Raw genomic sequence first — 113,447 nt, forward strand, 5'->3', positions numbered from 1 at the left:
TCACCGACCAGGACGCCATCGCCCTCACCGACGACGATTCCTGGCTCAATGAGCAGGTGAAGTCGGGGGTACCGCTCAGCACGGCGATGAAAGACGTGAACGCCCACTGCATCACGCAATGCCTCGGGATGCGCGACGCGTCCCCGGAGATCCACGTCGGCGCTGCGCACGTGCCCGAAGGTTCACGGCTCGTGCTCTGCTCGGATGGGCTCTGGAACTACCTCGACTCCGCCGATACGCTGCTCACGCTCATGCGCTCGCGGGGAACGGTGGATACGCTCGAGGAGCAAGCCGTGCGGCTCGTCGATTTCGCCAATGCATCGGGCGGGCAGGACAACGTCACCGTCGCGCTTTATCGGGCGTAGGTTTTCTACGATGATGCCCTTCCGAATTCACCTCAAGTTTTCATAGCTTGACGTCGTTAACCAACGGCAATCGAATCGATTGCCGACCGTCAGAGCGGCTGATCCGACACCTCACGATCAGAAGCGCAATGCACTAATAAGGATATCTAAACATCTAAAACGTTGTGCAGAGTCTGGGCGGATTTTTTGCAAACATGAATAGAGCATTGCCAGGTAATGATTAAGGAACTGTCTATTTCCGTATTGTGCTTGTCCATCTTGGCCGGCTGCGCGGTCACACCACCGATGTCACTGACAAAGCAAGAGCAGCACGAGCTTGGTGAACTGCGTGGCACCGTATTCATTCCGCAGAACACGTTATTGGTGACGGTCACGCCGACAAACCCCGGGGCAACGGGGCTGCTCGGCGCTCTGGTTGCAGCGGGCATTGATGCCGCTCGACGTGCGAACGCCGAATCGACCGCAGCACCCATGCTCGAGCAGCTCAAGAGCTACGATTTCCGTGCGGTGATGAAACAGGCATCTAATGATGCGATCGGGACGCTGCCAGACATCAAGTTCAGTGCTCCGCTTGACGTGGACACGGTCAGCTCGGCCTCGGAAAAACGAATTGTTTTCGACAAATCGACGGCGAGTGCGGTCTTGTTTGTGGACGTAGGTTATCAGCTGCAGTCCGGCAACCTTTATGCGTCAGCCAATGCAGTCATGTTTCCGAAATCCGACAAGCTGATGCAATTCCGTAAGAGGCCAAACGAAGCGGACCCGCTTGACGCGGGGAATGCGATCTATCGGCAGACGTTCAGCTTCAGCAAGCAAAACGTTTCCGCTTCCGACATCCAGGGCGACTTGACAGAAGCAGCGCAAAGTCTCGCATCACAGATCGCGGCCGATCTGAATCATCCTCTTTAAGCTCACCAATCAGCCCTCCCCGTCGAAGGACGGGGACTCGCCCGTTAGCACGGCTCCGTGACGAGAAGCGGCAGCTTATTCACGATAACGTCAATGTCCTTCCGGCCGTAACTTTCGCTGTACGAGGCAGGCTCATCCTTATCGTCGACAATACAATATCGCCGCGACAAGTTGTTATTTATTGTTACATATACGGCGTCCGCAGTTAGATGCAACGCAAGCGTTCTCTATATGTTGCAGCGCAAACTGCCAAGCAAAGCGATGCGATAATTGTTTTTCTTCTTGACCCACAGCGCCGTTTGCGATTCCATTACGGGGATTCGTAGTTGCTGCGCAGTAAACAATACGTAAAGCGTCTATCAGGATAACACCACCGCATCCAGGTATTTTTTATACCATGAAATTTCGCAAACTTCATCCTTTATGATCACCATGGATTCCAAGCTACGCGAATTAGGCATTGAACTCCCTGCTGTAGTCCCGCCACCGGGCAGCTTTCTGCCTTACGTCATCAGCGGCAACTACCTCTATCTTTCAGGCAAAGGGGCGCCCCGCCGACACCTGCACCCGGGGCAAACGGTGCCCAAAGTAGGTAGAGAGGTCAGTACAAAAGAAGCAAGCATCTATGCGAGGGAAATTGGCATTTATTTTCTCGCCTTGATCAAAGAGGCATTGGGCAGCCTGGACCGTGTCGAGCAGGTCGTTAAAGTGCTCGGGATGGTCAATGCCGTGGAAGACTTTACCGAACACACGGAAGTCATCAACGGTTGCTCCGATCTACTGGTTCAGGTTTTCGGTGCCCGGGGACAGCACACTCGCTCGGCGGTGGGAGTCAAGTCCCTGCCCAAAGGTTTTGCCGTGGAAATCGAAGCGAAGGTGGAAATACGCAATCCCTAGTCCGCAGCAACAGGAAAAGATCTTTCCCCTGACATCCTCCCGGCAAACCCGGTGACAGCCAATTCCATTGGGCCGTTACGCTGTCACCTCATGCTCCAGCATTCTCCCCCCGAGTATTCGGCCACCTTTTATAAAAAGAATCGCCATGCATACAGAAGACCGAGAAAGCACCCCGACCAAATCTGAAGACCGGCAACAACCCCGCGCTCACACCCGAAGGGATTTTCTGGAAAACCTGGGCCGGGTGGCCGGCGTCGGGGCGACCTATGCAGCCATGACCGGCCTGGGCTTGCTGAGCACGCCAGCCCAAGCCGCTGACCGCTCCCCGCAATTGCCCCGGGTTACCGAACTCTCCAACAAGGTTGGCAAAGGTAAGTCGGTGGCCATCATCGGTGCGGGAATCACCGGCTTGACCCTGGCGTACGAATTGAGCCGACTGGGATTTAGCGTCACCGTGCTGGAAGCCACTTCGCGCCACGGCGGCCGCTCCCGTACGGTAAGGGGTGGAGACCGTTTGCAAGAATACGGTGGCATTCAAGAAGTGCGCTGGGACAAGGAAGAACACCTGTACGCCAATATGGGGCCCGCCCGCATTCCCTATCACCACCAGACCGTCATCGGCTATTGCAAGGAATTCGGTGTTCCCCTGGAGGTATTCGTCAATGAGAACCGGGGCTCATTGATCCATGAAAGCAAAGCTTTCGGCGGTACCCCTGTGGAAAACCGCTACTTTGTGCACAGCACCCGCGGGTGGATGTCCGAGTTGCTGGCCAAAGCGGTCAACCGCCAGGCGTTGGACGACGTACTCAGCAGCGAAGACAAGGAAAAGCTGCTGGTCATGCTCAAGGGATACGGGGAATTGGATTCCAAGTACCAATACCCTGGCGCCAGCCGGGCGGGCTACCGGGTCACCCCTGGCGCGGGCCTGGTTGCGGGAGAGCTCAACCCTCACGCCTCCCTGCAGGATCTGCTCAGCAGTGAGTATGCCAAGTCCAACCTGAGTTTCACGGAAGAGTGGAATCAAGCAGCGACGATGTTGCAGCCGGTGGGAGGCATGGATCGCATCGTCCAGGCCTTTGCTAAACGAGTGCAGCAATACATCCGTTACGACAGCCCCGTTACCAGCCTGCGCAAAGTCGGGGACCGGGCGCGTGTCGCCTATCGAAGCAAAGGAGAGGAACGGGTGCTCGATGCCGATTTCGCAATCGTCACCATCCCCTTCCCGGCCTTCACCAAAGTTCCCAATGACTTTTCAGCGGCCCACCAAGCCGCAATGAAGAGTTGCCAATACACCCAGGCAGTGAAGATCGCTTTCCAGGCCGACCGACGTTTCTGGGAAGAAGATCAGCATATCTATGGAGGCATCTCTTGGACTGATCAGGACATCGGCGAGATGATGTATCCCTCCGGCGGCCTGATGAGCAGGAAGGGCATCATCGTGGGTGCATACATCCGGGACGACGGCGTCGGAACTCGCTATGCCGCGATGAGCTTTCCAGAGCGTATCGAAGGTGCCCTGCGATGTGGCGAACAGATCCACCCCCAATACCGCCGGGAAGTCAAAAACGGGGTGTCCGTGGGCTGGCCCAAGGTCCCCTATCAAGATGGGGGCTGGGCAGTATGGAGCGATGCCGCCCGGGCCGAGCACTATCCGGTCCTCACCCAGCCGGACGGGCCACTCTACCTGGCCGGTTGCCAAGTCAGCTATCTGCCCGGCTGGCAGGAAGGCAGTGTGCTGTCGGCGCATACCGTTGCCGCAGCGCTGGTGGATCGCGTGAGTGCCCGTGCTGCGGCCTGATGTTCGTCGTCCGTCAGCGCGAATTTGAGTCCAGCTAGCGGTCGGGGCTCAATGGGCGCGAGGTTGCGTCCGCAATGACTAGTTGCGGACGCAACCGATTCGACCACGGCGCTCGGCGTCGATGCGGCTACCAGCCGAATTTCAACTCCGCGCCAAGATAATCCGCATTGCGCCCGCCCGCGGCGCGAATCGCGTCGCCAACCTGGAAATGCACCATCTCGAGCGCCGCCGCCAAATTCGCCGTCACCGCCCAATCGGCGCGCAGCTGCGTGTAGAAACCGGTCCAGTTGCCGCCCCGACCCGCCGTGCCGGGCACGGGTGACCCACCTTGCGCGTAGACCGCGTCCGCCGTCGTCTCGCGCCACTGCAGTCCGACGGCCGCGAGCAGCGTGAGCGCGTTGCTCGGCTTCAACGTGATCGACGGCTTCACGTGGATCAGGTTCGTATAGCCGGTATAGCCGGCGAGCGCGAAGTAGTAGCCGTTCGGGAACAGCGGATTGAACGTCTCGATGCGGCCGTCGTGTGGATGCCGGTCGCCCGATGCAGCGTCGACCTGCAAGCCGACGCGCGGCGTCCAAGGCGCCTGCGCAAACGAATAGCCCGCGAGCGAGCCGACCGCCCATGCTTCGATACGCTGCGAGCCAACGTGCCCCGACTGAACCATGCCTTCGACGTCCCAGTCCACGTTCTGCCTCTTGCCCGCGTACCGGGCATCGAAGACGTCCCGATGCTCTGCGCCCGCGCCGTCGAGAAACTGCGCCTGGGTCCGGTTGTACCGCGAGTAATACGCGGACAGGTCGCCCGGCCCCACGCCCTGACGCTCGATGCGCACGCCGCTAAATGTGAGGTTGCGGTTCGACACGTCGTCGAACGCATGATCGTCGCGATACTGAACGGGCTGCGTCGCATAGCCGATCAAGCGCCACGGCCCCGCTTCCCAATCGGCCCAGATCCCGTCGAACGCCTGGCGCACGTTCGGGCCGTCGCGTACCGATACGAAGCGCTGCAAGTCGAACGCCATCTCCTGGCGACCGATCCGCGCCTTGAAAATGCCGGGACCGATCGCGTCGACGTAGGTCGCGAATGCCTGGCGCAGATCCATGCGATTGCGATCGACGGGACCGACGTCGTCCTTGCCGAACGTGCGCGCGTCTTCGAGCTGCACGAACGCTTGCACGTGTCCGACGATTCGCAGGTCGGCATGGACCTGCGCACGCTGCAGCACGTAGGTGTCGCTGCGTGCGTGTCCGAGGCCGAACAGCGGCGCGTCGTTCACCTCGAGCCGCTCGCGCAGCACCGCGCCGAGCGACAGATACGTATCGCTGCGGCCGAAGAACGGCATGTACTTCAATGCATCGAGCGGCCGGCGCGGCACGCACGGATCAGCGAGCGCCGACCAATCCTCCTGCCAGCGATTGAACAGGATCGCCGGACGCGTCTTCGTGCACGACGATGCGCCCGTCGATGCAGGGGCCGCAGCCGGCGCATCCGCCGCGTACGCGCGAACCGGCGCGAGCAGCGACATCAGCGCCCAGCAACAGAGCGCTGAAGCACGGCACATCGTCATTTCGCGTCGTGCACTTCGGCGATATAGCCGCCGGGGAACGCGAGCATCGCGGTGCGCCCGGCCGGCGTGCGATAGGGCTGAACCAGCACCTTGACGCCTGCCGCCTGAGCCTTCGTGAGCGTCGCATCGAGATCGGTGACCGCGTAGCCGGTCATTTCTCGACCGTACGGGAACGGCAGTTTGCCGTCGGTCACGAACGCGGCGACGCGACCGAAGGTCGAATCGATCACGATCTTGCGAACGTCCGTGCCTGGCCGGCCAATTGCGCCGCCGTCTTCGTGACGATTGTCGGAGACGACCTTGCCGTGCGAGAAGCGAACCCAGCTCCTGACGAAATGATTCGCCTCACCCTGCGACAGATAGACACGATTGTCCGGGACCGTCTCGAGTGGCGCGTAAGACGGCGCCTTCCGGTGCCAATAAAGCTGCATCATCACGCCATCGGGCCAGCGAACGACGGCATCGCGGCCGATCGGATCGTCGAACGAATCGACGACGATGTCCGCACCGTCCGTGCGCGCCGCTTTCACGGCGTCGTCGAGATCCGTCACCAGGTAGCCCGTGCGCTCGGCGCCGAACGGATAGGGAATCGGGGTCTTGAAACCGAATACGGACAGCATCCCCACCGGCGTCTGCACGTATTGCGAGAGCGTTTCGCTTGGTGTCGGCGTAACGGTGAGCGTCACGGGCGGCGACGCCTTTCCGCCGAACGTCGCGACGAAGCTGTCGACGAACGCGCCCAGATCGGACTGCGCGACGTAGACATGCGTCGTGTCGTACTGGGGGCCGACGGCAACCGATGGCGCCGACGCGGCCGCACGCGCCGATTCGGTGGATGCGCCCGCGTCCGCATCCGCGAAAGCGGCGGGCATCTGCGCGAGGCCGAACATCAAGGCGGCCAACAAGGCCGAACGTACTCCAAAGCGTCGTGTTTGCATGCTTGATCCAATGAATGGTGAAGTGCTCGACAAGCCGTGCGGGCGTCTGCTGCGCATCCACACGGCCTTCGATCCGGCATCTCGGAACCGAGGACGAATCCACAGAAATTCAGCTGGCGATCGTTCGGGGGCCCAGCCCGCTCACACCGCCCAACACGCGCAGCCGAGCGCGCCCCAGAAGCTCTTCAGATCGGCGACCGGCAGCTTGCTGCTCCATGCAGTCGCATGCCGATGCGCATGAATGCCGCATTGGTTCGCGCATCCGCATGCCTGTGCCGCCTGCCTGACCACCTGCTGCAACGACGCCCCACCTGCCTCGTCTCCCCAAGCCGCATAGCCGCCGAACACGCGCGCGGGCGACCAGTCCGGCATCGCGGGCGGCGGCGCACCTTCGTCGATGTCGGCGAACGGCCCCGAGCCGTAGACGACCTTGCCGCCGACGACGGTCAACAGCGACGTCGCATCCGCGATGTCGGCTTCCGGGCACGCGAAGAAATCACGGTCGGGCACGATCAGATCCGCGAGCTGCCCCACCTGGATCCGGCCTTTCTTGCCGACTTCGTTCGAGAACCACGTGACGTTCTCGGTCCACATGCGCAGTGCGGTTTCGCGATCGAGGCAGTTCGCGCGCGGATAGAGCTGCATGCCGCCAACCGTCTTGCCGGTGATCAGCCACGCGAGCGACACCCACGGGTTGTACGACGCGACACGCGTCGCATCGGTGCCGGCCGACACGTTGACACCCTTCTCGAGCATCCGCTTGACGGGCGGCGTCGCTTCGGCCACGCGTGGGCCGTAGCGCTCGACGAGGTATTCGCCCTGGTACGCCATCCGGTGCTGCACCGCGATCCCGCCGCCCAGCGCCGCGATCCGGTCGATCGACTCTTCCGAAATCGTCTCCGCGTGATCGAAGAACCAGTTGAGGCCTTCAAGCGGAATGTCCCGGTTCACACGCTCGAATACGTCGAGCGCGCGGCTGATCGTTTCGTCGTACGTCGCATGCAGACGCCACGGCCAGCGGTTCTGCGCCAGTACACGCACGACCGCTTCGAGTTCGCCTTCCATTTCGGGTGCAAGATCAGGGCGCGGCTCGCGGAAATCCTCGAAGTCCGCCGCCGAAAACACCAACATCTCACCTGCGCCGTTATGGCGGAAATAGTCGGTGCCGTCGTGGTATTTCGACGTCGCGGTCCAGTTCAGAAAGTCCTGCTTCTCTTCCTTCGGCTTCTGCGTGAACAGGTTATAGGCGAGTCGGATCGTCAACTGATCGTCCTTCGCCAGCTGCTCGATCACGGCGTAGTCGTCCGGATAGTTCTGGAACCCACCGCCCGCGTCGATCGCGCCCGTCACGCCGAGCCGGTTCAACTCGCGCATGAAGTGGCGTGTCGAATTGAGCTGATACTCGAACGGCAGCTTTGGCCCCTTTGCGAGCGTCGCATACAGAATCGCCGCGTTCGGCCGCGCGAGCAGCAACCCGGTCGGATTACCCGCAGCGTCGCGCATGATCTGACCGCCCGGCGGTTCCGGCGTGTCCTTCGTATAGCCGACCGCGCGCAGCGCGGCGCCGTTGAGCAGCGCACGGTCGTACAGATGCAGGATGAAGACCGGCGTATCGGGCGCGGCCGCGTTCAGCTCGTCGATCGTCGGCAGACGCTTCTCGGCGAACTGATGCTCGGTGAAGCCGCCCACCACGCGCACCCATTGCGGCGCGGGTGTCACGGCCACCTGGCGACGCAGCATCGCCATCGCATCGGCCAGGCTGCGTACGCCGTCCCAGCGCAGCTCCAGGTTGAAGTTCAGGCCACCGCGAATGATGTGCAGATGGTTGTCGATCAAGCCCGGCAACACCCCCTTGCCTTGCAGATCGATGATCCGTGTAGTCGGGCCCGCCGACGCAAGCACCTCGTCGCCGCCGACAGCGACGAATCGGCCGCCCTTGATCGCGACTGCGCTCGCGATCGGATTCGAGCGGTCAAGTGTCGTGAAGCGCCCGCGATGCAGGATCAGATCGGGGTTGGCGTGTGCGGCGGTGTCAGCCATGGCGCTGCTCTCCGGATGACGAATCGGATTGACGGGTGGTCGCAAGCTGCGCAGGCGCATTCGGCGCCTTCGGACAGGTCGGCAGTTGACCGAACATGTGCGGTTTGACCTGGTTCTGGTACCAGGAAGTCGACGTCTCGTTGCTGCTGATGAGCCGCTTGACGAGCGGCGGCACCTGCTCGCCGGCGAGGATGCCGAGCAGGCCGACGAGCGCGATGACAGGAGGCGCCGGTGAGCGCACGTTGAAGACGCCGTAGAGGATGCCCACGAGCAATCCCATGGCGAGCGACAAAACATAAACTTTCATGATTAGCAGTCCAAATTAAATAACCGTTCTCGTGGTCGATGCACCAGGCTGTCGCGCGAGCGATGAACCTGCGTCGGCTCGCTCGCGTCTCGGTCCGTTGCGACGAAATATCGCATGCGCAAACGCGCTCGTATTGAACGATTGTCGCCAGTTTTGAACGATTGCGATGTGGCTGCGACAGCGATCGCGTCATGCGCGCGTCCGCGCGGCACGCATCGGACTCCTCGCCAAGTTTCCGCACTAATGTTCAAGACGGCCGGCGATTCCCTCTCTAGCATCCATCCCGCAGCGAATCGTTCGCATGCGACACGCTCGCATTTCAATCCCGCCCTGAACGGCATCACCCCGGAGACTGTCATGTCCGATCCGAAGCTCGAAGTCCTCACTCCGCACAACTGCCAGTTGATCTTCATCGATCAGCAGCCGCAAATGGCGTTCGGCGTTCAGTCGATCGATCGCCAGACGTTGAAGAACAACGTCGTCGGCCTCGCAAAGGCCGCGAAGATCTTCAACATCCCGACGACGATCACGACGGTCGAATCGGAATCGTTCTCCGGCTTCACGTATCCGGAGCTGCTCGACGTGTTCCCCGATCACAAGCTGCTCGAGCGTTCGTCGATGAACTCGTGGGACGACCAGAAAGTGCGCGACGCACTGAAGGCGAACGGCCGCAAGAAGGTCGTGGTGTCCGGCCTGTGGACCGAAGTTTGCAATTTGACGTTCTCGCTGTGCGCCATGGCCGAAGGCGGCTACGAGATTTACATGGTCGCCGACGCATCGGGCGGCACCAGCAAGGAAGCGCACGACTACGCAATGCAGCGGATGATCCAGGCCGGCGTGGTGCCGGTCACGTGGCAGCAAGTGCTGCTCGAATGGCAGCGCGACTGGGCGCACCGCGAAACGTACGACGCCGTGATGAAGCTCGTGAAGGAACATTCGGGCGCTTACGGTATGGGCGTCGATTACGCCTACACGATGGTTCACAAGGCCCAGCAGCGCACCGCCAGCAAGCATGAGGTGCTGGCGCCCGTTCCGGCACGCTGACCCGGACGGACAGGCGCGGCGCGTCCGATATGCAAGCGGACGCGCCGCCGATTCAGGTCGCCGATTTTCTTCGCCTCGACCGCTGTCTCCGTCAGCGCTCGAGCGCCTCCGGCATGCGTTCGGCTAGAAACGCAATGAACGTCTGCACCTTCCGCGAATGCCGCCGGTTCGGCAAATACGCCGCATAGACTTGTGCGTCGCCACCTGGCGGCGTCACGTGCCACGATTCGAGCAGCGTCGACAGGCGACCCGCGACGATGTCGTCGTGCACGAGCCACGTCGGCACGAGCGCGATGCCCTGTCCGTTCAGCGCGGCTTCACGCAGGATGTCGAGACTGTTCGCGGTCAATCTGCCGCGGACTTCGATCTTCTCCGACCGGCCATCTCGGCTAAAAGTCCAGCTCTGCCGCCCTTGCCGATACGGAAAGCGCAGACACCGGTGCGAGGCGAGATCGCTCGGCACGGCCGGCGTGCCCACCTCGTCGAGATAATCGTGGCTCGCGACGACGATGCGCCGATTCTCCGTCAGCTTGCGCACGACGAGGCCAGGGTCCTGGGTCGGCGCGCCGATCCGCACGGCGACGTCGATGCGGTCGGTCGCGAGGTCGAGAAACGCATCGGACACGACGAGATCGAGCGACACCCGAGGGTACGCATCGAGAAAGGCCGAGAGATGCGGGCCGAGCACGATGCGCGCATACGTGACGGGCACCGATACGCGCAGCGTGCCGACGGGCTCGCTGCCGGCATCGGCGACGCTCTCGTCGGCTTCGACGAGTTGCGACAACAGGCCACCGATCTGATCGAGATAGGTCGCGCCGGCATCGGTTAGCGTCACTTGGCGCGTCGTGCGCGTCAGCAGCGTGACGCCGAGCGAAGCCTCCAGCGCGTCCATGAGCCGCGTCACGGATGACGTCGCGGTGCCGAGCTGCCGCGCCGCCTTCGAAAAGCCGCCCGTGTCCGCGACGACGGCGAAGGCCTGCAGCGCGAGTAATTTGTCCATGTCGTTCCTATTGCGAATCGCGCAACGCCGGTTTGCTGTTTGCCGGCATTCCGCATCTTATCCGCGCTGTCTACGCTGTGCACATTCCGATCGCAAGCACTGAGGCACACTGATGAATACTCCACGACAGCCACGCGCAGTCATCGTCGGCGGCTCGCTCGGCGGCCTGTTTTCCGCCGCGTCGCTGCGCTCGATCGGCTGGCACGTCGATGTCTTCGAACGCTCGCCGCACGAACTCGACAGCCGTGGCGGCGGGCTCGTCCTGCAGAGGGATGTGCTGGACGCCTTCCGGTTCGCCGGCGCAGCGTATGCCGGGCCGCTCGGCGTGCGAAGCGAATATCGCCAATTTCTCGACGCTCATGGCGAGATCGCTCAGCGCCGGCTGATGCCGCAGACACAGACTGCATGGAGCACGATCTACGGCACGATCAAGGCGAGCCTGCCGGACGGACTGATCCATTCGGGCGTCGCGTTGACCGACATCGTCCACGAAGACGCGGGAATCCGCGCGCGCTTCTCGAACGGCGCAGACATGCGGGCCGATGTGCTGATCGGCGCGGACGGCCCCGATTCGACGATGCGTCGGCTGCTGCTGCCCGGCAGCGCCCCTAACTATGCAGGCTACGTCGCGTGGCGCGGCCTCGTGCTGGAGCCGCGTCTCGATGCGGTAGCGGCCGCCCAACTCACGAACGCGTTCACGTTCCAGCAGGAAGCCGGGCAGCAGCTGCTTGCCTACCTGATCCCCGGCGAAAACGGCTCGACCGTGCCGGGCGAGCGACGCTGGAACTGGGTGTGGTATCGCCGGCTGCCCACCGGCGACGCGCTGAGCGCCGCCCTCACCGATCGGCACGGCATCGTCCGCACGCATTCGATTCCGCCCGGCGCGATGAGCGACGCGCAGCGCCGCATCCTGCTCGACGAGGCCCACGCGCATCTCGCGCCCGCGCTCGCCGCACTGGTCGCGGCAACCGACGCGCCGTTCATGCAGATCATCCAGGATTACCAGGCGCCGCGCATGGTGTTCGACCGCGCAGTGTTGCTCGGCGATGCGGCATTCGTCGCGCGGCCGCATACGGGCGCGGGCACGGCGAAGGCGGCAAGGAACGCGGTGTCGCTCGCCCGCGCGATCGATCAATCCGGGGGAAACGTCGATCGCGCGCTCGCGGCCTGGCAATCGGAGCAATGGCAATACGGCATGCAGTTGACCCACTGGGGCGTCGCGCTCGGCCAGCAAATCATGGGCGACGGCGACGCCTTGCGAGCGGCGTGACACGAGCGGTTCGATGCCGACGATGGCAATCGCGGATCGCCCGCCGACGGCAACACTCGGCGCTCATCGGCGTCGGCACTTTGCCTGGCTACCCGGCCCAAGCACGTTGCGCCCAGCGCAACGCCGGATTGCCGCCGCGCACGATTCTCGATCGGGGCGGCAACCCCTAACCTTAGCCCCACTTGACCACGCATCGGCGGATGCAGGCCAGCACACTCCGCCCTCGCCGATGCCACGTCGCCCGGCGCCACCCGCGGTCCGATCCGTCGACACGCAGGCTGTCGCGCCCAATCCCGCTTCACTCACCAGCGAGCAGACCATGAACGCCCAGCTTACTTCTCCAGCTTCAACCGACGCCATGCCGCAGATGGCGCGCAGCCTGATCCTGCTGTTCGCCTTCAGCTGCGGAGCGATCGTCGCCAACCTCTACTACGCGCAACCGATCATCGCGCTGATCGCGCCGGACCTCCACATGTCCACCGGCCTGGCGAGCTTCATCGTGTCGCTCACGCAGATCGGCTACGCGGCCGGCCTGTTCTTCCTCGTTCCGCTCGGCGACCTCGTCGAAAACAAGAAGCTGATGATCGTCACCGCGCTGATGTCGATCGCGAGCCTCGCGCTCGCCGCCACCGTTCGCGAGCCGGGCCTGTTCCTTGCCGTCTCGCTGATCGTCGGCTTCAGCTCAGTCGCGGTGCAACTGCTGATCCCGCTGGCCGCCCATCTCGCGCCGAGCGAATCGCGTGGGCGCGTCGTCGGCACGATCATGAGCGGCCTCCTGCTCGGCATCCTGCTGTCGCGGCCCATCGCGAGCTTCGTCGCCGACCACTTCGGCTGGCGCGCCGTGTTCGCCTTCGGCGCGATCACGATGGCAATCGTCACCGTGCTGCTGATGCTGACGATCCCGAGCCGCCGCCCCGAACACAAAGCGACTTACGCGCAATTGATCCGCTCGCTCGAGAAGCTCGTCGCCACACAGCCCGTGCTGCGCCAGCGCTCGCTCTACCAGGGCCTGATGTTCGGCTCGTTCAGCCTGTTCTGGACCGCTGTGCCGGTCGAGCTGATGAATCATTACCACCTGTCGCAATCAGCGATCGCACTGTTCTCGCTCGTAGGAGCAATGGGTGCAACGTCGGCGCCGATCGCCGGGCGCCTCGCCGACGCGGGCCACACCGGCCGCGCAACCGTCGTCGCACTTGTGCTCGCAGCGGCCAGCTTCGCGCCGGTGCTCCTCGTTCCCGGCGCTGGCGTCGCGGGGCTCGTCGCAACCGGGGTTCTGCTCGACTTCGCGGTGCAAATGAACATGGTGCTGGGCCAACGGGAGATTTATGCACTCGACGCACACAGCCGCAATCGCCTGAACTCGATCTACATGACGAGCATCTTCGTCGGCGGCGCGATCGGCTCGGCGCTCGCGAGCGTCCTCTATGAGCACGGCGGCTGGACGTGGATCGCGATTGCCGGCGCACTCTTCCCGCTCGCGGCACTCGCACGCTTCCTCGTCGCGTTGCCTGCCAGACAAAAACCGTTGAACGTACAATCCACCCGTAACGGTCGGTAAGACGTATCGACGCGACATCGCCCCGCCAGTCGGCTTCCCACCGGCGTCGGGGCGGCACCACTGCTGCATATCGCATGCGATCGGCGGGTCGCGGCCTGTCCGGCTCACTGCTTTGGGGATCGCTCCTTGATTTCGCTTGCACACTCGTCGACGCCGCAAACGACTGCGAAAGACTCGCTAGGCTGCACGTCGAGCAGTTTTCTGACGGATATCGAGCGCAAGACGGCGCTCTTCGCGTTCTATCGAAAACACACGACCGGCCTGCGCCTCGAGCACGTTTCGACGCCGGCATCAGGACGCGGCATCCTGATCGGTATTTCGTTGTCCGACGGACATCGCCGGAAGATCATCCGCGGCAGCCGCTCGACGGCGCACGATTTCTACGCTGATTCGATCTACGTGCGCGACTTCTCCGAAGACTACCGCGCGGACATGGCATCGAATTTCGATTTCACGCTGATCGAGTTTTCGTCGCCGTTCTTCGACGGCATCGCCGACGTCGGCCGCCGCACGCGCGTCGACCGGATCGCACCGACGGTCGCGCACAACGATCGCGTGCTCGGCCAGCTCGGACGCGCGCTCGCACTTGCACTTGCACTGCAATCGAACGACGACGCCGATCCGCTGTTGCTCGACCAACTGGGCATCGCGATCGGCACGCATGCGATGCATGCATACGGCGGCGTGCCGTCCGACGAGTCGAAGCAGCAGCGCTTATCCGCCGAGCTCGAAGCGCGTGCGAAGGACATGCTGATGGCGGGAGCGACGTCGCTCGACGAAGTCGCAAGCGCATGCCGCGTTTCGCGTGGCTATTTCATCAAGGCATTCAGCGCGGCGACGGGCAAGACTCCCCACCAGTGGCTCATCGAGCAGCGCATCGACGCCGCGAAGCATCTGCTCGCGCGCGGCGACTGGACGCTCGCGCGCATCGCAACGCATTGCGGCTTCTCGAGCCAGAGCCATTTCACGCAGACGTTCACGAAGAACGTCGGCTTGCCGCCCGGCGGATGGCGACGGCGCGCACGCGCGTGATCGCGCACACCGCTCGCGTTCCTGTCCGCTTCGACGAAAGGCCCGTTATCTCCGGTTCACGCGCCGCCACGCGGCGGGCGGTGTGCCGATCATGCTGGTGAAGACGCGCGTCAGATGCGCCTGATCGGCAAAGCCGCATTGATGCGCGATGTCGGCGATCGGTTCGGACTTCGACAGCAAGCTGTGCTTGACGCGTTCGATCTTGTGCTCGAGCAGCCACCGGTGCGGCGTCGTGCCGACCGTTTGCCGAAACGCCTTGATGAAATAGCTGCGCGACAGGCCGCACGCGGACGCGACCTCCGAGATCGGCACCTCGCCGGCGACGTTCGTGGTGAGGATCGCCTTCGCCCGCTCCAGTTGCCAGCCTGCCAATCCGCCCTTTGCGAGCACGTTCGGCGCGGCCACGCCGTATTTCTGGATCAGGTGGATCTGTATCGCGCGCGCGACGTGGCCCGCGAGCAGCGGGCTGTGCGCCGATGTCCCGGCCGCCGCAGTCAGCAGCACGCCGACGAGGCGCTGCAGCACTGCATCGTGGCTGTCGTCCGGACAGGCAAGCTCGCGAACGCCGCCCTTCCTCATTTCGGCTGCCAGCCCGACCAGCGTGCGGCGCGGCAGGGCGTGGAACAGCATGTCGAACGGCTCATGCAGATCGGCGCGAAACGGTTCGTCTTCCTGACGGATTCGCACGGCGATACGCGCCTCGCTGAACGCCGCATCGTCGACGCCCTGTTCTGCGAACGATGCGCGCGCCGGCAGCGACATGCCGATCAGACAGCTATCGGAGGACGGCATGAACTCGACGACACCGAAGCCCGGCTCCGCGTGGCGCACCCGCGTCAGCACGATGGGCGCGTGGCCATCGATGCGCGCGTCGATCGTCTCGATCGTCGCGCCGCAAAACGCTTTGCGCAGGCCTACGGCAGCAACATCAGTGCAATTCATCTCGGGCTCGGCTGGTGTGCATGCGTCGGTATCGGAGAATCGCCCCATGGCTATTCCTTTGGTCGGGTAAGGATAGTGGCCGATTGCATCCGTCGATAGAACAAAGGTGTTCTTTTTATAAAAACGTCGACGACGTTCGACCTTCACCAGTTGTCATTCGCGCGTCGAACGCGCATCATCTTCGCACTTCGCATCGCCGCCTCGCGCGGGCAACCGCTTTAGACGAGCCCCGCAACCGATACTCGAAAGATCCGACGGACATTGCCGATCTCAGGTCGGGGCAGCGCTCGCGTGCACACACCTCCGATGCATCATGTTCCTGGCAGAACGCACTCATCGATGAATCACCTCCGAAATCTACTGGGGCATCTGCAGCCTACGGATGACTTCGCCGCGTACAGGCTCTCGCAAGATCTGGTCGAGCGCGCGTCCCGGTACGGTTCGGTCATCCGCGTCGACGCCGGCACGGTGCTCTGCACGAACGGGGCGCGCAGCAACCACTTGTACATCGTGCTCGACGGCGCAACCCGATGCGAGCCGGACACGCACCGCTTGACTCCGTCCGGCGTCGATCACGGGCCCGGCACCTTCACCGGCGAGCTCGATCTGCTGAACGACGTCGGATGCGAGACCACGGTGATCGCGTCGTCCATGTGCCGGCTCGTGCGAATTCATCGTGCAACGCTCAAGCATCTGCTGCAACGAGAACCGGCGCTGCGCGACGTGCTCGTGCGCCTCTTCCTCCTTCGCCGCATCGGCCTGCTCGCGTCTGAGCCTTCCGTGCCGTCTTCCGCGCGTGCTACGCCGTCCGACCGCCCTCGCGACACCGTGCACGAATTCGACGTGGCGATCGTCGGCGGCGGCCTGGCCGGCATGATTGCCGCCGCACACGCCGCATCGCTGCATCTGAACACCATCGTCGTCGAAGGCCGGCTGCCGTTCGGAATCGACGAGGAATTCGCGTCGGCTGACACGGCGGCAAGCCTGCAATTCGGTCCTTATTTGACGATGAGCAACCGTACCGTTCGGTTCGACTGCGACACCTACCCGTTCGGCCTCCTCACCGACAACGGCGAACGCATCCATGCACACGCGGCCGTCATCGCCTCGTCGCTGCGCCCGGCGTACAGCCCACGACTCGCGCGTGTCACGCTTCGCGCGAACACCGAATGGCTGGGCGGCGCCGTCGACGTCGACGACGACGGATTCGTCCGTACGGGACGCGCGGCGTCCGGCACGACCTTCGCCGCCGCATTCGAAAGCTCGCAGCCTGGCGTATTCGCGATCGGCGAGGTGCGCGCAGGGCCGCGGCGCTCGGCCGTCGCCAACCTGTCGGAAGGCGCGGCTGTCGTCGAAGCGATTCGCTGCTTCATCCGCGCGTATCCGGCCTAACCCGATCAGGTCGAAGCGGCACGCCCCGTCGCTCACAACGCTTTCTCCAACGCCTTTTCGTCGTCGACGAGCAGCGCGGTGCCAATCAGTACCGGCGGCAATGCGAATGCCCACACGCCGCCGATCAGATAGAGGCCTGCCGCCACGCCGCATCCGAGCGCGAACATCGCGACGGTCCATGCCATGTTAGCGAACCGCGACGGGCCGCCTGCCCGGTGCGAGTCATCGCCCACGAGCTGATTCGACAAATGCAGCATCAGTTGCGTAACGGTTCCCGTCATCAACGTCGTCGGTAGCGCGTCAGGCAGATGCAATCGATGGACCGCGTTCTGGATTGCCATCGCCATCACGAGGATCATCCCGGTCATGATCGCCGGCCACGCATCGCCGTCGGTGAACGGACCCATCCGGATCGCAAACGCTGCGCCAATGACGAGCAACAGCCATTGCGTACCCAACAGGATCTTCAGTGCCGGCGCATGCACGCGCATCATCAAGCGGCGCGCTGCGCCTGCGGCAAGTACGACGAGGCAGAAAACCGGGAGCGCGAGCAGCTTCGCGACGGCGCCCGTGCGGCCGTAGACCAGCGTCGCACCGAGCGTGACGAAGTTGCCAGTCACGTGTGCGGTGAACAGGCCTTGCAGCGCGAGGAAGCCCGCCGTATCGACGAAGCCGCCGTTGAACGTGAGCAGCGAAGGAAGATTCAGCTTCATTGAATAGGTTTCCTGACTAAAACGTCTGCCACCAACACACATGCGATCCGAGCGAAATCGCTGTGCGCGTCGTTTAGCCGCCCAGAGCCGACGGCCGAACGGCGAGCGCGGGGTGCCCCGCGCCGCCGCCGTACGCGTACGGCTATCCCTTATGCTGCGACATCATGCCCATTCGGCGGTCACGTCGATCGGTCGCAAATCGAACAACAGCACCTCCGCCTGCTTGCCGTTCTCGATTTGCAGCACTTGCTCGTCGCGAATCCGCGCGCCGTCGCCCTCTTGCAGCTCGACGCCGTTCACCGTCACCGCTCCGCGCGCGACGTGCACGTACGCGAAGCGCTTCGACGGCAGCATGAACTGCTCGCTCGCGTCGCCATCGAACAAGCCCGCGTAGATCCGCGTGTCCTGCCGAATCTTCAACGAACCGTCCTGCCCTTCCGGCGACACGATGAGACGCAGCTTCCCGCGCTTGTCGTCGTCGCTCACGCGGGCCTGCTGATAGCGCGGCTCGACACCCCGCACCGACGGCCCGATCCAGATCTGCAGGAAATGCACGGGCTCCGCCGACGAATGGTTGAATTCGCTATGCGCGATGCCCTTGCCCGCGCTCATCAACTGTACGTCGCCGGGCACGATCACCGAGCCCGTGCCCATCGTATCGCGATGCTCGAGCGCACCATCGAGCACGTACGACAGGATCTCCATGTCGCGGTGCGGATGCATGCCGAAGCCGCGCCCAGGCGCGACGCGATCGTCGTTGATCACGAGCAGGTCCGAGAACCCGACTTGCGCCGGATCGAAGTATTCGGCGAACGAGAACGAGTGACGCGAGCTGAGCCAGCCGTGTTCGGCGTGACCGCGTTGATGTGCTGCCCTGACTTCAATCATGATGATCTCCGTTTCATCGCGGGCGCTGCGGATTGCGCGCCTCGTCGATCGATGTCCGCAGCTTACGTCAACCACCTTGACATATATATAAACATAAAGATAATTACTGTCTCATTTCAGTGGACAATCATGCAGTTCGACGACCTTCGGATATTCGTCTCGACCGTGGACGCGGGAAGTTTCACGGGCGCGGCCGACAAGCTTCTGCTATCAAAGCAATTCGTCAGCCGACGAGTGATGGCGCTCGAAGCGTCGCTCGGGGTGCGGCTCCTCGTGCGCAATACGCGCAAGCTCACGGTGACGGAGCTCGGCCAGGAGTTCTACGCGCGCGCGACGCGGATCCTCGCCGAAGTCGCGGACACCGAGGAGGCCATGTCCGCGCGCCGCGGCGACCTGCGCGGGACGTTGAAGATCACTGCGCCGATGTCGTTCGGGATCTCGCACCTGTCGCCTTTGATCGCCGAGTTTCTCGTCGAGCATCCTGCGGTTCGGCTGCATCTCGAGCTGAGCGACCGTCACGTCGATCTGATCGGCGAAGGATTCGACCTCGCGCTGCGCATCGGCGCTTTGCCCGATTCGACACTGATCGCGCGACGCCTCGGCGAACTGCGGATGGTTGCGTGCTGCAGCCCGGCTTACCGGCGCAGCCGGGGAGAGCCTGCGACGCCTGCCGATCTGCATCGGCACGCGTGTTTGCTGTACGGAAAGGAAGGACGCACCGGCTGGGAGTTCGTGATCGACGGTGTGCGCCGCACGTTCGAAGTGCAAGGCGCGCTGCTTGCGAACAACGGCGATGTGATCCGCGACGCGGCGGTCGCGGGGTTAGGCGTCGCGCTGCTACCGCGCTTCATTGTCGAGGCCGCATTGGATGTAGGCGAGCTCGTGACGGTGCTGGAGCCGTTCGCGCAGTCTCCGCTACCCGTGAACGCCGTGTATCCGCAGCATCGGCAGGATATGGCGGCGTGTCGGGCATTTGTCGGGTTCATCGAAGAGCGGTTGCGCGAGCGGTTTTGACTCGCGTAGCCGCATTGACTTTCGGCGCACAGGAAGAGGAAGGCGCACTGCCTCGTGGTGCTCGGCAGTGCGTTGCTCCGATCACTCCGGAGCAACCCGAGGTTCAATTGTCGGCAGTTTCGTAATTGACGTACATCGATTGGATGCCAATGCGTCCCGGTCCTGTGAATCTGTTCACGATGAAATTCATACCAGCGCCGAAGAACCCGCTCGAGAGCTTGTCGACCACTGTCTCCATCTTGACGTTTGGCGTTTTGTACAGCCAACCGCCCGGTTCGATATCGATGGTCTCACCGGGCGCGAGCTCCTTCTCGAACACGTTCCCGTAGCCGTGAAGCCAGAGCACACCCTCGCCCGACTCGCTCCGAAACTTATCGATGAAGAAGCCACTTTGGCCGAACAGCATATTGCTGATGCCGCGCACGCGTTCGAAGGTGTATTCGACGTTCGCGGTCGCAGCCAGGAACTGATGTTCGCGCACGTGCAGTTCCTCGCCTCTTCCGAGGTGAATCGGAACGATGTGCCCTGCCCCATCCCGACTGAAAGCGATCACACCATTGCCGCTCGCCTCGGTAACGAAGATCTGCATGCCCGCCATCATGCGCTTCAATGCGCCTTTCATAGGGCGCAAGCCAATCTTCACGTTCGAATTCTTCCAGAGCAAGATGTGGTGCTCGAAGAAGACCGACTGACGCGACACGTCTATTGAGAGCACCGGCACAAGCTCGCCGCCAATGTGATACGTGACGCCGCCATACGTTTCGTCGGTGGCGCTAGTCGGCATAAGTGTCGGTAATTGGTTCATCCTTGACCCCGTTGTCTATGCGTGATGTGAGAGATTCTCTTCTACTCACTGTTGTTGCCGGCGACCGGCCGGTGCGGGGTGAGGATTCAACCCGCCTCTGCCACGCCCCTTTGCACGCGCCGCACGACCGTCACGAGCGCCAACACGATCAACAGCCGCCACAGCCACACCGCGAACCAGCCCATCGGCAGGCCAAGACCCACCCACAGCGCGAACGCGCCGATCGCCAGTGCGCGATCGCTCTTTCCGAACGGACCGTCATAGCGCCGGCTTGCACCGACGAGTGGACCGATCAGCCCTGCACACTCGACCATGACGGCCACGAGCGCGAAGAGCCAGACATCGGTAGATACGAAAGCCGGCGCCGCAAGAAACGGCAGCACGAGCGCAATATCGGAGACCACGTCGCCAAGTTCGTTCAGATACGCGCCAAGCGTGCTCTTCTGTCCGTGCTCGCGCGCCAGCATCCCGTCAATTGCGTTGAGCGCCATCCGGATCAGCAGCCAAAGCGGGATCAGCAAAAACAACCCTCGCGCGAGGAAACCTAGGCCGGCCAGCGCGCCAACGACGATCGACCCACCCGCCGCGAACAGAGTGACCTGATTCGCCGTGACTCCGCGCTGCGCAAGCGACCCGGTCAATGGTCGCAGCAGATTCTGGAATTTGGGTTTGAGTGCGTAAAGGCTCATTGCTTTATTCAATCCACTGCACGGATGACGCCGAAGGCTGCGCAAAAAACAGCAGCGCTGGATCACCGGCAAAACGAAGGGGAAACAATCCTCGCAGAGTGACCGGAATGCGTCAAGCCTCGGAAATTAGCGAAATTCTGCCTAAAATTCAGCCACATCTGGGCTATGCGCTCGTCTGGCGCTTGACGAGAAAACTCGCGATAATCGGCTGATTCATCCGCTTTGGCACGATTGCTTCTGCATTAGCAGGCCCACGTCATTGCGGCAATTATTGTCAATCCGTTTGATTTTCGTGGACATGCAACAGGTATTCAAGCATCTACAAAATGTGAACGACACGCCAAAAGCCTGCCGCATCGCTCGCACCTGGCCAACACTGACATGCTATCGGGGAGCGCGCGGCAAATGAGCATCTGGCATGTTTGGCAGCGCGATTTCCTGCTGACGATAGTCCGCCTGGTCGCGGGCGCTTACCCCGTCTGGCACCAGGGGCCGCCTTCCGCGACACAGAAGATCTACTTCTCGAACCACACCAGTCACGTCGATACGCTCGCGATCCTCGCCGCGCTGCCGCACGACATGCGTGCGACCACGCACCCGGTCGCGGCGCGCGACTACTGGGACAAAAGCTCGCTGAAGCGCCATATCGCGCAAAACCTGCTGAACGTCGTGCTGATAGACCGTCATCATGAAACGGGCGAAGACCCGCTCGCCCCTGTACGCGCGGCGCTCGAGCAGGGACACTCGATCATCATCTTCCCCGAAGGAACACGTGGCGCCGACGTGCTGCCGCAGCCGTTCAAGAGCGGCCTGTTCCATCTGGCAAACGAGTTTCCCCATGTCGACCTGAGCCCGGTCTACCTGGAGAATCTTCAACGAATCATGCCCAAGGGCGCGATCTGGCCCGTGCCGCTGATCTGCAAGGTGCATTTCGGCGCGACCGAAAAGCGTGGCGAACACGAAGACAAGGCCTCGTTCCTCGCTCGCATGCGCGACGCGGTCATTGCACTGGCACCGCGCCGGCCAGCGAGCTGAGCCGCCCGCTCCTTCATACAACTAGACATCGAACCTATGCGGACACTCTTCTGGGAACTGGTCGCCGGCCTCACCGGCCTGCTCACAGTCGCCACGATCATCGGCGCCATCCTCGGCGCACGTGCTGGCGGGCAAAGCCCCACGATCGTCAACCTGAACCAGCGCATCCGCGCATGGTGGGCCATGATCGCCGTCATGGCGATCGCAATCGGTCTCGGCAACAACGTCACCTACTTCGTCTTCGCGCTGCTGTCGTACCTCACGCTGCGCGAATTCATCACCCTCACGCCAACGACCGCGAGCGACCACACGACGCTCTTCATCGCGTTCTTCATTGCGATTCCCGTCCAGTACCTGCTGCTCGCCATCAACTGGTATGGGATGTACTCGATCTTCGTGCCCGTGCATCTCTTCTTCGCGATGTCACTCGTCTCCGCACTGACGCAGGACACGCGCGAGTTCCTCGGCCGCAACGCAAAGATCAACTGGGCGTTGATGGTCTGCGTCTACGGGCTCAGCCACGCACCGGCCGTGCTCATGCTCGACATTCCGCACTACGCCGGAAAGAACGCGCTGCTGCTGTTCTACTTCCTGCTCGTCGTACAGATCAGCGACGTATTGCAATACGTGGTCGGCAAACTGTTCGGCAAGCACAAGATCGCACCGCGTCTGTCGCCATCGAAAACCATCGAAGGCTTCGTCGGCGGCGGCTTGCTTGCGACGCTGTGCGGTGTCGCCCTCTACCGCGTGACGCCGTTCAGCTTCAATGCCGCGTTTCTGATCTCGCTCGCCATCGTGATCGCGGGCTTCGTGGGCGGGCTCGTGCTGTCGGCAGTCAAGCGCTCACTGGACGCGAAGGATTGGGGGTCGATGATCGCCGGTCACGGCGGAATGCTCGACAGGGTCGACTCGATCTGCTTCGCCGCACCCGTGTTCTTTCATCTGGTCCGCTATCTGTATGTGTGATGGGGTGGCGACCTCGGCCGAGGGCCGTAAGCCATCGCCCGTCTTTCGCCAATAGCGCTGCGCCGGCTGGCGTTTGAATGGCGGCGAACCGGAACACGTTTTTCCGTACCGAAGCATGGAATCAGATGCAGGCATCTGGCGTAGCTTATTGATCAGGCGGGGCGACGTCGGCGGGCGGCGGCATTTCGTTTTGCTGTTCCGGTTCAACAGCGCTTATCGCTGATTGGCGTTTCTTCACAGATCTGTGCTTTTTCCTCTTCGTAGTATGGCCATCCGTCTTTTTCGTTTTCTGATCGTTCACTGGCCTCTGAATGGCTGGCGTTGACGCTGGAGCCGGATGCGGCTTCAGCCAATCCGACAGAAGGTCGAACGCATACACAGCACCAAGAACGCTACCCGCAATGACGAGTCTTGAAAGGAGAGACCTGCGAGTTCGAATTTTCGGTTGGCCGGGCGTATGTCGAACGGGTATTGGTGGCGGCACATGGATCTGTGGTGGGGAGGTGCGTACTTCACGCTCTCGTGCCTGCCGTTGCGCCGCTTCCTGATACTTGCGTGCCTGTTCGGCTGCTTCGCGTTGCACCTTCTCACGCGCCTCACGATCCAACTCGGCCTGGATCGCTGCCACAACCTGGCTTAACGTACAGGAGAAGAATTCCCGATGCGGGTTGACGCGGAAAGCGTCCAACGCCTCGTGCACGCCTTGCTCAGCGTCAAAGGCCCGCTCGAAGCGTGCGAAATGCACGACCTTGAATCGCTGCGGCACGCCCCGGTAGTCAAGATTCCTGTAGTCCCAATGATAGAGCGCATCCGCGCGCTGTTGCGGCTCCCAAGCGGTATAACCGATTTTCAGGAGCGGAGCCTTGCCGTCATGGTAGACATCATTTGCCAACACATAGACGTAGCCTGGCGTCTCCGTGCGTCTGCTGGTACGCCAGGCTTCTCGCGTTGACCGTTGCTCCTCGGCGTCAGGCTCTAGCTGAGCCTCCGGGTCAACATCATCGTCAGCACTGCGCAGTTCGGATGGCCGTTCCGCCTTGTAGCTGATGTCGCCCTGGACTGCTGCCGCAACTGCATCCACTGCCTCCTGGATCGAACAGACAAAAAAATCCCGCTCTATGCTGTCCGGATTCAGGCGCTTGGCCTGCAAGGTTATGTGAGCCTTACGCATCGTCGCCCAGGCCTTCCACACCATCTTCTGATATTCAACCTGAAACTCGAACGGAACCCCCGTTTTGTCGATCTGCTCCAGACTGGCTTTCATCGTATTGGTCGTGTAGCCGATCTTCACGACCGGTATGCCATTCAGATGGTAGCCGGGATTCGAGAGTACGTAGACGTAGCCAGGCCTCTCCGGGATATCTTCCTGGAATCTACAATTCAGCTTGGGGAAGTTTGAGCACCCGAAGAATAAGCTACCGTCTTTTTTGTTTGGACGGACTTTGATACGCCCGTCCTGGCACTTCGGGCATTTGTCGTCCTCGCGGTACCAACGTCTTTTTTTTGTGTGCGTGGCTTGAGTTGACATGAAACGGCGTGAAGTTGGTCTGTTATCTACGTGTGTTCAAGACGCCTCTGGGAAGAACTCCATAATTCGTCACGGCAACGTGTCCCCCTGGACATCGCGCCATTCGGCTTTGGCTAGCTGAACTGGAATTTTGGAACGTGAGTATGCCACTGGTAGCTTTATCGCGCCGCTCACGCGCAAACTACATACGCCGGGTTTGATCTGCAATGCGGCACCGTCCAGAATACCCCGTAGCAAAGCCAAAGCTTGTAGGCGTGCTGAAAGGACCATTTGTCTAAGGGAACTCGGTGTGTATGCCAACCCAATTCGCAGAATGGGCCCAAGCGCCTGCATCCGTTTGTCACTCTCGTGCGTATAACTGTGAGAACGCCGTAGCCGAAAGGCAGCGCGAGCTTGCGTCGCACGGTTCTTCGCCTACTATCTACACACCCGAAGTATTTGGGGCCGGCCGAGAAATCCGCGCTCGGGCCGCGCCGGACCGGTTCGTCGTGGCGGCGTTCGTGGAAGACAGCGCCTCGCGCGATGTACTTCAAGCCGCCGATCTCGCGTTACGCGGCTAGCGGCGGGCTGCCGAGGCACGCACTCAGCGAGTCGATCGGCAGACACTAAGGAGGAGGCCTACCATGGCCGTACCACGCGCGCGCGGCGTGCACGAACCCGCTCCGGCGCACCGGGCCACGCTGATCCACCCACGCTGGGTCCGCGTCACGCACTGGCTCAATGCGCTCGCGGCAATCGTGATGATGCTCTCGGGCTGGCAAATTTACGACGCCTCACCGATCTTCCGGAGCTTCATGTTCCCGATGTCGATCACGCTCGGCGGCTGGCTCGCCGGTGCGCTGCAGTGGCATTTCGCGGCGATGTGGCTGCTGATGGCCAACGGCATCGTCTATTTCGTGCTCAGCGTAGCGAGCGGGCGTCTGTTCTCGCGCTTCTTCCCGCTTTCGTTGCGCGCGGTCCTGCTCGATCTGTGGCGCGCGCTGACAGGCAAGCTCTCGCATGCCGACCTGTCGAAGTACAACGCCGTGCAAAAGCTTGCCTATCTGGCCGTGATCGTCGACCTCGTGGTGCTGGTGCTCTCGGGGCTAGCGATCTGGAAGTCGGTGCAGTTTCCGCTATTGCGCACGCTGATGGGCGGCTACGACTCGGCGCGCGTCGTGCATTTTTGCGCCATGGCGTTTCTAGCGGCCTTTCTGGTCGTCCACGTCGTGATGGTCGCGCTCGTGCCGCGCTCGCTGATCGCCATGCTGCGCGGCCGGTAGACACACGCCCCGAGACGCGTGGAAAAGGAGTGGGCAATGAAACGATCCCCAACCGGCACCGGGATGCCCTCGCTGGACACCCGGGCGATCCTGGCCGACGCACGCCGCGAACTGGCCCTGCCGTCGCGCCGCGCGTTCGGCAAGCGCGTGCTGACGCTCGGCGGCCTGTTGATGCTGACGGGCTGCTCGCTCACCGACGAAAAATCGGTCAACGCGTTTCTGATGAGCGTGTCGCGGATGAACGATCGCATCCAAGCCTGGCTTTTCGACCCGACGCGGCTCGCACCGACATACAGCGAAGCACAACTCACGCGGCCGTTCCCATTTAATGCCTATTACGGCATCGATCAGGTGCCAGAAGTGGACGCCGATGGTTTCGTCCTGAAGCTGAGCGGCCTTGTCACAGGCAAACGCAACTGGACGCTGTCGGAGCTTTATGCGCTCCCTCATGCCGAACAGATCACGCGGCACATTTGCGTCGAAGGCTGGAGCGCGATCGGGCATTGGGGCGGCACGCCGTTCGTGGATTTCCTCCATCGCGTGGGGGCCGACACGAGTGCCAAGTACGTTGGTTTCAAGTGTGCCGACGATTACTACGAAAGCATCGACATGGCGAGTGCACTGCACCCGCAGACGTTGCTCACGTTCCAATACGACGGTCAGACTTTGCCGCCCGAATACGGCTTCCCGATGAAGCTGCGGATACCGACCAAGCTAGGCTATAAGAATCCCAAGCACGTGATGGAAATATTTGTGACGAATACGTACCCGGGCGGCTATTGGAGCGATCAGGGGTACAACTGGTTCGGCGGTTCCTGATGCCTCGCGGCCGCGCCCAGGATGCTTCGCCTGCGGCATGGCCACCTGGACCTCAGGCGCCCCGATCGACGTCGAGCGCTGAAGCGTGACGAGCGTTCCGGCCGCGCGACCTTATCCTGGTACCACCATCCATTGAACAATCACAACACCAAGGAGAGATTTCATGAACAAGATGACGATCGCGACGCTTGCCGCCGTGCTCGGACTCGGGCTCGGTACATCGGGCGCATTCGCGCAGGAGGCGAGCGGCGCTATGTCCAACAGCGAAATGGCGAGCGGGACGATGGCAAAGCAACCGATGGCCAAGAAGAAGCATACGCCCGCCAAGAAAAACGGCTCGATGGGCATGAAGCATGAAGCGTCGGGTGCGATGGGGAATTGATTTCAAGAAAGGCTCATGGCGAAAGGCGCTCCAGGCGATCGGTGCGGGATCTATCTCGGTTGGTTGCCGAGGGGCGCCATGACGATTCAGGGGGCAAAGGAAGTGCGTCGCTGGTCTTGAGCGGATCTTCGCTTCGAATCGGACTGGCGCTTGGGCACATCAGTACGGTCAATGGCTCGCGCTGGCGTAGCGCCGCTCGAGCACCCGTAACCGCCCTACCTCGCGCGCTCTCATTGTTAATCCCATCCGCGCGTCGCTCGATCACGACCGAGCGGACATTCTTGCCCTGCGCGGATCGGGCATTCTCACGTTGAGCTAACAGCCGCCCCGTGTGGGGCTGTCATGTCGACACAAAGTTTGCTATACTGCGCGGCTCATCGCGGAGAGATGGATGAGTGGTTTAAGTCGCACGCCTGGAAAGCGTGTATAGGTTAATAGCCTATCGGGGGTTCGAATCCCCCTCTCTCCGCCAGTCAAGCTTCCAAGGCATCCTCCCCCTCGCCGAAAATCTCGCAAGCCTTTGTTAGATGGGCAAATTGGGGGGGATCGCACTCGCGAATTTCCCAATACCGATTAGTCAAGCCCTCTCGCGAGATGGGCCTATGATCCTTATCGCCCGTCTCGCTCGCACAGTACAGCCATTTGCTCGTGGACTCGATGCGGTCATCGGCCGTCGCGGCGATCGTCGTTCGGCACTTGAATCGTGCCGAGCACGTAATAACCATCGCCTAGCGCGTTCGCAAGCGATAGCTGCATCGGCTTTAAATAGCGCGGCGCATCGAGTACGCGTACGTCGAGTTCGTATGAACCGGGTAGCACGTCCTTCGGCAGGACGAACTCGTCTCCGAATACCGCGGTGCTCCCTGGGAGCACCTTACGCAGGTCGGCTGCCGATACGAAACGTGCCGCCGGCTGCCACGGCGCGCTGGGCAAGCCGGCCGCGTTGCGTTGCGGCCGCGCCCGGAACTCGATCTGCCATCGAGTGTAGGTAGGCGTGGTACCGGTATTGCTCCACTGGGTCGTTACCCGAAAGCGTCTGCCGGTCCTGGCCGCTGGCGCAATCTGCACGTCAACCGCCGCCGGCGCGTATCGATAGCCTGCTGATAGGCCAGCAGTCCAGATAGCCGCCTGTTCGGTCTGTGTCAATGCTGACCATGATCCGGTGCAGAAGGATGCGTTCTTGATGTCGGCGATGTGGTATTGCTGGACCTCTTCCAGAATCGCGAGCTGATTCGTGGTGGGATCGAGTTCAAACGTCTGGCAGGGAAACGTCGGCGAGCTGCCATTGCCGAAAGGCTCGACGACGAATGGCGCTCGCTGCCAGCGTGTGGCGACGAGATCGGTGCCATCGGCCGAACGGCACGACGAGCTTACGGGAAAACCGGCACTCCACCCCGTGTACGAGCCAAGGCTGTCGCGTCGCAGACCGATCGGCAGTTGCCCGCATCGATACGCATTGCACTGCATAGCGCCTTGGAATCGTCCGTCAGCATGACCAGCTGTTTATCGGGAAACGCGCGCACATGAGCCCATATGATCGCCTCCTTCGACGCTTCGCTGCCCGGTTCGTACGCACCGGGCACGCCATTGTTCGCAAGATAGGCCTGGGTGTTCAGCGCGTACTCGGCATCGCGAGGCGAATAGGGAATGTCGCCCCACTTGTAGTCGCTGGTGTCGGGCAGCCCCGCGGTATGCCACTCGCCCCAACTTCCATAGATCCCGATGTCGATCGTACCGATGCGAGGATCGCCGTCGTAACGACGGCCCAGCATCGCCAGGAGGGCGCGTATTCTGTTGATGACGAACCTGTCGTTCCAGTCCGGCACGAAGTAATGGCCCTGCTCCGGATCGGACGGCGCGACTGGCAACAGCCATCCGTGCGCGCGGCCTGCGCCGTCCTTTAGCAGGTACATGGGCGCATCGCTGTAGATGGGATAGCCGTCTGCGCCAATCGTGACGTTCGTATCGAGCTTGTATTGCGGATTGAATGCCATCACCCGGAAACCGAATGTGGCGCCGTCCGGCAAGCACGCGGTCTTCTGCGACGATGCAGTGCAAGGCGCGATCACATGGTCCATGACCGAGAAATCGTAGCGTCCCTCGACAGGTTCGAGCGTGTGCCACGACACTCGCCCATAGACGTTTGCCGGCACGCCGGACAGCGGTGCGGAATCGGACTTGAGCGGAGCGAAATCGAGATCGGGCGCACAGCCGACGCAGGGCGGGTTGTTCGGGCCGATCGTCTTTTGTGCGACCGCCGTGTAGAACCCGCTCATTGGATTGAATAATTCGCCCCTCACCTGCCATTGGTCCGTCACCGGATCGAAACGCGCAGTAGCGGGCGGCAGTTGCAAAGGTGTCAGCCGTTGCACGCCGCTTTGTGAAGCGCTTTGTGCACCGATGCCCGGCGAGAATGCCGTGACGGCGACGACATAAACGAATGCCAACAGCAGACGCATGGGTCGATGAAAGGCTGTATCCATAGCAGGCCTCCTGAAATTTACGTGACATTCATATGCGATCAGGTAGCGACGCCACTTCAATGGCCGGATTGTTTTGGCAAGTCGCTGCCGGCTCGTTTGCTCCACGCCAAGAAGTTATAGATGGGTTCGCAGGAAATCCACGACCTCATGCTCGATCCTGCGATGAATCGCCGCACGATCGATCCCGGACGCATCCCGACAAACGAGTGCCGCACTGGCTTCGAGCGAGACTGGACACTGATCGATAAAGACAGCGCCTGGCCGTTTAGAACGTTCCCACGCGCGCGGTCAGCCGATTGGGTTGCTGATACCATGCGCGGCATCGCCACGGCATCGTTCCCACCGCCGTGGCCCCTACCATCGGCCCATTCCCTATGCCGCTCATCAGCTTTCTAAAACCTTGGGAGGCTTCGTATGGTCTCGTCGCGATATGCCTGCTTGCCGCCATACTGTTTGCGCGTGGTTCACACCGGGCGCAGATGACCGTGGCCCGACGCGTGGCCTTCTGGACTGGACTCGCGTTGTTCTACCTGTCGCTTCACACCAAGGTGGACTATTACGCCGAACACGAGTTCTTCGTGCACCGGCTCCAGCACCTTGTCCTGCATCACTTGGCGCCGCTCCTCGTCATGGCCGCGTATCCGGGCAGCGCACTAAGGGCCGGTCTGCCGTTCGCGTGGCGCCGTGCGCTCAGACGATGGCAACGCAGTCGCTGCACCCGTGTCGCTGCAGCCGTACTGCTGAACCCGGCGTTCGTCTCGGCTGCGTTCATCGTCTCTGTGCTCGTCTGGCTGATACCGTCCGTTCAATTTGTCTCGATGCTGGATTGGCGAATCTACCTGTTCATGAACTGGTCTGTCGCTGCCAGCGGACTCCTGTATTGGTGGCTCATTCTCGACCATCGGCCAAGCCCGCCGAGCCGCGCACGCCCTGGTCTGCGTGTGCTCTCGCCCGTCATCACCATGACGCCGCAGATTCTTGCCGGAGCCGTGATCACGTTCACTACACGCGATCTCTACCCGGTTTTCACGCTCTGCGGCCGCGCATTCACATCGTTGCCGCCTAGCCTCGACCAAAGTCTTGGCGGATTGATCATGTGGGTTCCGGCTGCCGTGCTGGAGACGATCGGTGCGATGATGGCCTTACGGCATCTGATGCGGTTGTCGAATTCCCCGCGCGCAGCAAAGCCCAAGACTTCCGCCCGGAAGCGACTGCCGAACCGGCCCGGCTACCCGACGAGCAGCATCTGACGGCATTGCTGCGTTGCCGGCACGAGGGCCGTCACTATCGAAACGCATACCGATCACGCTGATCAGGAAGTGGAATCCGTTCGCAAAGCGGAGTTTGCCGCCATACGGCCCCTCACGGATGTCGAATGTAGTCGACGAGCGCCCGCGTATAGGCATCGGGCGCCCGATCCAGCAAGCTGACGACGATCGTCGCCGCAAACCCCGCCGGCACCCCGAACACGCCTGAGCTGATCGGCTCGATCCCAAACCAGCGCTGCCCCACGAACCCCGTCATTTGCGTGAAGTACGGATACGTCGACACGATGTAATAGACGCACACGCCGAGCCCCGCCACCATCCCGGCCACCGCTCCATACTTGGTCGTGCGCTTCCAGAACACGCCCAGCACCAGCACCGGGAACAAGCTCGACGCAGCTAGCGAAAACGCCGCCCCCACCAAGAACAGAATGTTGCCCGTATTCAACGACGCGACATACGACGCAAACAACGCGACCCCAAGCAGCAAAATCTTCGAGATCGTGACCCGCCGCTGACTCGTCGCAGCCGGGTCAATCATGTAGAAGTAAATGTCATGCGACAACGCATTCGAGATGGTCAGCAGCAACCCGTCCGCGGTGGACAGCGCCGCCGCCAACGCCCCCGCTGCAATAAGCCCCGAGATCACATACGGCAACCCGGCAATCTCAGGCGCGGCGAGCACCACCATGTCGGGCTGCATCTGAATGCCCGACCAACGAACGACGCCCTCGCCACTCGGATCGACGAGACTGATCAGCGACGGGTCCGCACGGTGCCATTGCGTGACCCACGTCGGCCAGTCGTCGAATGGATGCCCGACCAAATGCGTGAGCACTTCGTATTTGATCAGCACGGCCATCACCGGCACGCTCACGTAGAACAGCGCGATAAAAAACAGCGTCCACCCAACCGAACGCCGCGTCGATCCCACCGACTTCGTCGTGTTGTAGCGCGACAGGATGTGCGGCAGGCTTGCCGTGCCCAACGACAAGCACATCAGCAGCGAAAGAAAGTTGCGCTCGTGCACACGCCGCTCGTCCTCGCTCGCAGCCGGGAACGCCTCGTACATCGGCACGGGAGCCGTTGCGCGCGCAAGCCAATCGTCGCGCGTCTGCATCCACGCCACGCGCGCGGCCGCCGCATCACGCGGAAACGCAGCCAGCGCCGCCTCACGCACATGAATCTCGCGCAGCGGCCCGTTATGTCGCCGCAGCTCGTCGAGCTCGCGGGCAAGACGCCCCTTCTCATCGAGATACGACGCCGGTAGCGCAGCGATCTGCATGTCGACCTGCCCTGCACGTTTGCGGTACCAGTCGCGCACGCTCTGCTCGGCGGGCGCATCGCGCACGGTGCGGTCGAGCGCTTCCGTGCGCTGCATCAGCCGCCCATAAGTCAGCTGCGGCACCCATCCGAGGCCATTCTTATGCGCGATCATCGACACGGGAATCAAAAACGCGCTGATGAGAATCACGTATTGCGCAACCTGCGTCCACGTCACGGCGCGCATGCCGCCGAGGAACGAACAGACGAGGATGCCAGCCAGCCCACATGCGATGCCGATCGCGAAATCGACGCCGATGAAGCGCGTCGCGATCAAGCCGACACCTTGAATCTGCGCGATCAGATAGACGAACGAACAGAGAATCGCCGCCCCGGCCGCGAGGCCGCGCACGAGGTTGCTCGAAAAGCGCGTGCCGAGAAAGTCGGGAATCGTGTAGCGCGCCAGCTTGCGCACATAAGGCGCGAGCAGGAACGCCACGAGGCAATAGCCGCCGGTCCAGCCCATCAGATACGCGAGCCCGTCGTAACCGTTCGCGTAGAGCGAGCCGGCCAGGCCGATGAACGAGGCAGCCGACAGCCAATCGGCCGCCGTCGCCATGCCGTTGAACGCGGCCGGCACGCGCCGCCCCGCCACGTAGTATTCGACGAGATCGGACGTGCGCGACAACAGCCCGATCACCGCATACACCGCAATCGGCACGAACAGGAACACGTAACCGACCCACACGCCGGGCCCGATCACGCGTTCGATGCGCCACATCAGATAGACGAACGTCAGAAAACCGACCGTGTAGAACGCATACGCGCTGATCAGCCGGTTCTCGAGCTTCATGGCGCGGGCTCCCGCATGGGCTCACCCGCCTGCTCGACTCTCGCGGCGCGCCGCAGCGCACGATCGGCCCGGCGCATCAGCGCGATATAGACGACGATCAGCAACAGGTAGACGAGGATGGCGCCCTGCGCGCCGATATAGAAAGACAGCCGGAACCCCGCGACGCGCACGGTCGAGAGCGGCCGCGCAAACAACGGCACGATGAACGACACGGCAAACCCGATCAGCATCAATACACTGATCAAGATGACGTTGAAGCGCCAGTAGCGCCGATGCGCAAGCGCCATCGCGCGCGAGACGGGCGGCGGCTCGAGCGGCGAAAAAAGTGCGGAATCGGGCGGACGTGGCGCGACCATCCCCCTATGTATCAAAAAGGCGCGGCACGGGCAATCGAGATTGTCCGTGCCGCGCCTTCATGGCGTCACAGCCCGCCGTTCGGCGGCGGCGACCAGCGAGCCGCCGCGCGTTACCTCAGCGCGCTTGCGCGAGCTGCTCGAGGATCGCCGGATTTTCGAGCGTCGAGACATCCTGCGTAATGGCCTCGCCCTTCGCGAGCGAGCGCAACAGACGTCGCATGATCTTGCCCGAACGGGTCTTGGGCAGGTTCTCGCCGAAGCGGATGTCCTTGGGCTTCGCGATCGGCCCGATCTCCTTGGCCACCCATGCACGCAGTTCGCTCGCGAGCTTGACGGCCTCCTCGCCCTCGGGGCACGGCCGCTTGAGCACGACGAATGCGACGACGGCCTCGCCCGTCGTCTCGTCGGGCCGGCCCACCACTGCCGCCTCGGCCACGATCGGATTCGCCACGAGTGCCGATTCGATTTCCATCGTGCCGAGCCGGTGTCCCGACACGTTGAGCACGTCGTCGATGCGGCCCATGATCGTGAAGTAGCCCGTCTCCTTGTCGCGCACCGAACCGTCACCCGCGAGGTAGAGCTTGCCGCCGAGCTCGGCCGGGAAGTAGCTCTTCTTGAAGCGCTCAGGGTCGCCCCAGATCGTGCGCAGCATGCCGGGCCACGGCCGCTTGATGACGAGAATACCGCCTTGTCCGTTCGGCACGTCCTGCCCCGTCTCGTCGACGATGGCGGCCTGGATGCCGGGTACCGGCAGCGTGCACGAACCCGGCACGAGCGGCGTGGCACCGGGCATCGGCGAAATCATGTGCCCCCCCGTCTCGGTCTGCCACCAGGTATCGACGATGGGGCAACGCGACCCGCCGACGTTCTCGTAGTACCACACCCATGCCTGCGGATTGATCGGCTCGCCGACCGTGCCGAGGATGCGCAGGCTCGACAGGTCGTAAGACTTCGGATGAACCTTCTGGTCGGCTTCGGCGATCTTGATCAGCGAGCGGATGGCCGTCGGCGCCGTATAGAAGATGCTGACCTTGTGCTTCTCGATCGTGCTCCAGAACCGGCCGCCGTCAGGATAGGTCGGCACGCCTTCGAACATGACTTGCGTCGCGCCGAGCGCGAGCGGCCCATACGTGATGTACGTGTGGCCCGTCACCCAGCCGATGTCGGCCGTGCACCAGAAGATGTCGGACGGCTTCCAGTCGAAGGTCCATTTCATCGTCTGCGCGGCCCACAGCAGATAGCCGCCCGTGCTGTGCTGCACGCCCTTGGGCTTGCCCGTCGAGCCCGACGTGTACAGCACGAACAGCGGATGCTCGGCACCGACCCATTCGGGTTCGCAGCGGTCGCTCTCGTTCTGGGCGAGTTCGTCCATCCACGCATCGCGTTCGGGGTGCCACTCGATGTCGCCGCCCGTGCGTCGATAAACGATCACGCTCTTGACGCCTTCGCAGCCGCCCATCGCGAGCGCTTCGTCGGCGATGCGCTTGAGCGGCAACGCCTTGCCACCGCGCATCTGTTCGTCGGCCGTCACGAGCGCAACGGCGCCCACGTCGACGAGCCGCTCATTGAGCGACTTCGACGAAAATCCGCCGAACACGACCGAGTGCGGTGCGCCGATGCGCGCGCAAGCCTGCATGGCCACGACGCCTTCGATCGACATCGGCATGTAGATCACGACGCGATCGCCCTTCTTCACGCCGCGGCGCTTGAGCGCGTTCGCGAAGCGGCTCACGCGTTGCAGCAGGTCCTGATAGGTGACGTGCGTGACGGTGCCGTCGTCGGCTTCGAAAATGATGGCCGTGCGATCGCCGCGCCCCGCTTCGACGTGGCGATCGAGGCTGTTGTACGACGCGTTGAGTTCGCCGTCTTCGAACCATGTGTAGAACGGCGCATTCGATTCGTCGAGCACTTTCGTGAACGGCTTGTGCCAGCTCAACGTTTCGCGCGCGAGCTTGGCCCAAAAGCCGTCGTAATCACGCTCGGCTTCAGCCGCGAGCGCGTGGTAGGCGTCCATTCCTGAAATTACCGCACCGGCAACCGTCTCCGCGGACGGGGAAAATACACGGCTCTCTTGCAGAACCGACTCAATCGCAGACATCGACTACTCCCTATCGAGGAAAGTGAAACTGAAACGAGAATCCAGCGCCGGCTTCAGGCTGTCCACGGCGCCTTGTGGGCGCACGGCAAAGCGATGGCTCGCTCGAGCGGCGGCGCAGCATGACAGAGCGGCGCGCACGGGCGGACGCGCACGCGTAAAGGCGTCGCGATTCCCGCAGACTTCGTTGCACATTAAGCAGCGCAACTTACCGGGCACTTACAGCGCGTGTCTCCAAAACCCGTGCTTGCTCATTACTTTTTCTCGCACGGATATCGCGCAGGCCGCGTGGGGCTTTTCTTTGCGGGGCTGCGAACGCACCCCTACAATGCTATCCGAACTTTTCCCACGGATGACAGATTGAATCGATACGCGCTGTTTCTCATCAGTTCCATGCTGCTCGTGGGCAGCAACGTCGGCATCGGCAAATCGATCGTCTCGTTCGTTCCCGTCCCCGTCTTCGCCTTGCTGCGCTTCGTGATCGCGATGGCCGTTCTATGGCCTCTGCTGCGCGTGAGCAAGATGCGGCGCGTCAAGCGCGGCGAATGGATCAACCTCTTCCTGCAAGCGCTGTTCGGCACGTTCGGCTTCACGCTGCTGATGCTGGGCGGCGTCGCGCGCACGAGCGCCGTGGCGGCCGGCGTCATCACGAGCACGATCCCGGCCATCGTCGCGCTGTTCGCCTGGCTCTTTCTCCGCGAACGGCCCAACGTGCGCGCGCTGATCGCGATCGCGCTAGCCATCGCCGGCATCGTCGTCGTCAATCTGTCGCGCACCGATGCGCAAGTGCCCAGCGCCCAAGCCGCCAGCTCGTTCACCGGCAATCTGATGGTGCTCGGCGCCGTGTGCTGCGAGTCGCTATACGTGATTCTGTCGCGACGCCTCACGCAAACGCTGGCGCCGATCGACATCTGCGCCTACACGCATCTGTTCGGCTTGCTGCTCATGCTGCCGCTCGGCGCACAGGCACTCGCGAGCTTCGACTACGCGCGCGTGCCAGCAGGCATCTGGCCGCTGGTGCTGTGGTATGGACTGTCGGCCAGCATCTTCTCTTTCTGGCTGTGGATGAAGGGCATCCGTCACGTGCACGGAAGCCTGGCCGGCGTCTTCAGCGCGGTACTGCCGGTTGCCGCAGCCGCCTACGGCATCGTGGTCCTCGGCGAGCGCCCCACCATCGCGCACGGCATCGCGCTCGCCTGCGTCGTCACGGGCATCGCGCTCGCGAGCCTGAACCGCAAGCGCGTGCCGTCGATCGCCTCCTGAGCCATCGCGCCCACGGCCGCCGCCCGCGTTCAGGGCCGCGCGGCCGCCCCGGTTCGCGCCGGCACGCGCAGCCGGTACACCCTGCCGCAGCGCGGTACAATAGCGCGTTTTTTTGCGCTTTTTTGCGGCCCCTTTTTCGGTTTCGCCGCCCGTCCCCACAGCATCCAAGCCATGACAGTCATCAAACAGGAAGACCTGATCCAGAGCATCGCCGACGCGCTGCAATACATCAGCTACTACCATCCGCTCGACTACATTCAGGCCCTCGGTCGCGCGTATGAACTCGAACAGAGCCCGGCCGCGAAAGACGCGATCGCGCAAATCCTCACGAACAGCCGCATGTGCGCCGAAGGCCGCCGGCCCATCTGCCAGGACACGGGCATCGTCACGGTGTTCGTGAAGGTCGGCATGGACGTGCGCTGGGCCAGCGAGAACGGCCCCGCCACGCTGGGCGTGACCGACATGATCAACGAGGGCGTGCGTCGCGGCTATCTGAACCCCGACAACGTGCTGCGCGCGTCGATCGTGAACCCGCCCGAAGGCGCCCGCAAGAACACGAAGGACAACACGCCCGCCGTCATCCACTACGAGATCGTGCCCGGCGACAAGGTCGACGTGCAGGTCGCGGCCAAGGGCGGCGGCTCGGAGAACAAGTCGAAGTTCGCGATGCTGAACCCGTCGGACTCGATCGTCGACTGGATTCTCAAGACGGTGCCGACGATGGGCGCCGGCTGGTGCCCGCCCGGCATGCTCGGCATCGGCATCGGCGGCACGGCCGAAAAGGCGATGGTGATGGCGAAGGAATCGTTGATGGATCCCATCGACATCCAGGACATCATCGCGCGCGGTCCGCGCGACTGGGTCGAGGAGCTGCGTGTCGAGTTGTACGAGAAGGTCAATGCGCTCGGGATCGGCGCGCAAGGTCTCGGCGGCCTCGCGACGGTGCTCGACGTGAAGATCATGTCGGCCCCGACGCATGCGGCCTCCAAGCCGATCGCGATCATCCCGAACTGCGCGGCCACGCGCCACGCGCACTTCACGCTCGACGGTTCCGGCGTGGCGCAGCTCGAAGCGCCCCCGCTGGACGCCTGGCCGAAGGTGCAATGGGTTGCGAACACCGAAACGAGCAAGCGGGTCGATCTGAACACGCTGACGCCCGAAGAGGTCGCCAGCTGGAAGCCCGGCCAGACGCTGCTGCTGTCGGGCAAGATGCTGACGGGCCGCGATGCGGCGCACAAGCGCATCGCCGACATGCTCGCGAAGGGCGAGCCCCTGCCCGTCGACTTCAAGAATCGTGCGATCTATTACGTCGGCCCCGTCGATCCGGTGCGCGACGAAGTGGTCGGCCCGGCAGGCCCGACGACGGCCACGCGCATGGACAAGTTCACCGAGATGATGCTCGCGCAAACGGGCCTCGTCACGATGATCGGCAAGGCCGAGCGCGGCCCGGTGGCGATCGAGGCGATCCAGAAGCACAAGGCGGCCTACCTGATGGCCGTCGGCGGCGCAGCCTACCTCGTGTCGAAGGCGATCCGCGGCGCGAAGGTCCTCGCATTCGAAGATCTGGGCATGGAAGCGATCTACGAATTCGACGTCGCCGACATGCCGGTGACCGTGGCCGTCGACTCGACGGGCACGTCGGTCCACCAGACGGGGCCGAAGGAATGGCAGGCGAAGATCGGCAAGCTGCCGGTCGTGCCGGCCTGACGCACGCCGCGCACCGCGTGTAGCGACAGCCGGGCCCCGTGGGTCCGGCTTTTTATTTATTTGTCAGGCAGCCGGCCGCATGACGGATACGCCCCCATGCGCACCGCTGCCCACCAGTGCCATTAGCCGAAAGGCCACGCGCCTTGGCTTTTGCCAGACCAGCGTTTATCTTTACGCTTCATAGGCTTTACCAAGAAGGAACAACTATGCAAGGCGACAAGAAAGTCATCGAGTACCTGAACGCCCAGTTGAAGAACGAGCTGACCGCGATCAACCAATACTTCCTGCACGCGCGGATGTACAAGCACTGGGGGCTCGAGAAGCTCGGCAAGCATGAGTACGACGAATCGATCGGCGAAATGAAGCACGCCGACATGCTGATCGAGCGCGTCTTCATGCTCGACGGCCTGCCGAACCTGCAAGACCTGCACAAGCTGCTGATCGGCGAAGAGACGAAAGAAATTCTCGAGTGCGACCTGAAGCTCGAGCAAGTGTCCCAGGCAACCTGCAAGGACGCGATCGCCTACTGCGAATCGGTGCGCGATTTCGTCTCGCGCGGCATTTTCCAGACGATTCTCGACGACACCGAAGAACACATCGACTGGCTCGAAACGCAGCTCGATCTCATCGACAAGGTCGGGATCCAGAACTACCAGCAATCGGCGATGGGCTCGCCCGAGTGACTACGCGTAACGTGAGCGCGCCGGTCGGCATCTTCGATTCCGGCCTCGGCGGGCTGTCGGTACTGCGCGCGATTCGGGCGCATCTGCCCGAAGAAGCGCTGCTGTACGTCGCCGATTCGCTGCATGCGCCCTATGGAGCCCGCGACAACGGCTTCATTACCGAGCGCACGCTCGCGATCGGCGAGTGGCTGATCTCGCAAGGCGCCAAAGCGCTCGTCGTGGCCTGCAATACCGCGACGGCCGAATCGATCGCGCTCGCGCGCGAGCACCTCGCGATTCCCATCATCGGCGTCGAGCCCGGCATCAAGCCGGCAGCAGCGCTCTCCCGAACGCGCGTCGCCGGCGTGATGGCCACGCAAGTGACGCTCAATAGCGAGCGTTTTCGCACGCTCATCGAACGACACGCGGACGGCTGCCGGTTCATCTGCCAACCTGGCTACGGCCTCGTCGAAGCCGTCGAACGCTGCGACGTCAGCTCGGAGCAGGTGCGAACCCTGCTCGCGGGCTACCTGCAGCCGATGCTCGAAGCCAGCGCCGATACGCTCGTACTCGGCTGCACGCACTACCCCTTTCTGGACGCGGCGATTCGCGAAATCGTCGGCGACCGGCTGACGCTCGTCGATACGAGCATCGCGATCGCCCGGCAGCTCGAGCGCGTGCTCGATGCGAACGGCCTGCGAGCGCACGCCGGCACGCGCCCGCCGTCGCCCAGGCTCTGCTCGACCAACGACGGCGCGCATATGCAGCAACTCGCCTCGTCGCTACTCGGGCTTCACGTTGCCGCCGAGCAAGCAGTGATTCCGTTGCGCCAATCGTCCGCGCAACGCACGCCCCACTCCCACGCGGCCTGACCAGTCCGCCTGTCCCGCCGCTCTCGGCGGAACCGACCCTATTCGCCACAGCCCATCTGTTACAAAAAATCCGACGGCGCGCTTGCCAAGCCAGCGAAACGTAATGATAATAGTTCGCATTAACGTTTGCTGTTGCATTTAGCCATGATCGTCTGCGTATGCAAATCCGTCTCCGATCGAACGATCCGAGCCTCCATCGCCGAAGGTGTCGACACCTTCGACGAACTGCAATTTGAACTCGGCGTCGCCACCTGCTGCGGCAAGTGTGAGGAATCGGTGCGCGACGTCATGGCGCAAAGCGGCATTTGCGAAAGCCGGTGCGGGGTCGGGCAGCATCATGTCCACACTCATCCGGTGCCGGTGATGTTCTACGAACGCAAGGCCGCTTGAGCCCCGCGTCAACAAGCGCCCGCTTTTCTGTCTTCCGGCTTTACCGTTTCACCTTCCCCGTCGTCTGCACGCCAGTCTCGCCATAGCCAGCAGCCGCTCGTCTTCCTTGCTCACAGGAGTCCGAGATGGAATTGCTCATCGGTTTTGTGTCGACGCTGTGTATCTCGCTACTGATCTTCCGCCCTTGAAGCCGCTTTGTTTCGTCCGCGCGATGCGCGGTGCGGGCGCCCGTTCGCACTGATATGCCATTTTCGAATCACACGGCAGCCGCCAGCGCACCCCTTTCGTCCTTCGCGCCGCACTCGCGTGTCGCCTCGGCCGTTGCGCTCGTCGCGCTGGCCCATGCGGCGCTGCTCGCGATCGTCGTGCTCGCGAAGCAAGAAGCCGTCTCGCGCCCCATCGAATCGCCGGTCATGACGGCGCAGTTGCTGAGTCCCGCGCCGGTTGCGGCAACGCCGGCCGCCTTGGTTTCGGCCGCGCAGCCCGCACCGCCTGTCCAACGCCCGAGCGTCAAGAAGCATGAAATGCCGCGCCCCGCGCGCGTGATCGAGACGCCGTCGTCGAAACCTGCGCCGGCCGCCTCGCCTGCTCCCGCCGAACCGCCTTCGAGCCAGCCGTCACAAACGGCGACCACGGCCGCGCCCGCCCCGGCAGCGCAGGCACCGGCAGCGCAGGCACCGGCACCGAGCCAGCGCGAAACGCTCGCAATCAGTGCCCCGCGCAACGTGCCGCACGTCGAGTGCAACGTCGTCAAGCCCGACTATCCGGCGCTCTCACGTCGGCGCGGCGAGAGCGGCACGGCCGGTGTGCGCTTCGTGATCGGGCTCACGGGCGCGATCGAAAACGTCGAACTCGCCAGGAGCAGCGGCTATACGCGGCTCGACGACGCCGCTGTCGCCGCCATGCGCGCCAGCACGTGCCGTCCGTACATCGAAAACGGCGTCGCGGTTCGAGCCGCCTACACGCAACCGTTCGCGTTCGCGCTCGACGATTGACCGATACACACGCAGAAGAAGAGGAAAAAGCAATGCAGAACTATGGTTTGGGACATGTTTGGCAACAGGGCGACTTCGTCACGCGCGCCATCGCCGTCGCACTGATCGCCATGTCGGTCGTCTCGTGGACGGTCATCGTGCTCAAGAGCTGGAACGCCGTGCGTCTTGGCCGGCTCGCGAAGAACGCCGAGCGCGCGTTCTGGCATTCGGACGACTTTACCGCCGGCGTCGCCAACCTGACGCAAGCCTCCCCCGTGCCGCGCGACAACCCGTTCCTGGCGCTGGCCCTCTCGGGCCAGGAGGCATCCGAACACCACCAGCGCACGCGGCCGCACCTGCACGACCGGCTCGACATCTCCGACTGGATCACGCGCTGCCTCAAGGACACGATGGACGACGGCATCGCGCGCATGCAAAGCGGCCTCGCGGTGCTCGCCTCGATCGGCGGCACGGCGCCCTTCGTCGGTCTGTTCGGCACGGTATGGGGTATCCAGCATGCGCTGATCGTGATCGGCACGACCGGCCAAGCCTCGATCGACCGCATCGCCGGCCCGATCGGCGAAGCCCTGGTGATGACGGCGCTGGGCCTCGTCGTCGCCGTGCCCGCCGTGCTGGGCTACAACGCGCTGACGCGCTCGAACAAGGCCGTCGTCGTAGGCTTGCGCCGCTTCGCGCACGGCCTGCATGCGTACTTCGTGACGGGCGCGCAGCTCGCCTCGGCCGGAAACGGCAGCGACCTGCGCCTCGTCGCGCGTACGCGATAAGCACAGGGGCGACATATGGCAGCGCAATTGTTCGACGAAGAAGACGACGAAATGTTGATGAACGAGATCAACATGACTCCGCTCATCGACGTGATGTTGGTACTCCTGATCGTTTTCCTGATCGCCCTGCCCGCTGTGCAGCATGCGATCAAGATCGACTTGCCCGAGACCAGCAGTGTCAAACAGGATATCAAGCCGACCCAGGTGAACGTGGCCGTGCAGGCCGACGGCACGGTGCTGTGGAATGGCGAAGCGGTGAGCGACGACGGTTTGCGAGCGCGTCTCGCGCAAGCTGCGCGCACCACGCCGCAGCCCGAGTTGCATTTGGCCGCAGACCGCAAAGTGTCGTACGAGCATGTAGCCGATGTGATGGCCGCCGCGCAGGCCGGCGGTTTGACGAAAATCGGCTTCGTCACGATCCCTAAGGATCACTGACGATTTCATCGGCACGGCTTCTCAGGCACGCGCACAAAGTAAAAGACCCTCATCCGGCGATGAGGGTCTTTTTTCATGCGCACTCGGCGCCTTCGGGCGGCGGGCTCCGTTGCCACGCGGCGTGGTCTGAGTCACCGCATGCGACATGCCGTGGTCATCACGGACAGCGCTTTCAGCCCTATCAGGCTTGCTAAGTAAGCAGCCATCTGGTTTCGCACCGGATACCTCCGCTGCGAAGGGGATTTCAATATATGCCTGGTCGCGGATGCGATCAAGGGGCCCGCCATTGAAACTACTGATCGTCGATGCGGCTTAAGTGACAAAAGCGATGCACATGCAGTGTTCTCGCTCACGCGACCTCGATCTTGCGCACAGCAGCCGACGCCGATTGCGCCGCCAATACCTGTTCGCGCATCGGACACTCCGTCGGCACATGCTTATCCTCGCCGAGCATTTCGACGAGATAGTCGACGAATGCCCGTACGGCTGGCACCATCCCCTGCCGGGAAATGAATACGGCGAACAGTTGCGGCGTCGGCAGCGTCCAGCCGGGCATGACGGGCGAGAGCTGCCCAGTCCGCAGCGCAGGGCCGTACAGCATCTCGGGTAACGCAGCGATCCCTACGCCGGCCAGCACGGCCTCTCGAATCGTCCACAGATCGCCTGTGACGACACGCGGATCGTGTTCGTGCGTATAGCGAAGGCCATCGGGCGCAGTCAGATGAAATATGTGTCGGCCGTCGGCACTCGGCGTATCGATCGTCTCGAAACGGCCGAGATCGGCCGCCGTGACTGGCGGCGCGTGCTGGCTCAGCAAGCTCGGCGCGCCCACGAGCATCTGCTGCGTGCGCCACAGCGGTCGCACCACGATGTTGGCATTACTGGGCGGTTCCGACCGCACACGCAGCGCGACGTCGACCGAATCTTCGAACAGATCGACGACGCGGTTCGTCACACGGATCGAGACGCGCACTTCGGGATAGCGCAACAGAAACTCGGGCAGGATGTTGGAGAGCGTCGTCTGCGACACCGTCACCGGCACGCTCACACGCACCGTCCCGCGCGGCGACGCCCGCAACTCCTGCACCGCGTTCATTGCGGCTTGCGCTTCGGCCAACATCGCCCGGCAGTGTCGATAGAACGTTTCGCCGGCTTCGGTCAGCGCGAGCTTGCGCGTCGATCGCTGCAGCAGACGCACGCCGACAGCCGTCTCGAGCTCCGCCACGCGGCGCGACAGACGCGACTTCGAAATACCGAGCACCCGTTCGGCGGCCGAAAAGCCGCCATGTTCGACGACCTGTGCGAAGTACATCAGATCGTTCAAGTTGTGCGAGTCGACTTGCATGTCATCGTTCCATCTATAGGACAGTCCATTGCTCGGAGGACGGCTAGAAGCGCGTGGACCGCTCCATATAATAGTCCTCACATTTCGAACGCTACGCCAAGCGTCTTTCCGAGGCCCATTCCATGTCCCCCATTCGCACGATCCAGCACATCATCCCTGCTGTGCGCACGATCGAAGGCGGCGGATTCGTCGTCCATCGTCCATTCCCGACGCGCATGTTAATGGACTTCGATCCCTTTTTGCTGCTTGATGAGATGGGGCCTGTCGATTACGCACCCGGTGAAGCCAAAGGCGCGCCCGATCATCCGCATCGCGGTTTCGAAACGGTCACGTATATGCTCGAGGGCCGCTTCGGCCATCGCGATTCGGCCGGCCACGCAGGCGTGCTACGTCCCGGCGACGTGCAATGGATGACGGCGGGTGCAGGCGTCGTACACAGCGAAATGCCCGACCCGGCCTTCATTCGCAAAGGCGGCCGCGTGCATGGTCTGCAACTGTGGGTCAACCTGCCGCAGCGCGAGAAGATGATTGCGCCGCGCTATCAGGAGATCCCCTCCGAGCAGATTCCGACGGCCACGAGCGCGGACGGCAAGGTGCATGTGAAAGTCATCGCCGGTGAGGCACTCGGCGTCAAGGCGCGTATCGAAACGCGCACGCCGATCCTCTACCAGCACTTCACGTTGCAGCCCGGTGCGTCGATCGCGCATCCGGTGCCACGCGACTACCGCGTGTTCGCCTACCCGCTGGCCGGCAAGGGGCTTTACGGCCCGACGCGGCAAGCGCTCGACGCACAGCGCATGATCGTCTTCGCCGAAGACGGCGAGGCGGTCGCGCTCGCAGCCGACGACGAGCCGCTCGACGTGCTGCTGATCGGCGGCGTGCCGCTCAACGAGCCGATCGTGCGTCACGGCCCGTTCGTGATGAATACGGAAGACGAAATCCGGCAAGCGATCCTCGACTACCAGGCCGGACGCATGGGGCAAATCGCGCACTGAATGCCGGCTGGGGCGCCGGCAGACAAATTGCGTCACAATAGTCGCTCGTGCCGCCCACGGGATGCGCGATGCCTGGCTTGACAGCCCGGTATCGCACACCGGGCGCGCGCTTTTCACCTGGAGCTTAAGCATGAGCGAACGCATCGTCACCGCAAAGACCTGCCCAGCCAACTATCAAGTGCAGTTCGATGACGGCACCCACATGTGGCATGCCGACGAACCCGCCTCCGTAGGTGGCGGCGACCGCGCGCCGACGCCCGTCTCGCTATTGCTTTCAGGTCTGGGCGCATGCACGTCGATCACATTGAAAATGTACGCGCAACGCAAAGGCTGGCCGCTCGAGGATGTGCATGTCACGTTGTCCCTCGAAACGAGTCCGCAAGGCACGACGATCGACCGCAAGATCGTGTTGCTTGGCGCGCTGTCCGACGAGCAGCGCGAGCGGCTCTTGCAGATCGCCAACGCATGCCCCGTGCACAAGATCCTCACGGGCCCGATCGACATCAAGACCGGGCTCGCGGCCGTGCCGCCGGCAACGCAGGACGCAGCCTGAGCTGAGGCGCATCAAGACGAAGGAAGCCCCTTGAATTTCGAACATCTGATCCAGGTCAACGATCCGCTGAACCCGCTCGTCGAGTCCATCACACGCCAACAGTTGTGGGAAGGGCTCGTGTTGCGCGCCGAACAGCCGCAGCTGTTCGTGATCGGGCTCGACAGCTGCACTATCCTGTCGAGAACCGATCTGACGCTCGAACGCGAACTCCATTACGGCGCGGCCACGGTGCGCGACCGCGTGACGCTCACGCCGAATGAAAGCGTGCGCTACGACATCCTCGCGACCGAAGCGCACGTCGGCGGCTCGCTGACGATGACGATCGAGCAGCCCGACGCACTGCAACTGTTCCTGCGCTTCGAATACAACACGACGCTACCCGCTGCCGATACCGAAGATGCGCGGCAGACAAACGAGATCGTCAAATCGGCCTACCGCGAGGCGGACATCGATACCGTGCGCCTGATCCGCAAATACGTACGGGATTCGAGCGGATCGGGCGCCGTGCACTAAAGCGCTTGGCGCTCAGTGCTGCCGTTGGACTGACTTCGATTGGATCGCGAGCGGCCCGCGCCGCCGCTCGCGCAACCCTTATTTCTCGCAGTACCCGCTCGTCCCCTTCATGTGGTCTCCTATCGGTGCCATATCTCGATGAATTTGTTTTTTACAAATAATAATGATTCTCATTTATACTTCATTTCATCGAATCAGACACCATTAGTCACGACACGAATGACTGAGCCCACACGCCCTTCTACGCTGACCCTGCGAGGCACTATGAATGCCGCAACGCGTAACCGTTCAAGAGAGATACTTCACGCCTCCGCTGTCGAACAACCCGCGAAAGCAAACAACATGGAAGGCCAGCATCCGAGCCAGCGCATCGTCCGCAGCGACACCCTGCTGCAAGGACGCAGCCACGTGCTGATTGCGCACAATGGCGAGACTTACCAGCTTCGCGCCACCCGCCTGGGCAAGCTGATCCTGACGAAGTAAGTACCGAGTATTGTGGGGACCACCTCCTTGAGAGGTGTTTGGCAGTAGCCAGCAGTGACGGTATGCACGCGAGTCTAGACCCCTTCGTGCACCCTCTTAGCAGCCGTCCTAGCCAGCCATGCCGCTTTTTTTTGTCCCAGCGCGTCATCGGGTTCCGTGTCCCGATGCACGACACAGAAGGCATGCTCCTTCAATTCACCCTGCAATCAATCGACATCCAGCGCCGCGATACCCGCATGGGCAATGGCGACATCTTGATCCGCTCTCGCCCCCGAAACGCCGAATGCACCGACAACGTCCCCGTTGACGATGATCGGCATCCCACCTTCCACCATTCCCGACAGCGGCATACTCAAGAACGACGTGAGGTTCTTGACGATTTCTTCGTAAGCTTTGCTTTCGCGCCGTCCCGTGGCCGACAGGCGCCCTTTGCTGATGGCCAACTCGACCGTCGTGGGCGCGGCATTGTCGAGACGATGCAGATACAGCAGATGGCCACCATCGTCGAAGATCGTAATGGTGACTGCCCAGCCATTGGCGGTGGCGAGCGCCTCGGCGGCGCCAGCCATCTTCTTGACGTCGTCGCTCGTCAAAACAGACTTCGTTCTCGTGATCTCTTTTCTCAATTGCGTCGATCTGGCGACGGCGCGCAGGCCCCTCAGCGCGCAAAGCCCCAGAACATGAGCCACCAGGCGCTGTCGGCTACAGCAAGGGCCGTAACGAAACACGTCATTGCGCTCACACGCCAGATCACACGCTTGCCGTAGCGGCCCGTTACGCGCCAAGCGAGCCACGCACTCCAGACATTGGCGATCGCGAGCACGCCGACGCGAACATCGGCCGCCCAGCCGAGCGGCACGTGCTCGGCACGCAACAGCGAGAGCGTCGTAGCCGACAGGCCCAGGAACACGCCGGCGCCGGCTAGCGGAATCAGCGCTTGCGTCAAATGATGCAGGCGAGCGCGATCGAAACGGCCGAGCAACCGTGTAGCCAATGCCATCAAAGCGAGTAGCGCCGTACCGTACACGGCCGCGGTCGCGAGGATGTAGACGATGACGAGCGAGCCGTCGAGCCACGAGAAAACGTCGTTCTGCTCGGGATAGTGCGTGAAGACGAACCACGGCGCATTCGTGTCGAGCGGCCACGTGATGTCGCGATCGATGAGCCAGGTCGCCAGCCATTGCTTGGCCTGCACGAACCAGGGGCTGACGGTCCAATGAAACGCGCCGACGGCGATGCCAAGCAGCCCGTAGAGAATCAGCGCGGTATCCCAGCCGTTGGCGGCGTCCTTGCCGAGCTCGACGACTTCACGCAACGGCGAACGCGACGATAGCGTGATGGCATCACGATGGCCGCTGCAGCGTCCGCACATATGGCAAGCGGCCGCCCCCTTCATATTGCGCAACGGCACGAGCGGCGCGCAGTTGATCGGAATCACGCGATGACCATGCTCACCCTGCGTGTACGAGCGGCGCCATGCCGCTTCGTCGACTTTGTAGTGCACGGGGGCCAGCCGTGCCAGCAGCCCGAATACGCCGTTGACGGGACACAGGTAGCGGCACCAGACGCGCTTTTCGCGGCCGTACAGCAAGCCGATGATCATCGCGGCAAACGTCGAGCCGCCCAGCACGAGCAGCACGGCGCGCGGATATTGATAGACGCTGACCATCTGACCGTAGATCGTCGTCAGGCCGAACGCCACGAATGGCCAGCCGCCCCAGCGCATCCAGCGCGGAATCGCGCGCCCGCGACCATATTTGCTCGCGAACTCGGCCAGCGCGCCTTCAGGACACAGCACGCCGCACCAGACACGCCCGAGCAACACCATCGACAGCAGCACGAACGGCCACCAGATGCCCCAGAACACGAACTGCGCGGCAAGCGTGAGATTGGTCCACAGATGCGCCGTCTCGTCGGGCAGCGGCATACAGGCGGGAACGATGATCAAGAAGGCGTAGACGGCGACGACGCCCCATTGCACGGCACGAATGACCGCGCCGTTGCGTTGCATCCAGGCCCCTGCTTGGGCGAGCCGTCCACCCCTCGCCGCTACCCCGACCGACGTGCTCATGCCGCCGTGCCCGTTTGCACGGCCGGCACACGGCTCGCACGGCGCGCGAGCCACAGGACGACAACCCAGTACAGCGCATAGGCGACGAGGTTCGTCGCGACCGGGTGCGCCCGATAGCCGGTCAGCGCGGCGACCAGCGACCCCACCGTGCTCGAATCGTCGAGCCATGCCGACGTATCCCACAGCGGTGCGCTTGCGACCGGAAGGATCTCCTTATCGATGAGCTTGTCGACGCCTGTCTGCAACAGGCCTGCGCCGAGCAGCAGCAGCATGACTTCGGTCACGCGGAAGAAGTGGCGCCACGAGAAGTACTTGCCGCCCAGCTGCAGCACGTAGAAGGTCAACAGCGCCAGGCCGAGCCCGAGCAGGACCGCGAGCACTTGCCCACCGGCCACGTGGCCGGATTGCCCGAAGCCCAGACCGTACAGGAAGATGACGGTTTCGCTCCCCTCGCGCGCAATCGCGAGCGCAACGAGGATCGCGACACCCATCCCGTTGCCCTTGCGGGTGCTCTCCTGCAACGATCGCTCCATGTCGCGCTTGAGCGTGCGGCCGTGACGTTTCATCCACAGGACCATCTGCACGATCAGCACGCAGGCGATCAACACCATGCCCATCTGGAAGTAATCGGCCGCGTCGCCCGAGAGCGCTTCGCTGAAGCCGACGAGCGCCGCGCCGAGCGCGATCGCAGCAAGCAAGCCCACGCCGACGCCGGCCCACAGATAGGGCAAACCACGCCGCGCGTCCGCATCGCCATTCTTGAGCCACGCGTGCAGAATGCCGACGACAAGCAGCGCCTCGACGCTTTCCCGCCAGACGACGAACAGTACCTGGCCCATTGCCACTTTCTCCAGATGCGCGGCGCACTCGACGCTTGCCGCCGCGCGTAAAAACCGCGCTATTTCGCGACGATCACGCCCTGCGCCGATTGATGAAAATCGTCGAAGAACTTGTATTCGCCGGGAGACAAAGGCGCGATAACGACAAACGAGTCGGCGCCGGGCGCCAACACCTTTTCCTTGCGCAACTGGACGCTTTCGAACTCGACCGCGCCCTTGCCCGTGTTGCGGATCTCGATCTTGATGCGCTGGCCCGCCTGCACCTCGATGCGCGCCGGGTTGAGCTTGCCGTCGGCCATTTCGAGCTTGTACGTCGGCAAGTCAGCTGCGTGCGCGGCGGTGCCAAGCAACGCGGCAGCCAGCCACACGATCATGCGATGTGCTTTCATGTACGGGTTCCTTCGCTCAATGAGTCATCGAACATCGACATGCGATCGGGGGCTCAGTAGCCGCCCTTCTTGCCGATGCCCGCGAACGCGAAGTCGTACTCGAGCGTAATGGGCTTGAACCACGGACCGACGCCCGTTTCCTTGTCGATGTGGCGGCCGAACGCCATGTGACCCGACTGCATCGGCGCTTCGACAACGAGCTTCATGTGGTACTTGCCGGGCCCGAACAGCTTGACGTTGTCGCCGTAGTGCGGACCGTCGCTCGCGACCATCGGCATCAAGTCGCCCTTGACCGTCTGCTTGCCGCCGACCTTCGTGACTTCGTAGCGCACTTGCAGGTAGGGCATCCAGTCGCCTTCGGCGAAGCCCGTCGGGTTGTTCTTGACGGCGTGGATATCGGCTTCGAGGTGAACGTCGGATTCCGACGCCTTGCGCATCATTCCTTCAGGATCCATCGTGATCGGCTGCAAATAGACTGCGCCGATCTCCATGCCACCCTGCACCTGGGGTTTGCCGATGGGGTATTCGGCAGCCGTCGCCGCCACCGCCAAACTTGCCGCCGCTGCGGCCAGCACGCCGCGCACCCAGAACGAACGCTGCATGGAAACTCCTTGTTTTGCGTCTTTTTTAAATGGAACGGCGGTGGGACGAACCGCCCGCACCGCCGATAAGCGTCTGCCAATCGCTCGCCCCTGCGTCTGCGTCAAGATCAAAAACACAAACGCTAATGCGAACGATTATCAATTGAGCATAAGTCTAGCACCGATCCGACGTCTGAACAAATGGGCATGAAAGCTGGCGCCGCGGGACGGCCCGGTCCAGGGATCAATCCGCGTCGGCGACGGAATCGCCGACATTCGCGCCGAACACGCGTCGGCGCAACAACGCAAGCTGGTCGCGCGTCTGCGCGGCCTTCTCGAACTCGAGATTCTTCGCGTGCTCCATCATTTGCTTCTCGAGCCGCTTGATCTCCTTGGCGATCTGCTTCTCCGACATGTCCTCGAACTTCGCGCGCTGCTGCATTTCCTTCAGCTCCGCACGCGCTTCGTCGGCGTTGTAGACACCGTCGATGATGTCCTTGATGCGCTTGACGACGCCGCGCGGCGTGATGCCCATGCGCTCGTTGTGGGCCATCTGCTTCGTGCGCCGCCGCTCGGCCTCGTCCATCGCGCGACGCATCGAATCGGTGATGCGGTCAGCGTACAGAATCGCGCGGCCGTTGACGTTACGCGCGGCCCGCCCGATCGTCTGGATCAGCGAACGTTCGGAGCGCAGGAAGCCCTCCTTGTCCGCATCGAGGATCGCCACGAGCGACACCTCGGGAATGTCGAGCCCCTCGCGCAGCAAGTTGATGCCGACGACCACGTCGAACGTGCCGAGACGCAAATCGCGGATGATTTCGACGCGCTCGACCGTATCGATGTCACTGTGCAGATAGCGCACCTTCACGCCGTGATCGCTCAGGAATTCCGTCAGCTGCTCGGCCATGCGCTTGGTCAGCACGGTCACGAGCACACGCTCGTTCACGGCGACGCGCGCGTTGATTTCGGAGAGCACGTCGTCGACCTGCGTATGCGCCGGACGCACTTCCACGTCCGGGTCGACGAGCCCCGTCGGCCGCACCACCTGCTCGACGACCTGCCCTGTGGTCTTTTGCTCGTAATCGGCCGGCGTAGCCGAAACGAAGATCGCCTGGCGCATCTTGCGCTCGAACTCCGGGAACTTGAGCGGCCGGTTATCGAGCGCCGACGGCAGCCGGAACCCGTAATTGACGAGGTTTTCCTTGCGTGAACGGTCGCCGTTGTACATGGCGTTCAATTGACCGATCAGCACGTGCGACTCGTCGAGCAGCATCAGCGCATCGGGCGGCAGATAGTCGACGAGCGTCGGCGGCGGTTCGCCGGGCGCCGCCCCCGAAAAGTGCCGCGAGTAGTTCTCGATGCCCTTGCAGAAGCCGAGCTCCTGCAACATCTCGAGATCGAAGCGCGTGCGCTGCTCGAGGCGCTGCGCCTCGACGAGCTTGCCCTCGCTATAGAAGAACTCCAGCCGCTCGCGCAGCTCCGCCTTGATCGTCTCGACCGCGCGCATGACCGTCTCGCGCGGGGTCACGTAGTGCGACGACGGATAGACGGTAAAGCGCGGAATCTTCTGCCGCACGCGGCCCGTGAGCGGATCGAACAGTTGCAGCGAATCGATTTCGTCGTCGAACAGCTCGATGCGCACCGCCATCTCGGCGTGTTCGGCCGGGAAGATGTCGATCGTATCGCCGCGCACGCGGAACGCCCCGCGCTGGAAATCGGCTTCGTTGCGGTTGTACTGCATCGCGATGAGCCGCGCGATGATGTCGCGTTGGCCGATCTTGTCGCCCGTGCGCAGCGTCAGAATCATCTGATGGTATTCGCTCGGGTTACCGATACCGTAGATCGCCGACACCGTCGCCACGATCACCACGTCGCGCCGCTCCATCAGGCTCTTGGTCGCCGACAGACGCATCTGCTCGATGTGCTCGTTGATCGACGAGTCCTTTTCGATGAACAGGTCGCGCTGCGGCACGTACGCTTCGGGCTGGTAATAGTCGTAGTACGAAACGAAGTACTCGACGGCGTTGCGCGGGAAAAACTCGCGGAACTCCGCATACAGCTGGGCCGCAAGGGTCTTGTTCGGCGCGAACACGATAGCCGGGCGGCCGAGCCGCGCGATCATGTTGGCCATCGTGTAGGTCTTGCCCGAGCCCGTTACGCCGAGGAGCGTCTGGAACGACAGGCCGTCCTCGATGCCTTCGACGAGTTGACGGATCGCCTCCGGCTGGTCGCCGGCAGGCGGAAAAGGCTGATACAGATGGAACGGAGAGCCGTCGAATTCGACGAACTTGGACTCGTCGAGCGCCTCGGCGGCGTGGGGTAACGTTTCGGACATGAGGAAGGACATCCTTCGCCGAGGAAAAACGCCATTTTAACGTTTCGCGCCGCGGCAAGCAGGCAGGTGCCCCGCTCGTGCTGACGCTTGCTCTTGCGCACGCATGGGTGTTTGTGGTGTTTGTGCCGCAAAAGCGCACGGTCGTCCGCATCCGGCCCCCATCGCATCGGCAAAAACGGCGCAACCGTGATGGCCGGATTCGCTACAATCACGTATTCCGTGTCCACCGCCGCCGCACTCGCCCTTGGCCGAATGGCTGCGAATGAGCGGCACGGCTGCACCGAGCCAGTTTGTTTCTCACTACGCCGATACACATCATGTCCCTGTTCTCCGCTGTCGAACTCGCTCCCCGCGACCCGATCCTTGGCCTGAACGAAGCGTTCAACGCCGATTCGCGCCCGACCAAAGTCAATCTGGGCGTCGGCGTCTACACCAACGAAGAAGGCAAGATCCCGCTGCTGCGCGCCGTGCGCGACGCGGAAAAAGCGCGTATCGAAGCGGCGCTGCCGCGCGGCTATCTGCCGATCGAAGGTATCGCGGCTTATGACGCGGCCGTGCAGAAACTGCTGCTCGGCGACGATTCGCCGCTGATCGCCGCGGGCCGCGTCGTGACGGCGCAAGCACTGGGCGGCACCGGCGCGCTGAAGATCGGCGCCGATTTCCTCAAGCGCCTGAACCCGAGCGCGAAAGTGGCAATCAGCGATCCGAGCTGGGAAAACCACCGCGCGCTATTCGAAGGCGCGGGCTTCGAGGTCGTCGCGTACCCGTACTACGACGCCGCGACGCACGGCGTGAATTTCGACGGCATGCTCGCCGCCCTGAACAGCTACGCGGCCGGCACGGTCGTCGTGCTCCATGCGTGCTGCCACAACCCGACGGGCGTGGACCTCGACGAAGCGCAATGGAAGCAGATCGTCGAAGTCGTCAAGGCACGCCAGCTCGTGCCGTTCCTCGACATCGCCTACCAAGGCTTCGGCGACGGCATCGACGCCGACGCAGCTGCTGTGCGCCTGTTCGCCGCAGCCGAACTCAACGTATTCGTGTCGTCGTCGTTCTCGAAGTCGTTCTCGCTGTACGGCGAGCGCGTGGGTGCGCTGTCGATCATCACCGACAGCAAGGACGAAACCGCGCGCGTACTGTCGCAGCTCAAGCGCGTGATCCGCACGAACTACTCGAACCCGCCGACGCATGGCGGCTCAGTCGTCGCAGCCGTGCTCGGCACGCCGGCCCTGCGCGCCACGTGGGAACAAGAGCTGGGCGAAATGCGCGATCGCATTCGCGCGATGCGCAACGGCCTCGTCGAACGCCTGAAGGCAGCCGGCGTCGATCGCGATTTCAGCTTCGTGAACGCACAGCGCGGCATGTTCTCGTACTCGGGCCTGACGGCCGCACAAGTGGATCGTCTGCGCGAAGAGTTCGGCATCTACGCCGTCGGCACGGGCCGCATCTGCGTGGCCGCGCTGAACCTGCGCAACCTCGACGTCGTGGCGAACGCGATCGCTCACGTGTTGAAGTAATTGCACTTGCTTGCGACCTGCCGCTCGGCTTCGCCGTCGGCAGTGCGAATGAAACAAAACGGCACGCTTTGGCGTGCCGTTTTGTTTTTACCTCGTCGTGTTGCTTGGCGGTTACTGGTTACTGCTCTGCCCCGCTAGCGCAAGTCGCGGTATATGTCGTGCGTGACGAAGCCCGCGTCGTTATCGGGCATGTCGAGCCAGCTGGGCTGCGCCAGGCTGAGGCGGATGTCGTTCAGCCCGCTTTGCCAATGCACGCGCATCGTCGAGACACCGAATTGGTAGTCCTTGTAATTGCCCTCGAACTCCTTGTCCCGGTAGACCAGCTGGAAGATGTTGTAGCGATGCGATGACGCGAGTTCCTCCGCGAGCTTGCACCATGGGTCGTCGCGATGCTCGGGCGCGACGCGCGCAAGCACCTCGCGCAGCACGTGCCGGAAACGTTGCGAGTGCTGCATCATGTCCGTCACGAAACGGGTGCGGCTCGAGTATTGGATATCTTTGACGCGGCTTTGCACGTCGGGGATGGTGTTCGGCACCGCGCCGCGCGCGCTCCATAAATCCACCTGGAATGCGAGCGTGTCACGCCGAGGCGTGGATTGGATGACTTCCGAGAGCGGCGTGTTCGACATGAGCCCGCCGTCCCAGTAGAACTCGCCGTCGATCTCCGTGGCGGGAAATCCCGGCGGCAGAGAACCCGATGCAATGAAGTGCTCGGGACGCAGCCGGGTGTGCGAATTGTCGAAGTACGCGAAATTGCCGGTGCCGACGTTGACCGCCGCAATCGACACGCGCGTTTCGCCCGAATTGATTCGATCGAAATCGCAGAGGCGCTCGAGCGTCGCTTTCAATGGCGTCGTGTCGTACCAGCTCGCGGTTTGCGGTGTCCCGACCACAAACGGCAGCGGCGGCGGCACGCGCGGGACGAAGAAACCCTTTTGGCCGTCGACGAGCGCACTGAACGCCTGCATGGCCGTAAACGCGGAGCGTATCGGTTCCGTCGAATCGAACAACGCATGTTCGACGACAGGCAGCAACGGTATCCCATAGGCCGGCTGGCAGATCGTTTCCCAGAACTCGCGCAGTTTGGCTACGCGGTCTTGCGGTGCATTGCCGGCGATGATTGCGGTATTCAGGGCTCCGATCGAAATACCGGCCATCCAGTTCGGCTCGATACCGGCCTCGTGGAGCCCTTCGTAGACACCTGCCTGATACGCGCCGAGGGCGCCGCCGCCCTGCAGTACGAGCGCAATCGTCTCGTAAGGCGGTAGAACAGCGGGCGCGACGGCGGGCGCCGCAGCCCGCCGTCGCGCATGTGGACGCACCTCGCTTTCGTCGAGCGGCGTCTTGGCGCTGGCAGGCGTACCGTTGCGCGGTGCCATCGTCGGCCTCTTATTGCATGTGCCAGCCGTGCGTGACGACGAACGACTGGCCGGTCAGCGCGGCGCTCGGGAACGTCGTCAGGAACAGCACCGTTTGCGCAACGTCCTGCACGGTCGTGAACTCGCCGTCGACGGTGTGCCCCAGCATCACGCGCTTGACCACTTCCTCTTCGCTGATGCCGAGCTCCTTGGCCTGCTCGGGAATCTGCTTGTCCACGAGCGGTGTGCGCACGAAGCCAGGACACACGACGTGCGAACGCACATTGTGCGCGGCCCCTTCTTTCGCCAGCACCCGCGCCAGGCCCAGCAACGCGTGCTTGGCCGCGACGTAAGCCGACTTCAGCGGCGACGCCTCGTGCGAGTGCACCGAGCCCATGTAGATCACGACGCCGCCGCGGTTGTCTCGATACATGTGCTTGAGCGCGGCCTTCGTCGTCAGGAAGGCGCCGTCGACGTGGATCGCCTGCATCTTCTTCCAATCGGAGTAGGCATAGCTTTCGATCGGGTTGACGATCTGGATGCCGGCGTTCGAGACGAGGATGTCGACGGAGCCGAACTTCGCCGCGACGTCGTCAATACCGCGATTGACGGCCTCTTCGTTCGTTACGTCCATCGCGACGCCCATCGCCTTACCGCCCGCCTTGACGATTTCGTCCGCCACAGCTTGCGCGCCGGCCGCGTTCAGGTCGGCAATGGCCACGGCGGCGCCTTGCGCCGCGAGCGTCAATGCGATTTCCTTGCCGATGCCACTTGCGGCACCGGTCACCACTGCGGTCTTTCCGTTCAGACTCGTATTCAACGACGACATTGTTCCCTCCTCGGTTCCAGCACAATGACACCATGACGCACGATGCGCGACAACCTTGCCGAACGGTATATGCCGTTCGGCCGACTCCCTGCGCCACGACCGACTCCGCTATTGTGCATGAACGGCATGCTGCCATGCGACAAAAGCACGAATAGGATTAAGCTGTAGACCGCGGTGAACCGGCTTTCAAGGAGAAAAAGCGATGAACTACCGGCGACTCGGGCGCTCAGGCCTTCAAGTCAGTGAGCTGTCGCTCGGCTCATGGGTTACTTACGGCAATCAGGTGGATCGGCGTACCGCGCGCGAAACGCTGGCCGCCGCGCGCGATGCCGGCGTCAATTTCTTCGACAACGCCGAGGTCTACGCAGGCGGGCGGGCCGAGGAAATCATGGGCCACGCGCTGAAAGAACTGGCTTGGCCGCGCGTGAGCTACGTGGTATCGACCAAGTTCTTCTGGGGCCTTCACGAAGCGCCGAACCAGTACCACACACTGAACCGTAAGTATTTGCTCCACGCGATCGATGCGTCGCTAAGCCGCCTGCAACTCGATTACGTCGATCTCGTGTTCTGCCATCGCCCCGATCCGAACACGCCGATCGAAGAAACGGTCTGGGCGATGAGCGACATGATCACGCGCGGCAAAGCCCTTTATTGGGGTACGTCGGAATGGAGCGCGGACGAGATCCGCGCCGCCTACGAAGTCGCCGAGCGGCATCATCTGCATAAGCCCGTCATGGAGCAGCCCCAATACAACCTCTTCTGCCGCAAGCGCGTCGAGCAAGAATACAAGCGGCTTTACGAAGACATCGGGCTCGGGCTCACGACCTGGAGCCCGCTCGCGTCGGGGCTGCTTACCGGCAAGTACCGTCACGGCGCACCGGAAGGCAGCCGTGCCCAGCTGCAAGGCTACGATTGGCTGCGTGTGCAGCTCACCGATGCCGGCAAGAACGACATCGTCGGGCAGCTCGGCGAGGTTGCCGACACACTGGGCTGCACGGTCGGGCAGCTGGCGATCGCCTGGGTGCTCAAGAATCCCAACGTCAGCACGGTGATCACCGGTGCCTCGCGCATCGAGCAGATCGTGGAGAACATGAAGGCGCACGAAGTCGCCGCTCGTATTACGCCTGAACTCAAGCAGCAGATCGAAGAGATCATAGGCGACACCTACCAGTGAATCCAAGCGCACCCGCAAGCTCGCCGTAAGGGCGCGGCCCGTCGCGTACAATACGCGACCTCGTCAAAGCACACGCGGGGCGCCGTGCACACACGAGGCGCCGTACACGCGCGAAGCGCAGCGTAACGTTGCGCGCCTCGCCGCCAATCGGGTTGCCCTGGGGTCGCCCCGCTGCTTCCGCTCTCCTTTTTGCCGTTTCGTCATGCTCAGTTATCGTCACGCGTTTCATGCAGGCAACCATGCCGATGTCCTCAAGCACGCCGTCGTCGTGCAGTTGCTGCACTACCTGGCGCTCAAGGACAAGGCGTTCTGGTACATCGACACGCACGCCGGTGCAGGCGTGTACTCGCTCGTCGAGGGCTATGCGACGAAAACGGCCGAGTTCGAAACGGGTATCGGCAAGCTCTGGCAACGCAGCGACCTGCCGCCGGCGCTTGCAGAATACGTCGAGCAGGTCAGCGCACTGAACGTCGACGGCACGCTGCGCTATTACCCGGGCTCCCCATACCTCGCCTGGCGCTTGATGCGGGAGCAGGATCGCATGCGGCTCTTCGAGCTGCACACGACCGAAATCGACGTGTTGCGACACAACTTCCGCGATGCCGGCCGGCGCGCCATGCTTTACGCCGGCGACGGCTTCGACGGCATCAAGGCCATCCTGCCGCCTCCACCGCGGCGTGCACTGGTGCTCGTCGACCCGTCGTTCGAAGACAAGCACGATTACGCGCACACGATCACGTGCGTCGAGGAAAGCCTCAAACGCTTCGCGACGGGCATTTACGCAATCTGGTATCCACAGGTGACGCGTCCCGAATCGCAGCGCTTTCCCGAACAGCTCAAACGCCTGCAGCCGACGAACTGGCTGCATCTGACGCTCACGGTGAGCCGCCCGCCGTCGGATGGCTACGGGCTTTACGGTAGCGGCATGTTCATTTTGAACCCGCCGTATACGCTCGCTGCCGCGATGAAGGAAGCGCTGCCCTATCTCGTGAAAGCGCTCGGGCAGGACGAAACCGCGCAGTTCAAGATCGAACAACGCTCGGCATAACAAAAGCACTTACAGCACGGAAGGCATCTCGAAGCCGCGTCCGTGCGGCCCCGGCCAGCGATCTTGATCTATTGGTTAGCGCCTGGATGCACGCGCATGATGGGGGGCGGCGTTGCGCCCGCACCGCCGGCTCCCATGCTTGCGCCGGACGCCGGCAACTTGATGTACGGCGCCACGATCATGGGCGTCTGACCGTTGGACTGCTCGAGTTGTGTCGGCGCGGCAGGCGGCTGTGCAGCGACGATCGGCTTGCGCGAAAGCGGCGCGTTTTGCATCACGATGCCGCTTTGGCCATCGTTGATGCCGGTCTGCGTATCGAGGATGACGGGCTTGCGGTCGGAGTCCGCGAACGCTGGCGATGCCATGCTCGACAGCAAAAGCCACAGTGCCGCGCCAACCGCAGCCGGCAATGGACGAAACAAGAATGAGGAGCGCATGGAGTCCGTCCGCAAGTAAGGCGCGTCGTCGCGCGCGGGAATGATCCTACCTTAGCGCGACCGGTCTGTTCCCGCTAGTCCCGGATACGAGCCCCGAGCGCGTGCCCCATACGACAAAGCCCCGTCGATGCGGGGCTTGCTTCTTTCGTGTCGCCGCGGGAACGGCCCGCGCGACGCGCGGCTATGCTGTGCTTTGCTTACAGCGAGTAGCCGTGGGCCTCGAGGTTGCGCAGGCGGTGTTCGAGATCGACGATGTCTGCCGACGAAGCCAGGTACGCTTCACGACGGTTGCGCTCTGCCGATTCAAACCAGTTGCTGAGCTGTTCGAGGACGTATGCAAACATGATGTTCTCCAAGGGATCGGTTGGTATTCCCCGGCGAGTTGGGCATCAGGGATTTCCCGGATAAGGGATAACCCGAATTATAAGGATCCCCAGCAAGTTGGCTAGTGAAATGCTTGCATGGTGTGCATTCCGCTTTGGAATGGTGCGAGCCATGGATAGTGCCGAGTTTATGCACCATTTTTGTGCCAACCGGGCAAAGCCCCGTCAGTCGGTGGTTTGCGAGCATTCCTCAGCCGCCTCGCAAGCGAGCTGCTCGAGAATCGGACAGTCCGGGCGCTCGTCGCCGTGACAATGGCGCGCCAGGTGAGTCAGCGTGTCGCGCATGGCGGTCAACTCGGTGATCCGTCTGTCGAGTTCGGCCACGTGCTCGAGGGCGATGGCTTTGACCTCGGCACTCGCACGCGAATGGTCCTGCCACAGCGCCAGCAGCTTGCGGATGTCTTCGACGAGAAAGCCAAGGCGCCGCGCCTGCCGGATAAACCGCAGCGTATGGATCTCCGACATGCCGTACACTCGGTAGCCCGAATCCGTACGCCCTCGAGGCATCAACAAGCCGACGCTCTCGTAGTAGCGGATCATTTTTGCCGTCACGCCCGATGCCCGAGCCGCCTCGCCGATGTTCATGCATCACTCCTTGACCGAAAAGCCAAGCGTATACCTTCCCATGGAGGGAAGGTATACGTCGGACGGACGGGAACCTGCCGACCGGCAAAGGCTCGACGAACTCGCGAACGACGATCGCAAAACAAAGGACACAAGGAAGCACCCGATGATCGAATTTCAAGTGGAAGGAATGAGTTGCCAGCACTGCGTCGCCGCAGTCACGAAAGCCATCCGCGAACAAGACGGCGACGCCCGTGTCGATGTGCAACTGCAAAGCGGGCGGGTATGCGTGGAGTCGAATGCGAATATCGATGCACTTCGCGCGGCCATCGTCGACGCCGGCTACACGGTGACAGGCACGACATCGAACGCAGCCGGTCATGACTGAGGGACGGCCGTTTACCGTCGCCGTCATCGGCGCATCGGGGCTTGTCGGGCGCACACTCGTTCGGCAATTGACCGGGCACACGCCGTGGCATGTCGTCTCTACCGCGCATCGCCGGGCCAATGAACGAACGGCTCCACTCGATATCCGAGATCGGGCGGCCGTGGACGCATTCGTCGATCGCGTCGTGCCTGATGCAATCGTGATCGCGGCGGCCGAGCGCCGGCCCGACGTGTGCGAGCACGATCCGGCTCTGGCTCGCGCACTCAACGTCGATGCCGTGCGCACGATCGCCGAAGCGGCGAACCGTCACGGCGCCTGGGTGCTGTCGATTTCGACCGATTACGTGTTCGACGGCAGCAAGCCACCCTATCGCTTCGACGACACCCCTGCTCCGCTCAATGCATACGGGCGGAGCAAGCTCGATGGCGAACATGCGCTCACCGACACGGCCAAGCTAGGCTGTGTGCTGCGTTTGCCGCTGCTGTACGGCCCCGTGACCGACTGGCACGAGTCGGCCGTGACGAGCCTCGTGCCGGCCGTCATCGCGTCGGCCGCGCCCGACGCCACCGCCGCCTCGATGGATGCATGGGCCACGCGCTATCCGACCTACACGCCCGATGTGGCCTGCGTGATCCAGCAGATGCTCGAGCGGCATGCAACCGGCGACGCGTTGTGTGGCATCGCGCAATGGTCGGGGGACGAGCCGATGACGAAGTTCGAGATCGCCGCGCGACTCGCTCGCGCGTTGCACGTAAAGGCTAGGCTCGTACCGCAAACGGCCAGCGCGGATGCCACCCCGCGCCCGCGCGACTGCCATCTGGATTCGAGCCGGCTCGAAGCGCTCGGCATCGGCCGTCGCACACCGTTCGATACGGCGATCGTGCAAGTGCTCGAGGCATTCGGCGCACGCTCGCCCGCTGCGTGCTCGCCTCCGGCATGCTCGCCTTCGGCATAGCAAAGACGGCAGCGGCGCACCGCACAGGCGCGCCGCGTTGGAGCGTGTTCCAGCTCGTGCAGGCTCTAATGGAAATCGCGGCTCGCGACGTCCAGTTCGCCGAGCCATGCGCTGTAGTCCTCGAGTCGCCGCGCGACAAGATGCACGACCTCCCCCTCACGCTGCAAGACGCCGTGAACGCCCAGCAAGCCCGCACCGAGCAGTGCGCGACGCTGCGCCTTGACGATCGACGGCCAGACGATCACATTGAGCGTACCCGTTTCGTCTTCGAGCGAGACGAAAATGGTGCCGCCCGCCGTACCGGGCATCTGCCGTACCGTCACGATGCCGCACGCGTGCGCAAATCGTCCGTGCTTGAGGTGCATGAGCTCGGCGACACTCGCAAAACGTGCTTTCGCAAGCCTCGGCCTCAGCAGCGCAAGCGGATGACTGTTCAGCGTCAGGCCCAGGCTTCGATAATCGTCGACGATCTCGCGCCCTTTCGTGGCCCGCGGCAACGCGAGCGGCGCCTCGGCAATCGGCGCATCGCGCAACAGCGGCTGCACCGCTTGCTGCGCAGAAACGGCCCACCATGCTTCGCGCCGATGCCCTGCGATGCTCGCCAGCGCATTGGCTGCCGCCAGCGCTTCGAGTTCGCGCCGCGTCAGCATGGCGCGACGCGCGAGATCGTCGACATCGACAAACGGCCCTGACCGCCGGGCCTCGACGATCCGCTCGGCCGCGCTTTGCGAAAGCCCTTTGATCAACCGCATGCCCAGACGCACGGCCGGCCCCCCGATGCCATAAGCCGCTGCCGGCTGCCGCACCCGCGCACCCAGGCGGCGCGCCGCCTGCCAGATTGCGCGCGGGCGCGCGTAAGACCGCCCCACTGCTTGCAACACCGTTTGCAGCATCCCTTGCCGCGCCGCTTCGAACAACGCCCGATAGCGCTCACCCTCGGCCTGCTGCGCGCGCGTCTCGCGCCACTGAAGACGCAATCCGGGCAGGCCAGGCTTCTCGAGCGTCGCGTCCCAATCGCTGACCGTCACGTCGGGCGGTTCCACGGACACGCCATGGCGCTGCGCGTCCTGCACCAGTTGCGACGGCGAATAGAAGCCCAGCGGCTGGCTGTTCAGGAGCCCGGCCAGAAACGCGGCCGGTTCGTAGCGCTTTAACCATGCGCTCTGATAAACGAGCAGCGCGAAGCTAGCCGCGTGGCTCTCGGGAAAGCCGTAATCGCCGAAACCCTCGATCTGCTTGCAGATCCGCGCAGCGAACTCAGGCTCGTAGCCACGCGCCAGCATCCTGCGCGTCAGGTCGTCCTGATAGGGCTTCAGGTTGCCGTTGCGGCGCCAGGCCGCCATCGCGCGCCGCAATTCGTCGGCCTGCTCGGCCGTGTACTTGGCTGCGACCATCGCCAGATGCATGACCTGCTCTTGGAAAATCGGCACGCCGAGTGTGCGCTCGAGCACGGGATGCAATTCGTCTTTCGGATAGTCGGCCTGCTCGAGACCCCGTCTGCGCCGCAGATACGGATGCACCATGCCGCCCTGGATCGGCCCCGGCCGCACGATCGCGACCTGAATCACGAGGTCGTAGTAGCGTCTCGGCTTCAGGCGCGGCAGCATGCTCTGCTGCGCCCGCGATTCGATCTGAAAGACGCCCGCCGTATCGGCATGGCCGCACATTTCGTAGACGGCCGGGTCTTCGCGCGGAATGTGCTCGACGCCGAAACGCGGCAGCCCGCGCCGCAACGCGACGAATTCGAGCGAGCGCCGGATCGCCGACAGCATGCCGAGCGCCAGCACGTCGACCTTCAGCAGCTTCAGCGCATCGATGTCGTCCTTGTCCCACTCGATCACGCAGCGATCCTTCATCGCCGCATTCTCGATCGGCACGAGACGGGAAAGCTTGTCGCGCGCGATCACGAAACCGCCGACGTGCTGCGACAAATGCCGAGGAAAACCTCGCAGCTCACTGGTCAAGCGCAGCAGCTGACGCGTCACGGGCGAATCGGCATGAAAACCGGCCTCCTCCAGCTGGCGCGTGAGCGCGTCGGGGCCATCCCACCACTGATGCGCCTTTGACGCGCGCTCGAGCAGCGCCGCATCGAGGCCCAGCGCCCGCCCCACGTCCTTGAGCGCGCTGCGCGTGTGGTACGTAATGAGCGTGGCCGCCAGCGCCGCCCGGCGTCGACCGTATTTCTCGTAGATGTACTGAATGACCTCTTCGCGACGCTGGTGTTCGAAGTCGACGTCGATGTCGGGCGGCTCGTCGCGCGCGCGGGAAATGAAGCGCTCGACGAGCATATGCATGCGCACCGGATCGATTTCGGTCACGCGCAGGCAATAGCACACCACCGAATTCGCGGCCGAGCCGCGCCCTTGGCACAAGATGGCGCGCTTGCGCGCAAAGTGCACGATGTCGTGAACGGTCAGGAAATACTTCTCGTATTTCAAGTCGGCGATCAGCGCGAGCTCCTTTTCGATCTGCTCGCGCGCCTCCACCGTCAGGCCTTGCGGCCAGCGCTCACGAGCGCCGGCCATCACGAGCTTGCGCAGATGGCTTGCCGGCGTCTCGCCGGGCGGCACGAGCTCTTCGGGATACTCGTAGCGCAGCTCGTCGAGACTGAAGCGGCAACGGGCCGCGACGCGCAGCGTCTGCTCGAGCGTGTCGGCCGGATACAGCGACGCGATGCGCACGCGCGCGCGCAGATGCCGCTCGGCGTTGGGTTCGAGCGCCCGGCCGCATTGTGCGAGCGGCTGGCGCAAGCCGATCGCACTCAGCGTGTCCTGCAACGGCTTGCGCGAGCGCGCATGCATGAGCACCCCGCCCGCCGCGACGAGTGGCAAGCCGGTCGCGTTCGAAATGACGCGCAAGGCGTCGAGGTATTCGTCGTCGCCGCCGTTTTGCCACAGCTCGAGCGCCAGCCATGCCCGCCCCGACGCCCAGCCTGCCAGCCACTTGGCACCGCGCAGCGTGTGCGCAAGCGAAGCGGCACGGCTCGGCACGAGCAGCAGCAGGCAGTCCGGCAAGTCGCGCAGATGCGCCAGCTCCGCCTCGGGAGCCGTGAAATCGGCCGGCCCGAGCCGGTATTGCCCCTTTTGCGCGCGCGAGCGGCCAAGCGTGATCAATTCGCACAGGTTGCCGTACCCTTCCCGATTCGTTGCGAGCGCAACCAACGTGCAAAACGGCTCGCCATGCTCGTCGGTCAGGTTGAACTCGCTGCCGATCAACAATTGCAGGACGCCTTGGTGTTTTTTCGCCGCCACGTGCGCACGCACGATGCCGGCCAGCGAGCACTCGTCGGTCATCGCGAGCGCGCGATAGCCGTGCTCGACCGCCTGCTCGACGAGCTCGGCCGGATGCGAAGCGCCGCGCAGAAACGTGAAGTTGCTGAGGCAATGCAGCTCGGCGTAATCGGGCAGGCGGGCCGCCACCGCCAAAGCCCCTGTGCTTGCCTTCGATTCGAAAAGCGCCATGGCGGTCAGCCGAAAAGTCCGTGTAAGAACCACTGCCCCGTGCGACGCTCGCGAAACACCCAGAACATGTGGCCAGATTCATCGGCCGCGACGAAATAATCGCGCTCGACGCCTTGCGCATCCCACCAGCCCGCTTCGATGCGCTCGGTACGCGTGAGCATCGTCAACGGCCGTTTGAAAACGGGCCGCTGCCCTTGCATCGTCAACGCGAGCGGCGCCTCGAGCAGCCAGATCGGCCGAGGCTGTGCCGGCACGGCTCGCTCGGGCAAGACCAGCATGTCGGCCTGGCCCGCAAGCGGCAAAACCTCCGCCCCCGGATGCCCGGCCCGCACGGCAAGCTCCGTTTTCACGCGCCGGCTTCGTGCACGCGAGGCCCCCTCGCCGGCACGCGTGCGCTCGCGCTGACAGGGTTCGGCACGCATGGCCTTTTCCGGGCGAGGATCGTCGTGGGCCGACACGTGCATCACGTTTTGCGCGCCCAGCCGTGCGCTCAAACGCTCGAGCAGACGGTCCAGCGAATCGCGCTGCGCCTCGGGCATCGGAAACAGCGTGTCCGACTGCGCGGCATGTTCGCCGATCCGATCGGCGACGAGCCGCAGCTCGACGACCGGCGCAGCCAGCACCGTCTGCTGCAGCTTCTCGCGCAGCAGCCAGCACAAATGCTCGGCATCGCGCGACGGAGCAGCCCATGCAACCTCGAGACTCGAGATGCGGCCCGTATGACGCGCGGCCAGATCGTGCTCGAAGATCAGCGTATAGCCGAGCGTGGCCGCATGATGCGCGGCAAGCCAGCCGGCCAGTTGCATCACGAGCCGGCGGGCCGCGAACAGCAGCGCCTCGGCGTTATCGACGCGCGCCTGCAATTCGAGCCGCGCCTCGAAAACGGCCGGCGCGCGAAACGATTCGCGCGGATCCGGCGCTTCGCCATAGGCTTGCGCCAGCCAGTAGAGGATGTCGTCGCCGAAGCGTCTGGCCATGCCTGCGCGCGGCAGCCGCCGCAGATCGGCCAGCGTCGCGCAGCCGATCCGCTCGAAGGCCGCGCCATGCGCCGCGGCGGCCGGCACCAGCGACACCGGCAAGGCATCGAGCACGCGCGCAAGCGTCGTTACGCCGACGACGCGCCAGCGCCGCCCCGCCCTGCGCGTACGCGCCTGCGCGAGCAGCCAGGCGCCCCAGGCAGTCGGCGCGCAGGCGATGCGCATAACATGGCCGAATTCGCCGAGTGTCGCCGCCACCTTCCTTAGCAACGCGCGCAGCCCGCCGAACAGCCGCAGGCTCGAGCCCACCTCGAGCAGCAACGTATGCGCATGTGCGAGCGACACCTTCGGCGTATAGGCCAGCAACGCGAGCGCCACGGCTTCCAGCGCTTGCTGCTCGCGTGCGGGGTCCGGCGCGAGCATGACGAGGCCCGGCGCCAGCGCCAGTGCCGACGAACGTGCCTGCCCCACCCGCACGCCGATCCGGTGCGCGTGCCGATCGGGCAACAGGATGCGCAGCCGATCGGCCAGCGCATAGCAGCGCGCCGCGCCCGCTTCGAGCCTCGAGCCACTCGCAGCCCGGCCCTGGCCAGGCTCGGACGTGCCCGCGCCCTCAGGCAAGGGCGGCGTCACGGCCTCGAGCGACAAGATCGGCAATGTCACCGCGATCCACAACATGATTGACTCTTTGTTTCAGACTTTCCTGCCATGCTGCACGCGCGGGCAGCGTAGCCGCGCGCACGGGCAGCGTCAGACGCAACGGCGCGGCCAGCGGCGGGCCTCGTCGCTTGACGATATCGAGCGTGAGCCCGATTTGCTCGAGCCATTGCCAGCGATTGAGCGTGGACGCGCGATCGGGCAACGCCGGCCGGCAGACGATGCGCAACGGAGCCGCCGACGCCTGTGCCGCCACCTGTGCCGATCGCATCAGGAACATCAGCGAGCCGCCGTCCTGCGCAACGACCTGCAAACGCCGCACGGCTTCGGGCCGTGCCTTGGCCGACCAGGCCAGTACCGCGCCCATCCCGTCCTGCTTCAGCGCCTGTTCGGCCACCCAGCACACCTGCTCGGCCGGGGCGCGCACCCAGATCACGTGCTCGAGGGCAACGCCCCACTCCTGCAGCGCCACGGCATACGGCCGATAAGGCGGCGCCACGAACATGACGGGGCGCGCCTGCGACGTCAGCTCGGCTAATGCAGGCGCGAGCAGGCGCAGCTCGCCGATGCCGGATGCTTCCATCAACAGCTCGGTCAGGCTGCCCGTGGGCCAGCCTCGGCCCGGCAGGCAGGCATCGAGCGCACCGTGCCCGCTCGGCACGGTACGCAACGCCGCCCCGGCCAGTTGATCGCCACGCCATATCTGACGCTGCAATGGCGGCGCCAACGCTGCCGCCGCCAGATCAATCGCCGCTGCCGCCATCGGAACGCTCGCTCGGTTGGTCAAGGGAAAAGAAAGCTGTCGCCCTCGCTTCTTCCGGTTACATTCCGATCGGCGGCAACACTGTATGAATATACAGTATCATGTCTCGGACTGCCAAGCGATGCCTGTGCAGCAAGCGGACGCGCCATGCGACCGCTTTTTCATGCAGCGTGTGCCCACGACGTTTCGTAAATGCATAGCGCGTGCATGTAATCCGCAAGGCGATCACTACGAAATGCAGAGCGCCAGAAAGCTGACTCAGTCAAATACAATCGTCTGCGGAAATGATGCGGATCGGCTGAGCACCCGCGCATCGTTTCTGCGCCTCTCGCGCTCAATGACCCGATGTCTCGTGCGACATCCCCCCATAACAACATAACAACGATAGGAACCCCGCATGTCTTATCTTGAGGTAGTGGAAGACCAGGAAGATCTGCACCTCTTGCCATCCCTGCCGCGCCATGCGGCTCAACCGTCGGCGAGGCTGGAGACTCGCTGCGAAATCCGCTATATCGATGAAGCCGACGTGGCCCCGCTCGTGCGCAGCGAGGGGCCAGGCGAAGCCGGCTCGTTCGTCGCCGCCGAACTGGGCGCGGCCCGTTCGACCGAGGAGCGTGTGCGGATGATCCGCAGCATCCTGCACGTCATCGGCTTCAGTGGGCTCGGCTACGCGGCGCTCAAACTCGACGCGCAAGGCCAGCCCGAGCGCGCGTATCTGCTGCGCGATTACCTGTGCACCGATCTGCTGCCGCAATCGCTGGCAGGCGGCTATTTCTTGCGCGATCCGCACATGCGGCGGGCATTCGAGTCGAACCGTCCGCACGTGTGGGACATGCGCTCGCTCGTGAACGCCTCGCGCAAGGACGGCATCGATCCGCCGCTGCGTCGCTATTTCGACAGCATGCGCGAGAACGGCATTGCCAGTGGCCTCGCCTTCAGCCTGCCGATCTCGCGCACGCCGATGCGCGCGCTGATTCTGTTTGCGGGTCCGCCCGAGCATTGCGAATGGATCACCGACAGCGTGATCGCACAGGCGATCGGCGTCGGCCTGTCGCTGCATCAGCGCTGCGCCGCTTACGTACAGGCCGTATGCCGTCAGGACGTAACGGGCGATTTGTCGGCGTTGCAACAGCGGATTCTGAGCGCCGTCGTCGTCGGCATGTCGGACAAGGCCATCGCGGCGCGGCTCAATACGACCGTGCACAACGTCGACTACCACCTGCGGCAGTTGCGCGAGAAGTTCGGCGCACGCAACCGCAGCCAGCTCGCCTACCTGGCAGGCAGGACGCAGGCGATCTGAGCCCGCGCGGCGTGTCTCGCGCGCCGCGCGGTTGCTTCGTTCACGTTCACGTTCAAGTTCTCGTTCGCGGTCTCGGCGTGGCGGCAGCCGGCTTCAATGCACCACGTCGTCGTCGCCCTGCGCCCAGCGCAGCAGCTTGGCCACGCGCACGTACAGCGTGCGATCGATGTGCTGATACTCGCGCGCACTCTCGTAAAGCGCGTCGGCCAGGCCCGCGTTCGCCACGCACGGCACCAGATACTCGCCGCCCCACTCGACGATGCGCCGCCCCATTTCGCCTTCGCCGCGCGCAGCCACCCATGGCAGCGCCTCCTTACCCGCGTAGCACAGCGCGACCGCGACCCGCTGCGAATAGACGATGGCCGAGGCCATCTTCACACGGTCCTGCAGCGCGTTGAAGACCTGCTCGTGCGCCAAGCGCCGGCGGCGCGCATTGATGTGCGGATCGCCCTCCGTCTCGCGATGCTCGCGCCGCACTTCATCGGTCGACATCCGGAGCTTCTTCATGTGCTCGTAGTGCTGATACGCGTAATCGACGGCCGCGAATGCGACGAACACGAGCGCGGCCCAACCCACGAGCGTCAGCAGCAGCCGTCCCGTGATGGCGAGGATCGCGTCGGGGCGCAAGTAGCCGGCCTGCAGCGGTGCGCTCAGCGAGCCGCGCAGCAGCACCCATAGCGTGAGCGCGAGAATCAGCGTCTTCACGCCGGTTTTCACGAGATTCGTCAGGCTGCGCAGGGAAAACATGCGCGTCAGGCCCCCGGCCGGATTGAGCCGCTCGAACTTCGGCGCGATACGCTCGAACGCCACGAGGCCGCCGACCTGCGCAAGCGAGCCCGCGAGTCCCGCGACACCCGCCAGCACGACGATGCCCGCACCAAACAAGAACGTGTCGTGCATGGCAAGCGCGAGAATGGTCGAGAGCTTGGCTGCCGGATCGCGCGCGCTCACCACCGCGAACATCGCATCGAACAAGCCTCGCAGCATGTCCACCGCATGCGAGGCCTGCGAAGCGACCGCGGCCAGCACGACGATGAAGACGAGCGCGGCACCGACCTCCGCGCTTTGCACGACGTCGCCTTTCTTACGCGCATCGCGCAGGCGTTTCTCGGTAGGCTTCTGATCTTTCTCGCTCATCGGCGGTATCGGAGCAATAGATGCGCGGGCGTGCTCAAAGCATCGACTTCAACAGATCGAGCAGGCCGTTGTCGGGGCCCAGGTAGGCATGCAGCGACGTGTACACGAACGGCAGGAACAGCGCCATCATCAGCACGGCCACGGCGCTCTTGACGGGCTGCGACATCATGAACACGTTCAGTTGCGGCATGGCCCGGCCGATGAGCCCCATCCCCAGCTCGACGAGCACGAGCACCATGACGACCGGTGCCGCTAGCTTGACGGTCCAGCTCATGATGCCCATCGCAGTGCGTGCGACGAACGGCAGCAATGCCGCGCTGAAGTGCGGCGCCAGCGACGCGACGGGCCACAGCTTGTACGACTCGAACAGCGCCGACAGCAGCAGATTGAGGCCGCCGGTCGTCACGAACAGCGTAATCGCGAGCAGATTCAGAAAGCCCGCGCTGGGGCCGCCCTCGTGCTGACCGATCGGATCGAAGAACTGCGCGTTACCCGAGCCCGTCTGAAAGTCGATCAGCGAGCCCGCCATCGCGATGGCCCACATCACGGCGCCGAACGCATAGGCGAGCAGGATGCCGATCAACGCTTCCTTGGCGACCAGCACGATCCACATGAACGGTTCGATCCCCGCGAGCGATGTCAGGTCGAGCGACGGTGCGATGAACAGCGTCATGATCGCCATGAAGCCGTTGCGCACGAGTCCCGTCACGACCGACGAGCTGAATGCCGGAACGATCATCATGATCGGCATCAGACGCGGCAGCACGATGATGGTCGGCCGCACGGTCTGGTAAATGGCATCGAACGACTCGGGCGTCATGACGATGCCCGCTCGCTGCTGCGCGCGCTCTGCAATGCCACGCGCAGCGCCGCTTCCTCGGCCCGGGCCTCTTCGAGCACCTCGGCGCGCCGGGCAGCCTCACGTGTCAGCCGCTCGCCCGTGCGCACGGCCTGCTCGCGTTTCGCATCGGCGCGGCGCAGTGCCTCGCGCAGCAGCGTGAGCTGCGCCTCTTCTTCATCGACTCGTACCGCAGCCGGCGCGATCCGCTCGATCGCCGCTTCGATCTCGCGATCGAACAACTGCAAATCGATGCCGACGCTCGCGAGCTCGCGCGCCGAACGCGGCGCCTCGCGCATCCGCGTGGAGAACGACTGCGCATGCGCCAGCTTGGCCGCCTTCAGTGCCAGCACTTCACTTTGCACCGCCAGCAATGCGTCCCGCGCCGCGGCCGTCGCCGCTTCCTGACGGCGCACCTGCGCGAGCGCCACGTCGCGACGCATCTCCCGCACGCGCTCAAGCGTTGCGATCAGTTTGTCCATAGGCATTCCTCAACGCGGCCAGGCGCGCCACGGTGTCGTCATAGGCATCGAGCGAGCGCGACGGCTGGCACGCGAACGCGCGCAGCTCGGCGCGAGCCGCCAGCGCCGCATCGGCCAGCGCGTCGCTGCCCGCACGGTATTCGCCGATCTGCACCAGCAGTTCGATCTCCTGATATTTGGCGAGCATCTCGCGCACCCATGCCGCGTTGCGTTGATGCATCTCCCCGGTCACGTGCGACATCACGCGCGAGGCGCTGGCGAGCACGTCGATGGCCGGATGATGGCCCGCCATTGCGAGCTTGCGCGACAGCACGATATGGCCGTCGAGGATCGAGCGCACCTCCTCGGCGATGGGATCGCTGTCATCCTCGCCTTCGACGAGCACGGTGTAGAACGCCGTGATCGAGCCGCGCTCGCCCTGCCCGGCGCGCTCGAGCAACTGCGGCAGCACCGAGAAGGTCGAGGGCGGGAAACTGCGGCGCGTCGGCGGCTCGCCCGATGCCAGGCCCACCTCGCGTTGCGCGCGCGCAAAGCGCGTCAGCGAATCGACCAGCAGCAGCACACGCAGGCCCTTGTCACGGAAGTACTCAGCCACCGCCGTCGCGACGTAGGCCGACTTCACGCGCTCCATGGCGGGCCGGTCCGACGTCGAGACGACGAGCACCGTGCGCGCGAGCGCCTCCGGCGACAGGTTGTGCTCGATGAACTCGCGCACTTCGCGCCCGCGCTCGCCGATCAGCCCGACGACGGCCACGTCGCACGCCGCGCCACGCGCGATCATGCCGAGCAGCGTGCTCTTGCCGACGCCTGCCGGCGCGAAGATGCCCACGCGCTGTCCGATGCCCGTCGTCAGCATCCCGTCGATGGCCCGCACACCGGTCGGCAGCGGCGCATCGATCAGCGTGCGCTCGAGCGCGCCGACGGGTTCCGCGAACGCGCTCACGCGCTCGCCGCCCGTGATCGGGCCGCGGCCATCGAGTGGTTCGCCCAGGCCGTTGAGCACTCGCCCAAGCAACGCGTCGCCGACTTCGAACGTATGGGCACGGCCCGTCGGAATCACCTCGGTGGCGCTCGACAGGCCCGCGAGACTGCCAAGCGGCGTCAGCACCGCCGTCTGCCGCGAAAAGCCGACGACCTCCGCGAACATCGGCGCAAGCCCCGGCGTATGCAACTCGCAGACTTCCCCAAGCCGCGCATGAATGCCCGACGCATGCACGAGCAGGCCCGCCGTCTGCGTGACACGGCCGCGCATGCGCAGCGGATTGACGCCATCGAGCGCCGCCTGGAAGCCACCCGATTGGGTATCGGCACGCAGCTGCTCGAACAGCGCATCGCGCCAGCTCGCGTCCGTCACCGCGGGCGCATTCGTCGACGAAGTCATGGCGTCCTCCGTGCCTCGATGGCCGCGCGAACCGCATCGATCTGTGTCGAGAGCCGTGCATCGATGCTGCCTGCCGGCGTCTCGACGATGCAATCGTCCTGCGCCAGCGACGGATCGGGCACGACACGCACGGCCTGCCTGCGCGATTGCGCATCGGCCTCATGGACCTCCTCGGCATGCGCGTCGCGATGTTGGGCCAGCGCGTTCTTCATGGCGTCGATCGAGGCCGGCGCCACACGCACGATCAGGAACGCTTCGTCGCGCACGAGCGCGTCGATGCGTTGCAAGGCAAGCTCGAAGATGCGCTCGCGCTCGAACTCGCCCACCAACCCGTGCAGCGCACGCACGACCATGTCGGCCATCGTCGAGCGCACAAAGGCCAATGCCTGAGCGGTATCGAGCGTCGCCGCGAAGGCGCGCTTGGCCCCCTCGCTCTCGCCACGCGCGAAACCCTCGTCGTAGCCTTGCCGCATCATTTCTTCCTTGCGGCGCTCGGCTTCACGCGCGATGCGCTCGGCTTCCTGCTGTGCCGTGGTGACGATCGAATTCGCGTCGAGCAGCGCGCTGTATTCGTTCTCCTTCAGCACCCTGCGCTCAGACAGGATCTGCAGGTTCTCGCTGGTGATCAGAAAAGCCAGTCCCATCCGCTCAACCTCTCGGGAATCAGGCACAGAAACAGCAGCTCGGCGAGCTCGCTGCGCTGCGCGTCGTTGAGCCGGTACGCCGGCTGCACGTCGGCGATGCGCGGCAGCTTCAGGCGCGTGCGTGCAAACACGCTCGCACCAGCCGGCGCGATGAAGTCGAGCAGCAAGCGCGCGCCGCGCGCGCCGATCTTCTGCACGACGAGTTTCGGGTAGCGCCGCATCGTCTCGAGCGTTTCGCTGACCGCATCGAACGGCGGCGTGCGCGTGTGCACGAACTGCAGCGTGTCGACGCCGAACGCGAGCGTGAGCGACTTGTCGACCCCGCGCGTCACGTCGCTGCCCGCCAGCCAGGCCTTGTGCAAACACAGCCCGCACAGCTGGGCCAGTTCGGCCAGCGCCTCGCGTGGCAGCAACGCCAGGCGCTTGTCACGCGACGAAAAATCGTAATCGGCCGGCAGCGCCCCCGAGCCTTCGGCGGAGAGCCCCACGACATTCGCGAGCGCCTTGGCGAGCACGATCTGGCCACGCTCGCCGAAGCGCGACATGTCGTTCCACGGTGCGGGCCAGAGGCCGGCCGGCCAGCTCGGATCGACGTAGCGATCGGGCCGCAGATTGAACTCGGCCACGAGCTGCGCGAACCGGCGCGCGTAGGGACCGCTCTGCCAGAGCGGCTCGAACGCGATGTCATCCTGCATGGCCCTGCCCTTGCGCGGCGTTCGATGCCTGGCTCGCCAACCTGAACTGCCCGCGACGCAGCACGAATACGGCGGCAGCAGCGAGCGTCGCGAGCCCGACGGCCAGCGCGAACCACGACAGCGCCCGCGCCAGCAAGCCGTTCTGCCCATCGCCGGCAGCGCCTTCCTTCGGCGGCGCACTTTGCAGAAACAGCGAGACGTTGTCGTAGGACAAACCTTCGATACTGTGCGCGACAAGGTCCTTGACCATCGGCGCCATCATCTTCAGATCGACGCCGGGACGGTACTTGATATAGACCGATGCCGACGACGGCTTGATCTTGTCGGACAGCGGATCGTTCTCGGGAATCACGACGTGCACGTGCGCGACGATCACGCCGTTCACGTCGAGCAGCGTCCGTTCGAGCTCCTGCTCCGCGCCGAAGATGTAGCGCACGCGCTCTTCGGCCGGCGTCGCCACCAATCCTTGCTTGCGAAACAGCTCGCCGAGGTTTTCCGACAGCGGGCGTGGCAGCCCTACCGCTTTCAGCGCATTGAGCGCTTGCGGCACGGTGGCGCCATCGACGGTCAATTGCCAGCCGTGATCGGGCACCTCGGATTTGGATGCCTCGATCCCTGCGCTCGCGAGCGCGGCGATCATCTCGTTGGCCGAGGCCTCCGTGAGGTCCATGTACAGTTCCTGCTGACAGCCCGCCAGCAACAAGGCGCAAGCGAGCATGCCGCATGCGCGCAGCAGCATTTTCATCGGTCGTTTCTCGTAGGCGCGAGCGCGTGCCGTCAGGCGCGTGCCGCGCGTGTTGCCGGTTACTCGGTGTTGTTCTTCAGCAGCGAGCGGCTCAGGCCGTTCGACGCATCGGCCATGCTCATGCTGAACTGGTACTGCGCAAGCGTGAGCGAAGTCGAATAGCTGAAGTCGGCGAGCCGCACCATCGACATCATCGGATCGCTGGGATCGATGAGCGACGACGCGTGACTCGCCTGCGTCATCGCCTGCTCGTAGCGAGCGTCGAGCGTCGCCGTGTCGGCGCGCATATGCGCGATTGCCGTCTCGAGCGCATGCGGCTCGTGCGCGCGGTGCATCTGCACGGTGCCGGTCTGCGGCGCATCGGCACCGGCGACGTGGCCCGCGAATTCGTGCGCCGAGGCCGGGTCCGCCGCCTTGTCGGGCGCGGCAGGCATCGCGTCGGCCGCAGCCGCGGCCGGCGACTTGGCGCCCTGCACGCTTTGCACCGCGTCGATGGCGGGGATGATTGGAGCGGTCATGTCAGTTCTCTGTGGTATCTACCGTTAGCGAGAAACGCTGCCCAAACGAAACGGTGCCGGGCGCCGACGAGCGGCGCCCGGTGAGGCGCGCGCAAAGCGCACCTCGTCGAGCACGATCAGCTCGCTTTTGCGCCTTGTGCGGCGGCTTGACCTGCTGCACCCGCCGTTTGACGCAGACCTTCGCCCGTCCCGACCATGACGCTGTTCTGTGCGCTGACGCAGCTCACTTCCAGCGACTTGGTCGTCATGCGCTCCTGGGCTTCTTCAACCTGGTTCATCTGGTCGATCGAGGTGTTGGTCGAACCGGGGATGCTGACTCCTGAACTCATTGCTACTCTCCTTTGCATTGCTCCGTTGGTCGTAGAGACGCCCTGCGGCAAGCCGGACGTCCTTCTCAAGCGCGTCTTACGCGCTTCACTGCTCGTGCGCGGCGCATGTCGCACCACACTCGAACCTTGTACCGGCAGACTCCCGAATGCGGGCACCCTGCCGATCGCTAACCTGGCGGCGCATTGGTAAAGCCACGCACCGCGCCTGCACTGACATCCATGAAGAACCGGTCGACGCCACGCGCGAAGATCACGCGGTCGGTGTCGATGTGACGCACCTCGAGCCCGCCCGGCAACCGCGAGCCTTCGAAATAGCGCGCCCCGTCGCCGGTTTCGATGAAGCGCGTGCCGACGCCGTCGTCGTAGACACCCACGATGTCGGGCACTTCACCGACGGTTGGCGGCGGCGTGGACGCTTTCGGCGTCTGCGCGCTCGCGTAGACGACGTGGTCGACGACTTGCAGCGCCGGCCGCGCATCCTTCGCGTAGTTCGCCACGCGCTGCTGCAACGTCCGGCTGGCGGAGCCGTTGACGAACACCACGCCGTGCCCGCCGTAAGTGACCGAAAGTGGCGTGTCGCTGAAGTAGAGCCGTGCCGAACCGAGCAATTCGTCGATCACGTACACGTCGCCGATCGACGTCTGCGGAAACGACTGCACGATGCGTTGCAGTCGATCGCGATCGGACAGCGTGCCCACATAACCCGAGACCACGAACCCGCTTGCGACGGTCTTCACCGTCGTCTCCGGGTAGTCGTGCAGCGCGCTGGCAACCTGATTGAGCCGCTCAGTCGCGCTTGCATGAATCCAGAACGGATCGGTCGCGCCGATCGCCAGATACGCCCCACCCGCGAGCGCGAGCACGCCCCACAGCACGCCGAGGCCGATGAGGAAACGGCGGCTCGCCACCCAGGCGGTCCACGGCGCCGCCATCGCCTTGGCGAGCCGCGTCCGCTTGGGCGCATCGACGCTCGAAGCCTGCGCTCGCGGCTCGGCGGCCGGTACGATGCCCAAGCGCAGCGCACCGATCTCGACGATGTCGCCATGCCGCAGCGCACGCCGCGTCGTATCGAGCGGCACACCGTTCAACGCGGCCTCGCCGCCGCCAAGGTTCTGCACCGTCACGGCGATCTGCCCGACCGACAGACGAAACTGGCGCGGCGCGATCTCGCGATCGGGCACGATCACATCGCACTGCCCGGCCGAGCCGACCCAGTTGTCGCCGAGCTTGAGCGCGAGCGTGCGGCCCGCCAGCGGCCCGCTCAGAAACGACAAGCTCCACGGCGCTTTCGCAGCCGTATGGGAAACCGGGGCGGACGTGGCGTCGTCGCTCATCGATTCAGTGCTCCGCTGCAAGCTCGTGCGCCCGGCTCGACTGCACGCCGGTCGATGCGGTGGTCAGCGTGACGGCCACCGTCGAGGTCGCGGTCTTCGGGGCGGCGCCCTTGCTCTTGAGCGCCGGGGCCGGTGCGGGATCGGGCACGGGTTCGTGCCCGGGCGCTTGGGCGGGGCCGAGCGGCGTCGAAGGCGCCACAGAGGTCGCCGGCGTAACCAGCTTGGACGGCGCCACCGTCGCACTCGGCATTGCCGGTGCACTCGGCATTGCCGGTGCACTCGGCGTCGCCGGTGCGCTCGGCATCGGCTGCGCGCCTGTCGTCGAAGGGTTGTACGGCTCGCCCTGCAACGGCACCGTCGCGCCCATCGGCAGCGCGCTCGGATCGAACGTGCTCGCCGTCTGCACGACGCGCGGCGTGAGCAGATAGAAACGATCGGTGCGCGAACCCTTCTTCGTCGTGTACTTGAACAGATTGCCGATCCACGGGATGTCGCCGAGCAGCGGGATGCCGGTCTTGCCGATCGAACGCGTGTCGTTGTTGAAACCCGCGATCAACAGGCTCTTGCCTTCGTCGATCATCGCCTTGGTCACGATGTTGCGCTCGAGCACGACGGGGACCTGCGTGACCTTCGCGTCGCTGACCTCGCCGTCGTCGATGTCGATCGACAGCATCACGCCAGGCTTGCCCACTTCGTCGACGATGCGCGGCGTGATCTTCACGCTCGTGCCCGTCGTGATGCCGTACAGCGACGAATCCTGGTAACCCGCCACCTGCACGTAGAACTGCGTGAGGTTTTCGAGGATCGCCTCGTTGTTGTCCAGCGTCAGCACGCGCGGCTTGGACAAGGTCTGCGCCTGGCCCTTGTTCGCGAGCGCGTTGATACGCGTCAGCAGGTAGTCGCGCATCGTGCCGCCAATCGAAGCTGTCAGCGCGAGGCCCAGCGGCGTCGTATCGCCTGTCTGCCCGGCTTCCGTCGTGCTGTTGAACGACAGCGGCGGATTAGCCTGGTTGCCGAACTGGAAGTCGCCGTGCGGCGTATGCAGCCGCCAGTCGACACCGAACGAATCGAGCGCGTCTTCGTCGATGTCGATGATCGTGAGGCTCACCTCGATCAAACGCGGTCGCGAGTCGAGCGTCGAAATCAGCTGACCGTACTGCGTCATGTGCTCCGGCACGTCTCGGATCAGCACCGAGTTCGTACCGGCGTCGGCGACGATCTGCGGCAGCGACACGGGCTGTCCCGCGAAGCCTGCGATCGGCCCGCTGCCCGATGGCACGCTCGTACTCGAGCCTTCCCCGTAATGCGAGGCGTTCTGCCCTGCGGCACCGAGCGCGGGCACGTCGAGGCGCGGCACGTTGACCGTGTCGCCCGAGGTCAGCTTTACTTGCCGGGACGGTTCGCCGAGCCGCGCGCCGAAACCCGGCAGGCCGCGGTTGTCTTCGTTCTTGCCATACAACCGTGCAAGCGTCGTCGCGACACCGGGGATCGTGATCTCCTTGCCCGCCCGGTTCACTTGAAAATCGGTCGCATACGCATAGCGCAGCGGGAATGCACGGATCTCCGCGCGATCGAGCCCGCGCGTCGGATCGGAGATCGTCGAGATCGCCTGCCGCACGAGTTCGACGTAGCGCTGCGGGCCCGACGCATAGATCGTGTTCTCACGATCGCTGATGATGAGCGGAAAGCGCTTGTCGGGAATCTGCATCGCTTCGAGCGTGCGCGACAGCTCGCCGGCACTGCCCTTCGGGATCGGAAACACCTGCGTCTGACCGTCCTCGGCGCGATCGATGTAGAGCAGCGAGCCGTCGTAGTAATACGTGAGCCCGTAGGTCGCACACACGCTTCTCAACGTGGCGAGCGGCGAACCCGAAAAATGCCCGCTGATCGTGCCGTCGACCTTCGGATCGATGACGGCCGTCACGCTCTGCGCCGACGCAAGCTCGCGAATGAAATCGGCGACCTTCTTGCCGTCGGCGACGATCGTAAAGGGCCGCTCGCGCCATTGCAGCTCGGCGGCGGTCGCGGGCATGGGTGCGATACCGCCGACGAGCGCGGCCGCCAGCGCTGCGAGCGGCACGATCAAGCGCAGCCGCGGCCGGCACGAGGCCTGCCGACGCGCGCGATGAGAAGACGTCTTGATCCTCAAAACAACCTCGCAAATGACTGCTGACCAAACAGCAACACCGAGCGCCCGATCCAGCCGCCCGCCACGATGATCGCGATCATCACCGCGACCATGCGCGCGGCGAGCCCGATCGTTTGATCCTGTACCTGCGTGACCGCCTGCGCGAGCGCGACGATGAGCGCCGTGCCCGCCGCCACGAGCACGATCGGCAGCGACAGCATCAGCACGAGCAGCAGCGCCTGCCGCGTAATGTCGAGAATGATTTCCGGCGTCATCGAGGTTCGCTCATTCCTGTGGGTTCGACACCCAGCCGATCGTGTTGAGCTCGACGTCCTCTTCGAGCTCCTGATACGACAGCACGGGCAGATCGGGCAGCACCGACGCGAGCGTCGTTTGCACGTAGCGCCGCACGTTCAGCGAGACGACGACGGCCGTGCGCACGGCGGTAGCACGCGTACGCGCCATGCCGAAACCCGTTTCGCCGCGCGCCTGCCGATGGTTGTCGAAGATCTTGCGCACCTGTTCGGTGACGTTGTCCTTCACGTCGCGTGCGAGACCCAGCACGTTGCCCTGACGCGTGCGCAGCACGGCCTGTTCGAAGCGCTCCTGCAGCACAGGGTCGAACAGGATCACGTCGAGCTTGCGCGTGCCGCCGACATGGCGGTCCGTGATCATGCGGCGCAGGTCCACGCGCACGAGCTCGACTAGCGCGATCGTGTCCTCGGGCTCCTTCGGCGCCCACGTGATCATGCTTTCGAAGATCACGCGCAGATTGCGGATCGGCACGTCTTCGAGCAGCAGGCGCCGCAGCACTTCGGTGATGCGTTGCAGCGGCACGAGCCGCAGCAGCTCGCCGACGAGATCCGCGTAGTCGCGCCGCACGAGGCGGATCAGATGCTGCGCTTCCTGGATACCGATCAGCTCGGTCGCATGCTTGCGCACTTCGCTCTCGATGTGCCGCGCGAGAATGTCTTCGCTGCGCCAGCCCACCGTACGCTCCGGCTCGCCGTTGCCGGCCTGCGCCGGCTTGCGCTCGGGCTCGCCGTCCGCGCGTGCCGGACGCGTATCGAGCGGCACCCAGACCGGCTGCGCGAACGGGCCGAACGGCTCGCCCGGCGTGCGCTCGACTGGCTCGGGCAGCGGCGTGACGCCGTCCCATAGCAGACTGTCGGGACGCAGTTGTCCCTTTGAAGCCAGCACGTCCTGCACGAACACCTGATAGCCGAGCTCGGGCAGCGAGGACTCGTAGCTCAGATGCACGCGCGGAAAGATCGGGCCGATGTCGGCATCGACGCTCGCCTTCGCGACGGCAAGCGCCGCTTGCAGCCGCACGAGATTGATCTGCGGCGACAGGCCGCGCGCGAGGCTCACGGCCAGCGGCGACGTGATGCCCGCGGTGTGCGGGCCGATCTCGGCCGCGCGATCGACGTCGTGCAGCGAGGGCTGCTCGGCGAGCGTGATGAGCCGCAGCGGCGGCATCGTCTTGCGGCGCCGGAGCAGCCACGCCCCGCCACCGCCGATCACGATGGCGAGCAACGCGAACGACCACGTCGGAAAACCTGGCACGAGCGCGAACGCAAACAGCACGGAGGCGGCGATCACCAGTGCGCGCGGATGGGCCGTGATCTGCTTGCCGATCTGCTCGCCGAGCTGGCTTTCGTTGGCATCGCGCGTGGCCACGCGTGTCGTCACAATGCCGGCTGCGATCGAGACGAGCAGCGACGGAATCTGCGAGGACATACCGTCGCCGACGGTCAAGATGGCGTAGCGATGCAATGCATCGGAGACGCTCATGTCCTTCATCAGCGTGCCGACCGCAATGCCCGCCAGGATGTTGACGAACGCGATCACGACGCCCGCGATCGCATCGCCCTTGACGAATTTCATCGCGCCGTCCATCGCGCCATGCAGCTGCGATTCCTGCTCGAGCTGCTCGCGGCGATGCTTGGCCTCGTCGGAGCCGATGATGCCCGCGCGCAGGTCCGCATCGATACTCATCTGCTTGCCCGGCATCGCGTCGAGCGAGAAGCGCGCCCCCACCTCGGCCACGCGCTCGGAGCCCTTCGCGATCACGATGAACTGCACGATTGCAATGACGAGAAACACCACGCCGCCCACGACGAAATTGTTGCCGACCACGAGGCGACCAAAAGCATCGATGACATGGCCCGCATTCGCGTTCAACAAAATCAGCTTGCACGAAGCGATGTTCAGCGACAGCCTCAGCAGTGTCGTAAAGAGCAGCAGCGCCGGAAACGACGAGAAGCTGACGGCCGAGGGCAGATACGTGGACACCGTCAGCAGGACGACGCTGACCGCCAGATTCAGCGAAATGAGTCCGTCCATCGCCGCAGTCGGCAGCGGCAGCACGAACAGCGACACGACGATCGCGACGAAGGCGGCCAACGCCAGATCGTACGGACGTGCAGGCCGGCGCATATCGTCGGCGCCCGGCGCTCTGCCTGGCCACCACTGCTGCATCTGCTTTTTCAGTGCCGCTACCGACATGCGTTTCCTCACGAACAAATAGGGGGCGTCATAACTTCTTCATGCCTGGAAAAGTTTAAGAGCGTGCCCCCACCCCTCTCAATCGTGAGATTCGTAGTTCGACGCGTGTGCATGGCGTGAGGACAGCCAAACACTACTAATCAGTGCAGTTCCGGCGAGCGCCGGCCCACCGCTATAGTCGGAGACCATGAAGCGGCGTGCGCACTGGGCATCGCGCCGCGCACGACAGGGACAGGAGGCCTGCATGGCGAGCACCGAGGCGCGTAAGCGCTTGCCGAAAGCACATCACGAGCGCCACGACAGACGCGCAATCGACTTCATCGAAGTCGCTGACTGTCAGCTCGTAGTCAGTAAAACCGTCGGACCTACCGGCGAGCCGTTCGGCGGCGACCGTGTCTCCGAGATCGCGACCGACCTGGCCGCGGCGCACTCGGCGCATGAACGCAAGCAACTGCTGCGCATCGCGCTGCGTACGATCGGCTTCGACTGGTTCTGTTATTGCCGCCTCACGCGTCTGGGCGAGATGGTCAATCGCGCGCGCTACTTCGACTTGTGCTCGCCGCCAGGATGGGCGCAACGCTACGTCGACCAGCGCTACTTCGACATCGATCCGCGCATGGCTTTCGCGTGCCGTCACGACTGGCCGCTCGTGTGGGACCACACGAGCCTCGCCGCCGAAGGCCAGGCGTTCGATGCGAGCGAACGCATGCGCTTGTTCCTCGACGACATGAACGCGTCGGGCACGCGCAGCGGCATCGCAATCGGGCTGGTCGATCCGGCGAGCCTCGAGCACAGCGTCATGATCTTCAGCTCCGTCAACGCGACCAGCGAATGGATCAACGACCGTGTGATCGGCCAGGCCTATGCGCTGGGACTCGGCGTGCACTCGTTCCTGGTCGGCCGCATGTCGACGTCGACGCAGACCCCGTCGCTCTCGGACTTGCAGCGCCGCATCCTGAACTTCACGGCCAGCGGCCTCAGCGACCGCGAAATCGCGGCCCAACTGAACATGTCGCGCAGCAACGTCGACTATCACATGCGACAGATCCGCAAGAAGTACGGCGTCCTGAACCGCGTGCAGCTCGCGTATCTGGCGGGCCGGCTCTTCGTCGTCTGACCGGTCATGTCCGCCAATCCCGCGCCGTCGCCGCGCACCACAGCGCCCCCCACTGCAGCCGGGGTTCAGCCGCTCACGGCGAGCACGGCCCTGCCGCGCATCTCCGCACTCGCCGCACAGGCGCTGAACCGGGCCTATGCGTGGACCGCACCCTTCGCGCTCGAGCTCGCGCGCGGCCGCTACGAATTGCACTGGCAGGCCGATGCCGAAGTGAGCGCGCCCGCACGCGCCTACACGTTTCGTTTCGGCCCGGCCGAAGGCAAGCTGGTCATCGATGCCATCGGCGAACGCGAACTGATCGGCGAAGCGGCCAGCGATACCGTGCCTGCGCCGATCCGCTGCGCGCTGATGGCCGATGCGCTCACCCCCGTCTTCGCCGCCCTGGAAGGCGCCACGCGCCAGCGCGTCGAATTCGGCAGCGGCGATCAGGCCGGCAAGGACGACATCTCGCGCGAACGCGATGCGTTGCGCTTTTGCGTGACGCGTCCCGGCACGAACTGGCGCTGTCACGGCGCGTTGCGCTTTCACGAGGAACGTTTTCTCGGTCTCGCCTGCCCGCAGGAGCCGCAAGCGCCCGCGCTCGGCGAGCACGACTTCGACGACTTGCCGATCACACTGCGCTTCTCGATCGGCTCGACCACGCTGAGCGTCGGCGAACTGCACGACATCGAACGTGGCGACATCATCAGCATCCAGCGTTGGCAGTCGATCGGCAAGACGCTGCGCGTCACGGCGACCACGCTCGATCGGCGCATCGCGCTGACGGGCAAGATCATGGGCGCGCGCGTCATCATCGACTATATCGAGGAGAATTCCGTGCCCCCCCCTTCGTCGTCCGATCCGACGGCCGCCAACGCATCGAGCCTGAGCGCGCCGCCCCCCACCACTCCCCCCGCCGCCCCCGGCGAGACAGGCACCGCGCTGACGCAGCTCGACGCGCTCGAAGTGCGCGTGACATTCGAGCTCGACGAGCGTTCGATGCCGCTGCGCGAATTGAAGGCCATCAAGAGCGGCTACGTGCTCGAGCTCGACCAGCCGTTGAACCAAAGCACGGTGCACATCCGCGCAAACGGCGCGCTTGTCGGGCACGGACACCTGATCGCGGTCGGCAACCGGCTCGGCGTGCGCGTGGTGCGTTTCTCGGAGGGCAACGATGGGTAGCATGCCGAATCCGATCACGATGATCGCCGTCATCGTCGCGCTCGGCATCGCGCCGTTCGCGGCGTTGATGGTCACGAGCTACACGAAGCTCGTCGTCGTGCTCGGCCTGCTGCGCACCGCCCTCGGTGTGCAGCAGGTACCGCCGAACGTCGTGCTGAACGGCATCGCCCTGATCCTCACGATCTACATCATGTCGCCGGTCGGTTCGAACATCGTCGACGGATTGCAGGAGCAGCACGTGACGATCGGCAGCTCGATGAGCGTCGACGACTTCCTCTCGATCGGCCGTGCCGTCGCCCCGCCGCTCAAGAAGTTTCTCGTGCAGCACACGGTGCCCGGCGAGCGTAACTTCTTCATGCGCTCGGCTACGGCGATCTGGCCGGCCGAGCGTGCGCAGACGCTCCAGCCCGACGACCTGATGGTGCTCGTACCGAGCTTCATGCTGTCGGAGCTCACGCGCGCGTTCCAGATCGGCTTCGTGATCTACGTCGTGTTCGTCGTGATCGACCTTATCGTCGCGAACGTGCTGCTCGCGCTCGGCATGCAGATGATCTCGCCGACCACGATCTCGATCCCGTTCAAGCTGCTGCTGTTCGTGATGCTCGACGGCTGGTCGCTGCTCGTGCACGGCCTTGTCCTTTCGTATCGGTAGACGAGGCCACGCGATGCGCCGCGCGTTCGTCATGCTCAAGCTCGCCGTCGTCATGGCGTGGAGCGTGGCCGTCCACGCCGGCGATTTCGTGGGGCTCGCGCAGCGCTGCGCACCGCAGGTCGATCCCCATACGCTCGCGGCCATCGTCAGCGTCGAATCGGCCTACAACCCCTATGCGATCGGCGTCGTCGGCGGACACCTCATGCGTCAGCCAACCTCGCTCGCCGAAGCGCTCGCGACCGTCGGCATGCTCGAGCGGCTCGGCTACAACTTCAGCCTCGGGCTCGCCCAGGTCAACCGCTACAACCTCGCGCGCTTCGACGAAACGACCGAATCGATCTTCGAGCCCTGCACGAATCTGCGCGTGGCCTCATCGATACTCGGCGAATGCTTCGCGCGCGCCACGCATGAGGGCGGCGACGAGCAATTCGCGCTGCGCAAGGCGATCTCATGCTTCTACAGCGGCAACTTCTCGACGGGCTTCAACGCCGGTTACGTCGAACGCGTCGTCTCCCATGCGCTCGACGACGTCCATCACGACGTGGCGCCGATTCCGCTCGCGCCCGGCCGTAACCCGACACCTGTCTCGTCCGGCACGGGCAGTGTCGCCAACAAGGGGGGACGCACCGCTCGTGGCCTGGGCCTGCCCGGGCGCGCCCCGCATGCGTCGCGCTGCGCGCCCGGCATCGTCGTGCTGTCGGATTGCGAAAACGACGGCCTCCCACACGGGGGCACAGTCAAGATCATGCGTTAGCGTCTGTTCCAAACGCCGAATTCGACCGTGTAGATCTTCTCCTCGGGTATGAGCCGCGAGGTCGCCGCGTCGCGCAATACACCGAGAGTTCGTAGTCCAGCGGTTCGCCTACGAAAGAAATCGATTTCGGACTACTGGTTACCTGGACGCACGGGTACGCATCCCGCTGGGATACTGGCACCTGCCGCGAAGCGAAGCGCTACGCGCACGAACTCCCTGGAGATGGCACGTGACCCATTACGGCATGAGCGAAGCAGATATCGACCCATCCAACTTCATCATCTTCGGCGACGCCGATCTGTGCGCCGCAGCAGGCGCCCCACTCGACGAGGATGCCCCGGGCGGGCAACGGCTCGCGGGTATCGCACACGAGCTGGCCAAAGCCGAAACGGCCGAAGCGCGCCAAGCGCTCATGCGCGCCGCGCTACGCTCAGCCGGGTTCGATTCGTTGTGCTATATGCGGATTTCGCGGATCGGAGAGGCCGTGAGCCGCGTCGCTTATTTCAACGCGTACTCGGTTGCGGGCTGGGCGCAGCGCTATCTGCGCGAACGCTTTTTCGACATCGACGCTCGGCTTGCCTTCTCGAGCCGCCATGAGTGGCCGATGCTATGGGACCTCTCCTCGCTCGCCGTGTCGCCGGCCGCCACGGCCGCGAGCGGTCTGTCCGGAGCCGCGGCCGCCTCGCGCGCGGAACGCTTCGTCGCGGCCGCGCGCGAAGCCGGCATGTCGAGTGGCGTCTCGTTCGGCCTTGCTGCACCTGGCGCGCTCGACATGTGCATCGCGATGTTTTCGAGCTCGCACGTATCGAAGGCCCACATGCCCGACATGGCGATCGGTCACGCCTATGCATTGGCGGTCGGCCTGCACGAATTTCTGCTCGCACGTGCACCCCACATCCATCGCCAGGCACCGACCGCCCAGCTGAGCCCGATCCAGCGTTCCATCCTCGAGCTCGTCACGCTCGGACTCAACGACAAGGACATCGCCGAGCGTCTCAACACGTCGCATCACAATGTCGATTACTACCTGCGGCAGTTGAAGAAGCTCTACCACGCGGCCAATCGTGTGCAGCTCGCCTACATCGCAGGACGCGCGCTCGGCGCGGCCCCGACGATGACCGGTGCAAGTTCGTAGTCGTGTGCGTGTCTTCGCATCGCGAAGACACGCACCCTACGTATCATCGGATTTGAAGCCCCCTCCCGCACTGGCTATAGTTTCCCCATAGCAAGGCCGCACAAAAAGCGCGCCGCATAAGTATCAGAACATCAGTAATCCGAACCATACTTACGAAACGGGGTCATTCATGCGTGCTCTTCTGCGTAGCATCCAACGTGACGAACGCGGTGTCAGTGCAATGGAGTATGCCGTGCTTGCGGGCATCGTCGTCGTGGCGGTCGTCGCTGCCGGCTCGCTTCTCAACAACGGCACCACGGGCCTGCCAGGTCTCTTCAAAAATCTTCTCACCACGATCAACAAAGCTGGCACCCCGCCCGCCGGCGCCTAAGTCGCGTGAATCGTCGAAGCCGGTAGCGCACTAGACGGCGTTTCCGCGCGAACACGAGCACACCCTTTTGCCATGCTTGACGCACCCGGCTATGCCGCGTGCGCCGTCCTTCTCGCGCTCTCGCTCACGGACTTGCGCGCGCGGCGTTTGCCCAACCCGCTCGTAGCGGCGTTCGGCGTCCTTTACGCCGTGCATGCCTGGTCCGTCGCGACGCCGTGGACGGTGCTCGTCCAACACATCGCCACCGCCTTCGCCGGCTTTGCACTGGGCGCATGCCTCCACGCGGCCGGACGGCTCGGCGGCGGCGACGTCAAACTGGCCAGCGCGCTGCTGCTATGGGTCGGCGCACACGGCGCCATGCCGATGTTCGTGCTCGTGTCCCTCGCGGGGCTCGTCGTCGCGCTCGTCGGGCTGGCCGTCGACCGCTTCGTGCCCGCTCTGCCCTTCGCACGCCTATGGTCCGCACGGCGCGGCGTGCCGTACGGCGTCGCGCTTGCGATCGGCGGCTGGTGCGCCCTGTTGCCGCGGACCTGGCTTCCCGGATAAATCGTTCATCGCTTTGCGAGTCTAGTCATGTCGAGCACCGTGAAATTCGCATTGCTCGTGGCGCTCGCGGTCATCTCCGCGCTCGTGCTGCGTGCGCTGTACATCGCCGCGCAAGCTCAGCCCGCCGAGGTCTCCCCCACGCATCAACGCGTGCGCGTTGCCGCGGCGGACCTGCCCCCGGGTCTGCTGCTGCGCGACAGCGACCTCGCGTGGAAGGAGCTGCCGCGCAGCCAAACGCCGCCGCAAGCCGTGCGTCAGGGCGATACGACGACGCCCGACGTCGTCGGCGCCGCGATGCTGCACGCTGTCGCGGGCGGCATGCCCGTGACGTCCAAGGACGTCGTGTTTCCTAATGCGCCAGGCTTTCTCGCCGCAGCGCTCAAGCCCGATATGCGCGCCATCTCGGTCGCGATCGACGATGTATCGGGCAATGCCGGCCTCATCCAGCCGGGCGACTACGTCGATCTGATCCTCACGCAGAATCTTGCCGGCAAAACGGAGTCACCCCGGCTGTCGGTGTCGAGCGAGACGGTCGTCAATCATGCGCGCGTGCTCGCGGTCGGCTCGGAATTCACGCGACCGAAAGGCGACAACACGCAAGGCAGTGCCAATGCCCGCACCGTGACGCTCGAAGTGACGCCGCGCACCGCCGAAGTCGTCGCGATCTCGGCGCGGCTCGGCACGCTCTCGCTCGCGCTGCGCAGCTTCGCCACGCTCGTGCGCAATCCGTCCGATGAACACGCGGCCAGCGAAACCGCCGAAACCGCTCCCCCCGTATGGGCCGGCGACGTCTCGCGCGCCGTGCGTGCGCTGCCCACCGCCCCCGATGCGAACAGCTTGGCCGCGCGGGCCAACGCGGCGCCGGCCGTGCTCGTCTATCGCGGCTCGAACAAAGGCGATGCCGAGACGACAGCGTTGGCCACACCTGCCCAAACCGCAGCCGTCCCCCCCTCGGTGCCGCCGCTGCGGCTCGATACGCCTCCCGGCGAAGGCATGCCGCCCGTCGCGCAGCACAGCGCCCACACCGCCGGAGATACGCAATGAGTGCGGCTATGTTCGCAACCTTTGATCAAGCATCAACGCTTGCAGGCTTGCTCGCCGCTCGCCTGCGGGGGAAGGCGAACGCATCGTTTCGTCGATCCGTTCGTCTAGTCATATCGACGTTCGCGACCGTGGCTTTCGCCTGCCACGCCTTGCCTGCTTGCGCCGCCGATACGCTGACGATCACCGCTGGCTCCGGCGAGGTCGTGCAGTTGCCGGAGCCGGCCGTTGCCGTGTTCGTGGCCGACCCTGACGTCGCCGACATTCACGTGCCGACGCCGGGCGCGATCTTTCTGGTCGGGAAGAAGGAAGGTCACACGACACTGTTTGCGCTCGGCCGCGACAACCGCCAAATCCTGCGCCGCGCCGTGTATGTGCAGCGCGACCTCAGCGGGCTCGAAGCGCTGCTGCACGAGCGTTTCCCGCACCTGAAGCTCACGCTCGAATCAGCGCCTGGCTCGCTGATGGTGTCGGGCACCGTCAATGCGGCCGCCGACATCGATGCGATTACGCGCACGCTGACGCCCGCGCTCGGCGACAAGGAAACGCTGATCAACCACCTGACGCTTGCGCAACCGACACAGGTGTACCTGCGCGTCCGGATCGTCGAAGTCGACCGCAATGCCACGCAGCAGCTCGGCGTGAACTGGAGCGCTGTCGGCAGCATCGGCAATTTCGTCGTCGGCCTGATGAGCGGCCGCACGATTCAGGACGTGACCACGGGCGTCTACCAGTTGCCGCAGTCGAGCGCAGTCGGTGTGCTGGGTGGCTTCAAGACGGCCCATTCCAGCGTGCAAAATGTGATCGACGCGCTCGATCAGGACGGGCTGCTCACGATCCTGGCCGAGCCGAACCTGACGGTGCTCTCGGGTCAAACAGCGAGCTTTCTGGCCGGCGGTGAATTCCCGATTCCGGTCGCCCAGCAGCAAAACACGATGAGCATCGAGTTCAAGCCGTTCGGCGTGTCGCTTGCGTTCACGCCGACCGTGCTGGCCGATACGCGCATCAGCCTGAAGGTCCGCCCCGAAGTCAGCGAGATCGATCCGTCGACGAGCGTGACGACCAGTTCGATCACCGTGCCGGGTCTGTCCGTGCGGCGCGTGGAGACCACCGTCGAGCTCGCGAGCGGGCAAAGCTTCGCGATCGGCGGACTGCTGCAAAACGATACGCGCGACATCATTTCGCAGCTGCCCGGCCTCGGCAAGCTGCCCGTGCTCGGGCGTCTGTTCTCGTCGAAGAACTACCAGAACAACAAGACCGAGCTCGTCGTCATCGTGACGCCCTACCTCGTGCATCCGGCCGGCGCCGCACAAATGGCGACGCCGCTCGAAAGCGTGATGACGCCGGGCTCCGACGTCGAGCTGATCCTGCAACGCAAGACCAGCCTCGATCCGCTCGACGGCGCGACGCCACGGCTCGTCGGCGGCGCCGGATTCGTGTACTGAGGCCACCCGACCGACAACCGAAGACCGAAGAAGGCTCAAGTCATGCGCTCGAACCACCCCCTGCTCATCACGCTCTTCGCCATGCTGTTAGTTGTACTAAGCGGCTGCATGTCGACGCCGCCGACGCTCGGCATGCCCGGTGTCCCGGCCGTGCGTCTCGAGAACGGCCGCGCGCTGCCGCCCGACTGCGCGGCATTGAGGACGTCGAGCGACTTCCTCGATGCAGGCGAGCGGCGGCCCACGATGGCGTTCGGCTGCGCGACGTACACGAACCTCGCGGCGATGCTGGCCCGGCCTGCGGACCTGACCGACCCACTTCCGTTCGACGGCAGCGAACCGACGCTGGCCGCCAATGCCGTGCGCCGCTACGAAGCCGAGAAGCTGGCTCCGCTGCCCGCGACCAATACCTCGAACGTGAACAAGTGAGCACCATGAATTCCTTGCTCAACCTCACCTCGCCGCCGCGCAAGCACGCGCTGGTCGCCAATTTCGTCGCCTTCGTCGCCGACGCGCCGAGCGAGCACGTCATCGCGCGCTTCGCCGACGAGCACAACGTCGCCCATCCGTTCGTCACGACAGGCGGGATCGACGACGCGATTGCCCATCTGACGAAGATGGCTCGCTCGCCGTCGCATCTGATCGTCGACATCTCCGGCGCGGCGATGCCGCTGTCGGAACTCGATCGGCTCGCGGCCGTCTGCGAGCCGTCGGTGTCGGTCATCGTGGTGGGCGAGCGCAACGATGTGGGCCTGTACCGCAGCCTGCTCGAGCTCGGCGTGCACGACTATCTCGTCAAGCCGCTGACGCCCGAGCTGCTGCGCCGTGCGATCGGCGCGAATCGCGATGCGCCGCCCGTGCGTCAGCCGCGCACCGGCAAGGTGATCGGCTTTGCGGGCACGCGCGGCGGCGTCGGCGTGACGACCATTGCGACGAGCCTCGCCCATCATCTGGCCACCGTCGCCCATCGCCGCATTGCGCTAGTCGATCTCAATCTGCATGGCGGCACGATGAACACGCGGCTCGGCCTCAAGAGCAACAACGGGCTCGTCGACCTGCTGCGCGACACCGACCGGCTCGACCCGAAGCTCGTCGAGCGCTCGCTCGTCGTGCACGGTTCGCGCCTGTTCGTATTGTCGGCCGAGCTGCCTTACGGCGAATCGCTCCAGCCGCAGGAGGGTTCGCTGGCGGGCCTGCTCGGGCGCCTGAAACCGCACTTTCATTACGTCGTGCTCGACATCCCGGGCCAGGGCCATCCGCTCGCCGCTGCCGCGCTCGGCGAATCGCAGTTGCTTTATCTGGTCGCCGACGCGTCGATCCATTCGGCGCGCGAAGTCATGCGGCTCGCACGCTGCACCGACGGGCTCGCCCGCCCGCCCTCGCTGTCCGTCCTGCTGAACGCACCGACGCCGGCCGATGGCGCTCGCTTGAAGCCCGACGACTTTACGTCGGCGATCGGCCGCCGGGTGCTCGTCGACATGCCGTTCGACGGCGCGCTGCCGGTTCGCGCCGAGAACCTCGGCGAACCGATCGCGCTGCCGAAGTCGCGCTTTGCCGAGGCGATCGGCACATTGGCAAACAGCCTCAGCGGCCATGCACCGCCCGCCGTCCCCCGCTGGCACGAAAAGCTGTTGCGTCGAAGGAGCCGCTGATGTTCGGTCAGAAAAATCGCTTTGCGCGCATCGAGTCGGCCCGTAGCCTGGCCGCTCCCGAGCACGCCCCGCACCCGTCCGTGGCCGTGCTCGAAGCCGCGCCCCCCGGCCCGCGCGACTCGAACGCCTCAAACGACTCAAACGACTCAAACGACGCGCTGCCGACGAGCGTCGAATTACCCGACTCCGTGAGCCGCATGCCGCCTGAACCGGCGCTACCGTCCTCGCCCGCTGCGCCGAAGGCCGCACGCACCGAGACGCTGATCCGCTCCGACGGCTACCGGCTCATTCGTTCGCGCGTGCTGTCGTCGATGAACGTATCGGCCGCCGTCATGCAGACGCGCGAACAGGCGCAGCTCGAAATCGCCCGCATCGTGGCCAGCATCATCGAAGCCGAACGGCTCAAGATGACGATGATCGAGCAGTCGCAAATCATCGACGAGATGCTCAACGACATGTTCGGCGTGGGGCCCATCGAGCCGCTGCTCGCGGACGATACCGTCACCGACATCCTCGTGAACGGTGCCGATCAGGTCTACGTCGAACGGCATGGCAAGCTCGAGTTGACGCCGTTGAAGTTCCGCGACAACGCGCACGTCATCAACGTCGCCCAGCGCATCGCCGCTTCGGTCGGTCGCCGTGTCGACGAGAGCAGTCCGATGGTCGATGCGCGCCTGCCCGACGGCAGCCGCGTCAACGTCGTGCTGCCACCGCTCGCGCTCAAGGGTGCCTGCATCGCGATCCGTAAGTTCGCCAAGCGCGACATCACGCTCGCGCGCATGGTCGCGAACGGCAGTCTGTCGCGGCAGATGGCGCGCACGCTCGAGATCGGTGCCGCATGCCGGCTCAACATCGTCATATCGGGCGGCACCGGCTCGGGCAAGACGACGCTGCTCAATGCGATGTCGCACTTCATCGAAGCGCGTGAGCGCATCGTCACGATCGAAGATGCCGCCGAGCTGCAACTACAGCAGCCGCACGTGGTGAGCCTCGAAACGCGCCCGGAAAACGCGGAAGGCGCGGGCGCCGTCTCGCAGCGCGACCTCGTCCGCAACGCGTTGCGGATGCGTCCCGATCGCATCATCCTCGGCGAGACGCGCGGCTCCGAAGCGTTCGACGTGCTACAGGCGATGAACACGGGCCACGACGGCTCGATGACGACGATCCACGCGAACACGCCGCGCGATGCGATCACACGGCTCGAGAGCATGGTCATCATGGCCAACGGCAACCTGCCGCTGATTTCGATCCGCCGCCAGATCGCCAGCGCCGTGCAGCTGATCGTGCAGACCGAGCGCATGCGTGACGGCGTACGGCGCGTCACGCACATCACCGAGATCGTCGGCCTCGAAGGCGACGTGATCCTCACACAAGACTTGTTCACGTTCCGCTACGACGACGGCATCACGCACGAGGACGTCCGCGGTCGTTTCGAATGCTCGTCGCTGCGCCCCGAGTTCGCGACGCGCGCCTCGCACTTCGGGCTCGAAGACAGTCTCTTGAAGGCGATCCACGCATGACCCGCGCCAACGTGTTCGGCGTCGCCATCTTCATGACCGTGCTGATCGGCGGGTTCTTGATCGAGACCATCGCGCAATGGCGACGCACGCGACCCGCCGCGCTGATGCGCGCGCGACTCGCCACGCTCGAGGCGGGCGCGGCTTCGCTCGAACCAGCGCCTTCGGCGGAAGGCGCCGCGCTGTTTCGCGAGCGCAGGCGCACGGTGCGTCTGTGGGGCCGGCTCGACGAACGGATCACGCGCTTCGAAGTCGTGGGCGGTAAGCGCGGCGTGCAGGCCGCCATCGCGCTTGCCGTCGTCATGGCGATGGCTGCGCTGTTCGTCGGCTGTATCGACGTGGTGCCGTCCTGGGTCGCCGCCCTGCTGTTCGTCGCCCTGCCGCTCGCCTCGCTCGTGGCGACATTCCGCATGATGGCCGGGCGCTTGCGCATGCGCATGCTGAATGCGTTTCCCGATGCCCTCGACCTCATGGTGCGTGCGGTTCGCACGGGCGTGCCCGTCATGCGCGCACTCGAGATCGTCGCCGACGAATGCGCGCAGCCCGTCGCCGGCGAATTCCGCCTGATCGCCGACGCCCTGCAACTGGGCATCGAGCTCGAAACCGTGCTCACGAGCGCGATGCAGCGCCTGCGCATCCCCGAGTTTTCGTTCTTCTGCGTGGCGCTGCTGCTCCAGCGCGAGACGGGCGGCCCGCTCGGCGAAACGCTCGAGGGCTTGTCCGACATCATTCGCGCGCGCAAGGAAGTGCGGCAGAAGACGCGCGCGCTGACAGCCGAGAGCCGGCTCGCGAGCCGCATCATCGCGTGCGTGCCGCTGGTCATCTTCGGCGCGCTTTACTTGATCGACCGAGACTACGTGGGCGTTCTGCTCGATTCATCGGCGGGCCATCTGATCCTGATCGCCGCGGCCTCGCTGCTCACGACGGGCCTCGTCGTCATTCAACGCATCGCGCAACTGGACACACCGAGATGACGCTGACCCTGCTCGACGCCGTGCTCACGATGGCCGTGTTGGCATTCGCGGCGTGGGCATTCGCGCGCGGCCAACGCCCTGCCGCACGCATCGCGCGCCGCGCCCGCGCGTTGGCCGACGAGGCGCGCATCGCGCAGCCCGAGCTGGCGACGCCGCAGCCGTTCGCCAAACGCGTGGTGACACGCCTTGCCGTGCTCGGCGAACTCCTGCCGATCTTCGAAGGCCCGCATCGCAGCGACCTCGCGCGGCGCTTGACGCGCGCCGGCTTTCGCGACGCACGGGCAGTGTCGGTCCTGATCGGCGTGAAGGTCGTCGTCGGCCTGCTCGCCGCAGCCGTCGCGTTCGTCGCCGGCGGGCACGTGCCGTTCGTCGAACGCTGGTTCGTCATGCGCCTCTGCTCGGCCGGTGCCTTCTTCATGATCGGCATGATGCTGCCCGAGTTCGCCCTGCAAGCGCATGCGCGGCGGCGTCAGAAACAGATCGCCGCAGCGCTGCCCGATGCGCTCGATCTGCTCGTCATCTGCACGAACGCAGGACACAGCCTCGCCGCCAGCATCGTTCGAATCGCCGAGGAAATGCGCGACATCGCCCCCGCGCTCGCGTTCGAGCTCGAAACGACGGCACAGGAGCTGCGTCTCGACGGCGACAGCGTGGCGGTGTTGCGCAATCTCGCCGAACGTGTCGACGTGCCCTCGCTGCGCACGCTCACGACCACGCTGAGCCAGTCGCAACGCTACGGCACGCCCGTTACGCAGGCCTTGCAAGTGCTCGCACGCGCCGAGCGCAACGAGCACATGCACTTGCTCGAAGAACGCGCGGCGCGGCTGTCGATCAAGATCACGCTGCCGATGATGTTCTTCATTCTGCCGACAGTCATTCTCATTGCGGCCGGCCCGGCCGTGCTTCGCCTAATGACGGTGTTCAAATGACCGCTTCCGCTGCGTTTCCTCTCCGCCCCCCCTTGCGCGCCAGGCTGGCCGCGCTCGCCTGCGCCACACTGCTCGGCGCCTGCGCGCAAACACCCCAGGCGCCACAAGCCTTCACGCACGCACCGGCAATTCGCGCGACAACCAGCAGCGTCGGCGCATTGAACGACTTGTCGCTCGCGAAGAGCGCGCTGCAAAGCGGCGACTTGGCGCTGGCCACGTCGCTGTTCGAGAAGGCGCTCGACAAGAACCCGCGCGACGTCGACGCGCTCGACGGCCTCGCCACCGCGCTGTCGCTGACGGGCGATCTCGAACGCGCCAGGCATTACTACGAACAGGCCGCATCGCTCGCGCCGCAGCGCGTGACGCCGCTGCTCGGCTTGGCCCGCTTGTCCGTGCGCCAGCGCCGCCTCGACGAAGCCATCTCGCGCTACGAGCAGGTGCTCGAGCACGAGCCGTTGAATGCACTCGCCAGCGCGGGCCTCGGCACCGCCTATGCGATCAAGGGCGATACGCATCGCGCACAGACCATCTTCAGCGAAGCACTGCGTCAACATCCGAGCGACACGATGTTGACCGTCGATCTGGGCCTGGCGCTCGTGCTCGACGGCGAGCTGCGCAGGGGGGCGAATCTGCTGCTCAGCGTGACGGGCGATGCCAGTGCCCCCGTGCAGGCACGCCAGGATCTCGCGCTGGCCTATGGCCTGCTCGGCAACGACGGCGCGGCCGACCAGATCCTCATGCGCGATTTGCCGCGCGGATCGACCGACGACAACCTGACCTTCTACAAGGTCGTGCGCGCGCGCCTGCAACCGGGCTCGGGCGCCATGCCCGTCGCGACGCTGTCCGCGCCGAGGCATATCGGCGTGCAGCAGATCGCCCTCGAGCGGGCGGCGCCCGCTGTGCACACCGTGCCGGCATTGCAAGCGGCCGCCTCGACACTCGCCCCCGCCGCCCCGCGTCGGCGTGCTGCGATGCCCGAGCGCCTCGCGCAATACGACCCGCCGAAAACGCATCCCGCGCCCGCGTTGCAGCCGCCCCAGCAGACCGCCGCCGCGCCCGCACCGGAGCAATGGGAGCTGCACGGCCAGACCCCGCTCACCGGCATGCATTGAACACGACCATGCACGCCTCTCCCCCTCGCCTGCCATTGCACCGCCGTGCAGCTACTCAGCGCGGTGCGGTCGCGCTCGAATACGCGCTCGTGCTGCCGCTGTTTCTCGTAGCCGTCTTCGCAGTCTTCCAGTTCAGCGCCGCGTTCATCACGCAAGCGCTGCTCGACAACGCCGCACACCACGCTGCACGCCTCGCGCGCATCGGCACAATGACGGGTGGCCCGGGCAACTACGGTCCCAGGCTGACCGCGCTCGTCTGTGACGACCTGACCGTCGGCGGCCACAGCTTCGTGCCGTCGTGTGCACGGACGATCCAGATCTACGTCGCCGCGGCGAACTCGGGTGCCCCCGCAGGCAGCGGCTTTCTGACGTTGGCGCCGGCCACGGTGAACGGCACCACGATGACGCAAACGAAGGCGGCGCTCGGCCCCAGAGACGACGTCGTCCTCCAGATCGGCTACGCCTTTCCGTGGGCACTGTTCACGACCTCGGCCAACGCGATGCTCGTCTCGACCCTCGTATTCCAGACGGAGCCTTACTGATGCCGATACGCCTACGATTGCCCCAGCGGCTACGAGGGCTCTGCCGCGACACGCGCGGCACGGCCGCCATGGAGTTCGCGGTCGTGCTACCGATCATGTTCACGCTGTTGTTCGGCATCTATGAAGTCGTGCAGGTCGTGCGCGCCAACATGCAGCTCGCGAACACGGCAACCTCGATCGCCGATATGGTCGCGCAGCAAAGCGCCGGCGTCACGAGCGGGCCAGCCGGGTCCCTCGGCAACTTCTGCAAGGCGGCCCGGATGATGATGGCGCCGTTTCCGGCCGAAGCGACGAGCGGCCCCGGCACGTTCTCGGTCGCCATTGCGAGCTTGACGCACTACACGGCGGGCGGCGTGACGATCGACTGGGAAAGCGATGGGTCGTGCAAGGCCTCGGCAACGCGCCTCGGCGCTAGCGCGACCTCGCTGGCCACCTCGCCCACCAATCTTCTGCCCAACGCGGGAAGCCCTGGCGATAGCATCATCGTCGTTCAGGCTTCCTATCGATATCTTTCGGCGATCCAGTACGTGCTGCCGCTCCCTCTCGTGCTGAAGCAGACCGCGTTCGCGCGCCCGCGCGGCGATCAGCCCATCACGTGCACGGCGCCCTGCTCCTGAGGTCCGCATGTCCGTCCTGCTCGTTGCGCCCACCCGTTCACCTGCCCATGCCGGCTCGCTGCGTCGCGCTGTCGTTCGCTCGCCTCGCACTCGCGAGCGAGGCGCGACCAGCCTCACGTTCGCGCTGCTGCTGATTCCGCTTTTGCTCGTGGTCGGCTGTGCGATCGACTTTGCGCGTTTCGTCGAATACCGCAGCGCGCTGCAATCCGCGGCCGACGAAGCCGCGCTCGCGGGCGCGGCCGTCTTCTCCGATCCAAGCCACGGTCCTGCCGCCGTGGGCGTGGCTACGGAATACTTCCGCAACGCACTCCTGCCACCGAGCCTGTCTGTTTCCGCACCGAAGGTCACCGCGAACGCGAACGGCACGATCAATCCGGCACTCGGCACGGCGCCGGCCCATACGGTCACCGTCGCAGCAACAGCGACGGTCGCCACGACGCTGATGTCGCTCGTGATGCCCTCCGCGGCCTTGCATGTCACGGCCACGGCCGGCAACCCGATCGTCACGCCCCAGCTCGCGTTCACGAACGTCAATTCGATCGCCTGCGACGGCAACACCGCCTACCTGTACGAAGTGCCGCCCAACGATAGCGGCGTGGGATACGATTTCTCGAAGGTGCCGTCGTTCTCGGTCGCCTCGAACGGCGTCCAGGGCAACTACTACGAGATCGGCACGAGCTATCTGCCGGGCACGGCGAACGGCCAGTTGCCTGCGGGGCAGCAATTGCCCTCTTTCGGCGTGAATCAGCCGCTCGGCATCATGATGCGCAACGACACGAACGGCAACCTCAGCGGGTGCGGCGCCCCCGTCACGGGCGCGAACTCGTATGGTGCGCCGAACGGCGGCTCGCAGGCCTTCTATTCGTCGCTGCTGCTCAACAAGCAGCCGCCGAGCCAGTTCAGCAACTATCACTACCAAGTCACCGTGACTTCGGTGATTTGGTCGGACCGCACGGAGATCGCGTCGGTCACCACGACGCTGCCGCCCAGCATTCTGTATCCGAATGGCGCGACGATTTCGGAACCCATCGAAGGCGACGCGAAGTACAACACCCTCGCAACGTACCTCGGCATCAACGATCCGTCCTCGGGCTACTCGAACTGCACGGCGATTACGTCGACGGATTCCTCCGAGTCCCATGCATCCGCCAGGTCGCGCACGTTCGCCGTGGCGCACTCGGTCCGCCTGCCGACCACGACGACTACGTATCAATGCGAGACGCAATATCCGACGAACACCACCTCGTCCACGCCGAATTGCCTGCTGTACGTGCAGACGGGTGTGTCGCCTCAGTACATCGCTGGTTTGTCGGACTCGAGCCCTGTACCGCAAGAAGCACGTGGCAATTGCTTCCCGGTGCAAGGCGGCGGCACGCAATACGCTGCGCCGAGCTGCGCGCAGCTGTCGGCCCTCGCGGTGACGTCGGGTAACTCGCCGGTCTCGCCAGCCGCGGTGTTCTGGTGGGACGACGGCGGCGGCGTGGGGCCCAACGAGCACTATTACCTGCCGCAGGGACACTGCTCGGCCTCCAGCGTCAATGGCCCGGGCTATGGTGAGGATTGCCTCTACAAGAACAACTTTTTCGCCGCGATCTGCACGGTCAACGGCGGCAGCGGCTCGGGCCTCACCGAGGTCATCCTCACACAATGAAACTTTACGGCCCGCATCCTACGAATATTCGTAAGGTGTTCGAACTAATTCATTTAATCTGACATTTACAGGTCATCGTCGAATGCGAATCTGTGCGCCCAATGAACTCCCATTGAGCGAACATGACCGTTCATCTCGACACCTACGGCCGTGTACTGCCCGCGGCCGACACCACCCCGCCCATCTCGACGCCCCCGGCCTCGATTCACCTCTTTGCCGGGCAAAAACTGCTGCCCGGTCAGTGCATCCGCTCATCCGACGGCCGCTTCGAGTTGGATATGCAAAAGGACGGCAACCTCGTCGAGTACGACCTCACGACGCACGTCGCCGTATGGGACAGCAAGACCGACAACTCGGAGGCGACGGTCGCCGTCATGCAAAAGGACGGCAACCTCGTCCTCGACAAGGTCGACCCCGATACGATGTGCGTGACCGGCAAGAACGCCGTTTGGAGTTCGCACACGGACGGCAACGACAATGCCTTCCTGACGCTGCAACCGAGTGGCGAGTTGACGGTCGAATCGTCGTCGGCCTCGACGTTGTGGCATTCGGGCGTGCCGCTGCCCGAAGTACCGCCGCCGCAGCAGCCGATCGCGCAACCGTCCACACCGCCCGACGCCGACGCAAACGCCAAGAGCGCCGTCGGACTCTTCACGCCGGGTCAAGGCGAGGCCGGTCTCAAGCAATATCCGCTCGCACCGGGACAAAGCCCCTACTCGTTGTTCAAGGAACATAACCTGTTCGCGCAGCCCGATCTGACCGACTCCGATCCCGTCGTCAATGCCAACCTGGCGGCAACGCCCACGCTCGACCCGCAGGCATTCGGCAGCCGCCCAGCGAATCCGCCCGACGCGGCCAAGAATTTGCAGGTTGGTCAGCCCGTCACGATTCTCGACCCCACGCGCCTTCAATACCTCGAAACACAGCGCTCGCAATTGCAGCAGTTCGAACATGCCACGCGCGACGCAAAGGACGATCTGCGCGATGAGCTGACGGCGACGATCTATCAGGAACTCGATTACGCGGGCACCCAGCAGTCGGTGCCCGATACGACCGCGCTCGCGGCCTCTATTCGTGCACGTGCGCCGCAGGATACGGCATTCCAGAACGCTGTCGACGACGCCGTGAAGCGCTACGACCAGACCCTGCAAACCCAGGGCCGCACGAGCGATATGCTCGGCCGCGTCAACGCGGCGGCGAGCTCGGGCGACTGGGCGCACGTACGCTCGCTCGTGGCCGATCAGATCACGTCCGGCGTCGGCAAGGACGAAGGCTCGACAGCGCTCGGCGACATTACCGCCCGCGCGAGCGTCTATCTGACCTATGCGGGCGGCGATCCGAAGTTCGCGCAGGCCGTGCAGTCGGGCATTGCGGATGCGCAGCACACGGTGCTCGTCGATCGTCCGGTGCAGGCCGTCGTCGACGCGTATCACACGCAGGGGGCCGGCGCCGCGATGGATACCTTGAGCCGGGTAACCGACCCGCAGACCGCCACGATGGCTCAGGTCGGGCAAATCATGGCCGACCCGCGCGTGCAGCAAACCGTCAAGCAAGTGCTCGGTGACGTGGCCGCATGGCAAGGCGACGACAAGCTCAACCCGACCCGCGTCATGCAACCGCTCTCCGCCGCATGCCAGCATGCGATCGAAAGCGACGGCGGGCACAATGGTCTCGGCAAGCAGGCCGTCGATGCGATCGCCACGAACATCGTCGCGCAAGCCGACGGCACACCGCCGGGGCACGGGCTGGACGTGTTTCAAAGCGCCCCGCTCACGCAGCAGATGTTCGCCGATGCCGCACGCCAGGGCAACGTCGCGCTTGCATTCGCGGTCGGCGCGCAAGCCAAGCTTTACCGCAACCCGATGTATGCGAGCGGCGCGCTCGACGGCGCGCGCCAGGGGCTCGATGCGGTCCTCGGCTCGGTCGGCTCGCTGAAGAAGAAGATCGAGAAGGACGGCGCATTCATCGGCGAGCCGCTCGCGACGTGGGGCGGCGACAGCACGCCTGAACAACAGAGCCAGCTCATCGATACGCTACTGGCCGAGAACTCTGACGACGCGAAGAAACTCGAGGACGATTCAGGCTCGATCCCTGCCTTGCAGGAGACGGTCGATGGCGCGCAGTCGGCCATTCAGGCCTATGGCGGCGAACTAAAAGGCGTCGAAGGGTTCGATACCGACGTGCCGACCAAGTGGCAGCCTGGGCAGTACCAGTGGTCGGTCAGTGGCTCGCCGAGCATCACCAAAGCGTTCGACGGCATCGGCAAGCTCGGGCTGCTCGAGCCCTCGAACCAAGGCGAGCCGACCAACACACTGTGGCTGCAACGCTCGATGCGCAAGGTCTACGAGCAACTCGGCAAGCGCCTGATCGCGGGCATGGCCTCCGGCTCCGACGCCATCTTGAGCGCAGGCGGCGCCAAGCTCACGCAATCGGTATGGTCACGCTTGAACAAGGGCGTCGGCGCCGTGCTGTATTTTCAGAACGCCGCCTATACGCTCGGCAATATCAACGAAGGTGGCCTGCTCCCGGCATTGCAAAACGGCGCTTCGGGCATCCGACAGGATCTCGGCGGCATCTCGTATGCGCTGGCGGCCGGCATCCCCAACGGCAAACTCGACCTCATCCGCCCGAAGTCAGGTGAAACACCGCTGGCCAAGAGCTATAAGGCACTCGTCAACCAGCTCGACGGGCTCGACCTGACCGCCAAGGCGAGCGGCACGCTGAAAGTGTCGCTGAAGCTGGCGATGCAGAACACGTCGGACTTCGCCTCGGCGATCCTCGGCTTGACCGAGGCGGCGCAGAACTTTCATGACGGCAAGACGATCCAGGGCGTCGGCAACTTGCTCAATGCGGCCGGCTACGCGGCATTGCTGACGGGTCCCGGCATCGACGCGTCGGAACTTCCGGCTGGCGCGCGCGTGCTGGGTCTGGCCGGCGATACGTGGGATCTGATCGGCGGCCCGGCCGTCGCCGTGGCGGCCATACTCGTCACGAGCGCCGACGCCTACGACCACTCCCACGAGCACGATGGCAACGATGCGCAGATGCTCAAGGCGATGGGCGTCAAAGGTCCGATCGCCGATCAGCTCGCCAAGCACGCGACGTCGTTCGACGGCGCACCGCCGAGCGCCGGCGCGTTCCTGACTGCCTACTTCAAGAACGCGAACGCCTCGCAGGATGAAATGGTCGCGTGGCTCAACACGCTGAGCCCGCATGATGCCGATGCGATGGCGAGCGCGTTGAAGGCCGGCGACGGCCTCTGGCAGAAGGAGCCGATCGCGCAGGCCTCGCAGCAATTCGACGACGCACTGCTCAACTACGGCATCATGCCGCCCGTGCGTTTCTGACCTCCCCGTGCGCGGCCGCTCCCTTGTCGGCGGGCGGTCGCGCACGGTTGGTCTGCAGACCTAATGCTTCCATGCCAGGCGCGCCGCCATGTAGACAAGCTGCGCGCGATTTTCGACGTTGAATACCTTTTGCAACATCTTGACGTGATAGCTGACTCGATGCAGCGAAGTCGACGTGGCATCGGCGATCTCCTGGTCCGACAGCCCCGTGACGAGCCGCCCGAGTACGGCGGCCTGCTCGTCCGTCAATGTGATCGCGCGCGCGCGGCGCACGCACGCGTCGATATAGGGCTGCATGAACCGATGCACGGTCAGCGCCACAGCCAGCGCGCCGCCGATCGCGCGATCGTCGATCCATTCGGTGTGGCTCGCCTCCGACGTCATGCTCACGGCGACACGCAAATCGGAATGAAATGCCGACAAATTCATAATTAGGCCGCAATTCATACCGTGTGCTCGCAAGCTCGCTGAAAGCAATCGTACGCGCGGATCGCTCATATCGCTTTCTTTCACATTGAGTTGGTCGGCTTGCCATATCGACGGCAAACCGTTTTGCCGCATTCCGATATAGCGGGGATCGGTTTCATAGAGCTTTTCTTTCAAATAGGCGCGCGCAAAGGAGACATTGGACAAATCGCGCAACGAATACGCGCGCAACATGCGGCGCCCAATCATTTCGTAGGCGATGTAGTTGAGCGTCCTGAAGCCCACTTGGCGCAGCCGTGTGCGGCACTCGAGCAGTTCGGCGGTATGGCGCTCGAGGTCCGCAGCCGGATCGATCTGTTGCAAATACGCAAGTGCTTCCGTTTGCGTAAACCACACAACTGTTGGAAATCCGTCATCGGGTGTCATAGGGATTCGTGTCTCGCTGCCGACATGTTTTTTTATGCTTATTATTACGCGATGTTACGCATGAGATGTCGGCAATCACGCATTGCCGCTTATCGCGAAGCAAAAAGCAAATCTCGACTGGAGGCTCTTCGATGCATCACGCCGCATTGCGCGAGAACGACACGGCATTCATTCCAGCCCCGCATGTGCTCGACTCCGAACAGCCGAACGTGCCGGGCAGAAGCAGCCTCACCGAAGTCGTTTGGTGCAACGACCCACGCCAGCCGATCGCGATGCAGCAGCAAGGCCCTCGCCTCGGTATCGCTGCGGCGCTCGCCGGTGCGCACAATGCGGCCGAGCGTCATCGCATCGTCAGCGCGCTACTGCATCTGATCGGCTTCTCGACGTTCGCCTACGTCGCACTCGAGCTCACGCGCGAGCGCGTCGACCGTCTGTTCCTGCACGAAGCATTCATACCGCCGACGTACCGGGGCGACTATGTACGCCAACGCTACCACGAGATCGATCCGCGCACCCTCGGCGCACGCCGAGCGAACGCGCCGATGGTGTGGGATCTGCACCATCTTCGCGAGCAAACGAAGGACGCCGACCTGGTCAGTATCGACCAGGGCCACGAAGCGTTCGAGGGGTTCCTCTCGATGATGCGCGACGACGGCATGTGCAGCGGCCTCATGTTCCCGATGGCGATCCCGGGTACGCGCATGCATGCGTTCATGAGCTTCACGGCACCGCGGCGCAATCGCGACTGGATGACCTCGACGACGATCGAGCAGGCGCTGTCGATCGGCATGTCCGTGCATACGTTCGCGTCCTCGCAGCTGCTCGCGGCCGCGCGCGAGCGCTCGCCCAACGGGCTGACGCCGTTCGAACGCGAACTGCTCGTCGGCATTGCCGAAGGTGCCTCGGACAAGGAGATCGGCCGCCGCCTCGACACGAGCCAGCACAACGTCGACTATCACCTGCGCAAGCTGCGCAAGCGCTTTAACGCAGCCAACCGTATCGAGCTGACCTACCTGACATCCAAGCTCGAGCTGATCTGAACGCGTTGCCTTGGCTCAGTCGCCGCGCTTCGATCGGTTCGCAGTGCAGATCTTCCGCCCCTCGACACGCGGCTACGCTGTGCCGCCGTCGAGCAGGTCGGCGCGCAGCGCTATAGCTCGAGCACGAGCTTGCCGCCCTTGGCGCGCGAACAGCAGGCCATCATACGAGTGTTCGACTCACGTTCCGACTTGCTCAGCACGGCATCGCGATGCTCGACCTCACCGGCGAGTACGTGCACTTCACATGAACCGCATAAGCCTTCCTCGCAGCCGCTCGGCACGTCGACGTTGTGCTTGCGCAGCACGCCGAGCAATGTCTGGCCCGCCGGCACCGTGAGCTGCAGCGCCGAATCCTCGAGCTCGACTTCGAACGCCTGATCATGCGTGTGATCGAGCGGCGTGAGCACCGACGCGAAGCGTTCGATCCGCAGTGAATCAGCAGGCCACGCGGCGCTCGCGAGTTCCAGCGCATCGAGCAGCCGCGCTGGCCCGCAGGCATAGACGGGTGTCCCCGGTTCGACGCGCAGCGCATCGAGCGTGTTGCGCGTCCCTTCCTGCGATACGTACAGATGCAGTCGCGCGCCATGCTGCTGCACCAGCTCGTCGAGCAAGACCATCGACGCCCGCGAGCGACCGCTGTAGTGGAGTTCGTAGTCGAGGCCGAGCGCCTTTGCGCGGTGCGCCATCGCACTGATCGGCGTGATGCCGATGCCGCCCGCGACGAAGATCGCCTTGCGGGCCTGCTCGTCGAAACGAAAGTGATTGCGTGGGCCGCGGATACGTAACGATAGCCCGACCTTCGCATGCGCATGCAGCCATGCCGAACCACCGCGGCTGTTCGGCTCGCGCAGGACCGCGATCTCGAACGCGCGCGCATCCATGGGATCGCCGCACAGCGAATACTGCCGCAACAGTCCCGCCGAGCCGCATTCGACGTCGATGTGCGCGCCTGGCGTCCAGCGTGGCAGCGCCCTTCCGTCCGGCGCTTCGAGGCGAATCCGGATGATGTCGTGTGCAGCTTGATCGATGGATGCGATCGTCACGGTACGTGTGACCGCTTGCGCCGACGGCTCGCCGATGCGCACGGCAGCACGCGGAGTCAGCGCCGCACGATCGGCCCGCTCAGGATTGAGCATCGGGTCCCATTCGACGCATAAATGCTCGGGACCACGAAACGACGTGTTGGGGACGTACGTGAAGCGCTGCTTGGCCAGCCGCATGTGCGGCAGGCGGCGGGTGAACTCGTCGAGCAGGATCTGCATCTCCATGCGCGCGAGGTTCTTGCCCATGCATTGATGGGCGCCATAACCGAACGTGAGGTGATCGCCCGCATTGTCGCGGCGAATATCGAAGCAATCGGCATCGTCGAAACGCCGTTCGTCGTGATTGGCCGACGACGTGACGATCAGCAGCTTCGCGCCAGCCGGAATGTCGACCCCGCCGATCGTGACGTCCTTCGTCGCAAGTCGACGCCAGGCCGCGATCGACCCGTTATGACGCAAGCACTCCTCGACCGCGTTCGGAATGAGGCTCGGGTCTTCGCACAGATCGCGCCATGCATCGGGATGCTCGAGCAGCAGCTTCAGGGCGTTGGCCGTCGCATTGGCCGTCGTCTCATGCGCGGCAACGATGCCGGCCATCATCATCGAATGCAGATACGAATCGGTGACGACCTCGGGCAACGCCTTCTGCTTGCGAATACCGTATTGCATCCAGCCCGGATTGCCCGGGTCCTCGCGCATCTTCTCGAGCACCTTGCCCGCGAATTGCCAGAACTTGCCGACCGCGCGTGCGACCTGCACCTGCTCGTGGGGCTGCGGCCGGCCCCAGGTGTTGACCGTGTGCGCGATCGAATATTGGCGCAGCATGTCCATGTCTTCCTCGGGGACGCCGAGAAAGTGCAACGCCACCGTCAGCGGCACCTCCCACAGCATCTGATCCACGAGATCGGCATGGCCGTCGTCGATGAAGCGGTCGACATACTCGCGCGCGAGCCGCCGCACGAGCGGTTCGTGCTGTTTGAGCGCCTCAGGTGTGAACGGCTCCATCAACGCGCGACGACGCGGCATATGCGCGGGCTCATCCTCGTTCACGAGCGTGCGGTTCATTGCGTAGCCGTACGATGCGAGCACCGCGTTGGCCTCGGGGCCGGTCGGCGTGATCTTTTCGAGCGCGATCGACGGACTGAACGTGAGGTTGTCGCGGAAGACAGCCTTGATATCGTCATAACGCGTGACGACCCAATAACCGAGCTTCGGGCTGTAGAAGACAGGCTCCTGCTCGCGCGCCCAGCGCACGTATTCGGGCGGGTCCTGCTGATAGCCGTCTTCGAACGGATCGAACGCGCTAGCGCGCGGACTGACCGGGCAGCCGGTCGGCGTCAGCGGCGCGTCCTGGGCAACAGCCTGATGGAACGGACACTGGCCGACGCGGTTCGGCTCGGTGGCATCGCTCATGCTCCCCTCCTGCGGTTCTCCTGCACTCGGCGCGAAATCGCACTCGCGCTGGCGTAACTATAGCGAGTGGACGCAACGGACCCACGCGAAGTGCCGCATTCCGGGGAGCGAGTTTGATCAAGCCGGCACGGAGGCCGCCGACGTGACGGTCAAATGCACCGGCTGATCTGGCCGCAGCATGACGTTCATGACGGGCCGCGGGGCCGTCATGCCTTCCGGCACTGACAGGTTGAAGCGCTGCAGCACCATCGCAGCGATAACCGTCATCTCCGTCATGGCCAGGTGTTGCCCCAGGCAAACTCGAGGACCGATGCCGAACGGCGAATAAGCCCCGCGTGGAATCTCAGGTGCCTCGGGGCCAAAGCGATCGGGGCGGAAGGCGCTTGGCTCCGGGAACCATCGAGGGTCGTGATGCATGAGTTGCACTGGCACCAGGAACATGGTTCGCGCCGGCAGTTGCCATGCCCCCAGGGTGATGGGCTTCGTGCTTCGGCGACTGAAAAGTACGGCCGCAGTCGGATAGAGGCGCTGCGTCTCTTTGATCGTCTGGGTCAGATAATTCAGCGATGGGAGCGTGTCTGGCGTCGGCACCTGGCCTTGCAGAATCTGCGCGACTTCGGCCCGTGCAACGGCTTGTGCTTCCGGGTTCGATGCCATGCACCATGCCCACCAGACCAACGTGGCTGCTGTCGTTTCATGTCCGGCTAGGAACGCCGTCATGCACTCGTCACGGACGGCTTGCAGCGGCCACGCCGACGCATCGCTCTCGTGCAGCGCTAGAAGCCGGGTCAGCAGATCGTCGGGCCTTGCGTGACGCGGCACCTTGAGCCGTGTTTGCAGATAGCGTTCAATCAAGCCCTTCAGATCTGCTAGCGCTTGCCGCTTGGCGCGTTTCCAGGGCACCCAATCGGGCAAGCTTGCGGGCCAGTAGAACTCGGCGTTGGCCGCTGCGCTGACGACGCGGACGGCGTTTTCCGCGATGCGGGCATCCGCGCCGATTCCGCCCGAAAACGTCATCTGCAGGATCACCTCCATGGTCAGCGACGTGAGTGCGCTTTCGATGGGCCAGTGCGGGTCGTCCGTTGGCCACTGCGCAAGGGCCTGCTGAGTGGTGGCGGCCATGGTCGGCAAGAAGGCTTGCACGGCCTTCGGCGAAAAACTCGATTGCAAGGTGTGTCGCTTGTTGCGCCAGGCGTCGCCTTCGGCAGTGAGCACGCTGTGCCCGTGCAATTGAGAAAAAATGCGTATGCCGCGCTCCCAACGAATCAGCGCGTCATGGTGCGTGAGCAGCAGCTCGCGCGCGAGTTGGGGATCGGTGACGACGATCTCATGTTCAGGCCAGAAGCGCAGATGCACCACGTCGCCAAACTCCCGTTGCCATGCAGTCAGCGTGCCAAGCAGATCGCGCGACATTTTGTTCAGCAAGCTCCAGCCGGTGAGGCCAGTAGGTGGTCCGGGAGGCCATACGCCGGGGGGATTGAGAGGGATTGCGGCCGTCGGGGACGGCGCGTCCTGATGGAATGGGCAGCCGGAGGACGTTGGCGAATTCATGGGGCACCTACGAGTCACAGTGAAGTTACGTGTTATCCGATGTCGTGCACCTCGGATGATTCGCCAATGGACGCCCCCTGTCTTGAACGCAAACGACATCGACACGCGTGCCATGCCTGCCTATACTGCGCGGTCATGTCCCTCGAGTTGCCCCCCACACTGCGACCATGCCCCGCTCCCTCCGAGCGCGCGGCCCGCGCATTGCGCGACGGCGAGAGTCCTCACACACGGCTATATCTGGCGCCGCCTGCGTTGCAAGGCGCGATCGTGGCCATCGTCTGTCGAGATACGCGCGGCTTCGAGTTGAGCGACGCTCAGCGCTTATCGCATTTCCCCGCCTCAGCGCTCGTGTGTCTTTCCTGGTACCAAGGAGTCGATATGGGGCTCGTGGAACAGACCGACGACGGTCCCACGTGGCAGCCGTTTGGTACGGCGGTCACGCTGTCGGGCAGCCAGTCCCGCCCCACCATAAGCTGGGCGCCGACCACCGGGCACGGGGGCATGGTGTGCTTCACCGCGGATGCGGCGCAGGCATTGTTCGACCTTGATTTGTCCGCGGTCCAGGACCGCTTTGTCGATGCCCGCGAACTGCTTGGCGAGGCTTGGCGGCCGTTCCTGGAGGCACTGCTCGAGACCGATGGCGATGCGCAAGCGCTGGCCGTGCTGGAGCGGTATCTTTCGGTGCGTTGGCTCGCGCTACAGGGCCACCGTTCGGTGATGTCCTCGCTGCGCCAGGCCGGGCGCCATTGGGTCGGACGCCTCGCTTGGCAGGCCCACGAATGGCGGCGAACACACAGTCCGCGCCAAGTCGAACGCCGCATCAAGGCGTACAGCGGGCGCTCATTGCGTGAGTGGCAATCGCTCGTCAAAACGGAAAGTGCGTTCTTTGCGGCGCGGGAGCGGTACGACGCTGGCCAGCCCTTCGACTTGGCCACGCTGGCTCATAACGAAGGCTTTGCCGACCAAGCGCACTTGAGCCGCGCGGTCAAACGCATCTCCGGGTTCTCGCCCAGCGAGTTCGCCCAGCGCTTTATCGAAGACGAATCGTTTTGGGTGTATCGGCTGTGGGTGTGAGCGAAGAAGGCTTCACGCGCTTTCCGCCGCGCTCAGCATCCGTTCGAGAACTGTCGTCAGCCTGCGCACGCGCTCGACGTTGCGCTGCCCGATGGCAAGCGAGAGAAAACCGATGATCCACAGAGACGCGTAAAAAGCCGTCGCGCGAATGCACTCGCCCTCGGGCGCCCAGCAGCGCAGCAGCGCCTCGGCATAAGGGCGGCCGCGCTCTCCCACCTCAGTGTCGATGTGCGCGAGCGTCGCACCCAACACGAGCAGCGGATCGCCGTAACATACCGTGTCGAAGTCGATCAGACCACTCAGCTCGCCGCCGTCCACCAGTACGTTTTTGATTGTCAGGTCGTCGAGAAAGCAGGTCGGTCGCAGCGTATCGAAATATCCCTCGAGCGAGGCACGCACGAGGCCGAGGCGCGCGCGAAAGCGATCAAGCGGAGTGGCATCCGTGCGCGCGAGCGTGGCGACGAGAAGTTCGGTCGGCGCGAGTTCGCCAAAGACCTCAGTCCAGCGTGCATGGGGCGCGCGAGCGCCGATCGCACCCCAGCCGAATCTGCCCTCCGCAGCGGCGGGCTGCCATTGCCCAACCCGGCACTGGAACTCACATAGAGTTTCCGCAATCCGTTCGGTTTGCCTCGCATCGAGCGAGCCGAGAACATAGTAAAGATCGCGCCCGGGAAGCCAGTCGAGCACCACGAAATCGCCGCCCGCGGGCGTGACGCCTTGCGCGTGGACTTCCTGCACCGGCAGTCCGAGGCCCCGCAGCACGGCGAGATTCGAACGGGTATGCAAAAAGGTTCCCGCCTCCGGGCTCGCGCGCACCGCCAGCGAACGACCGCCGGCCATGCGCGCGCGATACACCGCGTTGCCGCTGTGAGTGAACGCCTGGCGCTCGAGCCGTAGCGGCCGCTCACCGAGTGCGTCCTCCATGCATTGCGCGATCGCCGCGTCGTCGTTGCCGCCCTGCTCGCCCATCTCGATACCTACCCTGCCTCAACAGGGAAGGATTTAAGCAACGGGGGCTACTCGCGGCAATTGCTCGAATATTAAGCAATGTTGCCGTCGTTATCAGGCGTCCTGCGCAGACGGTGCTGGACCGTCACCGCTGTCATGGAACGTAACGGCCTGAAAGATTCCGCCGTGCGACCCAACGCATCACCGGGTTTTCGCCAAGTGAGTTCGCCCGGCGCTTTATCGAGGACGAATCGTTTTGGGTGTATCGATTGTGGGTGTAAGTGCCCACGGGCCAAGTGGTGGCTTCTTATCCCTCGCTGATGCAGGTCCAATGTCGATCGACCGGACCCGCAACGATGCTATATTTTCCTCGCCAGCCTAAGCATCCGACTTGGCGCTCCGAACGAATCGGGCTGGAATGCCGGCAACCAGCGTGCCCTCCCCAACATCCTTCGTCACGACGGATCCCGAAGCAACGATCGCATGGGCACCGATTCGCGTTCCGGGAAGCAGCGTTGCGCCAGCCCCAATAAACGCGGAACGTTCAATGATCGGGCCCGTGATGTGTTCGCCGAATCCGGCTCGAATCTGGTTGTCATTCGCAGTGCCAACCATCGTGCTCACAAAAACATCGTCCTCGAGGCGGGCATTTCCGGTGATGTGCGTATTGTCCATGATCTTCACGCGATCACCGACGGTCGTATCGTAGTTGATCGTGACGTACCGGCTGACGATGCAGCGACTACCGATTCTGCACTTCTCGCGAATCGATGCCCCATCTCCAAGCAAAGTATTTGCACCAATCTTCACATCATAAAAGACGACCGCATGCGGCCCAATTGAGCATTCGTCGCCGATATCGACGAACCGGTCAAACTGCGGCAGGCGTGCGGTTGCCCCGGCACCCTTCGGCTCCTTGCCGACGAAAGCGCCTGGGAAGATTTCTACTCCGCGCCCGAGTCGAACGCCATCTGAGACAACAACGTGTGGATGAATAATCGTGCCGTCACCGATTTCGACCTCGCCAATGACAGCGTAAGGACCAATACGAACGTTTTCACCGATCACGGCCTTTTCAGACACGATTGCCGTTGGATGTATGTCTCTCATTTTTTACCTCTATACAGAATGACTGGGTCGATCGCGACTGCTGGAAGGATGTCCATTACAGCACACTTCCACCGTATGTTCGCATCAACAAAAACAGGTTTGCCCGGAGCGGTCGCAACCATGCTCGACGGTCTCTTGCAAGAGATCCCGGGGCCGAGCACATGCATCGATGCATATCGAGAAAAGCGCGCTATCGACGGACGAAGCGAACAAGAAAAAACCCGCACAGCATGACACTGTGCGGGTTTTTTAATCTGGTCGGGGCGAGAGGATTTGAACCTCCGACCACCTGCACCCCATGCAGGTACGCTACCAGGCTGCGCTACGCCCCGAAAGCGTGAAAGTATAACAGAGACTTTCACTAATTAGAACCACTATCGTACGACTATCGACGCAGCAAATCGATGATCCCGAGCAAGTCCTTGCGCAGCTGATCGACATCGACCGCTTCCTGCTGCGCGGCCACCTCGCCAGCAACATCCGCAGCCTCCTCGACCACCGCGTCATTCGCGCTCTGCGGCACAGCCACTTCCTCGATCACGCCACCACGCGCGTCGAGACGATTGCGTGCGCCGTTGATCGTAAAGCCCTGTTCGTACAGCAGCTCGCGAATCCGCCGAATCAACAGCACCTCGTGGTGCTGATAGTAACGGCGATTGCCGCGGCGCTTCACCGGACGCAACTGCGTGAACTCCTGCTCCCAGTACCGCAGCACATGCGGCTTGACGCCGCACAGCTCGCTGACTTCACCGATCGTGAAGTAGCGCTTCGCCGGAATCGGGGGCAACACTACTTTCTCAACCGTCGTGGTCATCGTCAGTTAACCGTCGTGGTGAAGGCCCACCCATGGGCGCGCCGCGCAACAATCAGCGCGGGAAGCTCGCTTCGGCGCCGCTCTCGACGAGCGCCTTCAGCTTTTGACTTGCGTGGAACGTCACGACACGACGCGCCGCGATCGGAATCGCTTCGCCCGTCTTCGGGTTGCGTCCCGGCCGCTGCGGCTTGTCGCGCAGTTGAAAATTACCGAAGCCCGACAGCTTCACGCTGTCGCCGCCTTCGAGCGCATCGCGAATCACCTCGAAGAACGCCTCCACCATGTCCTTCGCCTCCCGCTTGTTGAGCCCGACATTGTCGAACAGCAACTCGGCAAGCTCGGCTTTGGTGAGCGTCGGCGTTTCGGCGGAAGTGCCGACAGACGGCGGTGTCGGAATTTCGCGGATCATAGCGCCACGCTGCGCCGCAAGAAGGGCTTCGAAATCACTCGAGTTCATTTCGTTCATGTCTAAAAACGGCGGCTAACCGATGCCGGCGCCATGCGCCGGCATCCTCTCAAGCAGTTCGCGCTATCTCAGCGCAACCGGGCGCCGTAGACTCGAGCCAGGCGATCCACCAAGGCCTTGACGGCCAGATCGACCGTCTCGTCTTGCAGCGTGCCGCCTGCATCTTGCAGGGTCACGCGGAACGCAAGGCTCTTCTCGTGCGCCGCCAGGCCACCGGAAGTACTTGATTTTGCACGAAATTCATCGAACAGCGCAACCCTCTGAACGAATCGGCAAGCGTCTTCCGCGAGCGCCTTCTGCATCTCGTCGAGCAGCGCCTGAACCTCGATCTTCTGATCGACCACCACAGCGATGTCGCGTCGCACCGGCGGGAATTTCGACACTTCCGTCGGCGTCGGCAGCGCACGCTCGATCAACGCCTCGGCGTCGATTTCGAACAGAATCGGCGCATGCGGCAAGTCGTACTTCTGCATCCAGCGCGGATGCAGCTCGCCCAGCCAGCCCACCTCACGGCCATCGACCTCGATGCGCGCGCTACGCCCCGGGTGCAGTGCCGGATGCTCGGCCTTCACGAAACGCACGACGCGCGGCGCGAACAACGCCTCGACATCGGCCTTCACGTCGAAGAAGTCGACCGTGCGCGAGGCGACGCCCCACTGCTCTTCACAGGCCGGCCCGTATGCGAGTGCACCGATACGCTTGGGCTGCGCATAGCCTTCGACGACCAGCTCGCTTGCCGCAACCGACGCATCGCGCAGGAACACGCGCCCCGCTTCGAACACGCGCACACGATCGGCACGACGATTCAGATTACGACGCAGCACGTCGATGAGGCTGCCGAACAACGTCGTGCGCATGACGGACAGCTGGCTCGCGATCGGATTGACCACGCGTACCGGATGCGCATTACCCGCGAAGTCGAGCTCCCAGCTCTCGTCGACGAAGCTGAAGTTGATCGTCTCCGCATAATCGCGCGCGGCCAGCGCATGGCGGATCGTATGGATCGAGCGACGCGTCTCGTTCGTCGCACGCATCGCGTTCGACGCAACGGGCGGACGGGCCGGAATCTTTTCGAAGCCGTAAATGCGTGCGACTTCCTCGATCAGATCTTCTTCGATCTCGATGTCGAAGCGATACGAAGGCGGCGTCACCGAGAACGCTTCGCCATCGAACGCATGAACCAAGCCGAGGCGCGTGAAGATCTGCGCCATCTCCTCGGCCGTGATCGCCACGCCGATAATGCGCTGTGCACGCGCGACGCGCATCTTCACGGGCTCGCGCGTGGGAAGGTTGACGACGTGATCGTCGACTGCACCCGCCTGGCCGCCGCAGATGTCGAGAATCAGGCGCGTGATGC

107 protein-coding genes, 2 tRNA genes and 1 pseudogene (2 of these 110 cut by a window edge) are annotated in these 113,447 nt (G+C 64.1%); 57 read left to right on the forward strand and 53 right to left on the reverse strand.

What is annotated here, in order from left to right:
* From D7S89_RS05340 to D7S89_RS05355, 4 genes are all read left to right on the forward strand, one after another.
* On the forward strand, positions 1 to 365 hold the 3' portion of the coding sequence (locus D7S89_RS05340) for a PP2C family protein-serine/threonine phosphatase (protein WP_121276386.1). Its footprint begins 538 nt before the window's first position; the window shows 365 of its 903 coding nt (coding positions 539–903); its start codon lies beyond the left edge, outside the window; it ends in the stop codon at positions 363 to 365.
* Positions 366 to 581: 216 nt separating this feature from the next.
* Entirely contained in the window at positions 582 to 1,274 is a 693-nt protein-coding gene (locus D7S89_RS05345) for a hypothetical protein (protein ID WP_147426596.1), read from the forward strand.
* 432 nt (positions 1,275 to 1,706) lie between these two features.
* Positions 1,707 to 2,171, forward strand: coding sequence for a RidA family protein (locus D7S89_RS05350; protein WP_245982711.1), 465 nt, complete (start codon positions 1,707 to 1,709; stop codon positions 2,169 to 2,171).
* Positions 2,172 to 2,316: 145 nt separating this feature from the next.
* Positions 2,317 to 3,969 carry a flavin monoamine oxidase family protein gene (locus D7S89_RS05355; RefSeq protein ID WP_121276392.1) on the forward strand — a complete coding sequence of 551 codons (1,653 nt, stop codon included), beginning with the start codon at positions 2,317 to 2,319 and terminating at the stop codon, positions 3,967 to 3,969.
* Between the two features lie 127 nt (positions 3,970 to 4,096).
* Here the strand turns inward: D7S89_RS05355 and D7S89_RS05360 are convergent, their stop codons facing one another.
* From D7S89_RS05360 to D7S89_RS05375, 4 genes are all read right to left on the reverse strand, one after another.
* Complete coding sequence (locus tag D7S89_RS05360) at positions 4,097 to 5,536, reverse strand: alginate export family protein (protein WP_183085105.1); 1,440 nt, start codon at positions 5,534 to 5,536, stop codon at positions 4,097 to 4,099.
* Positions 5,533 to 6,426 carry a VOC family protein gene (locus tag D7S89_RS05365; protein ID WP_121277308.1) on the reverse strand — a complete coding sequence of 298 codons (894 nt, stop codon included), beginning with the start codon at positions 6,424 to 6,426 and terminating at the stop codon, positions 5,533 to 5,535. The genes D7S89_RS05360 and D7S89_RS05365 overlap by 4 nt, the downstream gene beginning before the upstream one ends.
* A gap of 189 nt (positions 6,427 to 6,615) precedes the next feature.
* The gene (locus tag D7S89_RS05370; protein WP_121276394.1) at positions 6,616 to 8,514 is read right to left on the reverse strand and encodes an amidohydrolase; all 1,899 of its coding nucleotides are present in this window, start codon (positions 8,512 to 8,514) and stop codon (positions 6,616 to 6,618) included.
* A complete protein-coding gene (locus D7S89_RS05375) occupies positions 8,507 to 8,821 on the reverse strand; it encodes a XapX domain-containing protein (RefSeq protein ID WP_121276396.1) in 315 nt (104 codons plus the stop codon). The genes D7S89_RS05370 and D7S89_RS05375 overlap by 8 nt, the downstream gene beginning before the upstream one ends.
* A 357-nt stretch (positions 8,822 to 9,178) precedes the next feature.
* On the opposite strand from D7S89_RS05375, the gene D7S89_RS05380 reads away from it, so the two are divergent.
* Positions 9,179 to 9,865: a hydrolase gene (locus D7S89_RS05380; protein ID WP_121277309.1), complete on the forward strand. Its 687-nt coding sequence runs from the start codon at positions 9,179 to 9,181 to the stop codon at positions 9,863 to 9,865.
* A gap of 91 nt (positions 9,866 to 9,956) precedes the next feature.
* Here the strand turns inward: D7S89_RS05380 and D7S89_RS05385 are convergent, their stop codons facing one another.
* Positions 9,957 to 10,868, reverse strand: a complete 912-nt coding sequence (locus D7S89_RS05385; RefSeq protein WP_121276398.1) for a LysR family transcriptional regulator — start codon at positions 10,866 to 10,868, stop codon at positions 9,957 to 9,959.
* Positions 10,869 to 10,980: 112 nt separating this feature from the next.
* Between D7S89_RS05385 and D7S89_RS05390 the strand changes: the two genes are divergently transcribed.
* The 3 genes from D7S89_RS05390 to D7S89_RS05400 all read left to right on the forward strand — a co-directional run bounded on the left by D7S89_RS05390 (position 10,981) and on the right by D7S89_RS05400 (position 14,728).
* Positions 10,981 to 12,138, forward strand: a complete 1,158-nt coding sequence (locus D7S89_RS05390) for an FAD binding domain-containing protein (protein WP_121276400.1) — start codon at positions 10,981 to 10,983, stop codon at positions 12,136 to 12,138.
* A gap of 319 nt (positions 12,139 to 12,457) precedes the next feature.
* A complete protein-coding gene (locus tag D7S89_RS05395; RefSeq protein WP_121276402.1) occupies positions 12,458 to 13,696 on the forward strand; it encodes an MFS transporter in 1,239 nt (412 codons plus the stop codon).
* A 126-nt stretch (positions 13,697 to 13,822) separates the two neighbouring features.
* On the forward strand, positions 13,823 to 14,728 hold the full coding sequence (locus D7S89_RS05400; RefSeq protein ID WP_121276404.1) for a helix-turn-helix domain-containing protein: 906 nt from the start codon (positions 13,823 to 13,825) through the stop codon (positions 14,726 to 14,728).
* 45 nt (positions 14,729 to 14,773) lie between these two features.
* Here D7S89_RS05400 and D7S89_RS05405 read toward each other — a convergent pair whose 3' ends face one another.
* On the reverse strand, positions 14,774 to 15,670 hold the full coding sequence (locus D7S89_RS05405; RefSeq protein WP_121276406.1) for a helix-turn-helix domain-containing protein: 897 nt from the start codon (positions 15,668 to 15,670) through the stop codon (positions 14,774 to 14,776).
* A 339-nt stretch (positions 15,671 to 16,009) separates the two neighbouring features.
* On the opposite strand from D7S89_RS05405, the gene D7S89_RS05415 reads away from it, so the two are divergent.
* A complete protein-coding gene (locus D7S89_RS05415; RefSeq protein ID WP_121276410.1) occupies positions 16,010 to 17,062 on the forward strand; it encodes a cyclic nucleotide-binding domain-containing protein in 1,053 nt (350 codons plus the stop codon).
* A 32-nt stretch (positions 17,063 to 17,094) separates the two neighbouring features.
* On the opposite strand, the gene D7S89_RS05420 is transcribed toward D7S89_RS05415, so the two are convergent.
* Positions 17,095 to 17,775 carry a YoaK family protein gene (locus tag D7S89_RS05420; protein WP_121276412.1) on the reverse strand — a complete coding sequence of 227 codons (681 nt, stop codon included), beginning with the start codon at positions 17,773 to 17,775 and terminating at the stop codon, positions 17,095 to 17,097.
* Between the two features lie 162 nt (positions 17,776 to 17,937).
* Positions 17,938 to 18,663, reverse strand: a complete 726-nt coding sequence (locus tag D7S89_RS05425) for a pirin family protein (protein ID WP_121276414.1) — start codon at positions 18,661 to 18,663, stop codon at positions 17,938 to 17,940.
* Between the two features lie 129 nt (positions 18,664 to 18,792).
* Between D7S89_RS05425 and D7S89_RS05430 the strand changes: the two genes are divergently transcribed.
* Positions 18,793 to 19,677, forward strand: a complete 885-nt coding sequence (locus tag D7S89_RS05430; RefSeq protein ID WP_121276416.1) for a LysR family transcriptional regulator — start codon at positions 18,793 to 18,795, stop codon at positions 19,675 to 19,677.
* Positions 19,678 to 19,780: 103 nt separating this feature from the next.
* Here D7S89_RS05430 and D7S89_RS05435 read toward each other — a convergent pair whose 3' ends face one another.
* A complete protein-coding gene (locus D7S89_RS05435; protein ID WP_121276418.1) occupies positions 19,781 to 20,482 on the reverse strand; it encodes an AIM24 family protein in 702 nt (233 codons plus the stop codon).
* Positions 20,483 to 20,568: 86 nt separating this feature from the next.
* The gene (locus tag D7S89_RS05440) at positions 20,569 to 21,171 is read right to left on the reverse strand and encodes a CDP-alcohol phosphatidyltransferase family protein (RefSeq protein WP_121276420.1); all 603 of its coding nucleotides are present in this window, start codon (positions 21,169 to 21,171) and stop codon (positions 20,569 to 20,571) included.
* A gap of 405 nt (positions 21,172 to 21,576) precedes the next feature.
* On the opposite strand from D7S89_RS05440, the gene D7S89_RS05445 reads away from it, so the two are divergent.
* Together D7S89_RS05445 and D7S89_RS05450 are read left to right on the forward strand one after the other, a co-directional pair.
* Complete coding sequence (locus D7S89_RS05445) at positions 21,577 to 22,206, forward strand: lysophospholipid acyltransferase family protein (RefSeq protein ID WP_121276422.1); 630 nt, start codon at positions 21,577 to 21,579, stop codon at positions 22,204 to 22,206.
* Positions 22,207 to 22,242: 36 nt separating this feature from the next.
* On the forward strand, positions 22,243 to 23,172 hold the full coding sequence (locus tag D7S89_RS05450) for a phosphatidate cytidylyltransferase (RefSeq protein WP_121276424.1): 930 nt from the start codon (positions 22,243 to 22,245) through the stop codon (positions 23,170 to 23,172).
* A gap of 145 nt (positions 23,173 to 23,317) precedes the next feature.
* Here D7S89_RS05450 and D7S89_RS05455 read toward each other — a convergent pair whose 3' ends face one another.
* The gene (locus D7S89_RS05455; RefSeq protein WP_121276426.1) at positions 23,318 to 24,700 is read right to left on the reverse strand and encodes a GIY-YIG nuclease family protein; all 1,383 of its coding nucleotides are present in this window, start codon (positions 24,698 to 24,700) and stop codon (positions 23,318 to 23,320) included.
* Between the two features lie 623 nt (positions 24,701 to 25,323).
* Between D7S89_RS05455 and D7S89_RS05460 the strand changes: the two genes are divergently transcribed.
* The 4 genes from D7S89_RS05460 to D7S89_RS05475 all read left to right on the forward strand — a co-directional run bounded on the left by D7S89_RS05460 (position 25,324) and on the right by D7S89_RS05475 (position 27,635).
* Positions 25,324 to 25,962, forward strand: coding sequence for a cytochrome b/b6 domain-containing protein (locus D7S89_RS05460; RefSeq protein ID WP_121276428.1), 639 nt, complete (start codon positions 25,324 to 25,326; stop codon positions 25,960 to 25,962).
* 36 nt (positions 25,963 to 25,998) lie between these two features.
* Positions 25,999 to 26,781: a molybdopterin-dependent oxidoreductase gene (locus tag D7S89_RS05465; RefSeq protein ID WP_121276430.1), complete on the forward strand. Its 783-nt coding sequence runs from the start codon at positions 25,999 to 26,001 to the stop codon at positions 26,779 to 26,781.
* Between the two features lie 163 nt (positions 26,782 to 26,944).
* A complete protein-coding gene (locus tag D7S89_RS05470; RefSeq protein ID WP_121276431.1) occupies positions 26,945 to 27,163 on the forward strand; it encodes a pentapeptide MXKDX repeat protein in 219 nt (72 codons plus the stop codon).
* Between the two features lie 381 nt (positions 27,164 to 27,544).
* Positions 27,545 to 27,635, forward strand: a tRNA-Ser gene (locus D7S89_RS05475).
* Between the two features lie 191 nt (positions 27,636 to 27,826).
* Here the strand turns inward: D7S89_RS05475 and D7S89_RS05480 are convergent.
* Positions 27,827 to 28,630 carry a DUF4832 domain-containing protein gene (locus D7S89_RS05480; protein WP_121276433.1) on the reverse strand — a complete coding sequence of 268 codons (804 nt, stop codon included), beginning with the start codon at positions 28,628 to 28,630 and terminating at the stop codon, positions 27,827 to 27,829.
* The gene (locus D7S89_RS05485) at positions 28,534 to 29,646 is read right to left on the reverse strand and encodes a beta-galactosidase (RefSeq protein ID WP_121276435.1); all 1,113 of its coding nucleotides are present in this window, start codon (positions 29,644 to 29,646) and stop codon (positions 28,534 to 28,536) included. The genes D7S89_RS05480 and D7S89_RS05485 overlap by 97 nt, the downstream gene beginning before the upstream one ends.
* Positions 29,647 to 30,020: 374 nt before the next feature.
* Between D7S89_RS05485 and D7S89_RS05490 the strand changes: the two genes are divergently transcribed.
* Positions 30,021 to 30,896 carry a cytochrome c oxidase assembly protein gene (locus D7S89_RS05490; protein ID WP_121276437.1) on the forward strand — a complete coding sequence of 292 codons (876 nt, stop codon included), beginning with the start codon at positions 30,021 to 30,023 and terminating at the stop codon, positions 30,894 to 30,896.
* A 112-nt stretch (positions 30,897 to 31,008) separates the two neighbouring features.
* Here D7S89_RS05490 and D7S89_RS05495 read toward each other — a convergent pair whose 3' ends face one another.
* The 3 genes from D7S89_RS05495 to acs form a co-directional block, all read right to left on the reverse strand.
* Positions 31,009 to 33,027, reverse strand: coding sequence for a sodium:solute symporter family protein (locus D7S89_RS05495; protein ID WP_121276439.1), 2,019 nt, complete (start codon positions 33,025 to 33,027; stop codon positions 31,009 to 31,011).
* Entirely contained in the window at positions 33,024 to 33,383 is a 360-nt protein-coding gene (locus D7S89_RS05500; protein WP_183085106.1) for a DUF4212 domain-containing protein, read from the reverse strand. Before D7S89_RS05500 ends, D7S89_RS05495 begins: the two co-directional genes overlap by 4 nt.
* A 115-nt stretch (positions 33,384 to 33,498) precedes the next feature.
* Positions 33,499 to 35,481 carry an acetate--CoA ligase gene (gene acs, locus D7S89_RS05505; protein ID WP_121276441.1) on the reverse strand — a complete coding sequence of 661 codons (1,983 nt, stop codon included), beginning with the start codon at positions 35,479 to 35,481 and terminating at the stop codon, positions 33,499 to 33,501.
* A gap of 357 nt (positions 35,482 to 35,838) precedes the next feature.
* Here acs and D7S89_RS05510 point away from each other — a divergent pair, with 357 nt between their 5' ends.
* The 8 genes from D7S89_RS05510 (at position 35,839) to D7S89_RS05545 (ending at position 42,566) form a co-directional block, all read left to right on the forward strand.
* Positions 35,839 to 36,741 (forward strand): DMT family transporter, encoded by a 903-nt coding sequence (locus D7S89_RS05510; protein WP_121276443.1) that lies wholly within the window; start codon positions 35,839 to 35,841, stop codon positions 36,739 to 36,741.
* Positions 36,742 to 36,912: 171 nt separating this feature from the next.
* Complete coding sequence (locus D7S89_RS05515; protein WP_121276445.1) at positions 36,913 to 38,448, forward strand: fumarate hydratase; 1,536 nt, start codon at positions 36,913 to 36,915, stop codon at positions 38,446 to 38,448.
* A 206-nt stretch (positions 38,449 to 38,654) separates the two neighbouring features.
* The gene (bfr, locus tag D7S89_RS05520) at positions 38,655 to 39,131 is read left to right on the forward strand and encodes a bacterioferritin (protein ID WP_121276447.1); all 477 of its coding nucleotides are present in this window, start codon (positions 38,655 to 38,657) and stop codon (positions 39,129 to 39,131) included.
* On the forward strand, positions 39,128 to 39,982 hold the full coding sequence (murI, locus tag D7S89_RS05525) for a glutamate racemase (protein WP_245982718.1): 855 nt from the start codon (positions 39,128 to 39,130) through the stop codon (positions 39,980 to 39,982). Before bfr ends, murI begins: the two co-directional genes overlap by 4 nt.
* A gap of 144 nt (positions 39,983 to 40,126) precedes the next feature.
* Complete coding sequence (locus tag D7S89_RS05530) at positions 40,127 to 40,372, forward strand: (2Fe-2S)-binding protein (protein WP_121276449.1); 246 nt, start codon at positions 40,127 to 40,129, stop codon at positions 40,370 to 40,372.
* A 242-nt stretch (positions 40,373 to 40,614) separates the two neighbouring features.
* Positions 40,615 to 41,367 carry an energy transducer TonB gene (locus D7S89_RS05535; RefSeq protein WP_121276451.1) on the forward strand — a complete coding sequence of 251 codons (753 nt, stop codon included), beginning with the start codon at positions 40,615 to 40,617 and terminating at the stop codon, positions 41,365 to 41,367.
* Positions 41,368 to 41,399: 32 nt separating this feature from the next.
* Positions 41,400 to 42,131 (forward strand): MotA/TolQ/ExbB proton channel family protein, encoded by a 732-nt coding sequence (locus D7S89_RS05540; protein ID WP_121276453.1) that lies wholly within the window; start codon positions 41,400 to 41,402, stop codon positions 42,129 to 42,131.
* A 15-nt stretch (positions 42,132 to 42,146) separates the two neighbouring features.
* On the forward strand, positions 42,147 to 42,566 hold the full coding sequence (locus D7S89_RS05545) for an ExbD/TolR family protein (protein WP_121276455.1): 420 nt from the start codon (positions 42,147 to 42,149) through the stop codon (positions 42,564 to 42,566).
* 349 nt (positions 42,567 to 42,915) lie between these two features.
* Here the strand turns inward: D7S89_RS05545 and D7S89_RS05550 are convergent, their stop codons facing one another.
* Positions 42,916 to 43,911 (reverse strand): LysR family transcriptional regulator, encoded by a 996-nt coding sequence (locus tag D7S89_RS05550; RefSeq protein ID WP_121276457.1) that lies wholly within the window; start codon positions 43,909 to 43,911, stop codon positions 42,916 to 42,918.
* A 122-nt stretch (positions 43,912 to 44,033) separates the two neighbouring features.
* Here D7S89_RS05550 and D7S89_RS05555 point away from each other — a divergent pair, with 122 nt between their 5' ends.
* The 4 genes from D7S89_RS05555 (at position 44,034) to hemP (ending at position 46,455) form a co-directional block, all read left to right on the forward strand.
* Positions 44,034 to 44,906 carry a pirin family protein gene (locus D7S89_RS05555; RefSeq protein ID WP_121276459.1) on the forward strand — a complete coding sequence of 291 codons (873 nt, stop codon included), beginning with the start codon at positions 44,034 to 44,036 and terminating at the stop codon, positions 44,904 to 44,906.
* 130 nt (positions 44,907 to 45,036) lie between these two features.
* Positions 45,037 to 45,459, forward strand: a complete 423-nt coding sequence (locus D7S89_RS05560; RefSeq protein ID WP_121277312.1) for an OsmC family protein — start codon at positions 45,037 to 45,039, stop codon at positions 45,457 to 45,459.
* Between the two features lie 30 nt (positions 45,460 to 45,489).
* A complete protein-coding gene (locus D7S89_RS05565; RefSeq protein WP_121276461.1) occupies positions 45,490 to 45,972 on the forward strand; it encodes an SRPBCC family protein in 483 nt (160 codons plus the stop codon).
* A gap of 219 nt (positions 45,973 to 46,191) precedes the next feature.
* On the forward strand, positions 46,192 to 46,455 hold the full coding sequence (gene hemP, locus D7S89_RS05570) for a hemin uptake protein HemP (protein WP_121276463.1): 264 nt from the start codon (positions 46,192 to 46,194) through the stop codon (positions 46,453 to 46,455).
* Between the two features lie 206 nt (positions 46,456 to 46,661).
* On the opposite strand, the gene D7S89_RS05575 is transcribed toward hemP, so the two are convergent.
* The 6 genes from D7S89_RS05575 to uvrB all read right to left on the reverse strand — a co-directional run bounded on the left by D7S89_RS05575 (position 46,662) and on the right by uvrB (position 52,670).
* On the reverse strand, positions 46,662 to 47,069 hold the full coding sequence (locus D7S89_RS05575) for a GlcG/HbpS family heme-binding protein (RefSeq protein WP_281273093.1): 408 nt from the start codon (positions 47,067 to 47,069) through the stop codon (positions 46,662 to 46,664).
* 44 nt (positions 47,070 to 47,113) lie between these two features.
* Positions 47,114 to 48,526, reverse strand: a complete 1,413-nt coding sequence (locus D7S89_RS05580) for a 4Fe-4S binding protein (protein WP_121276467.1) — start codon at positions 48,524 to 48,526, stop codon at positions 47,114 to 47,116.
* On the reverse strand, positions 48,523 to 49,365 hold the full coding sequence (locus D7S89_RS05585; protein WP_121276469.1) for an FTR1 family iron permease: 843 nt from the start codon (positions 49,363 to 49,365) through the stop codon (positions 48,523 to 48,525). The genes D7S89_RS05580 and D7S89_RS05585 overlap by 4 nt, the downstream gene beginning before the upstream one ends.
* Before the next feature lie 59 nt (positions 49,366 to 49,424).
* Positions 49,425 to 49,754: a cupredoxin domain-containing protein gene (locus tag D7S89_RS05590; protein WP_121276471.1), complete on the reverse strand. Its 330-nt coding sequence runs from the start codon at positions 49,752 to 49,754 to the stop codon at positions 49,425 to 49,427.
* A gap of 53 nt (positions 49,755 to 49,807) precedes the next feature.
* Positions 49,808 to 50,356 carry an iron transporter gene (locus D7S89_RS05595; RefSeq protein WP_121276473.1) on the reverse strand — a complete coding sequence of 183 codons (549 nt, stop codon included), beginning with the start codon at positions 50,354 to 50,356 and terminating at the stop codon, positions 49,808 to 49,810.
* A 223-nt stretch (positions 50,357 to 50,579) separates the two neighbouring features.
* Positions 50,580 to 52,670: an excinuclease ABC subunit UvrB gene (uvrB, locus tag D7S89_RS05600; RefSeq protein WP_121276475.1), complete on the reverse strand. Its 2,091-nt coding sequence runs from the start codon at positions 52,668 to 52,670 to the stop codon at positions 50,580 to 50,582.
* A 317-nt stretch (positions 52,671 to 52,987) separates the two neighbouring features.
* Between uvrB and D7S89_RS05605 the strand changes: the two genes are divergently transcribed.
* On the forward strand, positions 52,988 to 54,187 hold the full coding sequence (locus D7S89_RS05605; protein WP_121276477.1) for an amino acid aminotransferase: 1,200 nt from the start codon (positions 52,988 to 52,990) through the stop codon (positions 54,185 to 54,187).
* 134 nt (positions 54,188 to 54,321) lie between these two features.
* On the opposite strand, the gene D7S89_RS05610 is transcribed toward D7S89_RS05605, so the two are convergent.
* Both D7S89_RS05610 and D7S89_RS05615 read right to left on the reverse strand, forming a co-directional pair.
* On the reverse strand, positions 54,322 to 55,566 hold the full coding sequence (locus D7S89_RS05610) for a DUF3734 domain-containing protein (RefSeq protein ID WP_121276479.1): 1,245 nt from the start codon (positions 55,564 to 55,566) through the stop codon (positions 54,322 to 54,324).
* 10 nt (positions 55,567 to 55,576) lie between these two features.
* Positions 55,577 to 56,374 (reverse strand): 3-hydroxybutyrate dehydrogenase, encoded by a 798-nt coding sequence (locus D7S89_RS05615; RefSeq protein WP_121276481.1) that lies wholly within the window; start codon positions 56,372 to 56,374, stop codon positions 55,577 to 55,579.
* A 202-nt stretch (positions 56,375 to 56,576) separates the two neighbouring features.
* Between D7S89_RS05615 and D7S89_RS05620 the strand changes: the two genes are divergently transcribed.
* Both D7S89_RS05620 and D7S89_RS05625 read left to right on the forward strand, forming a co-directional pair.
* Positions 56,577 to 57,548 (forward strand): potassium channel beta subunit family protein, encoded by a 972-nt coding sequence (locus tag D7S89_RS05620; RefSeq protein ID WP_121276483.1) that lies wholly within the window; start codon positions 56,577 to 56,579, stop codon positions 57,546 to 57,548.
* 202 nt (positions 57,549 to 57,750) lie between these two features.
* Positions 57,751 to 58,596, forward strand: a complete 846-nt coding sequence (locus tag D7S89_RS05625; RefSeq protein ID WP_121276485.1) for a 23S rRNA (adenine(2030)-N(6))-methyltransferase RlmJ — start codon at positions 57,751 to 57,753, stop codon at positions 58,594 to 58,596.
* A gap of 68 nt (positions 58,597 to 58,664) precedes the next feature.
* On the opposite strand, the gene D7S89_RS27370 is transcribed toward D7S89_RS05625, so the two are convergent.
* From D7S89_RS27370 to cueR, 3 genes are all read right to left on the reverse strand, one after another.
* On the reverse strand, positions 58,665 to 59,033 hold the full coding sequence (locus D7S89_RS27370) for a hypothetical protein (protein WP_183085107.1): 369 nt from the start codon (positions 59,031 to 59,033) through the stop codon (positions 58,665 to 58,667).
* A gap of 197 nt (positions 59,034 to 59,230) precedes the next feature.
* A complete protein-coding gene (locus D7S89_RS05635) occupies positions 59,231 to 59,377 on the reverse strand; it encodes a DUF3563 family protein (protein WP_121277313.1) in 147 nt (48 codons plus the stop codon).
* A 204-nt stretch (positions 59,378 to 59,581) separates the two neighbouring features.
* Positions 59,582 to 60,001 carry a Cu(I)-responsive transcriptional regulator gene (gene cueR, locus D7S89_RS05640; protein ID WP_121276489.1) on the reverse strand — a complete coding sequence of 140 codons (420 nt, stop codon included), beginning with the start codon at positions 59,999 to 60,001 and terminating at the stop codon, positions 59,582 to 59,584.
* A 145-nt stretch (positions 60,002 to 60,146) separates the two neighbouring features.
* On the opposite strand from cueR, the gene D7S89_RS05645 reads away from it, so the two are divergent.
* Both D7S89_RS05645 and D7S89_RS05650 read left to right on the forward strand, forming a co-directional pair.
* Positions 60,147 to 60,368: a heavy-metal-associated domain-containing protein gene (locus tag D7S89_RS05645; RefSeq protein WP_121276491.1), complete on the forward strand. Its 222-nt coding sequence runs from the start codon at positions 60,147 to 60,149 to the stop codon at positions 60,366 to 60,368.
* Entirely contained in the window at positions 60,361 to 61,323 is a 963-nt protein-coding gene (locus tag D7S89_RS05650) for a dTDP-4-dehydrorhamnose reductase family protein (protein WP_121276493.1), read from the forward strand. Before D7S89_RS05645 ends, D7S89_RS05650 begins: the two co-directional genes overlap by 8 nt.
* A gap of 65 nt (positions 61,324 to 61,388) precedes the next feature.
* Here D7S89_RS05650 and D7S89_RS05655 read toward each other — a convergent pair whose 3' ends face one another.
* Genes D7S89_RS05655 through imuA form a run of 3 tightly spaced genes read right to left on the reverse strand, consistent with a single transcriptional unit; the run spans position 61,389 to position 67,181 of the window.
* On the reverse strand, positions 61,389 to 64,784 hold the full coding sequence (locus D7S89_RS05655) for an error-prone DNA polymerase (protein ID WP_121276496.1): 3,396 nt from the start codon (positions 64,782 to 64,784) through the stop codon (positions 61,389 to 61,391).
* Between the two features lie 5 nt (positions 64,785 to 64,789).
* Positions 64,790 to 66,439, reverse strand: a complete 1,650-nt coding sequence (locus tag D7S89_RS05660; RefSeq protein WP_121276498.1) for a Y-family DNA polymerase — start codon at positions 66,437 to 66,439, stop codon at positions 64,790 to 64,792.
* Positions 66,375 to 67,181, reverse strand: coding sequence for a translesion DNA synthesis-associated protein ImuA (imuA, locus tag D7S89_RS05665; protein WP_121276500.1), 807 nt, complete (start codon positions 67,179 to 67,181; stop codon positions 66,375 to 66,377). The genes D7S89_RS05660 and imuA overlap by 65 nt, the downstream gene beginning before the upstream one ends.
* A gap of 397 nt (positions 67,182 to 67,578) precedes the next feature.
* Here imuA and D7S89_RS05670 point away from each other — a divergent pair, with 397 nt between their 5' ends.
* Positions 67,579 to 68,481, forward strand: a complete 903-nt coding sequence (locus D7S89_RS05670; RefSeq protein ID WP_121276502.1) for a helix-turn-helix transcriptional regulator — start codon at positions 67,579 to 67,581, stop codon at positions 68,479 to 68,481.
* Between the two features lie 93 nt (positions 68,482 to 68,574).
* On the opposite strand, the gene D7S89_RS05675 is transcribed toward D7S89_RS05670, so the two are convergent.
* The 13 genes from D7S89_RS05675 to sctV all read right to left on the reverse strand — a co-directional run bounded on the left by D7S89_RS05675 (position 68,575) and on the right by sctV (position 81,151).
* On the reverse strand, positions 68,575 to 69,618 hold the full coding sequence (locus D7S89_RS05675) for an EscU/YscU/HrcU family type III secretion system export apparatus switch protein (RefSeq protein ID WP_121276504.1): 1,044 nt from the start codon (positions 69,616 to 69,618) through the stop codon (positions 68,575 to 68,577).
* Between the two features lie 34 nt (positions 69,619 to 69,652).
* A complete protein-coding gene (sctT, locus tag D7S89_RS05680; RefSeq protein WP_121276506.1) occupies positions 69,653 to 70,438 on the reverse strand; it encodes a type III secretion system export apparatus subunit SctT in 786 nt (261 codons plus the stop codon).
* Positions 70,435 to 70,938 (reverse strand): hypothetical protein, encoded by a 504-nt coding sequence (locus tag D7S89_RS05685; RefSeq protein WP_147426597.1) that lies wholly within the window; start codon positions 70,936 to 70,938, stop codon positions 70,435 to 70,437. Before D7S89_RS05685 ends, sctT begins: the two co-directional genes overlap by 4 nt.
* Complete coding sequence (locus D7S89_RS05690) at positions 70,913 to 72,319, reverse strand: FliI/YscN family ATPase (protein ID WP_121276510.1); 1,407 nt, start codon at positions 72,317 to 72,319, stop codon at positions 70,913 to 70,915. Before D7S89_RS05690 ends, D7S89_RS05685 begins: the two co-directional genes overlap by 26 nt.
* Positions 72,316 to 72,963, reverse strand: coding sequence for a type III secretion system stator protein SctL (gene sctL, locus D7S89_RS05695; RefSeq protein ID WP_121276512.1), 648 nt, complete (start codon positions 72,961 to 72,963; stop codon positions 72,316 to 72,318). The genes D7S89_RS05690 and sctL overlap by 4 nt, the downstream gene beginning before the upstream one ends.
* Positions 72,945 to 73,658, reverse strand: coding sequence for a SctK family type III secretion system sorting platform protein (locus D7S89_RS05700; RefSeq protein ID WP_121276514.1), 714 nt, complete (start codon positions 73,656 to 73,658; stop codon positions 72,945 to 72,947). The genes sctL and D7S89_RS05700 overlap by 19 nt, the downstream gene beginning before the upstream one ends.
* Entirely contained in the window at positions 73,648 to 74,403 is a 756-nt protein-coding gene (sctJ, locus tag D7S89_RS05705; protein ID WP_121276516.1) for a type III secretion system inner membrane ring lipoprotein SctJ, read from the reverse strand. The genes D7S89_RS05700 and sctJ overlap by 11 nt, the downstream gene beginning before the upstream one ends.
* Before the next feature lie 59 nt (positions 74,404 to 74,462).
* A complete protein-coding gene (locus tag D7S89_RS05710) occupies positions 74,463 to 74,921 on the reverse strand; it encodes a hypothetical protein (protein WP_121276518.1) in 459 nt (152 codons plus the stop codon).
* 116 nt (positions 74,922 to 75,037) lie between these two features.
* A complete protein-coding gene (locus tag D7S89_RS27115; protein ID WP_147426598.1) occupies positions 75,038 to 75,250 on the reverse strand; it encodes a hypothetical protein in 213 nt (70 codons plus the stop codon).
* Between the two features lie 167 nt (positions 75,251 to 75,417).
* Positions 75,418 to 76,584 carry an FHA domain-containing protein gene (locus D7S89_RS05715; protein ID WP_147426599.1) on the reverse strand — a complete coding sequence of 389 codons (1,167 nt, stop codon included), beginning with the start codon at positions 76,582 to 76,584 and terminating at the stop codon, positions 75,418 to 75,420.
* Positions 76,585 to 76,588: 4 nt separating this feature from the next.
* Positions 76,589 to 78,733, reverse strand: a complete 2,145-nt coding sequence (gene sctC, locus D7S89_RS05720; RefSeq protein ID WP_425470740.1) for a type III secretion system outer membrane ring subunit SctC — start codon at positions 78,731 to 78,733, stop codon at positions 76,589 to 76,591.
* A complete protein-coding gene (locus tag D7S89_RS05725) occupies positions 78,730 to 78,987 on the reverse strand; it encodes an EscS/YscS/HrcS family type III secretion system export apparatus protein (RefSeq protein WP_121276522.1) in 258 nt (85 codons plus the stop codon). The genes sctC and D7S89_RS05725 overlap by 4 nt, the downstream gene beginning before the upstream one ends.
* Positions 78,988 to 78,997: 10 nt before the next feature.
* On the reverse strand, positions 78,998 to 81,151 hold the full coding sequence (gene sctV / locus D7S89_RS05730) for a type III secretion system export apparatus subunit SctV (RefSeq protein WP_245982766.1): 2,154 nt from the start codon (positions 81,149 to 81,151) through the stop codon (positions 78,998 to 79,000).
* Between the two features lie 313 nt (positions 81,152 to 81,464).
* Between sctV and D7S89_RS05735 the strand changes: the two genes are divergently transcribed.
* From D7S89_RS05735 to D7S89_RS05825, 19 genes are all read left to right on the forward strand, one after another.
* Positions 81,465 to 82,337 (forward strand): helix-turn-helix transcriptional regulator, encoded by an 873-nt coding sequence (locus D7S89_RS05735; RefSeq protein WP_183085108.1) that lies wholly within the window; start codon positions 81,465 to 81,467, stop codon positions 82,335 to 82,337.
* Positions 82,338 to 82,343: 6 nt separating this feature from the next.
* Positions 82,344 to 83,498 (forward strand): type III secretion system cytoplasmic ring protein SctQ, encoded by a 1,155-nt coding sequence (gene sctQ, locus D7S89_RS05740; RefSeq protein WP_121276528.1) that lies wholly within the window; start codon positions 82,344 to 82,346, stop codon positions 83,496 to 83,498.
* Positions 83,491 to 84,150, forward strand: a complete 660-nt coding sequence (sctR, locus tag D7S89_RS05745) for a type III secretion system export apparatus subunit SctR (RefSeq protein WP_121276530.1) — start codon at positions 83,491 to 83,493, stop codon at positions 84,148 to 84,150. The genes sctQ and sctR overlap by 8 nt, the downstream gene beginning before the upstream one ends.
* A 13-nt stretch (positions 84,151 to 84,163) precedes the next feature.
* Positions 84,164 to 84,904: a lytic transglycosylase domain-containing protein gene (locus D7S89_RS05750; RefSeq protein ID WP_220702121.1), complete on the forward strand. Its 741-nt coding sequence runs from the start codon at positions 84,164 to 84,166 to the stop codon at positions 84,902 to 84,904.
* Positions 84,905 to 85,148: 244 nt separating this feature from the next.
* Positions 85,149 to 86,039, forward strand: coding sequence for a helix-turn-helix transcriptional regulator (locus D7S89_RS05755; RefSeq protein ID WP_121276532.1), 891 nt, complete (start codon positions 85,149 to 85,151; stop codon positions 86,037 to 86,039).
* Between the two features lie 169 nt (positions 86,040 to 86,208).
* Entirely contained in the window at positions 86,209 to 86,409 is a 201-nt protein-coding gene (locus tag D7S89_RS05760; RefSeq protein ID WP_121276534.1) for a Flp family type IVb pilin, read from the forward strand.
* A gap of 72 nt (positions 86,410 to 86,481) precedes the next feature.
* Positions 86,482 to 86,955 (forward strand): A24 family peptidase, encoded by a 474-nt coding sequence (locus D7S89_RS05765; RefSeq protein WP_121276536.1) that lies wholly within the window; start codon positions 86,482 to 86,484, stop codon positions 86,953 to 86,955.
* Positions 86,956 to 86,982: 27 nt separating this feature from the next.
* A complete protein-coding gene (cpaB, locus tag D7S89_RS05770; protein ID WP_121276538.1) occupies positions 86,983 to 87,999 on the forward strand; it encodes a Flp pilus assembly protein CpaB in 1,017 nt (338 codons plus the stop codon).
* Between the two features lie 8 nt (positions 88,000 to 88,007).
* A complete protein-coding gene (locus D7S89_RS05775) occupies positions 88,008 to 89,441 on the forward strand; it encodes a type II and III secretion system protein family protein (protein WP_121276540.1) in 1,434 nt (477 codons plus the stop codon).
* Positions 89,442 to 89,483: 42 nt separating this feature from the next.
* The gene (locus tag D7S89_RS05780) at positions 89,484 to 89,867 is read left to right on the forward strand and encodes a CpaD family pilus assembly lipoprotein (protein WP_121276542.1); all 384 of its coding nucleotides are present in this window, start codon (positions 89,484 to 89,486) and stop codon (positions 89,865 to 89,867) included.
* A 5-nt stretch (positions 89,868 to 89,872) separates the two neighbouring features.
* Positions 89,873 to 91,090, forward strand: coding sequence for a CpaE/TadZ family protein (locus tag D7S89_RS05785; protein ID WP_121276544.1), 1,218 nt, complete (start codon positions 89,873 to 89,875; stop codon positions 91,088 to 91,090).
* 197 nt (positions 91,091 to 91,287) lie between these two features.
* On the forward strand, positions 91,288 to 92,610 hold the full coding sequence (locus tag D7S89_RS05790) for a TadA family conjugal transfer-associated ATPase (protein WP_245982768.1): 1,323 nt from the start codon (positions 91,288 to 91,290) through the stop codon (positions 92,608 to 92,610).
* Entirely contained in the window at positions 92,607 to 93,581 is a 975-nt protein-coding gene (locus D7S89_RS05795; RefSeq protein ID WP_183085109.1) for a type II secretion system F family protein, read from the forward strand. Before D7S89_RS05790 ends, D7S89_RS05795 begins: the two co-directional genes overlap by 4 nt.
* Positions 93,578 to 94,510, forward strand: coding sequence for a type II secretion system F family protein (locus D7S89_RS05800; RefSeq protein ID WP_121276550.1), 933 nt, complete (start codon positions 93,578 to 93,580; stop codon positions 94,508 to 94,510). The genes D7S89_RS05795 and D7S89_RS05800 overlap by 4 nt, the downstream gene beginning before the upstream one ends.
* Positions 94,507 to 95,622: a tetratricopeptide repeat protein gene (locus tag D7S89_RS05805; RefSeq protein ID WP_121276552.1), complete on the forward strand. Its 1,116-nt coding sequence runs from the start codon at positions 94,507 to 94,509 to the stop codon at positions 95,620 to 95,622. Before D7S89_RS05800 ends, D7S89_RS05805 begins: the two co-directional genes overlap by 4 nt.
* Positions 95,623 to 95,630: 8 nt before the next feature.
* The gene (locus tag D7S89_RS05810) at positions 95,631 to 96,164 is read left to right on the forward strand and encodes a TadE/TadG family type IV pilus assembly protein (RefSeq protein ID WP_183085110.1); all 534 of its coding nucleotides are present in this window, start codon (positions 95,631 to 95,633) and stop codon (positions 96,162 to 96,164) included.
* Positions 96,164 to 96,781 carry a TadE/TadG family type IV pilus assembly protein gene (locus D7S89_RS05815; protein ID WP_121276556.1) on the forward strand — a complete coding sequence of 206 codons (618 nt, stop codon included), beginning with the start codon at positions 96,164 to 96,166 and terminating at the stop codon, positions 96,779 to 96,781. Before D7S89_RS05810 ends, D7S89_RS05815 begins: the two co-directional genes overlap by 1 nt.
* A 7-nt stretch (positions 96,782 to 96,788) precedes the next feature.
* Positions 96,789 to 98,432, forward strand: a complete 1,644-nt coding sequence (locus tag D7S89_RS05820; RefSeq protein WP_121276558.1) for a pilus assembly protein TadG-related protein — start codon at positions 96,789 to 96,791, stop codon at positions 98,430 to 98,432.
* A gap of 122 nt (positions 98,433 to 98,554) precedes the next feature.
* Entirely contained in the window at positions 98,555 to 101,779 is a 3,225-nt protein-coding gene (locus D7S89_RS05825; RefSeq protein WP_121276560.1) for a hypothetical protein, read from the forward strand.
* A gap of 60 nt (positions 101,780 to 101,839) precedes the next feature.
* Here the strand turns inward: D7S89_RS05825 and D7S89_RS05830 are convergent, their stop codons facing one another.
* A complete protein-coding gene (locus tag D7S89_RS05830; RefSeq protein WP_121276561.1) occupies positions 101,840 to 102,631 on the reverse strand; it encodes a helix-turn-helix transcriptional regulator in 792 nt (263 codons plus the stop codon).
* A gap of 131 nt (positions 102,632 to 102,762) precedes the next feature.
* Here D7S89_RS05830 and D7S89_RS05835 point away from each other — a divergent pair, with 131 nt between their 5' ends.
* Entirely contained in the window at positions 102,763 to 103,671 is a 909-nt protein-coding gene (locus tag D7S89_RS05835) for a helix-turn-helix transcriptional regulator (protein WP_121276562.1), read from the forward strand.
* A gap of 110 nt (positions 103,672 to 103,781) precedes the next feature.
* Here D7S89_RS05835 and D7S89_RS05840 read toward each other — a convergent pair whose 3' ends face one another.
* Together D7S89_RS05840 and D7S89_RS05845 are read right to left on the reverse strand one after the other, a co-directional pair.
* A complete protein-coding gene (locus tag D7S89_RS05840) occupies positions 103,782 to 106,127 on the reverse strand; it encodes a cytochrome P450/oxidoreductase (RefSeq protein ID WP_121276564.1) in 2,346 nt (781 codons plus the stop codon).
* Positions 106,128 to 106,244: 117 nt separating this feature from the next.
* A complete protein-coding gene (locus tag D7S89_RS05845) occupies positions 106,245 to 107,678 on the reverse strand; it encodes a cytochrome P450 (RefSeq protein ID WP_121276566.1) in 1,434 nt (477 codons plus the stop codon).
* Positions 107,679 to 108,056: 378 nt separating this feature from the next.
* Here D7S89_RS05845 and D7S89_RS05850 point away from each other — a divergent pair, with 378 nt between their 5' ends.
* Positions 108,057 to 108,752: a helix-turn-helix transcriptional regulator gene (locus D7S89_RS05850; RefSeq protein ID WP_245982720.1), complete on the forward strand. Its 696-nt coding sequence runs from the start codon at positions 108,057 to 108,059 to the stop codon at positions 108,750 to 108,752.
* A gap of 12 nt (positions 108,753 to 108,764) precedes the next feature.
* On the opposite strand, the gene D7S89_RS05855 is transcribed toward D7S89_RS05850, so the two are convergent.
* A complete protein-coding gene (locus D7S89_RS05855; RefSeq protein ID WP_121276570.1) occupies positions 108,765 to 109,721 on the reverse strand; it encodes a phosphotransferase family protein in 957 nt (318 codons plus the stop codon).
* Between the two features lie 164 nt (positions 109,722 to 109,885).
* On the opposite strand from D7S89_RS05855, the pseudogene D7S89_RS28255 reads away from it, so the two are divergent.
* Positions 109,886 to 109,981 (forward strand): annotated as a pseudogene (locus tag D7S89_RS28255) (AraC family transcriptional regulator); the annotation flags it as partial.
* Positions 109,982 to 110,078: 97 nt separating this feature from the next.
* On the opposite strand, the gene D7S89_RS05865 reads toward D7S89_RS28255, so the two are convergent.
* From D7S89_RS05865 to pheT, 5 genes are all read right to left on the reverse strand, one after another.
* The gene (locus D7S89_RS05865) at positions 110,079 to 110,810 is read right to left on the reverse strand and encodes a DapH/DapD/GlmU-related protein (protein ID WP_121276571.1); all 732 of its coding nucleotides are present in this window, start codon (positions 110,808 to 110,810) and stop codon (positions 110,079 to 110,081) included.
* Positions 110,811 to 111,065: 255 nt separating this feature from the next.
* Positions 111,066 to 111,142, reverse strand: a tRNA-Pro gene (locus D7S89_RS05870).
* A 53-nt stretch (positions 111,143 to 111,195) separates the two neighbouring features.
* A complete protein-coding gene (locus D7S89_RS05875; protein WP_121276573.1) occupies positions 111,196 to 111,624 on the reverse strand; it encodes a MerR family transcriptional regulator in 429 nt (142 codons plus the stop codon).
* 52 nt (positions 111,625 to 111,676) lie between these two features.
* On the reverse strand, positions 111,677 to 112,090 hold the full coding sequence (locus tag D7S89_RS05880; RefSeq protein ID WP_121276575.1) for an integration host factor subunit alpha: 414 nt from the start codon (positions 112,088 to 112,090) through the stop codon (positions 111,677 to 111,679).
* Positions 112,091 to 112,158: 68 nt separating this feature from the next.
* Positions 112,159 to 113,447, reverse strand: partial view of a phenylalanine--tRNA ligase subunit beta gene (gene pheT / locus D7S89_RS05885; protein ID WP_121276577.1) — the 3' portion only. 1,141 nt of this gene lie beyond the right edge of the window; 1,289 of the gene's 2,430 nt are visible here — the last part of the coding sequence; its start codon lies beyond the right edge, outside the window; the stop codon is at positions 112,159 to 112,161.

Origin of the sequence: Trinickia fusca (assembly GCF_003628145.1) — a bacterium.
GTDB lineage: Bacteria > Pseudomonadota > Gammaproteobacteria > Burkholderiales > Burkholderiaceae > Trinickia > Trinickia fusca.

Coding starts and splice junctions, on each gene's coding strand:
- D7S89_RS05345 (WP_147426596.1), top strand. CDS start 582: ATGATTAAGGAACTGTCTATTTCCGTATTGTGCTTGTCCATCTTGGCC.
- D7S89_RS05350 (WP_245982711.1), top strand. CDS start 1,707: ATGGATTCCAAGCTACGCGAATTAGGCATTGAACTCCCTGCTGTAGTC.
- D7S89_RS05355 (WP_121276392.1), top strand. CDS start 2,317: ATGCATACAGAAGACCGAGAAAGCACCCCGACCAAATCTGAAGACCGG.
- D7S89_RS05360 (WP_183085105.1), bottom strand. CDS start 5,536: ATGACGATGTGCCGTGCTTCAGCGCTCTGTTGCTGGGCGCTGATGTCG.
- D7S89_RS05365 (WP_121277308.1), bottom strand. CDS start 6,426: ATGTTCGGCCTCGCGCAGATGCCCGCCGCTTTCGCGGATGCGGACGCG.
- D7S89_RS05370 (WP_121276394.1), bottom strand. CDS start 8,514: ATGGCTGACACCGCCGCACACGCCAACCCCGATCTGATCCTGCATCGC.
- D7S89_RS05375 (WP_121276396.1), bottom strand. CDS start 8,821: ATGAAAGTTTATGTTTTGTCGCTCGCCATGGGATTGCTCGTGGGCATC.
- D7S89_RS05380 (WP_121277309.1), top strand. CDS start 9,179: ATGTCCGATCCGAAGCTCGAAGTCCTCACTCCGCACAACTGCCAGTTG.
- D7S89_RS05385 (WP_121276398.1), bottom strand. CDS start 10,868: ATGGACAAATTACTCGCGCTGCAGGCCTTCGCCGTCGTCGCGGACACG.
- D7S89_RS05390 (WP_121276400.1), top strand. CDS start 10,981: ATGAATACTCCACGACAGCCACGCGCAGTCATCGTCGGCGGCTCGCTC.
- D7S89_RS05395 (WP_121276402.1), top strand. CDS start 12,458: ATGAACGCCCAGCTTACTTCTCCAGCTTCAACCGACGCCATGCCGCAG.
- D7S89_RS05405 (WP_121276406.1), bottom strand. CDS start 15,670: ATGAATTGCACTGATGTTGCTGCCGTAGGCCTGCGCAAAGCGTTTTGC.
- D7S89_RS05415 (WP_121276410.1), top strand. CDS start 16,010: ATGAATCACCTCCGAAATCTACTGGGGCATCTGCAGCCTACGGATGAC.
- D7S89_RS05420 (WP_121276412.1), bottom strand. CDS start 17,775: ATGAAGCTGAATCTTCCTTCGCTGCTCACGTTCAACGGCGGCTTCGTC.
- D7S89_RS05425 (WP_121276414.1), bottom strand. CDS start 18,663: ATGATTGAAGTCAGGGCAGCACATCAACGCGGTCACGCCGAACACGGC.
- D7S89_RS05430 (WP_121276416.1), top strand. CDS start 18,793: ATGCAGTTCGACGACCTTCGGATATTCGTCTCGACCGTGGACGCGGGA.
- D7S89_RS05435 (WP_121276418.1), bottom strand. CDS start 20,482: ATGAACCAATTACCGACACTTATGCCGACTAGCGCCACCGACGAAACG.
- D7S89_RS05440 (WP_121276420.1), bottom strand. CDS start 21,171: ATGAGCCTTTACGCACTCAAACCCAAATTCCAGAATCTGCTGCGACCA.
- D7S89_RS05445 (WP_121276422.1), top strand. CDS start 21,577: ATGAGCATCTGGCATGTTTGGCAGCGCGATTTCCTGCTGACGATAGTC.
- D7S89_RS05450 (WP_121276424.1), top strand. CDS start 22,243: ATGCGGACACTCTTCTGGGAACTGGTCGCCGGCCTCACCGGCCTGCTC.
- D7S89_RS05455 (WP_121276426.1), bottom strand. CDS start 24,700: ATGTCAACTCAAGCCACGCACACAAAAAAAAGACGTTGGTACCGCGAG.
- D7S89_RS05460 (WP_121276428.1), top strand. CDS start 25,324: ATGGCCGTACCACGCGCGCGCGGCGTGCACGAACCCGCTCCGGCGCAC.
- D7S89_RS05465 (WP_121276430.1), top strand. CDS start 25,999: ATGAAACGATCCCCAACCGGCACCGGGATGCCCTCGCTGGACACCCGG.
- D7S89_RS05470 (WP_121276431.1), top strand. CDS start 26,945: ATGAACAAGATGACGATCGCGACGCTTGCCGCCGTGCTCGGACTCGGG.
- D7S89_RS05480 (WP_121276433.1), bottom strand. CDS start 28,630: ATGCAGTGCAATGCGTATCGATGCGGGCAACTGCCGATCGGTCTGCGA.
- D7S89_RS05485 (WP_121276435.1), bottom strand. CDS start 29,646: ATGGATACAGCCTTTCATCGACCCATGCGTCTGCTGTTGGCATTCGTT.
- D7S89_RS05490 (WP_121276437.1), top strand. CDS start 30,021: ATGCCGCTCATCAGCTTTCTAAAACCTTGGGAGGCTTCGTATGGTCTC.
- D7S89_RS05495 (WP_121276439.1), bottom strand. CDS start 33,027: ATGAAGCTCGAGAACCGGCTGATCAGCGCGTATGCGTTCTACACGGTC.
- D7S89_RS05500 (WP_183085106.1), bottom strand. CDS start 33,383: ATGGTCGCGCCACGTCCGCCCGATTCCGCACTTTTTTCGCCGCTCGAG.
- acs (WP_121276441.1), bottom strand. CDS start 35,481: ATGTCTGCGATTGAGTCGGTTCTGCAAGAGAGCCGTGTATTTTCCCCG.
- D7S89_RS05515 (WP_121276445.1), top strand. CDS start 36,913: ATGACAGTCATCAAACAGGAAGACCTGATCCAGAGCATCGCCGACGCG.
- bfr (WP_121276447.1), top strand. CDS start 38,655: ATGCAAGGCGACAAGAAAGTCATCGAGTACCTGAACGCCCAGTTGAAG.
- D7S89_RS05530 (WP_121276449.1), top strand. CDS start 40,127: ATGATCGTCTGCGTATGCAAATCCGTCTCCGATCGAACGATCCGAGCC.
- D7S89_RS05535 (WP_121276451.1), top strand. CDS start 40,615: ATGCCATTTTCGAATCACACGGCAGCCGCCAGCGCACCCCTTTCGTCC.
- D7S89_RS05540 (WP_121276453.1), top strand. CDS start 41,400: ATGCAGAACTATGGTTTGGGACATGTTTGGCAACAGGGCGACTTCGTC.
- D7S89_RS05545 (WP_121276455.1), top strand. CDS start 42,147: ATGGCAGCGCAATTGTTCGACGAAGAAGACGACGAAATGTTGATGAAC.
- D7S89_RS05550 (WP_121276457.1), bottom strand. CDS start 43,911: ATGCAAGTCGACTCGCACAACTTGAACGATCTGATGTACTTCGCACAG.
- D7S89_RS05555 (WP_121276459.1), top strand. CDS start 44,034: ATGTCCCCCATTCGCACGATCCAGCACATCATCCCTGCTGTGCGCACG.
- D7S89_RS05560 (WP_121277312.1), top strand. CDS start 45,037: ATGAGCGAACGCATCGTCACCGCAAAGACCTGCCCAGCCAACTATCAA.
- hemP (WP_121276463.1), top strand. CDS start 46,192: ATGACTGAGCCCACACGCCCTTCTACGCTGACCCTGCGAGGCACTATG.
- D7S89_RS05580 (WP_121276467.1), bottom strand. CDS start 48,526: ATGAGCACGTCGGTCGGGGTAGCGGCGAGGGGTGGACGGCTCGCCCAA.
- D7S89_RS05585 (WP_121276469.1), bottom strand. CDS start 49,365: ATGGGCCAGGTACTGTTCGTCGTCTGGCGGGAAAGCGTCGAGGCGCTG.
- D7S89_RS05590 (WP_121276471.1), bottom strand. CDS start 49,754: ATGAAAGCACATCGCATGATCGTGTGGCTGGCTGCCGCGTTGCTTGGC.
- D7S89_RS05595 (WP_121276473.1), bottom strand. CDS start 50,356: ATGCAGCGTTCGTTCTGGGTGCGCGGCGTGCTGGCCGCAGCGGCGGCA.
- uvrB (WP_121276475.1), bottom strand. CDS start 52,670: ATGTCCGAAACGTTACCCCACGCCGCCGAGGCGCTCGACGAGTCCAAG.
- D7S89_RS05605 (WP_121276477.1), top strand. CDS start 52,988: ATGTCCCTGTTCTCCGCTGTCGAACTCGCTCCCCGCGACCCGATCCTT.
- D7S89_RS05610 (WP_121276479.1), bottom strand. CDS start 55,566: ATGGCACCGCGCAACGGTACGCCTGCCAGCGCCAAGACGCCGCTCGAC.
- D7S89_RS05615 (WP_121276481.1), bottom strand. CDS start 56,374: ATGTCGTCGTTGAATACGAGTCTGAACGGAAAGACCGCAGTGGTGACC.
- D7S89_RS05620 (WP_121276483.1), top strand. CDS start 56,577: ATGAACTACCGGCGACTCGGGCGCTCAGGCCTTCAAGTCAGTGAGCTG.
- D7S89_RS05625 (WP_121276485.1), top strand. CDS start 57,751: ATGCTCAGTTATCGTCACGCGTTTCATGCAGGCAACCATGCCGATGTC.
- D7S89_RS27370 (WP_183085107.1), bottom strand. CDS start 59,033: ATGCGCTCCTCATTCTTGTTTCGTCCATTGCCGGCTGCGGTTGGCGCG.
- D7S89_RS05635 (WP_121277313.1), bottom strand. CDS start 59,377: ATGTTTGCATACGTCCTCGAACAGCTCAGCAACTGGTTTGAATCGGCA.
- cueR (WP_121276489.1), bottom strand. CDS start 60,001: ATGAACATCGGCGAGGCGGCTCGGGCATCGGGCGTGACGGCAAAAATG.
- D7S89_RS05645 (WP_121276491.1), top strand. CDS start 60,147: ATGATCGAATTTCAAGTGGAAGGAATGAGTTGCCAGCACTGCGTCGCC.
- D7S89_RS05650 (WP_121276493.1), top strand. CDS start 60,361: ATGACTGAGGGACGGCCGTTTACCGTCGCCGTCATCGGCGCATCGGGG.
- D7S89_RS05655 (WP_121276496.1), bottom strand. CDS start 64,784: ATGGCGCTTTTCGAATCGAAGGCAAGCACAGGGGCTTTGGCGGTGGCG.
- D7S89_RS05660 (WP_121276498.1), bottom strand. CDS start 66,439: ATGTTGTGGATCGCGGTGACATTGCCGATCTTGTCGCTCGAGGCCGTG.
- imuA (WP_121276500.1), bottom strand. CDS start 67,181: ATGGCGGCAGCGGCGATTGATCTGGCGGCGGCAGCGTTGGCGCCGCCA.
- D7S89_RS05670 (WP_121276502.1), top strand. CDS start 67,579: ATGTCTTATCTTGAGGTAGTGGAAGACCAGGAAGATCTGCACCTCTTG.
- D7S89_RS05675 (WP_121276504.1), bottom strand. CDS start 69,618: ATGAGCGAGAAAGATCAGAAGCCTACCGAGAAACGCCTGCGCGATGCG.
- sctT (WP_121276506.1), bottom strand. CDS start 70,438: ATGACGCCCGAGTCGTTCGATGCCATTTACCAGACCGTGCGGCCGACC.
- D7S89_RS05685 (WP_147426597.1), bottom strand. CDS start 70,938: ATGGACAAACTGATCGCAACGCTTGAGCGCGTGCGGGAGATGCGTCGC.
- D7S89_RS05690 (WP_121276510.1), bottom strand. CDS start 72,319: ATGACTTCGTCGACGAATGCGCCCGCGGTGACGGACGCGAGCTGGCGC.
- sctL (WP_121276512.1), bottom strand. CDS start 72,963: ATGGGACTGGCTTTTCTGATCACCAGCGAGAACCTGCAGATCCTGTCT.
- D7S89_RS05700 (WP_121276514.1), bottom strand. CDS start 73,658: ATGCAGGATGACATCGCGTTCGAGCCGCTCTGGCAGAGCGGTCCCTAC.
- sctJ (WP_121276516.1), bottom strand. CDS start 74,403: ATGAAAATGCTGCTGCGCGCATGCGGCATGCTCGCTTGCGCCTTGTTG.
- D7S89_RS05710 (WP_121276518.1), bottom strand. CDS start 74,921: ATGACCGCTCCAATCATCCCCGCCATCGACGCGGTGCAAAGCGTGCAG.
- D7S89_RS27115 (WP_147426598.1), bottom strand. CDS start 75,250: ATGAGTTCAGGAGTCAGCATCCCCGGTTCGACCAACACCTCGATCGAC.
- D7S89_RS05715 (WP_147426599.1), bottom strand. CDS start 76,584: ATGAGCGACGACGCCACGTCCGCCCCGGTTTCCCATACGGCTGCGAAA.
- D7S89_RS05725 (WP_121276522.1), bottom strand. CDS start 78,987: ATGACGCCGGAAATCATTCTCGACATTACGCGGCAGGCGCTGCTGCTC.
- sctV (WP_245982766.1), bottom strand. CDS start 81,151: ATGCGCCGGCCTGCACGTCCGTACGATCTGGCGTTGGCCGCCTTCGTC.
- D7S89_RS05735 (WP_183085108.1), top strand. CDS start 81,465: ATGGCGAGCACCGAGGCGCGTAAGCGCTTGCCGAAAGCACATCACGAG.
- sctQ (WP_121276528.1), top strand. CDS start 82,344: ATGTCCGCCAATCCCGCGCCGTCGCCGCGCACCACAGCGCCCCCCACT.
- sctR (WP_121276530.1), top strand. CDS start 83,491: ATGGGTAGCATGCCGAATCCGATCACGATGATCGCCGTCATCGTCGCG.
- D7S89_RS05750 (WP_220702121.1), top strand. CDS start 84,164: ATGCGCCGCGCGTTCGTCATGCTCAAGCTCGCCGTCGTCATGGCGTGG.
- D7S89_RS05755 (WP_121276532.1), top strand. CDS start 85,149: ATGAGCGAAGCAGATATCGACCCATCCAACTTCATCATCTTCGGCGAC.
- D7S89_RS05760 (WP_121276534.1), top strand. CDS start 86,209: ATGCGTGCTCTTCTGCGTAGCATCCAACGTGACGAACGCGGTGTCAGT.
- D7S89_RS05765 (WP_121276536.1), top strand. CDS start 86,482: ATGCTTGACGCACCCGGCTATGCCGCGTGCGCCGTCCTTCTCGCGCTC.
- cpaB (WP_121276538.1), top strand. CDS start 86,983: ATGTCGAGCACCGTGAAATTCGCATTGCTCGTGGCGCTCGCGGTCATC.
- D7S89_RS05775 (WP_121276540.1), top strand. CDS start 88,008: ATGTTCGCAACCTTTGATCAAGCATCAACGCTTGCAGGCTTGCTCGCC.
- D7S89_RS05780 (WP_121276542.1), top strand. CDS start 89,484: ATGCGCTCGAACCACCCCCTGCTCATCACGCTCTTCGCCATGCTGTTA.
- D7S89_RS05785 (WP_121276544.1), top strand. CDS start 89,873: ATGAATTCCTTGCTCAACCTCACCTCGCCGCCGCGCAAGCACGCGCTG.
- D7S89_RS05790 (WP_245982768.1), top strand. CDS start 91,288: ATGCCGCCTGAACCGGCGCTACCGTCCTCGCCCGCTGCGCCGAAGGCC.
- D7S89_RS05795 (WP_183085109.1), top strand. CDS start 92,607: ATGACCCGCGCCAACGTGTTCGGCGTCGCCATCTTCATGACCGTGCTG.
- D7S89_RS05800 (WP_121276550.1), top strand. CDS start 93,578: ATGACGCTGACCCTGCTCGACGCCGTGCTCACGATGGCCGTGTTGGCA.
- D7S89_RS05805 (WP_121276552.1), top strand. CDS start 94,507: ATGACCGCTTCCGCTGCGTTTCCTCTCCGCCCCCCCTTGCGCGCCAGG.
- D7S89_RS05810 (WP_183085110.1), top strand. CDS start 95,631: ATGCACGCCTCTCCCCCTCGCCTGCCATTGCACCGCCGTGCAGCTACT.
- D7S89_RS05815 (WP_121276556.1), top strand. CDS start 96,164: ATGCCGATACGCCTACGATTGCCCCAGCGGCTACGAGGGCTCTGCCGC.
- D7S89_RS05820 (WP_121276558.1), top strand. CDS start 96,789: ATGTCCGTCCTGCTCGTTGCGCCCACCCGTTCACCTGCCCATGCCGGC.
- D7S89_RS05825 (WP_121276560.1), top strand. CDS start 98,555: ATGACCGTTCATCTCGACACCTACGGCCGTGTACTGCCCGCGGCCGAC.
- D7S89_RS05830 (WP_121276561.1), bottom strand. CDS start 102,631: ATGACACCCGATGACGGATTTCCAACAGTTGTGTGGTTTACGCAAACG.
- D7S89_RS05835 (WP_121276562.1), top strand. CDS start 102,763: ATGCATCACGCCGCATTGCGCGAGAACGACACGGCATTCATTCCAGCC.
- D7S89_RS05840 (WP_121276564.1), bottom strand. CDS start 106,127: ATGAGCGATGCCACCGAGCCGAACCGCGTCGGCCAGTGTCCGTTCCAT.
- D7S89_RS05845 (WP_121276566.1), bottom strand. CDS start 107,678: ATGAATTCGCCAACGTCCTCCGGCTGCCCATTCCATCAGGACGCGCCG.
- D7S89_RS05850 (WP_245982720.1), top strand. CDS start 108,057: ATGGGGCTCGTGGAACAGACCGACGACGGTCCCACGTGGCAGCCGTTT.
- D7S89_RS05855 (WP_121276570.1), bottom strand. CDS start 109,721: ATGGGCGAGCAGGGCGGCAACGACGACGCGGCGATCGCGCAATGCATG.
- D7S89_RS05865 (WP_121276571.1), bottom strand. CDS start 110,810: ATGAGAGACATACATCCAACGGCAATCGTGTCTGAAAAGGCCGTGATC.
- D7S89_RS05875 (WP_121276573.1), bottom strand. CDS start 111,624: ATGACCACGACGGTTGAGAAAGTAGTGTTGCCCCCGATTCCGGCGAAG.
- D7S89_RS05880 (WP_121276575.1), bottom strand. CDS start 112,090: ATGAACGAAATGAACTCGAGTGATTTCGAAGCCCTTCTTGCGGCGCAG.